Source organism: Priestia sp. SRI_019 (assembly GCF_057586255.1).
In genome coordinates, this window is the sequence record NZ_JBYCZN010000002.1 from 1,034,942 (window position 1) to 1,150,284 (window position 115,343).

Below are 115,343 nucleotides of genomic sequence, written 5' to 3' on the forward strand. Positions count from 1 at the left end.
AATTTCCATATATTGCTGCTCGATGTTTTTTACCGTTAACTCCTTCGCTTTTACTTTTACGAGTTCAGGATCGTTCATAAATTTCTGGGCTAGACTTTGTACTTGCTTCGACATGGTTGCTGAAAATAGTAAGGTTTGATGGGGAGAAGAGATGCCGCCAAGAATCGTTTGGATATCTTCAATAAAGCCCATATTTAACATCTCATCTGCTTCATCCAGAACAGCTGTACGAATATGATTTAAACGAATGGTTCTTCTTTTCATATGGTCCTTAAGGCGCCCTGGGGTTGCCGAGATAATATGCGGTCTGTTTTTAAGGGCTTTGATCTGACGATTAATATCCTGACCTCCATAAATGGGCAGCGTTTTAACTCCTTTTACCTGTCCAATTCGATTTAACTCCTCTGCTACTTGTATAGCCAGTTCACGTGTCGGTGCTAAGACTATTCCCTGAATCCCTTCTTCACCAAGCTCAACCCGCTCTATAAGAGGAATGCCAAAAGCTGTTGTCTTTCCAGTACCGGTTTGAGCTTGTCCAATTAGATCTTTACCAGTCATAGCTATCGGAATAGCTTCAGCCTGAATCGGCGTAGCCTCTTCAAAACCCAAGTTATGAACTGCCTTTTCAATGTCCTTGCTTAAATTAAAATCAGAAAATTTTTTCATTTTCCCGTGCTCCTTCTCTTACTTAAATTCAGAAATGAGAAAAGTACTCTTTAACGAGAGATATTATTTATTCATTTCTGCGTATTGGAAATCAGTGTTATTATTCACGAACATCTTATTTTAGCGTATCTATACAAGGCGAATTCATGCCTTATTTTATCCGTGCTTACGTGTATTTATAAATTTTTATAGGGGCTATAAAGTGTGGTTTAATTTAGAAAGATATGGTTCTCACTAATTCTTTTTTAAAAGGTATACTATTTAGGAGGAGGGATGATGTAGTTATGTATTATAATCATAGGAAGAAAAATCAAGAGCCCTTACCTAAAGAAAGAATAGAGATTTGGGAATGTGAATCAGAAGAATGTAATGGTTGGATGAGAAAAAATTTCTCTTATCAAAAACAGCAAAAGTGTCCTTTATGTGGCCATAAAATGAGAACAGGAGAACGGCTTTTAGATGCGTCTCCTAATCCCCATCAAAAATAATTTATATCCGTCTGTTGTATAAATCTATAAAAAACTTACGGCACTTCTTTAACTGAAAGTAAACTTCTTACCAAACAAACATGCCATATTTGATTTGTATTTCTAGTGTATGGTTAACTAGTCCATACCTTGTACCTTCGTATTATCCAAAAATCAGCCTTAAAACGCTGGTTTTTCTATTATAACGAGATTTTAAAATAAGATATAATATATCTTTTGCGAGCTACTGAAATCAAAAGTAAAAAAAAGACTCCTAGGTGGAGTCTTTTTTACTCATTTTAATTATGCTACTTTATGAACGTTAGCAGCTTGTGCTCCACGTTGGCCTTGTTCGATGTCAAACGTTACTTTTTGACCTTCTTCTAATGATTTAAAGCCTTCACCTTGAATAGAGCTGAAATGTACGAATACGTCGTCTCCGCCTTCAATTTCGATAAAACCGAAGCCTTTGTCTGCATTAAACCATTTTACTGTACCTTGTTCCATAATATTGCCTCCTAGTGTGGAATCTCCACACTTGTATTACTACCCTTGTCCAACCATACTATCTTAAGATGAAAATTTCTATGGAAGAGATTTCTCTTCTCTCAATCCTACACCGAACAAAAATAATTAACCTAAGCGTAACACACAGAACGGAAGATAGCAAATACAGAAAAATAGATAAAATCCAAGGTGGAAATATATGTATCTTATTAAGAGCTAATTTAAGGTTTACTAGCAGTACGTAAATTCAATGGACTTTCACCATTTTTGCACCTCTGTAGATTACTTACAAAATAATAAGCGCATTAAGAAACCTGCTGTTTTTGGGTATATGAAATTTTTCATAAAATTGATATCTTGGGCATAATACAGGATAGACACTTGGTAGAGGGGGGATTGTGTGAGACTGAAGGATGGAAACTTTTATACAGACAGTAGAACGAATAAGGTATATAGATTAAATGAAGATAACAAAGGAAGCTGGTACCTGAGTACTCATGATGATGAAGATAATAATCAAATGTCAAGAACTTCAGGGCGTAACATGATGAAAATGTTAAAGAGCTTTTATAACAAAGTGAACGACAGTTGAAAATGTACAGCTCTGGAAAACAGCATAAAAAATATAAAGCTAGCTGTGTTAAGCTAGCTTTATTTCTAATTTATAGAGCTAGTTATCATAATGTTTTTTAGGGATTAAGCAACAATACTAACAAAAAATTTTTAGCCTTGCCATTGGGAATCACCCATTATTTAATTTCGATTGCAGAAGCCTTGTTGTCCCAATCCGACGCCATAATACCATTTCTATATTGTTTTTTGAAAAATCATCTATAATTGATATTGTTTTAATCTCATATTGAGATATATAATAAAAATAAGAAAAAGAAAACGCTTTCTATATTTAAGTGCATTGTTACTTCTCAAACTATAAGGAGGATTTAAAATGAGCCAAGTGGAAAGAAATTCTAAAGTGCAGAAATTAGTTGAGTATCAAAAATTCAATGAAGAAGAAGTTTCGAAGATGACAGATCCGCAGGTTGAATATTATCACTGGCTCTATTTTGATGATTCCGCTTATGATTATATGTAACTCAATTATAAAATAAGAAAAAAGCACAAAAACGTTTGATTCCAACGGGTTTGTGCTTTTTTCGTTTCTTTAATTATGCGATTACTGGTTTTTAGTCCCATTTCCTGTGACAACAAAGTGAGGGCTGTCTTCCTTCCGGTTGAAAAGTCTCCAGAACTCACTATATTCATCGTCTTCTGACGTATCCGGAAATACCTCTAATAAATAACCTTGAGATAAAAAGATCTTTAGCCCTCCTACTTCGTCCGATTCAACTCTTTCTACAATCGTTTGTTCGTTTATATCTTCTATAATCGATTCAATTCGTTCATCGAATCGATTATTTCCTTGGACATCCCATTCAAAGTGCTCATTTTCACTCTTCAACCCTGTTCGTGGAGAATAGAAATCCCGAGAACCTACTACAATTTTATTACCTTTGGCAATACGCCAAGAACATTGAATATGTAAAGCGTATTCAGCTACCTCTTCCGTTTTCCCCCTTCTAGTTACTAAAATCTTTTTTCCAAATCCAAGCCAAAACAAATTTGAGGTTCTCCCTGCGTATCTTAGATTTAAACCCACTAATTTGTCTACTTTTGATTTAATTGCTTGTCTCATACTTTTCTCTTTTTATTTGCAGTTAAAGCTTTCTTGGTAAGTAGCTAAGTAAATAAATAGAATGTATTAATTGTTTATGGCATTAAGGTTATAGCGACTTATTTCTTTTTTATTTTTAATAACTACTAAAACACCTTTCAAAGCATTTTCTTTAAGCATTTTTATTTTTTCTTTATTAGGAGCCACTGGCAGCCCTCCGGATTTAGTGGTGAATCCTAAGTCATAACTTACATTTATTTTACCAGTTCTATTTCTATTAAAATCTCCATATCCTGATCCCCTTCCTAATCCATCAAGACCGTTCTCGTCATCAAAAATATTAACTCCTACAGCATCCTTAGAGGCCTTTATTAGCTCTTTATCGGGTAAAATTTTAAAATCTAAATCGTCTTTATCAAAATTAATAAGGTTTTTATCACTGTAGTGCTTAATTTTCATATCGTAGTAAAGAGCAAGAGGGACAATTTCTTTCTCTTTTCCGTTCTCTTCTATTATTGTAGATCCTACCAAACCTTTGTCATTAACTACTTTTACTTTAACGTTAGTAATTTTAAAAGGTTTTTTCTGATTATCTTGTTGATATTCTTTTGACACTTTTTTATTTTTTTCTACATCTGAGCTTCCTTGGTTTGAACAGGCTCCGCCTATTAACAACGAAACAGCCATAATAGTTACACCAATTAATTTTTTCATTATTCTATTCTCCCCTGTCTTAAATGACCCAAGCCTTGTGGTAAATTTGTGAAACTTAAACCTTTGTATAACGCAATTGTATCGCTTTCAATTGTTATTATGTTTTATTTATATTTAGTATGTAATTGTACAGGCTTTAAGTCGTATAAATACTCTTGAAGCAAATGAGTTAAGTTTATCGAAATAGAAATAGAGAAAAAGTATGAACATGGAGGTTTAGACTAACCTTCTGCTAAAGGATCCTTGTTATCAAATATTTTCTTAGTCAGTTTATAAAAACGGAACTAGGAAACATATTGTATCAATAAGTGTTTTTAGTTTATTTTGTAATTCCAATGAGACCATCATCAATACCTATTATTTTTTCTTTACTAAATGTATTAAGTAATACATTTGTGCAATTAAAAATGAAAGAAATACAATGAGGGTAAATCCAAAGGTATTAATGGCCTCCTCTGCTGCATTATCACCATTGATTAAAAGAGAAGCTAATACGAAATATAGTATAATCCCTATAAAAAGGTTCAAAAAGAAAATACCTATATATTTAGACAATAAGAAATCTCCTTTCTTTAAATAATTTCGTATACAAAACTATTTCCGATAAGTTTTTTCTATTTATTTCCTATTAGTCTACCAAATACGTCCGTAAAAGTGTATGGTTTTTAGAAGACAAATGTTATAAGAGTTATACAAAGCATTTCTAGTTTATAAATAAATAGCTAATTAAAGTATGTTATTATGGATAAATAAGTAAGTAATGTTGAGTACTACTTTGAAGGAGTTATTAATGAGACAGTTAAAAGGAAATTATTTTTGGGTTCTAACTATACTAATATTATCCAGTACAGTCTTCAATCTGATTTGGAGAGATAAAAGTTGGCCAGGGTATTACACTTTATCCATATTTTTAGTTTTGATTGTACTAAATATTATTTGGAACAGATATGGAAAGAATGAAAGTACAAAAAAGTAATGCACCACTTCATAGTTGCATTACTTTTTTAATAACCGTTCGCTAATACCTTGCTGTTAAATTTCAGGTAGTGAAACTTGTGAAAATAAAAGGCTACTATGATCTTATTGATTAGAAAGGAGAATTCAAAATTAAATTAATGATTCAAGGGAAAATTAAAGAACTATTTATTATTCTTCTAACCTTATTACTCGTAATCTCTGTTTTAGTAAATTGCTCTGCTTATTTTAATAGCAAAGAAATACAAATCTTTAGTTCACAATGTTACGACCAAGGAGGAGAAGTCATACTTAAAATACATAATCCAATTACCAATGCTTATTCTTTTACATGTAAATAATGTCTACTCTACTGTTTTCTAGACCAACGCTAGGAAACGATTTCAACAACAGTAAATAAGTACAGCTTGATGCTTCAGCTGTGCTTGTTTATTTAACCCGTTTTTAAATAATTAATACCAAGAGCTCTTAATTGTTTAAAAATAGAATTTAGTTACTCCGGTCATTAGCATTAAATGTATCTTGTTTAACGTTTAATGTATGGTCACTGATTTTAACTGTTTCGTCATTTATCCATTTAACCGTGGCTGTTTCCTGAGGATAGTTCTGATAGATGTTTTTTCTTTTATAGTATATATAAGTCATAAGACTACTCCTTATTGTACTCCTCTAGGTCTTTCCATTTTGCAAACTTGTTTCTAAAATTCCTAGATATTTCTTCGTCCTTGCTCAAAAGTATAATTAAAGATGAGTCCCAAAAAGCTAATTCTATAATTGCTTTAGGGTGCTGAATTGTTGGTGTTTCAATCCAAAAATCAGGATTACCATCAGCATAAGGCTCTTCTTTAAGCATATCTAAATTTATAGTTTCTTTCTTATCAAAGGCAGAAAAAACTCCCCATATAAAATAGATGTCCTCTTTATTAGCAAGCTCCGTGAGCTTTTCACCTGTAATCCAGTACGTATTGCCGTTTATTCCATTGTTGTAAATTCTGTATTCAGTAAAGTAAGTAAGGTACTTTTCTGGAAAAGATCCATCTAAATCACTCAACAACCAATTGTACTTCTCATGGAGATTATTAAAAGAACTTACTATTTCCTTTAAATCATAAAAGCTCTCTAAGATAGTATTCATGCATGTTTCCTCCATATGTTTTACCATTTCCCTAAGTGATTTTTTTGTACACTATATACAAGAATAGTTAACATAACGCTCATTCAAACTCACTAGGACACCAAATAGCTATGTCACCACCCGGAGTTGCAACTAAAAGCCAATCAACTCCTCCAAAAGGGTCTCCTAATTGCCAGCATTCGTAGTTAGGATCGTAGCATTCACAAATAGAACTCTCCCCGATTCTAGAGAAATGATAAGATGAGGCGATACAGTATCTAGCTGAACGTTTACTACTTTTTGTCTCTTAATATCCCAAATATGCTTAAAATGTTGCTCTTCTGTATTTAAAGGCACTTCACCCTCTGATGAGGGGTATGTATCACAGGGTTCAGGATATACAGTCCAATTTGTTTCGATGTTTAAAACAAAATCACCATCATCTTTTCTATTATAATTAGTAAAATACAATAGAGTTGTAGAACTATTAATCCCAAATTTTACGCCGTCTATTTGACTGCCAATAAGTAAGTGCTTCAGTACTCGTTCTGCAAATTTTCTGTCCTCTATTTTCACTGTGCTTGCTCCTTTAAAAGCATTTTTGATTTATGCCATATAAAAAGCTCACTTTTACCTTTCTAGTTAACACTTAGTGCATTCATACATAGGGTAAATAAAAACCTCTTTATGAAAAAACAGTCTCTTTATTTCTGCTTTTTTCCTTCTCTTATTTCGCTGATTGTCTTTATAAATTCACGCTCAGTTACTCCTAGATAGGAGTCGGAGCGACGAACATACACAATTCTGAGCTTTCTGTAAGGCTCAGGTATTGAAAAGAGTTGTACTAATCCTTCCCTCTCATATCTTTCCCCTAATGACCGGGCTATAAGTGTCACACCAAGACCAGAAACTACTGTCCCCATAATCGTTTCAAGTGTAGCAAATTCCATGATTTTTGGTGATACTATTTGTTCGTCTTGTAACCACTGCTGTAGTCTTTCTCTATATTGGCAGCCTTCATTAAATAAAATGAATGGTAAGTGCAGTAACTCTTTGGCAGACTGAATCTGCTTCTTACCTTTTTCATTTGCACTGCATACAAGTACAATTTCTTCATCGAAAGCCGGAATTTGATCAAGCGTTGACACATTTACTGGTTCTGCTACAAATGCCCCGTCTAACTGGAACTTAAGAACTTTCTCTATTAATTGTGTACTTACTCCTGATACTAGAGAAATATCCACATTTTTGTGCTTATTATGATAGGAAGAAATGATTTCAGGAAAACCTATTACCGTTTCAACTAATCCAATACATAATGATCCAACAAGATTACGCTCATCTTGAAATGCTTTCTGTATTTCATCCATCAGCCGCATCATTTGTTCTCCATACGTTAAAAGTTTTCGACCTTCTACATTTAATGTCATTCCTCGTCTGTGACGATGAAACAATGGGTGTCCAATTTTTCGTTCAAGAGACCGAATACGTGCTGTTACATTTGGTTGGACATAGCCTAGCTTATCAGCGGCAAGGCTTACACTGCCGTATTCTGCTACAGCCATAAATATGCGTATATCTTCTACTTCCATAAACATTCTCCTTTCCACTTACATTCATTTAGGTATTAATAATAGTGATATCTACAATCATTTATCATTATTTTACAAGATATCAAGCTCTAGATAAAATAATGACATCCGAGTGCTACTGCAACTATTTAGTAGAAATTACGTAAAGTTCTTAAAATGAGGTGACTGAAAGGAGGAAATTTGATTGTTTTATTTACTATTGTTTCTTGCCATCATTTTGGAGGTAATCGCAGTATTTTTTCTTAATCTTACAAATGGATTCACAAACTTTGTTCCTACTGTTTTTGCCATACTATTTTATTGTTCTTCAATTGCTGCTTATATGCTACTCAACGCCAAAGGTGAAGTAGGAGTAGCAAGTGCTTTGTATGCTGGAGGAGCAACCGTACTTGTTGTGGTCACAGGTATTATCTTTTTTGATGAAACTATTTCCTTATCTAAAATTTTAGGTGTTTCTCTTATTATAATTGGTGCAGTTTCTCTTAACATTAAAGAGAGCTCTAAAGAAAGGATGACAGCGTAATGGGATACGTATTTTTAACGATTGGCTTAATTTTAGGCATTGGAGGGCAAATGTGCGTAAAACTATCCAAAGGCTTTAGACAAACTGTTCCCACAATAGGGGCATTTCTACTCTTCATTGCCTGTATTTATTTTATTTCTCTAACGACACACTATTTTGAAATAGGCGTCGTTTTTGCTATATGGGCAGGGCTGACGATTGTTAGTACAACGCTGTTAGGTATTTATATATTTAAGGAATCAAAAAACAAAAGAAAGATTATCTCGGTTACTCTTATTATTACAGGTGTTATTATACTAAAGGCTTTTTAACACCCAAAGATGTTTAAGCGAAGATCTCGTATTCTTATATTGGGCATTTACTATTCAACTAGTATTTAGTAAGGGCTTTCATATTTCCGAAATCCCGGAAGTACATATATTAAACTGATTTGTGTTAGACTGTTAAAAGCGTATGACTTTGAAAAAGAAAGGCCGGAAAAAACATGACACAAACGAATACAGCATTTCGTGATGCACTTACCAAATCACTGCGAGGTGAAAGAGGTCACCTTCCGACGATTAACGCAATAACTGATATTAATATGGAGCTTGCTTCACATAAACAAAAGGAATTACCTTATTCTATTTATCAATTAGTGAAGCATATGAGCTATTGGCAAGACTTTTTACTTGCTCTTGCTAAAGGAGAAAACCCTGAAAGACCAAAAAGTGTAAGTGAAAGCTGGCCTGAACACCCTGCTCCGGTTGATGAGGAAGAATGGAAAACGACAATCCAGCATTTTTGTGATGGAATTGACGAAGCTTGTCACTTAGCGAATACATTAGCCATAGAAGAACCTCTGGATACTTGGCCAAGTGAAACCCCAGGGGGATTACTGCGTAATATTGCTTCTCACAACAGCTATCATCTAGGTGAAATTGTCATTATGAGAAGATTAAACGGAGCATGGCCACCGCCAACGGGAGGCTTTCCTGCTTAATAAAAACCGATTGAAACACAATAATTGGCAGAAACAAAGCCCTAAAAATCGTCGATTAGACACTTTTAGGGCTTTGTTTTAGTTATGTGCTATTACCTTTTGTTTTATCTATAAATCAATTGATTACTGAATTCGATTTTCAGTACTCTAAAAATCTTTGTCTTCGTGCAATTAATTACCTATAAGAATAATATGTCAGACGAAGCAAGTCTTCCTCTGCATTTCTGACAATCGAAAAGTGTTCAACGTTGTAATGACCAAGTAAAGTTTCATTATAATGCTTTATGATTTGTTCAGCACTTAAACCATTACTGTCCGTTGTTGAATGTCCATCACCCACTAATGTCAAACCATCCCATTGATTGTAGCTGTTCTGACTGCAATATCTATACAGTGTTGTGTCTAAATTTATGAGAAATTTAATGAGCAACTTAACGAATGTTCTTTGCTCCTTGGTCTTTTAACTAGTTCCCCTTCACAGTTAGGACAAATATACATCGCACTTTCACTACATTTATCACAGAATGTACATTCATGTGTACAGATATAAGCAACAGAGCTATTATGGAGTTTCTTATTGCACTTTTCGCATGTATTTCTCATTTCTAAAGCCATTAAATCCCTCCTTTTGATATAATTAAATTGTATTGTATAAATTTCTATTTTCACATGTCTATTTTATTGTATTATTAATTAATAGCTTTAATATTGACGGAAAATTCATTATTTTAATTTATAATTTAAAGCGGGGTATGTTTTATGGATGAAATTGATCAAAATATATTACTATATCTACAAGAGAATGCTCGTTTGTCTTTTACACAGTTGGGAAAACTGGTTGGTTTATCTACCCCTGCTGTTAATGAAAGAGTAAAAAAACTTGAAGAAAAAAACATAATAAATGGATATAGAGCAATAATTAACCCTGAAAATTTCAACAAACCTGTAACTGCTTTTATTTTATATAGCAATACAAAATGTAAGCAATTCGTAGAATACTGTAAAGAACACCCTGAAGTTATTGAATGTCATCGTTTGGCAGGCCAATACAACTATCTAGTAAAAGTTTTAACTGATTCCGTTCAATCTCTTGAAACATTTATTGATGAATCTATGGCTTTTGGAGAGCCGTCTACATTGATTAAACTTTCCTCACCAGTTGTCTATAAAGCAATAAAATAGACTGATAATCTATCTCCATTATTCTTTTTTCATTTTGGTTACTTTCTGTCTTTCATTTCTTACTTAGGATAAATTTTAAATGGCTAATAAATGTTAATAAACCATAGATATATTACGTAATTCTCCCGCCTTTTTAACTGACCAGCTAGCAGGACTAGAAGTGCATAGAATTTACAATTGCAGTTACCATACTGTCTATTCTCGGCAGGTATTTTTCTATACATTCATATGTTATAATAGAGAAAGAACATAAATTTAAATTATATGGTCTCTTTGTACCCTGAGTTTCCTTATAATGGAAAGAGGTACTTTTATGAATATACTTGAAATAAAAAAAACGCTTAATACTCTTGTTCAATATGAGGATAGCACTATTACTCATATCATTCCTGAAGTACTGGAATTGTCGTATTGTAAAACATCTAAGATTTTTCAAATCACTACACTTACGGATCAAAAAACCTTAAATTATAACGATTATGATATAGATAACGCTTCTGAAGCTTTATACAAGATCTTAAACTGAAGAAAGCGATTCAATGATTCTTCTATCTTTTATTTAACAAACATGCGATTGCACAATATGTTATTTTAAACAAAAGAAACTCCTGACATATATACAGGAGTTTCTTTTGTTTTTCTAATATATACAAGGTACAAATTTAATTTTAAAAAACCACCTAAAGATTTATATGATATGTATCTTTAAAATTGTAAAAGTTGCTTTGGTTATTTTCATTTTACAGGTTATTTACTAGAAGTAATTCCTAAAAAATGAAGTGCATTTTTTACAGTAGCCATTGTCGGGGTAGAAGCTAAATTAATACCTAGCTGTACGGCAGAGCGAGATAATTCTGGTCTTAACCCTGTTAAGATACATTGCACTCCAAGTAGTGACATAACGCTATTAATTTTAAAAAGATGCTCCGTTACAATTGAATTCAATGTATAAATACCAGAAAAGTCTATAATTAAACAATTTATATTTTGTGTCTGCACTTTTACTGGAACAGCCATTAAAAGTTGGTTTGCTCTTTCCTCATCTATGGCTCCTACTAAGGGAAGTACAGCGATTCCCTCCAAAAGAGGAACAAGGGTTGTAGAGAGTTCATTTATTTGCTTTATTATTTCTTTTTGTCTTGTTTCACTCTCTTTTTTTACCGTAATATCTCTCACATAGGTTTGGATTACTTTTTTATCTCCCAGCAGCAAGGGATGACAATATAATTCAACATTAACAGTTGTGCCGTCCATTCTAAATATGGTTTCCTCAATGAGCTCTGCTGGACGTTCATAAGCAGATTGGATTCTTTTCCTTATTGCTGCTTTAGATGTTTCTTGAAATATATCTAAAGGACTGGCACCTATGATATCTTCCCTTTTTCCTCTAAAAAAATGTTCAGCTGCGTGGTTAACATATATAATCTTATGATTTGAATGAATAATGAGTGGATCTAACGCATATTCAATGACTTCCTGATAATCAATACCCGAAATGTTTTCATTCATAATTTTCACTCCTTAATATGAAGGTTAGACTACTATTTCAAATTTATCAAGGGTTCAATTGCTTGTTTAAAATCTTAAAAAATGATAATAAAGTTTCTTTTGAAGTTATAAATAAGAAATAGTAAGAAAATAGAAGATTAAAAGGTCGTCTGTCCTTTACAGAACAAAAATAAAAACAGCCCTTAAAAATGAATTCAAGGGCCCTCTCTGCATTTATTTAAATCCTACTTTCTTACGAGTTAAATCATGGTGTAAGGCTGTATCAGGAACTATAGGATTAGGATGATTTTTTTCACTTCATTTTTTCACTTCAAACGAGAATTCTTTTTGATGACGAAATATATTAATTCTTCTTTTAGATCATTTACAGAGTTTTGTCTTTTCCTCTTTTGCCCTTTACCCTATTCTCATTTGAATGAATCGTTTGATCTCTATTTCTTTTTCTTCTACTAAGAAAATAGATAATAAAACCTACTAAAACTAATAAAGTAATTAGAAGGATACTTGTAGGAAAGTATAACGTCCCTATATGGATACCAAAAAATTGAATCATTACCCTTTCACCTCCATATGAGAGTAGTAAACGACTCTAGTAATATACTTTTCGTTCAGTATCTTTCCGATTCATAAACCCTTCGTACAGAAGAACAAATATTATATATAAAGCAACATGCTAGTATGATTTACTAATACTTCTCGATCACTTAGTTTCTTCAAAAGTTATTGCAAAGGAAAACCATTACACATCTTTTTTTGCAATAATAATTATACGTTCTTGTTTCATTTCACCGACACATTGTTTAGCTTCTTCTTGGGTTAAACCTAACGAGGCCATTTTAGAATGAAGTTCATCTTCACGAGAAAATAACTTATTAACTGCAGATTCAAAAACTCCTTGTTCAGAACCTCGATATTCTTTTGTATTTGTTGTATTTGTTAAATATTCCGAGCGCTCTTTATTATAAGTCAATAAATAAATTTCACTTTTACTAAACCCGTTAGCAAAAAACTCTTCAATAAACTTATTTGCCTGACCACTATTTTCTGCTACTTTAATTTCCTTCACTATTTTCTCCTCCTCTATCCCCATAGAATATGTCGTTCTACTAATAGGTGTATCCTTCAGCAGCCAATTAAAACCAATTTATTCGGATATGGGATAAAAGACTATATAATATCATCTAAATATTGTATAAAACGGGGTAAATTATCTACTTCTAAGAGAATAAAATATAGACTTCTTTTCCTGTGTAGAAATATCAAAAGAGAACTTTTTATGTAACCTTAAAAAATTCCCCCTCTATTGTCAGAGGGGGAATTTTAGTTAACCTTTCGTTAAATCTAACGCTTTATCTGCCTTTTTTAAATCGTGATTTACTTGTTCTTCTACATCATAGGCGTGATACATTTCATTATCAATCATATATTGAGCAATCTTTTCATGAAGCTCGATGGCTTTATCTAATTGCTTTTTTAATACCTTTCGAACTTCGGGCGTCGCCGTTTCTGTAAGCGCTACCGCATATGTTCGTACACTATTCTTAGCTGATAATAATAAATCAGTCGCAATAGCAAGATCGTCTAACGTTTTAGTAAGAGTACTTTTAGTGGCCATTTTTCTACCCCTCCTATTTATTGAGCTTTCTTTAAGATTTTTTTCAATTCTTTAATCGCTTCAGTAGATGTTTGAACATCTTCTTCAAGAATCTTTTTTAATTCCTCATCGTCTACCAATTCCAACATCGCTGTTCCTTTTGTTACGCATGATGCTTTAAGCGTTAAGATTTCGTGAACTTCTAGCGTTTCGTGCATAGCTAGTCCCTTTGCCATGTTTGCATCCTCCTTGTCATTTTTTTAACTTGTGAATTATATTCCCAAATGATTTCCATTTAAACAAGTATTGATTATTTTTTAAAAATTTTAGAAAAAGAAACAGGAATATTAAAACTAACAAAAATAATCACCTGTTTTTGCAATTGACCTTCCATTGTATTGCAGAATAAATCCCTTTAGGTGTAATATGTAACCCTTCAATGAACCTTAAATTGTAAGTCTTTCTTGCTAGACCTTTTTAATCGTTTAAAATTGGGTAATATATTTTGTAAAAAGGTGTGATTCTATCAACTTTTTACGTATTACTATTAAGGCTGTTATTCTCTCTTTCATTGGTGTTGTATTCAGAGTAATTTACGGTAAAATAATTGGAGAAAAGGATGTTCAAATAGAAAGTCTTATCGGTCTTTTTATTGGTTTTTTTATTGGAATTTTCTTAATTTCCTGCTTTACTGATTATCGTAAAAGGAACAAAAATAATAAATAAAATAATCAGGTTCGTTTACGCAACAGTTCAATTAAAAAGTGCGTTAACCCGGCTTGGATTAACGCACTTGATCGTTACAAAACTCAATTTTCTATAGAATCTAAACATCCTTTTAAATGCTGAAATGAGGATCCATTTGGACGGAAAGAGTAAGGGTTCAGGGTGCGCATTACACTCAATTACCTTCTAGGCTGATGATTTTTCTGATGACTTATTGCCCGGTGCAAACCAACCCAATAGCGCGATACCAACTAAGACTCCATAGAAAATCAGGGTCCAAATGGTGCTATGAGGAAAATGGGGATCTAAGACACCAATATCTTTATGTGCAAAAGTAATAACAGCAAGTTTCACACCTACCCAGGCAACAATGGCGTATGCTGTCGTTTCTAGGGCAGGTCGCTTTTCAAGGAGTTTTACAAACCAGCTTGCTGCAAACTTGATTAAGATAAGGCCTGCAACTCCTCCAAGAACTACAACTGCAAACTGCCCTCCGTCCATCCCACCGATTTCTCCAAACTGTGAATCCGGAAGTCCAAGAGCTATAGCAACCGCAGCTAAAATAGAATCGATGGCAAAAGCTAGGTCAGCTAACGCAATTTTCCCAACTGTCGGCCAGAACCCCTTTCCAGCAGACTCCTTCTCATCATCATCATGAATATTCTCATTATGTTTCCCAAATCGCGCCTGAATGACATGCTTCAAACCTAAATACAGAAGATAAACTGCTCCTACGGCCTGTATCCACCAGACGTTGGCGATAAATGAAATGGCAAAAAGAGCTCCAAACCGAAAAATAAATGCCATAAGAATTCCGTAATTAATCGCTCTTTTTTTCTGATCCTCGGGTAAATGTTTAGCTATAACTGCTAGTACAAGAGCATTATCAGCTGATAATAATCCTTCTAATCCGATTAGAATCAGTAATGCCCACACGTATTCGAGCCAAATAGATTCCATCCATTTTTCTCCTTTCCAAAATGTAAGTTGTTATGCTAAAGGTTTTATTTACAATAGAATAACCATATATCCTAAAGGCAACCCTAAAAGATAGGATTTTCATTATTTTAACACTAACCTTCTATAAAATACTGCTTTAAATACAAATAAAAACCAAATTATTAAATTTTTACGTTTTTTATCATATAACTGCGTTTTTTTACATGATTAATGAAAACTTTGAACCAACATCTCTATAAGTTGGATGGTTAATAGGTAATGGCTATTATTTCAGGCTTGTTTTACAAAGTACTTGCGGCCAATGAAAAGAACGGCTAAAAAATATTGATCAATATTTTTTAGCCGTTCTTTATTTCTTCTTTGTACCATGCAATAAAAAAGGTCAATTAGGACCAATCCCTACCCAAAAAAGATTTACTAGAGCCTTGGCCGTTTTTTCAGGTCCTCCTAATTCAGCTATTAATTCTTTTTTATTCCGTATCATTGTGACCGTTGAAAATGTGTGCGCAAGCAAGCGAGGGCTTGTTGTAACAATTTCCCCGTTGTTTGCAGCTTGTTTGAATACGTTCTCCAATGCCTGATGTATCGCTTTCTCTGCCTCACGAATTTCATGAATATGATCTTCTGTAAGCGAAGAAGCCGCTTCTTGCAATAATGTTTCAAAATCAATATGCGGCCGCTTTAAATGATCCAATGTTACCTCATATAATCTGTGTTTTAACCCATTGGAATTTTGCAATAATTTCTCCGTCTGCTTTGTAATACGCTGGAACATGCTTGATACGGAAACTGTAAACAAAGTTGCCTTATTTTTAAAGTAGTAGTAAACGCTGGCCTTGGTCACATCGCTCGCTTCAGCCACTTGCTCCATTGAAACTTTTTCGTACCCGTATGCCATAAATAAATGAGCAGCTGTTTTCAAAATTTGCTCTCTCGTTATATTATTTTCAGTTGTTATTTTAGGTCTGCCAGGCTTTTTTTTCGGTGTCTGATTCGTATTCATAAGGGCCCTCCTTCTAGTTCAAGAAATTGGCACATTTAAACTAGTTGATTAATTAACCTTCTGGTATATATAATTATTGAAGGTTCTATATATATTGTAATAGAAACAAACAGATTTGGAAATGAGGGAGAATTAATGAAAGAATCACCTTTAGCAACATTCAGTCGATATATGACTGGGAAAGTGAGTCGATGGATTGTAATTGCCGTATGGATTTTGGCAACTGTAGTCCTCACGATTGCTTGGCCTGCTGTGAATAAGACGGAAGTAAACAATGCACCAAACTTAAGTGAGAATTCACCTTCCGTAGAAGCTGAAAATCTTATAAAGAAAGAATTCCCTAATTCATCAGGGGTTCCTGCCTTACTTACATGGCACAAAGAATCAGGTTTGAATAATGATGATCTAAAATCTATTCAGCAAATGGCGGCGGATTTAGAAAAGAAACCATTAGAAGCACAAACGTCTACTCCGCCTTTGCATAAATTACCGTTAGCAGCTCTGCAAAAGATGGTTTCGAAAGACGGAACAACTCTTGTACAGCCTATTTTCTTTGAAGAAAACGTTGAAACGGATGTACTAGAAAAAAACCTAGATACGATTAAAAAACAAGTAAAAGAGAATGTTTCATACGATTCTTTTGCGACGGATATCGATGAAAAAGATAAGCTAAGCACGCGCGTTACAGGACCTGTAGGAATTCAAGTAGATGCAACCAGCCTATTTGAAGGAGCAGACGTTTCCTTACTAATCGCGACAGTTTTATTAGTCTTAATTTTACTTCTTGTCATTTATCGTTCCCCAATTTTAGCGATTATTCCTTTGATCGGTGTAGGTTTTGCCTATGGGGTGCTGAGTCCATTTCTCGGTATTTTAGCAGATAAAGGATGGATTACGGTCGATTCACAGTCCATATCCATTATGACGGTCTTGTTATTTGGAGCCGGAACAGATTATTGTTTATTTTTAATTTCTCATTATCGCGATGAGCTTCGCAAAGTAAAAGATAAGAGACAAGCACTTATTAACGCTTTTAAAGGTGCTTCAGGTGCTATAGCCATGAGTGGCTTTACAGTTGTCATCTCTCTTCTAGCTTTAATCGTAGCAAAATACGGTGCTTACCACCGTTTTGCCATCCCGTTTAGCTTATCTATTCTGGTTATGGGATTAGCGAGTTTGACTCTTATTCCTGCCCTGCTTGCAGTTATGGGAAGAGGTTCTTTTTATCCTTTTGTCCCTCGCACTCCTGAAATGGAAGAGGAATTGGCGAAAAAGAAAGGAAAGCCGGTGCGTAACCGAAAAGCGAAAAACCGTTTCGGGAATTGGATTGGTAATGTGGTTACGACGAAACCATGGACAATCATTGTAGCTTGTCTAGTCTTTTTTGGAGCTTTATCCATTTACTCTAGTCAAATCAAGTACACGTATGATATATTGTCTTCTTTCCCTGAAGATATGCCTTCTCGTGAAGGGTTTGCGGTTATCTCTGACGCATACTCTCCTGGCGAACTGGCGCCAGCACAAGTAGTTATTGATACGGAAGGAAAATCAATAGATCTAGAAAAAGCATTAAAGAAAAATGATCTTATTAGTGCCGTTTCTGCACCTCAAAGCGGTAAAAGTAATAAGAATTTAAAAGTATATGACGTCACGTTTAATATAAATCCATATAGTATAGAAGCAATGGAAGCTATTCCAGACTTAAAAGATGCAGCAGAAAAGGCACTATCGCAGTCAGGAGTTTCCAAAGTGGAATCTAAAGTATGGATTGGCGGTCAAACAGCGACGCAATATGATACGATGACGGTTAGTGATAAAGACAACAGTATCATTGTCCCGCTAATCATTATTTTTATATCGCTGCTGCTATTGGCTTACTTACGTTCTATTGTAGCTATGCTTTACTTGGTTGGAACGGTCATCTTGTCTTACAGTGCAGCTTTAGGGTTAGGCTGGCTCATCATTCACAACATCATGGGGGCAGATGCTATTCAAGGAGCGATTCCTTTATACGCGTTTGTATTCTTAGTGGCGCTTGGTGAGGATTATAATATCTTTATGATCTCAAGCATCTGGCAGAAAAAGAAGCACATGCCGTTAAAGCAAGCCATTAGAGAAGGCGTAAGCGAAACAAGCGGTGTGATCACATCAGCTGGAATTATTTTAGCTGCTACCTTCGCGGTTCTAGCAACACTGCCGATTCAAGTTCTCGTTCAGTTCGGAATTATCACGGCTTTAGGCGTTCTGTTAGATACATTTATTGTGCGACCATTCCTTGTACCTGCGATTACGACGGTTTTAGGAAGGTTTGCTTTTTGGCCAGGTAAAGTTGAAATGGTACCAGAAAAAGAGCAGTAAATATATAATCTCCCATCATAAAAGCGTGGACTGCATTCAGCCCACGCTTTTAACTATCTTCATTTTAGTTCTCTTTTTAATACTTTACCGAGCTGGTTTTTAGGAAGTTTATCAATAAAATAAACTTGGGGAATTTTGTAGCTTGCTAGACAATCTCTACAATATTTTAAGATATCTTCTTTTGTTAAAGAAGAATGAGGATCTTTTACCACATACGCTCTAGGTTTTTCTCCATAAACTGGGTCTTCTACTCCTACTACAGCAGCTTCTATAACCGTATCTATTTGCTCAATTATTTCTTCTACCTGATCAGGATAGATATTATCACCGCCATATACGATAACATCTTTATAGCGTCCCATAATATATAAAAAGCCGTCTTGATCTACCTTTCCAGCGTCCCCCATATAGAACCAGCCATCTCTAAGGACTTTGTCAGTCGCCTCTTGATTATGCCAATAGCCTTTAAAACAATAGGGGCTTTTTATAATAATTTCTCCAACTTCTCCTGCTTTCACTTCTTGTCCTGACTCGGGATCAATAATTTTTACTTCTACACCAGAAAGAGGCTTGCCTGCTGATTCAATTTTTTCATTTCCCATATTTGGTGTCCATACACTGACTGTCCATGCTTCTGTACTTCCATAACCTTGTATCATGCTGATGTCTAATTTTTCATATTCCTTAATAAGATAAGCAGGAACTTTTGCCCCTCCGGCAATAGCAACCTTTAGTGAAGATTTCTTTGCCCCTTCATTTTTCACTGCTTCGAGCATTTGCATGTACATAGAGGGAAACCCTAACATCATAGTGATCTTATGAGTTTCAATCGTTTCCCAGATGATTTCCGGTGTAGGATCTGACAACAAAAATAACCCCATCCCGTTGGAAACAGATTTCAAAATATTATTAATAGAACTCATATGATAAAAAGGATGCGAGGCAAGAAAACGACCATCCTCTTCATAATCGATTCGTTGACTAGATGGTTGTATATAAGAATACACATGACCATGCTCAATCATACAGCTTTTGCGTTGCCAGTTGTTCCAGAAGTAAAAAGAAGCATAGCTATGTCATCTTGAGAGACCTGTATATTGGGATTTAATATAGGATACTCAGAAAAAATTTCATTATATTCTTCAACTGTCTCCACACTATTTTTTCTTCCTACTTGTAAAGTAACAACGCTATTTAATATTTCAGAATCAAAAGGAATAACCTCATGAAATTTTTGGTCATAGAAAATAATTTTAGGTTGTGCACTATCTAAAATATCGATAATTTCATACTTCGTAAGCTGCCAGCCAATAGGAACCGCTACGGCTCCGATTCTTAATGCAGCTAGCAGAATCGTAGGAAATGGATGATTGTTTTGACAGAGAATTGCAATTCGATCCCCTTTTTTAATGTTATGGCTTAACAGGTAATGAGCGAGTTGATTGACACGTTCATTATATTCTTTAAATGTATGGTAAGATGTACTCCAAATTAAAGCCTCTTTTTCAGCAGATTGTGTAGCCCTTTGCTCTAATAGTTCTCCAAGTGTGTACATAATAGCTCTCTCCTTTAATGATAATGACCAGTTTGAATCATATTTAAATGGTGCTTCATTCTAATTATTTTTAAATCCATAAACTACATTACCCATAATTAACGTTAACGAAAACGTTAATTATAGGCGTTTGAAAAATTCATATCTTTTTAGCATGTAAAAAAACGAGCTCTTCATAAACAAGAGCTCGTTTTTTACGTATGTTTTATCTATATATAAGTATTTAAAATCAGCAAAACACGCCTATCTGTTAAAGTGTGATTAACTTTTTTGTCCAAAGCCTTTTTTATTAACAGCATTTCATCTAAAAAGTCCCCCTATCTTTTTTTGCTCTCTTCCGTTTGCGGTTTTACTTTTATTCATAAGCTCCCTGCCACTTTCCATTTTATCCTTCTCTTGACCTGCTAATCACGAGCAAACTCAAGACAGACCTAAACCTAAACAGCACGTACATATTTTGAAGCAAATGACATATTAATAGCTCAAGAGACAGTGTTTACTAATAAAAGCTAGAGGAGATGAGAGTGGGAATGGATAAGTTGAATTCACAATCATCCGCTAATCATTCAAACCCGCAAGTATGGAATTTTGTTTCGGCTCCTAATTTACATCCCATGAAGGTTACCATTAATACTAATAAGCCTGGAACAGCTCCCGGCCTATTATTTGTTGCGCCCTATACGGTATATGGAGCAGCGATGATTGGGCAAACCGGGTCACTAATTATGGAACAGACGGGTAATCCAGTGTGGTTTAGACCGCTTGCTAGTAGGTATATCCAAAACACAGACTTTCGAGTACAAATGTACCGTGGAAACCCTGTTCTTACGATGTGGCAAGGAACAATTTCAGGAACTCAAACTGCAAACCCTAACCTTCCAGTAGGTGAACCTGAGCCTGGTGCTTATTTTCAAATTATCAATCAGCATTATGAGGGCATTAAAAAGTTATTTGCTAAAAAAGGGTTTACCTCTGATTTGCACGAGTTTACAATTACCAAACGGAATACGGCTTTGTTTACAGCGGTAAAACAAATACCCGCAGATTTATCTAAGTATGGAGGGCCATTACATGGGTATTTTAGTAATTACTCTATTCAAGAAGTAGACATTGAGACGGGAGAGCTTCTTTTCTTTTGGGATGTACTTAAACATATTAATCCATCTGATTCGATGGTACCTGCTTCATCCGCAACAAGCTCTAATAATATATGGGATTGTTACCACGTAAATTCAGTCGAAGAAGGTCCAAACAATACACTTTTAGTGAGCATGCGTAGTATGTGGGCTATTTATAATATTGACAAAGAAACGGGAAAGGTGATTTGGCAACTTGGTGGAAAGCAAAGTGATTTTAGGCTTGGACCGAACGCCAAATTTTCTTGGCAGCATGATGCACGCTACAGGTCCGAAAACAGGATAAGCTTGTTTGACAATGCATGCTGTGCTTCTCCTGATTCTCCACCTCAAGGGCAAGCGCGTGGTTTAATTCTTCACTTAGACTATAAACACAAGGTTGCAAATGTAGATCGAACATATTATCATGCTCCCGCTTTATATGTTCCAAGTCAAGGAAATGCGCAAAAGCTTTCCAATGGAAATCAACTCATTGGGTGGGGACAAGAACCATACCTTTCAGAGTTTAGAAACGCTGGAAATTCAACGAGAAATCCTTCATTTAATTTGTTATACGATATGCAATATCCAAATCAAAACCTTTCATATCGAGCATTTAAAAATAAATGGGTAGGTTTACCCCTTTACCCGCCTAGCATAGCGGTAGATTTACTGCGAGACAGTGAAGCTACCGTTTACGCATCCTGGAATGGCTCAACGGAAACGGTCGCTTGGCAGGTACTGGCGGGGCCAACAGCTTTTAAGTTATCAGTAGTAGCATTTAGTACTCCTCGGACTGGATTTGAAACAGATATCCATGTCCAGGCAGTTGGCCCCTATTTTCAAGTAAAAGCATTAGACTCCTGCGGGAACGTGATTGGTACATCACCGACTGCTTACGTTAAAATAAGAAGAAATAGACGAAAGTGAGCATTAATAATCCTCTATTAGATTTTTAAAAATGTTCTTATAGTGCCCCCCTACTCAGAAGGTTTGAGGGGGCATTCACCTTTTACGGAATCAAATAGAAATTATGTGAGCTAGGGATTTTTTTTAAAAAACCCCTACTCTATTAATCTAAAAGGTAAAATTTTTGGTATATGATATTATAACGAATGGTATAAAGAGAAAGACCTGAAGGAATGCTTGATACAGTTGAGTATGAGAGCTTTTTCTCTCGAATTACTTAACTTTTAAAACAATATCTTCTGATTGGTCATTCCATTTAACAGTTAAAATCAAATGTTTAGATTTCATTATACCTTCACTAGCCTCCAGCTTTACTTTCTCTTTAAATTTTCCTTCTTTATCTAATCTTGCATCTCTTACTGCAACTCCATTTTCATTATTTGAAGTGTCTAAATTAATCTTAAAATCCCCTACCGATTCTATCTTATCACCTAGATAATTCAAATTAATTTGAGCTGTTTCTTTACTACTTTCAACGGGATATAACGTAATAGTAGCTGACCAGCTTTGAGTTTCACCTGAAAACTCTAAAGGATCCTCAGCTTTACTTTGACATCCAACTAATGAAACAAAAAAGAAAAGACTAAACAAAGCAATATAAAACTTTCTCATGCTCTTCCTCCATGTAAACACCATAATGTCATTTTTACTACCATATATTTTATTAAAATATATATCTTTAGTTAACATGGCGTAGAATATTATCTAGCAAAGAACATATGTAAGATCTTTTTTAAAAACTGTTCGTAGGTTTTGAAAGCTGCGCTAAATGCGGAACGTTTCTTTTCACTTTCCATTATAATTTTATCCCCTTTTATCTTAAGCGGGTATATTACATACAAGTTTATACAAAATGAATTGTCGTTAGTTTAAATAATGAAAGGTTTCCCAGAAATAATTTTGAGAGATTAGTAAAAAAAATTAACCTGTAAAAAAGCTTACAACACCTATCAGCACAAAAGATATGAGAATTGCAGATAAAATGAGCAGAAGTGTAAAGATAGGTTTATACTTTGCTCTGTTTTCTTGATTACTTATCTTATTATGTAAATCATCTAATTTTCTTTCAATTTCATCCAGACGTTTTTCAGTGTTAATATCCATCACCTCCTACCCTTTATACGAATTACTTCTATAAAAGTTTCCTAATTACTGTATTTTAAAGAATATATATGTAAAAGTATTTTTATTTTGTATTTATAGTTAGTTATCGAAATCCCCTTTTCACATAGTAAACTTTCATTTTTTTAAAATCTTCATCTAAATCAAAAGTGAAACGGACTTACTTGTTTAATAATAAACGAAATAATAAATGAAATCGCAATTATTACGGCGAGTTGCTTTGTGGTTTTATAAAAGACTCCACATAAAACAGCGTACATAATGAATTCTTCCATATAACTTACATGGATATAAAATACTCCAACCGCTAAAGAAAGACTTAGCAATAACCCCATAGGCAACGCTGGTAATATCCAAGCTAGACGTAAATTATTTTTAGCCATCCATACGATAGCTGCTAGAAACGGCGACGCTAGTGCGATACTTCCCCACAGTAAAAAATAACTAGTTGGAAAAAATCCAAATAGAAAAGCGGAATATATATAATAGCCCGTTAGCATTCCTATAAAGAACATGAATGTATTAAGAGCCGCACTAATTTTGGTTTTACTATACCCGGCTATAAGGGTAGCAATCAGGACCCAAATACCGGCCCTAGAACACAAATCCCCAAAATACGGCAGAATATTTATCCACCAGCTTCCATTAACACCTGCAACAGTATCTAAATATTTGGCTACTATCCCCAAAGCTGTACCGAAGACTAAATAGATAATAGAAAATACAAGTTTGTTTGTAGACTTAACTATTCCAATAGTAAACTCCCCCTACCCAAAGCAACTCTATTAAATTGTTTTAACTCTTTCGTCCAAAAGCTTTTGTATCAATCTTTTTGTCATCTAGAAAATTCTCTATCTTTTTCTGTTCCCTTCCATTTACACCTTCATTTCTATTCATAAGTGACTCAATTTCTGTTTCAGAAAAATCTCCTTCGCTCATATGCTCAACCATGTCATCGATGGCTTGATCCAGTTCATCCAAAATTTGATTGGAACCCGTAATAAAGCGGCTAATTCTCTCGGACTCTTTTTTATATCCTTTTGGTAGAGTATTGTGCGAGATATATGTGGAAAAATTACGATCATTTTCTTTGACCAGATCGTTTAGTTGTTCAAGTTTTTTCGCTTCAGCTTTAGGTAGCTGTTGATCAGAATCCATCATTTCTTCAAATTGATCACTGATATTGGATAAATCCTCGTTAGTATTTAAGTAAGTCTTTATACTTTCTTTCATTTCCTTTTCATCAATTACAGCATTATTTTTCGATGAACTAAATATAGAAGTTGGTAATACAATTTCTTCACTAACTTCTTTTGTACTTTCCTGACAAGAACAAACACCTAATAAAAAAATCATCATTGAGCTAAAATAAAGTTTCTTCAATTCAAACGCTCCCTTTACCAATGTGTTAATTCCATTAATTCACATAGAAAATTTCAGCATTAAAATTCCCCTTGGGACTATACCTCTAGAGGCGTATATTGCAAAACTACCCTCATCTAATTGAATATAGCAAAAAATGTTAAGAACAACGATTTGTTTGCTGTTATAGTGAACGTAAGGTAGGTGAATGTAAATGAATTATGTAACTTGTATACAGAGAACGCTAGATTACATTGAGGAGAATTTGGAGACACAAATTACTTTAGAAAAGTTAGCAGAAATTGCTTGCTTTTCTCCTTTTCATTATCACCGTGTCTTCCAAGCCATGGTTGGAGAATCCGTGATGGATTATGTGAGGAAACGAAGACTTACACGCGCAGCAGAACGCTTATTTTTCACAGATGAAAAAGTCATTGATATCGCACTTGATGTTGGTTTTCAATATCAAGAATCATTTAACAGAGCGTTCAAAAAATTTTATGATGTTTCACCGAAGCAATACCGTAACGCAAGGAGAATATCTGGACCTCTGCGGGGAAAAGCCTACCTAACTACCACACTTTTGTCAGGAGGAATTAAGATGGAACCAAAACTAGTCACTAAATCTGCTTTTTATGTCATTGGATATGAGCTAAAAACGAAGAACGAGGGTGGCCAGAATAACAAAGACATTCCTGAATTTTGGCAACAGTACATGCAAAATGGATTAGGCTCTAAAATCCCCAATCCCCTAAACGAAAACGCAGAGCTTGGTATTTGCACTGATTTTAATCCTGAAACGGGTGAGTTTGTTTATATAATTGGCATGGAAGTAAAGGAAGGCACTCCAGCTCCTGAAGGAACAGTTTACAGAAGCTTCCCTGAACTAGAATATGCCGTGTTCACTACTCCAAAATCAAATGAAGAATCTTTTACTTCTTCCATTCAGTCCACATGGAACTATGTTTTTACAGAATGGTTTCCAGAATCAGGTTATGAGCACTACGGATCAATGGAGTTTGAACTGTATGATAAAAGATGTTATGGTTCAGAAAATAAAGAGATTGACATCTACATTCCTGTGAAAAAACAGACTGTTAAGGCATAAAAGAGAACTCCCATTTGTTTAAGAGAAAAGTAGTGTAGAAATTCATTTATAATACTGAAGATATTCCTATACAAAAGCCCAATCTCTAAGCAATTAAACTTAAGAGAGGGCTTTTTGTTCTTTTGCATTGGGAATTTTGGAATCAATCAATATGAATATTCCCTTCATTTTTAATTATCGTAATGTACGATACCGGCCATAAAAACATCAGATATACAGAGAAATGTAAGATGCTTTTCTCTCCAATTCCTTCACTCTTAAAACAATGTCTTCTCATCTGTCACTGGATATAAAGTAATACCAGCTAACCCGCTTTGATTTTCATCTAAAAACTCTAAAGAATCCTCAGCTTTATTTTGACGTTCAACTAATGCGACAAAATAGAAAACAAAGTTAGATACATTTCCTATCATTTTATTTTATATATCTTCCTCACGCGCATATTTTTTACATTTTATAGGAATGATAACGTTACTCGTTGTATAACAAATATTCACTCATATAAAAGGTGGTAAAACGTGCGACAAAGATATCTTTTGAAAAGCTCTAATAAAGAAAAGACAACGGATTGTTCAGCAACTCCCTTATATGATGATATAAATAAAAATATAGAGAGACTATTAAACGAATTAGGAAATAGCTCTGATGTATCGTTTCGAATGGTTGAGTCTCCGTATCAAAAAACGTTAAAAGCAGCCGTTATTCACCTTGACGGATTAGCAGATGAAAATATTATAAATGAAAATATCATGACTCCTCTTATTCAGTGGCTTAAGGAAAGTAATCAAGTAGTAACCGTCAAAGAGATAGAAGCACAAATACCCCAGATGTTAACTGTATCTCAATTGACTATAAAAGAGAATTGGCATGAATTTATGTCAGCCGTTTTAACTGGTGATACGGTCATCCTACTGAATGGAAGTTCTAAAATTTTCATTGGCAATACAAAAAAACTTCAGTCCCGCGCAGTAACAGAACCAACCAGCCAAACTGTTGTTAGAGGACCTAAAGATAGTTTTACAGAGAATTTAAGGACTAATACCTCCTTGATAAGAGCTAGAATTCAGGATTCTAATTTACGCTTAGACAGCATGAAAGTTGGAAGCGTAACTCAAACAGATATAGGGATCATGTATATTAAAGGGAATGCAGATGAACGTATTCTAAAGGAAATCAAAGAACGTTTAAAAGAGATTAAGGTAGATGGGGTCCTCGAGTCGAACTATATTGAGGAATTTATCCGGGATGATAGGACGACTATTTTTCCACTTCTATTAAATACGGAACGACCTGATGCCGTTGTAGGAAATTTATTAGAAGGTCGAATTGCTATTATTGTACAAGGAACACCTTTTGTATTAATTGCGCCTGCTATTTTTTCTCAATTTTTTCAGTCTCCCGAAGATTATTATCAAAATTATTATATTGCTTCCTTTTTAAGGATGCTAAGATTTGGTTCTTTTTTTCTTTCTATGTATGCGTCTGCTATCTATTTAGCATTGATTACGCATCATCAGGGACTTATTCCAAACACATTAATGGTCAGTTTAATGGCGCAAAGAGAAAGAGTTCCTTTTCCAGCAATTGTAGAAATGGTAGTGATGGAACTAGCTTTTGAGATGTTGCGAGAAGCAGGAATCCGAATGCCTAGAGCAATCGGACCAGCAGTCTCCATTGTAGGAGCGCTGATTTTAGGACAAGCAGCTGTAGAAGCAGGTTTTGTATCGGCGGCTGTTGTGATCATTGTTGCTATTTCTGCCATCAGCAATTTCACACTGCCATCTACTAGCATTGTCAATGCGGCCCGTGGTTTTCGGTTTATCTTGATTCTAATTTCAGCATTTATTGGCTTATATGGAATTTTGCTTATGACCTTATGTATATGGCTTCATATAAGTAGTCTAAGATCTTTCGGTATCCCCTACTTTTCACCTTTTGCTCCCTTTGATTTTAAAAAGCAAAAGGATACTTTAGTTCGATTCTCTTTACCATCTCTGTTGAAAAAACATCAAAATAAATAGACTTCGTATAAAGATAAATGAGGATAGAAAATGAAAACTTATCTTTCGCTTTTATGGATCGCTGCCATTTGTTTATGCGTTTCAGGATGTTCGAATTACCGAGAATTAAACCAAATAGGAGTTATTATAGGATTGGGAATTGATAAGAATGAAAATTTGGAACAACCTTATAAAGTAACCTATCAGGTCATTAACCCAAGTGGTTTGTCACAAGGCAGTTCGTCGGGAGGACAAGGTCTTCCTGTCATTAACTATACAGTAACGGCCAAAACGTTAGTGGAAGCATTAAAAAAAGCCTCTGTCGTCATCCCAAGAGAACATATTACTTCTCATCTTTCGCTTATCGTTGTAGGTGAAAAGTTAGCAAGAAATGGTCTTAGCTTATTATTTGATGCCTTGGATCGAGGCAAGCAAGCTCGTACAAGTATTCCAGTTTTTATTGCACGTGATGGAACTGCTGAGAAATTACTTGGTGTAATTGAACCTTTCGAGGTTACTCCAGTCAAAAGTATCCTAAGTACAACCCAGAACAATCAAAAAATGTACGGAATAGTTAGTAATATACAAGCATATGAAGTTATTTCTATGCTTTTGAGTGAGGGAAAAGATCTATCTCTTCCTGGAATCACCATTAACAAACCATCTCAGAAGTCAGAAGAAGCAGGCAATTTAGAGAATACCAGCCCAAGTGCTATGCAGGTAAAAGGATTAGCTATGTTTAGAAAAGGGAAATTAGTTCGATGGCTGGATGGCGATGAGGCTCGATCTGTTCAACTTGTTACGTCTAAAGTGAAGAGCACGGCCCTTGTTTTCCCTTGTAATATAAATGCGAATATCACAGTTACGACGACCGGAATAAAAAGTAAAATAAAGACAAAAATCCGCCATGGACAACCTTTTATTCATACAGATTTGAATGTGATGGGAGAAATTACGGAAACATCTTGCCAGAAAGATTTAAGCAACCCTAAGGTATTAAAAGAGTTGGAAAAAGAAGTCCAAAATGAACTGCAAAAGGAAATTACAAAAACTATTAGCATGGCACAAAAAGAAAAGGCAGATATTTTTGGCTTTGGTGATAGCTTATCTCGAACCAACCCTAGTTATTGGCGTCAGCATAAACAGAATTGGGAGAATCTATTTTCAAGTGCGAAGGTATCGATGAATGTGAACGTCAGTATTGTAAATACCGGAATGCGTACAAATCCTTATGAGGTAAATTAGATGAGGAGCTGAAAAAGCGTTGACTAAAATAAAAATCGATGGGTTTCAATTATTTTGTATGATGTTTATCTTTATATTAGGCAGTACGTTACTTTTAGATATAGGAAAGGCTTCTAGGCAAGATGCATGGGTAGTCCCCCTTTTGGCTACTTTTTTTGGATGTTTACTGTATTTAGTCTATATCTCCTTATATAAGAGATACCCTAATATGCCTTTGACTGGCTACCTCATTAAAATCTGGGGTAAATACGTAGGCGGTGCTATCAGCTTTTGCTATATTATCTATTTTGTTTATATTGCTTCAAGAGTACTACGTGATTTTGAAGAATTACTAATTAGTTCTTCTTACTATGTTACATCGATTATTACGCTGGGGATATGTATGACCTTTGTGTTGATTTATAGTATTCACTTAGGAATAGAAGCATTCGCACGAGTTACATGCTTATGTTTTGTTGTTATTTTACTGACTCTTTTTATATTAAATGTTTTGTATGTAGTAGGAGGCTATATCAAGGTGGAAAACCTTCAACCCGTATTAGCAAATGGATGGGGAAACATAGGGAAAGAGTTAGTCCCTCTTGGTATTACTGTTCCTTTCGGGGAATTGATTACCTTCACTATGATTCTTCCTTATTTGAATAAAAAAAGTCAGGCTGCAACAATTGGGTTATCCGCCATTATAACAGGAGGAATTGTCTTAACCATTAATTCGATTATTCTTTTGTGTGTACTCGGACCAGAGACTGTTTTAAGATCCTCTTTCCCGGCTCTTACAGCTGTGAGTTACATTAACATAGCTAGTTTTATTCAAAGGTTGGATACCTTTATTCTTATTCTCATGGTCATTTTAGGTTTTGTTAAAATAACCATCTATTTCTTTTGTGCAGTGATTGGCGCGGCTGATTTGTTTCGAATGAAATCTTCTGTTACAAACATTTATTTAATTGGCGGTGTTATTTTTTTCTCCTCACTGATGATTGCTCCTAGTTACCAAGCTCATATAAATGAAGGACTCAAAATTGTTCCTTATTTATTGCACCTTCCTTTTCATATAGCAATTCCCATCCTATTGCTGATTACAGCATATATAAAACAAAAAATAAAGCCTGCCCTTTCATGACAAGGGAGGCTATTGTTTTTTTAAAACAGGAAAAATGCTAACAGTAAGGAAGATCAAAGCAAATAAAATAACCAAAAAATAATCTTCTCCACGGGCAATTACAAAATATTGTTTTAGGTTATAAAACGATTGAAACATATAGTTTCCCTGAAAAACGTCGATGAATGCAATAAGAACATAAGCCCCCAGCAAAATGCATAAGGATGGAATTATTTTAGCCATTATATCAGCCTCACCTTTTTCTTTTAAATTGCGGTAAATAATATAAAAATATACAAGGCATCCATGAGATTCAATAATATTTATTAAATGATGAAAAATAATTGATTTTCTGCAAAGCAATTTGTTATAAAAATTTAACGCAACAAGAATTGTGGACATTGAACTATTAAGTTTAGCTGAATTAGAGGACTCGGAACCTGTTGACATAAAATCAGTTGACCTTGTCTCTCTCAGTACAGCCCTTGTAACTCAGTTCATACAAATTTATGACCGACCTATTATCCTGCATAAAAATTCCCACTCCATTTTCATCAAGGAAGATGAATTGAAGCCGAAACAAGTAAGCATTATCTTTTTAGATAATGCCATAAAGTATAGTACCGATGTAATTGAGGTCTTTTTGGAAAGTGATCAGTATAAGGGAATTCTCCGAATAAAAGATTATTGCATTGGCATACCAAAAGAAGAACTATCTCATGTTTTTGAAAGGTTTTATCGAGTAGACAAAGCCCGCAAACGGGATTCAGGAGGAAGTGGACTCGGATTAGCTATTGCTAAAAATATTGTGAACCTCCATAAAGGAGAAATTGATATACAAAGCAAAGAACATGCTGGAACAGAGATTAAAGTTACTTTTCCCCTTACGAACTGAGTAAGTCGCTTTTATATAAATTAGCTCATGTACCACTAGTGATGCAGCAACTATCAATATTTAATTTCTAAAAATGCTATCTATTGGATGCATCTAAAACGTAATCCCGAGTTTTTCATGAGAAAAAACACCTCCAAGTGATTGCTCGTTACTCCATACCGGGTTATCAGCTTGAAGGTGTTTTTTTATTTATATAAAATCAGAGCTTGTCCAAATTATTAGCAACTACGTTTTCTTAATCTGCGAACGCTGATACCTTCTAAACTAGTCGTATTTCTATTACCTGAATTATCTTCCCATACCAAAAATCCGCCTTCTGCTCGAATAAACGTACCATTTCCATCAAGCTGTCTTCCAGCAGAAAAAACTTGAATTTTATCTCCTCTTTGGAAATTATCTACTATAGAGCGAGATTGAGATGTACGACGATCTCCACTACTATATCGTTTGCAAAATCTCCTTTGAAACACAGGAGCCTCCTCTAACAGCGATCGTTTTGGTTACTGCAATTTAAAAACAGAATGAATCCCTTTCATCTCGTAACGTGACCTAGGTTCAGTGAGTATAAAATACATATATGATTAAAGTGTTTGATAGATATAATTTAAAAAGTTATATCTTTTAGACACAAAAAAAGAACCCTCTATAAAAAGAGGATTCAAACAGGGTAAGTAAGAAAAAGAAATATACATGCATGTTCCTGGGGGGCACTACGCTTGTATAATCAACTTATACCCGCTACTCACTGATTCAAACAGTTAAAAACATTTCAAATAAAAATTAATCGCTAATCTATTAAATACAATCTCTGAATATATTCAATAGCTTTATCTTTGTACTCTACCTGTTCTCTAATATTAATAATTCGCATAACAAGTGCTCCTCTACCAAGAATAACAACCATCATTTACATAAAGGGTGTTATAAACATGCTTTTTAATAAAAGTGTGTTGCTTCTTCCATTAAAACGTATCCTTAAACCCATTCTTTCCTATGTTCACGAATAAATTTAATGTCATTTTGATAATGTTCAAGATGCCCTTCGTCTATCATTTTTTGGAACGCCCTGTCGCCTTCACTGGCTTTTCTTATAATTGTTTTACATAACCCCGCTAATCGCAGCAATACCACTTCCAAATAACCTTCTTGTAATTCTTCGCCGTAAGATTCAAAAATAATTTCACTCTTTGTTTTCTATGTTGAGCATGCTGCAATGAATTATAATAAATCTTCTCACCTGTTTCAGAAAGATAAAATCTACTTAAGGGGACGCACGTATAGAGAGTATAAGCAATGTCCCAAATTCTTGGCCCGGGCCCAGCAACATCAAAATCAATGATGCCTACTGGTCTTTCGTGCTTGAAAATGATGTTGTATATGGCAAAATCATTATGACATAGTATCTCAAATGGTTTAGGAGTGTTATCTATTGATTTCCAGCTATAATCGAATGAAAAATCACTCACTGAATCATGATAAAGACGGAGCATTTTCCCTATTTCTATTAAAACATCATCAGACCACATATATTTCTTCAAAGGATAATTACCAGCTTCACCTTCAATAAATGATAAGACCTCTCTTCCTTTTTCATCAATGCCTAAAAATTTTGGCGTATAACTAAAACCTTTGTTCTCTAAATGCTTTAATAGCTTATGAAATTTATGGCTATCTGATTTTAGTTCTCGTCGTACAGTTTCTCCCGAGCGATAAACGTTAGAGACATTCCCTCCTGTTAGCACTTCTTCGTCCTCAAAGCTTGACATATAAACATTCCCCCTGAATATATCCTATTTGTCGTCAATAAGTGAAAATGATAAAGCATTCGTCATAAATGAAATACCTGATTTTACTACTGATTCAGAAAAGCCCGTACTTTTTCTTTTATAGCCCATCAACAATCCTTTGGGACTGACTAATAAAGTGGAGAAAATCGGTTATCGTCATGTTACGTTACATTATAAAAAAAGAATCTTCATTCGAAGATCCTTTTAACTGCTTGTTTCATACAAAAATCCGCTAAAAAGTGGAAGACCGCTACTATGTTAAATCAACCAAAGCCTCCATCTGAGTGAATAATTTGTCCGGTAATCCATTCTGATTCTTCACTTGCTAAAAAAATAACTAATTTTGCGGCATCCCGTGGCTCACCAAGTCGACCCATCGGGAACTTTGGCCGTAGCTCTTCTTTTAACTCACTGCTCATCCAGCCAGTGTTAGTTGGTCCAGGATCTACAGCATTAACAGTAATCTTAAGAGGTGCTAATTCAATAGCAACTGATTTAGTAAACGTAGAAACAGCACCTTTTGTTGCAACATAGGCCAAATTCCCAGGCTCAGGTGACTTATCTTGACCTGAAACCATATTAATAATTCGACCGCCATGCTTACCTTCGATTAGACGTGCAAACTCAACAGTCAAAAGACACGTCCCTCTAACATTCACGTTATAATGAGCATCAAGCATATCAGCATCTATAGAACGAAAATCTACGTCCACGGAATGTGTTGCATTATTTACAAGGATTGATGGAGAACCTAGTTTGTTTTGAACTTCACCAAGCAGCTTTCTTGGTGCATCGGGTTGCGATAAATCCAATTCCATTGATTCACACCGCACTCCCAGACTGCAAATCTCTTCTATAAGATGTTTCGACCAGTTAGAATCATCTTCATTAAAATAAGTCATCGAACGATCATACTTTGACCAGTGAGTGAAAAAGATATCTGCCCCTTCTCTAGCTAGCTCCCGACATATTTCAGTACCGATACCCTGCACTCGGCTAGCACCAGTAACAATGGCAATCTTATTCATTAATCGTTTCATAAAGCATCTCCTCATGGAAATGCTGAACAAAGTACTATTAGAGATGTATACTTACTAGTAGCACATGCTTTCAGCAATCCTATCTATGTATTTTATAAAGTCGTACTGCATAAAAATCTGATTAAAGTTTAAAAGGTATTACAATGTCTATATTCGGCACTCATAGACAAAAAATGAGATGCCTTCTCCGTAGCCATCTTTTACTTCATGAACAGTGAGATTGTTAAACCCATTAGAATTAAGGATACTTTCAAATTCTTCTGAGCCATAAAGTCGAAGAGGAAAATCCATTATCTCCACCTTTTTTGTCTTATTTCCTTGAAGTAGCTCATATCTTATCTTAGTATTCAAAGAGCTTGTTCTTTTATCGTAGCAGCTTTTTTTGTAAACGACGATGATTTCCTTATCAAAAGAAACTCTATCCGTTTCAGTCCAACCTACTAGTTCTTCAATTTCGCTTTTTTTCTTCATAATCGTTAAAAGTATTTTCCCGTCTTCTTTTAAAACTGCTCTTATATTTTGAAGACTCTTAACAGCAATATCATCAGCTAACAGTGAAAAAGAGCCAAAAGGTATCATAATAAGATCATACTTTTTACTACTTTTAAAACTTTCGACATCTTGATACCATACATTCGGTTTAATACTTAGTGTTTCAGCTTTTTCTATACACGTTTTAAGCATTTCTTTAGAAATATCAAACCCTTCAATCTTAATTCCGTTTTGCATAAATGGAATAAGCATTCTACCGCTCCCGCACATCGGTTCTAATACTTTCATATTTTGGTCTTTTACAAAAGAAAGATAAAACTCCAGCTCTTTTCTATTTGCAAAAGATTTATCACTCTCGTACACCCTTGTGCAGAGCTGTCCATAGTAATCATTCATTCTTATTTCACCTCACATAAGTATTTTTCCATACATGCATTCAACTTTCCTGCCTTATCAACATGTTACAGACAGCAAAAACTGAATCCCCCTAGTCTTCAACAAGTTTGGACTTACATTTTCAAGAACGTTATATTTTACTTTTTAGTAAAAAGGTAAAGAGATAGGTAGAATAATCGATTTCCTAAATAAAATTCCAAAAGGAAATATCCCTATGTTAGAGAACTGAATAAAGGACTGCTTTTCATTTCTCTAACACTTAAAAGGAGGTACACGAATGAATGAAGAGATAATAAAAATTGATAACGTTGAGATTTGTACAGAAAGTTTTGGAAACCCCAAGAATCCTGCTGTACTTTTAATAATGGGAGCAATGTCTTCGTTAGATTGGTGGGATGAAGACTTCTGTCTTCGCCTCGCTGAACATGAGAGATTTGTTATTCGTTACGACCATCGTGATTTAGGGCGATCTACCACTTATCCACCCGGTACGTCTAACTATACAATAACGGATATGGCTGACGATGCAATTGGTGTTTTAGATGCTTACTCTATAGACAAAGCTCATATTGTTGGAATGTCTTTGGGCGGGATGATAGGACAAATCCTTGCTCTTAGATATCAGGATCGCATAGACTCCCTTACTTTAATTGCATCAAGCGTATTTGGAACGGAGGCGGAAAAATTGCCCCCCATGGATCAGCGGATACTTGATTACCACACGAAGAGCGCTTCCATAGACTGGTCAAATCAAGAGGAGACTGTTCCCTACCTTGCAGGTGGATGGAAAATTTTAAGTGGAACAAAACCTTATGAAGAGAAAAGAATGTATAAGCTAGCAAAAAGAGAAGCTGCCCGCGCCAAACAGCTGCCGAGTAGATTTAACCATGCTTTGCTTCAAGGAGGAGGCCAATATTATGACAGATCGAGTGAAATTACTATACCTACGCTGATTATTCATGGAACAGAAGATCCAGCGCTGCCATACGCACATGGACTTGCTCTTGCAAAAGCTATTTCTCATGCTAAATTAATAGCTCTTGAGGGTACAGGACATGAAGTCCATAGTGAGGACTGGGAACAAATTATCCAATCAATTATAGAGATTAGTTCCTAAAAGTAAAACATGAGATATGAAGACTTCAAAGCGCTTTTTCAAGAAAGCTTTGGGGTCTTTTCATGTTTCAAAGTTCCTTCCTTCTACTTACAGTAGACAAAACGTTTCCTATAGAAAAGGGTGTTTTGTACAAAAGTATCTACACCTTTTCAAAACATCGCATTTACGATACACTGATATTCCGTACAATATCCACATAAGGGTATTTAAGTAATAAAATGGAGGTTTTATGAAATATTTTAAGGTACTTTTTTGTTTAATCTTATTAATCCTTGTAGGCATAACCGGCTGTTCTTCAAAAGAAGAAGTCACAAGCATTAACACTGTTGATGTAAAAGAGCTTAAAGACCACAGTGGAACTTATGTTGGAGATAATTCTAACGTGGTAGCTATCGTAAGGGCATTGCCCGGAGGAGAAACATTTAAAGAAATTGATTTACATAATAAAACACCAAAAATAATGTATGGTACTAAAGAGGGCTCTTTATCAAAAGATGAAATATTAAAATATTGGCTCGACGGTAAGGATACACTAGAGAAAAACTTTCTTTATAATGCTATTTATTTAACGATATTAATACCTAATGCTGAAGGGTACAGTTTTAAAATAGATGATCAGAAATTCTCAGTATCTAGACAAGAAATGAAACAATTCATTTCTAAAAACATTCAAACTTTACCAGATAGCAATGAGTTATTTGATAAAGAAAAAGCACAGCAATTTATAGATAATAATAAAGAGAAGATTAACAAAGCAGTTAAATCGGCAACTATTCGAGAACAATTTTTTAAGAATGTTTCTATTGTAAAAGAATAAGAACAAATAAAGAGCCTTAAATAAGGCTCTTTATTTGTTTTCTATTTGCCTTTGTGCTTGGCTTTTGCCTTTTGTTTCTTTATGGAATACTTTTGTTCCTTCAGCTCTTCACGATATCGTTTAGCTTTCTTTTTTCTACTTTTTTTCTTTTCTTCGTAAGCTTGCTTCATGGCTTCTTGAGCTTTAGTCGAAATACCAACTTTATTTCTTTCTTTTGCTACTTGGCGCTGTAAACGTTTTGGATTTATCTTTTTATTTGGTTTTATTTTTACATCAATACCTGCATGAGCTGATTGATTAATCACCTCTAGCAATCTGTTATAAATAAAGTCCAATATTTCTGTATCTTTTGGTTCTGTTCCAAATACATAACGAAATGCTTTTAACTTACCGCCTTCTACAACTTCAATAATTCCTACCCAAAACTGACCATCGTGGTAAATCGTTAGTGACATAACGATTCCCTCCTCTAAACATACTATGAAATGATGGACATCCCGAGGAGGGGAAGGTTACTGACATTAATACATATCAATGCATCCGGACTACCAACCGAATTGTGTTTTTACATCTCACATACAAATTTTAACATGAAAATATTTATTATAACTACCTTCTTTTATTTTTCACCAAAATTCATTGCCAAAAATAAAAAGCTCGCCATAATAAATATTGGGATTACTGCAAAAGAGATTAAACTAAAATATTTCATCAGCCCTTTTTCTTGTTTTCCAAAAGCTATTATTCCACATGAGAATCCTATCAAGTAAACAATGACATATACATACAAAATGTTAGGGCTATGTATGTGTGTAAAATATTGTCCAACGCCAACAACCATTCCAAGCAAACATAACCACAGTGAATATTGACTAAAACGTTTTTTCAATTTGGTCCTCCACGAACTAGATCTATGTTCATATGGCACCATTTAATTATCAGCTACCATAATGTGCTTAATCACCAGTTGGAAAAAGCTTGGGTGAATCACTCCAAACTCTTTTTTCTATAAAGAAAGAAACCTATTACCGCTCCCAGTATAGCCATAACTACACTAAAACGAATTAGATGAATAATAAAATCAATAAGGTTTAAATAGGTGGTTTCTGTTACACCATCACCGACTGATTCAACTTCTTTATATGGAATCACAAAGAAACCTAATGATCCTCCTAAAATAAGGCCATAGAAAAAACCTTTTTCTATAAATTTCAACAAGAAACTCTTCTCCTTTCAAGGATGCCTATTTTATGAATTTTATTACATATAATCTATATATTAACACAAATTAAAAGAGAGACTAACGTATATAGTCTCCCTTTCTATAAAAGTTTAATAGTTTTTAAACTTTCTATTTGCTTAAACAATCTTTCAAATTATATGAGCTTATTTTATGTACCCTTCATAAATCTTTGGTCAATATGATGTGCTTAGAGATTCTTACTTTCAATCCCCTTATAATTTAACCCAAAGGTATTACAAGCTAATTGAATAAAAGATTGCAAAGGAAGAGACATGAATTTATCTTTATGCCAAAACATTTGTGTGTAAAGAGGTGTATCAACTTTAGTACACACTAATTCTTTTAATATACCTTTCTCAACCTCAGCTTTTACTACTACTTCGGGCAATATGGCAATACCTAAATCTAACATTACACACTGCTTAATAGCTTCCACGCTTGCAAATTCAAATTTAGTTGATGTACAAATACCCGCCTCGCGAAACAAGTTTTCCAATACTACTCGGTATGAACACCCCGACTCAGTATACAAAAGAGTCTCATTTTCAAGCTCTTCTAAGTAGATATCCGTTTTATCAGCTAAAGGATGCTGAGGAGAAGCTATAATTTTTAAGTCTTCTGCAACAAGACATTGTGTATGTAGATTTGCATCATGATGCTGGATAGGCTCCATTGTAAAGGCGATATCAAGAGTACCGTCTAGTAGCTGCGCTCTTGTTTGTGCTTGAGAGTAAATGGGCTTAAAGATCATTTTAACCTTTGGAAATTGATCCTTGAACTCTTTTAATATTGAAGGCAATCTATATGTGCACTGGCTTTCAGAAGATCCAATGATAAGCGTACCCGCGGGCTCCTCCACTCCACTTACAGCGTTTTTTGCTTCCTTAGTCAATTGAATCATTTTATCAGCGTATCTTTTAAATTCTCGACCTGCCTCTGTTAAAATTAAGCGCTTTCCGAGACGTTCAAATAAAGGCGTTTCAAGTTCATTTTCAAGAGCTTTTATTTGAGCGGTAACGCTTGATTGAGCAAAGTTCAAAATTTTAGCTGTATATGTAAAATTTAAATTTTCTGCAGCTGTTTTAAATGTAATCAGTTGTTTTATTTCGATTTTCCTCACCTCTTTATAATCGGATATTTCGATTGATTCAATCGTAATGTTCATCTGTAACGATTGCTAATTTCATTATAAAATATGGTAAATCAAACCACAACATACTAAATATAAAGAGATAAGGGGAAATCATAATGTCTATAAAAAAAGAGAATACAAAGGAATCAATCGTTCTAATGCAAAAAAATACAAGTGACAAAAACTTCAAATACTATTGGAATGAAATTATTCGAGCGCTTATCGTAACCAAATAAGTAAGGCTAATCGATTTTATTTTTGGGATAAGTAAATCCACATACAAGCGTATAAATATAAAAACAATAGCTCGCTAACGCTGACGATATACAGAGTTAGCGAGCTATTAACCTATTTAAACTTATAATTATGTTTATTGGCTTGAATCTAACCTAAACTTTGCAATATCCTTGTCATCTTGGGAGATAATGAGTGTACCCTTTAACGCATTAGCTTGTAGCTTTTTTAGTTTTTCTTCAGTTGGCAAAAGAGGTAATTCATTATTTTTTTCCTTTGCTCCTAAGGTATAACTAAGAGTAAATTTACTTGTTCCTTTAGATGGAATTTCTCCTATACTCATACCAATACCTAACTTATTGTTATCCATATTATAAATATTTGAACCAATTGATTCCTTTACAGCTGATACTAACTCCTTATCTGGTTCTATGCGAATGTTTGTTTTAGCAAAATCAGAGAGAGCCATAATATTATTAGACGTATTTTCCATCGTAAATGTATAGCGTAACTCCGTTGGAACGATACGTTTACTTTTATTCTCTTTATCAGGTACTATCATTTCCCCAACGATTTTTTTATCATCTGTTAACGTTACCTCTGCTTGCTGTAATTTTAAGTACTCAACATTGTTTACATATTCCGTTTTTGAACAAGCGGAAATGATAAACATCAAACAAATAACAAACAAACCAAGATAGAACTTTTTCATATTTCTCCTCTAAACATTTTTTATCCCACAACAATAAACATATGTTATCATATTTTCTATATTTTGTATTTCGCAATTGTCATATGAGCTATTATTAAACGTAAAAACACCAAGGCGCTTTATGCTTTCTTGGTGTCTTTTATTAGTTTTTAAGCGTTTAGTTAAAAAATTAGATTTGGAGAAGGAAGTTAATTTGGAAATGAATGTTGAAGATGAACGTAATGGAGCTTATTATACATTTTTTGTAGGAGGAAAAGATGATACAAAATTTATTTGTTTTTGTATCTAGTAATTTTCTTCTACAAAACGTATCGCTTTGTTTAATTCTGAAGTTCTTAAAACCACTTCTTTATCATTAAAAATAATAAAAAAAGGGCTGCTCTCTACCTTTAAGTCTGGATATTGATTCTTTACTTCTTCCAACGAAGAAAAATATCGAACTTGTTTTAAACCCATTATTTCCTCTGGATGATCGATGTCTTCTCCTACTGCCAAAATAGAATATTCTTCTCCATCTGACAATAACTCCTTAGGTGGAGAATCCGCATATTGTTTCTCCCAAGTTAAACTTGAACATGCTGCACTTAGAATAGCCAAAGATAGAATAAAAGGTAAGTATAACCACTTTTTCATAACACAGCCCCTTCTTTATTCGAAATATATTTCAAAAGAAAAATGATGCAACATCTTTATTTACCATAATGGATTTTATAGACACTTTAGCACCTTTATTGACGAGAATACAAAAACCACGCAGGCATCTCCGTGTTTTCAATTAGCAGCACTTGTTTATGCTTAGGATCACCTTTAATAGCATAAATAAAATCACCATTTTGTGTTTTACTAAAGGCTCTAAAATATTTCTAGTAGTCAACTTAAATAATACTCACCTTTTTTGGGCTACCTTTTTCATTAACTGACTTTTATGATCTTTATCTTTAACTATAATATAATCCTCTGTTCCTTTTACTGAATAGATTTCTGAACCAACTATAAAATAGTTTGATTGATTATTACCTTCGGGCATCGTAGTTGCTTTAGTTTTCTTTTCTATGGTTCCTATTTGGTCTCCTATTTCTTGTGTTTGGTCTAATTTATCTTCTGTTCCGTTATATTCCTTGTTTTCAACTACAACAATGATAGCAGAAGAACTTTCTGTATTCGTTCCTGTACTTTCTTGATTACATGCAGTTAGAACGGTTAAATAAACTACTGACAGAAAACTAAGTGTTCTCTTCATAATAGCCTCCGCAAATCATTTTCCTTATCCTTTAATTAAAATTGACATTAGGCGATATACAAAGTTCAGTGACGTATTATAATGAACAATCCTAAAAGTCCTATTAAACAAACTTTCCAGGCTCCTCCACATAAAAATCCAAATAACCGCAGCTTGAACAAACGTAAGGTATTAACTCACTGTAATTGTGATTGTTATTCAATACGCTGGTTGGTGTTCTATTTACACCCACAGTTCCAGGTGATGATTGAATACGGGCTTTGGTTAGAGCTGAATCACATTTAGAGCACTTTTTGCTGTACATACATATCTCTCCCTCTATTCCATAACATCATTTCTATTTTCTACAGTACATGCTTGTTAGCTTTAAAATTGAAAATTAGCCATATAACTTGAATAATCAATGGGAAAATAAATGCAATCAATAAAACAATAAATGCCAACAATTTTAGCTGGGGTGTTTGAGTAACACCCGCTCCATCAACTTCTCTTGTCCAGACAATAACTGTCCCTGCAACGAAAAGGATGATCCACATCATATTAGCTATCCACCAAGAAATCCATCGGCTTTTCACATCATCACTCCTTCCATTTTTAAGCAGGATCTTTCTTTTTTAATTCCCAGATAAGAGCAATTGGAAATATTATAGTTTCAAAGCCAAACAACATAATAATAAGCCCAATTCCTTTAGCGAGCTGCTTTTCATCCTTAGGTGTAAATATCTTTCCATATCCAGCGATAAAATTAGTACTACCTTTTTTTCATACACGTTTCCCAATATAAATGATTAAACAGCTTACTAGACTTATAAATAATAATTTCAACACCAGACATTACACCTTCTTTACATACTTAAATTTAACATATGTAGTACATTTTACCATAATAATTAAACAAATATTATGTATTAAAGGTGGACTCACAAAATACAACACTGTAAAATATATACATACTAATTTTGGAGGTTTTTGTTTGTTAAACTTATACTTAGAGCTGGGTGAGTAAGCTTCCTTAATAAATGTGTGCATAAAGGAAGCCCCATTTATGGAGTATAAAAAGCGGTAATTTAGCAAGTTGATAGGAGACTCTAAATGGATATCTTAATTAAACAAGAACTCACTGAAGAATATAATAAAACTGAAAAAGTTGTGAAAAGCGCCTTTTCAAATGAAGAATACAGCGATAAGAAAGAACATTTACTTGTGAAACGAATTAGGAAGTCAGATGAATTTATTCCTGAACTTTCACTAGTCGCATTAAATCAGAATGCAGCAGATATTATAGGCCATATTCTTCTATCTAAAATAACAATTATAAATGGTGATAACGCTACCGTTTCTTTAGCACTTGCTCCAGTTTCAGTTGCGCCTCAGTATCAAAAACAAGGAGCTGGGAGCCAACTAATACATGCTGCGTTAAAACGCGCAAAAGAGCTTGGTTATCATTCAGTAATTGTTTTAGGGCACAAAGATTACTATCCTAAGTTTGGATTTAAACCAGCTAGCTCATGGAATATATATGCTCCATTTGACGTCCCTGAAGAATTTTTTATGGCCATAGAGTTAACAGAAGGATCGCTAAAAAATGTGCAAGGTGTTGTACATTACTCAAAAGCTTTTTCAGAGTAAGCACTAACTGATTAATTAGATTTTACGTAAAGGCTGCCTGGAAAATAATTTTATAGTATTTTCTATAGGCAGCCGCTTTTTTTATTTACCTGATATTATTAAAGCGGTGGGTTTTCCACACCTAAATGAACCCAATCTTCTTTTGGAGGTCCATAAACTCCAGCAGGTTTTAGGCCTGCTTGACGCATAAGAATGGTAATCTGACCTCGGTGATGAACAATATGCTTGATTAGTCCCATTAAGATTGTGGCATTTGATTGGGTTCTTCCGAACGCTTCTTGCGTATGTTCTAAAAATTCATCTGTCCATTGCTGTTCGATAATTTTAGCAGCATGAGAACTTACATTTTTAAAGGTTATAGCGATTTCCTGTGCTGAAGATGGAACGCTTGCTGTACTTTCAATTCTGTCTATGCTTAATCCAAACTCAGTTAGGTAATCTGGAATATTTGTTGTAAAATGCCAAGCAATTCTCCCTAACGTACGCCCTTCAGGATACACTTGTTGTTTCAACGAATCATCCGTCAAGCTATCTAAAACTTTTTGAGTTAGCATGGCTTCGTTGTTCCATTCTTTGATAAAATCTGAAATGGTATTATACATATAAAAGACCTCCTAATATAAATCTAATCTAAATCAATAACTAAATAATATCATAGAAGAAAAATAAGTTGGCTTATTTACTATAGGAAGGAGACTTTATGTTATTTAAAGCTACCGCTCAAAAAACTGTTGTTTTTTCTTTATTACTTTTAAACACTTTATTACTCATTCAAGCAGTTCAACATAAAGAACTTGCCTTTTTACACCTTTTGGCTATCCTTTGTTTGTTTCTTTCCCTTTTTCTACGATATGAATTTCAGATAGACAGAGATACTTTAACCTATAGAACATATATAGCATGGTTTAAAGTATATACAAAAACAGTTAAACCAATGGACATTAAACGAATTGTGTTTAAACGGTTAAGTTGGAAAACAAAATTGGCAGTAGTAGAAGTAGAAAACGGGTGGAATATGCGAATAACATTATTTAATCCATCAAATGTTTTTAAAGAGTTAGAAACATTCGCACATGAATATGATGTAGATATTCACAAAAAGGCAGATTATTAAATCCTAGAGAAAACGTCTTGAATGTCACCTCGTTTTGGATACATTAAACTCCACGCAAGTTAGACCGTATAATCAGCCGTTATTTATTTCTAATTGAACTGCTTTTGGACCTCTCTACTGCTACAAAGTATTAATAAAGAGGTCCTTTCCTAAATACCTCCAAGTTAAACACTTTCTCCTCCTTCCCCAAATCAACCTCAAGCCCTACATAAAAATAGGCTTCAAGGTCATTCTTTTTAACATTATTTGGATGTACGATTCCTATATAACGCTTTTTAAGAGGTGATGATTCTGTATATATCAAAAAAGGTTGGCATTTTAAGCTGGTTTGCTACTTGCTTGTATTTTTTAGTTGAACCTTTCTTTATTTCGACTTCAACTGCTCCCTACAGTTTTTTAAATCACGCAATGAGTGATCTTGGCGTAACTTCTTGTGGAACCTACACCTATTCAATTGCACCTCATGACATTTGCTCTCCTCACCATTTCTGGATGAACGTATTGTTTATTATAAACGGATTAACACTTTCGATTGGTGTTCTGTACATTTCACAAACACTAAAGAAAACAAAAATAACCCAGCTAGCAACAGCTTTTATTCTTATATTAGCTTTAGGTAACATTGTTTCAGGCTTTATACCGGCTGATATAAATTTATTTTGGCATTCAATATTCGCTCAACTTGGCATGATCACTGTTTTAGCTGGTCTTTGGATATATGCATCCTCTTTAACCAGGGGCAAGTATTGGACTTATGGCTGCTTAGTCTCCTTACTAGTCATCCTTATACTCATTATGCTTGTATTTTTTGTTCCTATGCCTACCGGCCTGTTGCAAAGATTATTCTATTTAGTAATCTTTATATGGGGCACCGTGCTTTCCTTTATGTTAAACAAGTAATCTATTATCATTCCGTTTCATATGAGCTTACAAGATTACGTTAAACTACTCGTAATTTTAAACAGCAAAAAGCCCATAGAGGCATCCCCTATGGACTTTTTATACGATTTTGTTAGATAAATTCTCTTAATAATTCTTTAGATTTCTTTCCGCTAAAACCAAAATAATTACCAATAAGCTTGACGTATTCTGTGTAGGTAACTTTTCTATTTAAAGCAGTTTCCCACCATCTCTGTGGATTATAATAGCGACTTCCACTAGAACAATAGGTTAATTGTATTTGGGTATCCTTAAATTCTTTATTAAAGTTTTTTTCTACCCTTTTCATATGGTAGTTTGAAGAAACAACGATAGCGGATTGAAAATGATCGTTCATCATTAACTCTTTTGTAAATTTAGCATTTTCCGTAGTGCTTGTAGCGTGATTTTCTAATATAATTGAATCCTCAGGTATCCCAGAGTCTTTGGCTTGATGATAAAAATTATTCTCTTGACCGTTCGAAAGAATTAAATGAGAAGCATATCCTTTTTTATATAATTCAATTCCTTTCTCCAGTCGATCATCATCACCGCTTAACACAATAATCACGTCAGATTTTACAGGCTTTTCGTTTACGACAAGCTCTTTCCCGGCAAACAGAAAAAAAATCATCCCTAATCCCAGCATGAATATGCTGATCTTTACTCTTCTACCTTTAATTTTTTGCATATAGACCCTCATCTAAAAAGTTCACTTCATATCGTATCATAAAGCTCAATATTCATAAAAATAAAAAGGTAATATTCTTTTTGATTAACTGTATATTTCTCTTATTCATAAATTTGGATCTATAAAAATAACTGGTTAATGGAATCATCTTGGTTTGCAGCTAGTTTAGGAACGGCTCCAATAGGAACCCACTAATACGAAAAAATTAATCCTGCATCTTCCCCTTCAGAATTAACCTTATGTTCCCACAGTTCTGAGGTTTCTTCTTTAACTTCTAAATGAAAAACATGTCGTTCATGATACTGGCTTTTACTTTCATGATGATAAACATATGTTCTTAATTTGTTCACGGATGAAAACTTCATTAACCCCGACTCTTCTTTAACCTCTCTATACAATGCTTCTTCAATTGTTTCGCCTTCTTCTACAGTACCTGCTGGAACTTGAACTCCTGCTTCTGGATAATCTCTGTGCTTGTAAACTAATAACTCTGTATGATGATTATTAACTCTAGTTATGTAAGCCAAAACTTTTGTTATAATCGTTTTATCCTGCACATTCGCTTCCTCCTATTATTATTACGCATATTTTATTACATCTATAAATCTATTTTAATTGCAAAAATAATTAGTCTCAGTCTTGTCATAATAAGCTGCTCTTACGGAAGGTTAACTGGTATGGGAATTGGAATGGGTAGTTTTGCTATTCTGATAGGACCTATAATCATCATATCAGTAAGTAAAATAATAGGAAAAGGCAAGAACCAAATTGATTCTTGCCTTTTCTGGTTTTATTTTCTTTCAAGAGAAGGTTCTGATACATTTTCGTATTCTGTAATTTTATCAATGCGATTTTCATGACGGCCCCCAACAAATTGTGTTGTTAACCAAGTCTTCACAATTTCGCGGGCTAAACCTGGCCCAATTACTCGTTCCCCCATGGCTAAAATGTTCGTATCGTTGTGTTCACGCGTCATTTTAGCTGAAAAAACATCATGAACAAGTGCGCAACGAATTCCTTTTACTTTGTTCGCGGCAATACTCATGCCAATTCCCGTACCGCAGATTAAAATTCCAAAATCCGCTTCTCCATTTGCTACTCGTTGGGCAACTGGAATCGCATAGTCCGGATAATCGACTGAACTGCTGCATTCACAGCCTAGATCTTCATATATTATGGACATTTCATCTAATAGATTTATAATCTCTCTACGAATGTTTATCCCACCATGATCTGAAGCAATTATGACTTTCATAAGATTACTCTCCTTGTTCAGCTATAGTCTTAATTAAAATTCTAATGATTTTTGGAGTCTCTTTTTACCAATACGTTATTTCCTAGAACAATCTTCAGAACACTTCCCGTACCACGTTTTAACCCCTTCAGAGTTGTCTACATTCTCAATAACTTTCCCACATACTTGACAAACGATAGTTCCCTGTTTTACATTAACCTGCTTATTCATTTCTATTTCCTCCTTTTTATTAGAAAAATTCGTTTGTATTCAAATACATTTCTTTAGAGACAAACTCGTTTTATCTCTACTTTGATAAATCATTGTATGTTAGAAAAGATATTCTTAAGCCAGAATGGTAGCCAGTAAGCTGTATTTATCATCATTACTAGATAGCTTTGAATGAACTTTTTCAATATCTACATTAATTAAGTCATTTTCTTTGATTCCTACAGCTCTACCAGAATACCCTTTGAGTAATAATTCTGCTGCTGTGATCCCCATTTTACTTGCTAATATGCGATCAAATGCGGACGGCTGTCCTCCTCTTTGAATAAAACCCAGTATACTTGTCCTGACGCTAATATCTAATCGATCCTCGACATATTTTTGCAGGTCTTGAATATCGTACATTTTTTCAGTAATCAGGATTAGGTTATCTTTTTTGCCGCTTTTCATTTTCTCGTTCAGTTTGGAACATATCTCTTCAAAACTTAATTTTTTCTCAGGTGTGGAGATGATTTCCCCGGCGCCTGCTAAAGCAGAGTACAGGGCTAAATCTCCGCAATATCTTCCCATAACTTCTACAATGGTAGTCTTTTCATGAGATAAATCTGTATCCTTAATTTTACCGAGGCATTCTAATATCGTATTTAATGTAGTATCAAATCCAATTGAATAATCTGTATAAGATAAATCATTATCAATCGTTGCGGGAATAGCAATGACATTTACACCTAATTCATGTAATTTTTGAGCGCCTTTAAAAGATCCTTCACCACCGATTACTACTAAATGATTAATTCCATAATCTTTTAATATACTTAAAGCTTTCATTCTGCCCGACTCTTTCATAAATTCTGCGCAGCGGGAGGTTTTTAAAAATGTCCCTCCTTTATCCGCAATGTAATCTACATCCGTAGAGGTTAATCTATGAAGTTTACCTTCTATTAAACCTTGGTAACCACCCTCGATTCCCATTACCTCTATGTTATGATAGTTAGCTGTTTTTACTACTGCTCTAATAGCAGCATTCATTCCTGGAGCGTCTCCGCCACTTGTTAAAACTCCTAGCTTTATCATTGCTAAACACCTTCTCATTAATTTAGAAAGGTGACCGACACATATTAAAGACCTTTTTGTCGGTCACTCTCAGTAGCACAATTTTTCTTTCAAACAAGAATCAACTAGTTTTTTCTAATCGATCGACTGTGTTTTTTTTAATAGCTCTTCCTGATTGTTTTAATAAAAAAGCTACGATAAAGGACGCTACGAACATGCTAATACCTAGAAATGTCATACTAGCATTAAAAGATCCTGTTAGATCTTTAATATATCCCACGATGTACGGTCCGAAGAAACCGCCTAGATTCCCAATACTATTAATAAGGGCAATGGCACCTGCAGCAGCAGCTTCCGTTAAGAAAGACGGTGGAATTGCCCAAAACGGAGAATATGCTCCGAACGCTCCACAAAGACTGATCGTTAAGAATACAAATGATAAAACAATGTTCATATTTGCAACGTAGCTACTGATAATCAATGCCACGCCACTTGTTACTAAGCAAGCAACGACGTGAAAGCGTCTTTCATTTTTCTTGTCAGAGTGGTTACTAACCAACATCATGGTTACCATTGCACAAACATACATTAATCCTAAAATCCACCCCATAGCATGCGTGCTAAGAGAAGTCGTTTTAGATAAACCTTCTGAAATTGTCGGTAAAAACATGACGATGCCGTAGTAGCCAACCATCCAGAAAAAGTATCCTAAAGATAAGGTTAATACGTCACGGTCTTTTAAGGCCTGAGCGAATGTATAGTGTTTGGCTTCCTGCTTTTCTAACTTCTCTTTTGTTGTAACGTCGATTAACCATTTCTTCTCCTCGTTAGTCAGCCATTTTACATCCTCCAGCTTATCGTCAAGATAGAAGAAACATATCACACCTAAGATTAAAGCTGGAATCGCTTCCAAAATGAAAAGCCATTGCCATCCAGCCATGTTTAACCAGTCAATACCTAATAAATAAGTAGAAAGAGGAGATCCTATTGCATTAGCACCAGGGATTGCAATCATAAATCCAGCAATTGCTTTTGCGTGATGTTTTGTTTGATAAAAACCACTTAGATAAAAGACCATACAAGGATAAAAGCTAGCTTCAGCAATTCCTAAAAGAAATCTTGCTGTATAAAACTGCCATGGTGTTTGGATAAAAGCCATTAAAATAGCAATTACTGCCCATGTAATCATGATTCTACTAATCCATCTTCTAGCTCCGACTTTCGTCATCATAGCACTTCCAGGTACTTCTAAAAGGAAATAGCCAAGGAAGAAAATCCCTGCCCCTAATCCAAAAACAGCATTAGAAAAACCTAAATCTTCATTCATTTGTAATGCAGCAAACCCAATATTTACTCGATCAAGTATCGATATGGTAAAACATAAAAATAGAAATGGAATGAGCCTTAACGTTACTTTTTTAGTAGTTGAACGTTCTAAGTTAATTGGATCCAAAATAATTCCTCCCTGGGTTACCATCCTTCTATTCTTCATACTCTTCGGTCTTTGACCTGAGTGTTTGCTCTAGGCTAATTGACAGAAAGAATTAAAAGTTTACATAAAAGATGATTGATCTATTTCTAAGTCTGAGTAAATCTAGTCCCTACTTCTGTAATCCCTTTCATATGGAAATATAAAAAATGAAAAAGCGAAGTATCCCCCTGTATTATTTATCATTTAAAAAAGTAAGAACTATTAGAAAATATCATACACCAAAACCTTACTAGCGATATGAAAACACTATAAATCTACTTTCTACTTTCTATCCTAATAATCCAAAACATTTGTACTCCACATTAGCGGTAAAAAAACGCTTACATTTCCAAACCCTTCTCTTAATCTCTCTAAAAAAATATCGAGCTGTAAAGAATAATGAATTTTAAGATTTACATTACCTCCGTTTTATAGATTTAGCTACTTGTATACTAAGTTACCTTATATAAACAGTGTACTTACATACCTATTAATTGTCAATATAATTATTAGATTAAATATTTTCTTAATTTTCTTAAAAACAAAAGGAATATACAGTTTGCTTGGAAAGAAAACACTGAATCTTACTCATTTTATGCTGTCTTTTCAACAGCAAAAAGACAGCTACACTTTAGCTGCCTTTTACCTCTATATTTGGTATTATTCTAATAAAAAATTAGTTGGAATTAAGCTTTCCAATAACGATCATATAAATTTTGCATGTGAAAACTCATAATTCTCACAGCTTCTTCTTCGTTATGCTGTTCAATTGCATTAATAAGTAATTTATGCTCATTAAAATTAACTTCCCGGTAGTCAGGTCTAGTGACGGTTCGATCTCTTATAAACTTCCACATTTCCTGCTGTTTCATCGCATTGCTAATAGCTGCCATAATACTAATAAATAAATCATTATGAGAAGCCTTTGCTATACCATTATGTAGGGCTTCATCTGTTTCTGGCACATACACGCCTGCGTTCGTTTCTTCCTCCATCTTATCAATTGTTGCACGCAGGTCCTTAATATCTTCTTCTGTAGCTCTCAAAGCTGCAAAACGTACAATAAGAGGCTCTATGTTCATTCTTGCTTCTACAATGTCTTCAGGGGAGGTAGAGTCCGTTAAAAGTGTTGATTGAGAATTTTCAGCTTCTTTTTGAAACTCTTTAACATATACACCTTCTCCTTGACGAGAATAGATAAAACCGTTCAATTCTAGGGCGCTAAGGGCTTGTCTAACAGGCACGCGGCTTACACCAAATTGTTCACACAGCTCCCTTTCAGCAGGGAGTTTATCTCCTACTTGGAACGCGCCAGATTGAATTTCAGAAAGAATTTGATTATAAATTTGAATATATAATTTATTATTGGAAACTGGATTAAAACTAATGGAAATCACTTCTCTCTATAATTATTAACTCATTTTATTCATAATTAAGTAGACATAATTATTATATACTGTTCTATTTTTAGGGGCAACAAGCCCAGCATCTTCTAGCAAAAAAATCCTTATTTATGTAGTCAGTTTCTCATTTTACTAATGATTTTATCAATAAACAGCTATACAGGCATACCATCATGGCATGCCTGTATAACGAACCTGAATATTAATCCATATGTGAGCCACCGTTTATATCAATTTCTTCTCCTGTAATATAGGAAGCTTCTTCTGAAGCTAAAAAGGCAATTGTAGCCGCGATTTCTTTCACTTCACCTGGTCTACCCATAGGAATACTATCAATCACAGACTTTGCATCTTCTTCAGGAAGTGACTTCCAAATTTCTGTATTAACGAGTCCAGGAGCTACACAGTTAACCGTAATGCCATCTAAGGCTACCTCGCGCGCTAAGTTCTTTGAAAAACCTAGTACTGCTGCCTTAGATGCCGAATAGTGAGGTCCCCCAAACACTCCTCCACCTCTTTTAGCCGAAACAGAAGACAAGCTTATAATTCGACCATACTTTTGACCTTTCATTGTTTCTAATACTGCTTGCGTACATAGAAATAACCCAAACATATTGACGTTAAACACTTTTGTAATGTCTTCAAGCGTCATATCTTGAACGGTAACCTTTTGAGAAATACCTGCATTATTAATTAAAATATCAATTCTGCCGAATTCTTCAAGTGTTTTTCTAACCATCGCCTCGCAAGAATCTTTACTTGTTACATTTAACTCTATTCCTAGGGCTTTGCCACCAGCTTCTTTTATTTCATTTACGGTATCCTGTACGCCATCAAAATTGATATCTGCTATAACAACAGCCGCTCCTTGCTCTGCAAGTGTCAGGGCGATTGTACGTCCAATCCCTTTTTTGGAACCGCTACCAGTAATAATTGCTACTCTCTCTTTTAAATCAAACATATTATATTTCCCCTATCTTGTTAGCTTTATCTATTTAATATAGTTATTCTTAAATCAGTTCTTTGGCTGTTTTGATAATATTTTCTACAGTAATTCCATTTAACTCTAATAGTTTTTCATAAGGTGCAGATTGTCCAAATTGATCCTGTACACCAATTCTTCGAACTGTACCTTTTCCTTCTTCCGCAACTACTTCACATACGGCACTGCCAAGGCCATTTAGAATATTGTGATCTTCAACCGTAATGATTTTTCCAATATTTAAGCAGTCAACCACTGCTTCCCGATCTAAAGGCTTAATCGTATGCATGTCTAGTAATTTCACAGATATGCCTTGTTTCTCTAATTCTTTCGTTGCTTCTAAAGCGAGTCGTACTGTATCACCGTTGGCAATAATAGCGATATCGCTTCCATTTTTAATTTTTTTCGCTTTTCCGATTGTAAACTCTTCATTTTCATCGTAAATCATTGGAACCGTATCACGAGTAAAACGAAGATATACAGGTCCGTACACTTTAGCAGCTTGTTCTACTAGCTTTCTAGTAGAATAATAGTCAGCTCCCATAATGACGGTCATATTTGGAACCGATCTTAATACACCCATATCTTCTATAGCTTGATGGCTTCCGCCATCATTAGCTGGCGTTAAACCGCCGTGTGAACAAGCAATCTTTACATTTAAGTTAGGATAGCAGACTTCTTGTCTAATTTGTTCAAGCATTCTTAACGAACCAAAAACCGCGTAAGTGCTTACAAAAGGAATTTTACCAGTCGTAGCAAGTCCAGCCGCTAACCCGGCTGCATTTTGCTCTGCAATTCCTACATTAATATGCTGGTCGGGTAATTGTTTGATAAAGTTTACTGTTTTACACGACTTTGCAATATCGACATCAATGACATAAATATTTTTATTTTCTTTCCCTAATTTTACGATTTCATCTCCAAAGGCTTCTCTTGTAGCTTTTTTTACTGTAAGATCTTTTTCTAGTATGCTCATTATCTTAACCCTCCTGCTACTTCTTCCATTGCTTGATGATATTGTTCTTCATTTGGAGCAACCCCGTGCCAATCAGCCACATCCTCCATGAACGAAACTCCTTTACCTTTTACCGTGTCACAGATGATACATTTTGGTCTTCCATTCTTCGCTACTCTTACTTCATCCAATGTTTCTACAATCTCTTCCATGGAATGTCCATTAATTCGCTTTGTTTCAAAACCAAACGCATCAAATTTTTTCTCTAAATCTTGTAATGGCATAATTTCATCACAAAATCCATCGATTTGAAGTCTGTTATTATCTACAAATACAATTAAATTATCTAATTGGTACTTAACTGCTGTTTGAGCAGCTTCCCAAATTTGTCCTTCTTGACATTCTCCGTCTCCTACTAAAGAAAAAACCCTATAGTCTTTAAAATCTCGTTTCCCTGCGATTGCCATACCTACGCCACACGAAAGCCCTTGTCCTAGTGAGCCTGTTGAAATATCAATACCTTTACACTTTTTCATATCTGGATGCCCTTGAAACGGAGAACCGTATTCTCTTAACGTGTATATCGTTTCATAGGGAACGAATCCTCGTAAAGCTAAAGCAGAATATTGAATGGGACAAACATGACCTTTAGAAAGGACAAATCTATCGCGATCTTCCCAGTTAGGATTGTGCGGATCAACATTCATTTCTTTGAAATAAAGCGCTGCCATAATATCAGCTGCAGAAAGTGAACCTCCTGGATGGCCAGACTGTGCTCCATAAATCATTGTAAGTGCTGTTTTTCTTAATTGAATGGCTTTTTCTTTTAATTCTTCAATACTAATTTCTTTCATTTTAGTCACCTCATTAATTTATGACTTGCTGTTTTCTAAATGATATATCCATTAACATATAATTTAGTATACTTAGGTAACTTGTATACTAAGTAGCTTTGTGACTTAAGTTTACATCTGAAATGCGAATTCGTCAATAACAAGATTGAATTATTAGAATTTTTTTATTTAAAACAAGTCATTTTGTAAATTCGCATGTTGTTTTCTCTAAGGTTTTTAAGCAAAAAAAGTACTGCTCCTATTTTAGAAGCAGTACTTTTTTATTGATTGATTAGTAAATTGTGTATATAAACAAAAGCTTTATCAAAAAACAACTATGCTTTTGCACTAGAATTATTGCTGCTTATTACATCTTGGCTACTAGATTTAATGCTTCTAGCTACTAGTATACCTACTATCCCCGATATCCCTAAAATAATGAAGATGTAGTTATAACTTGTAACGAGCGCAATAAGCGTGGACGAAATAATACTTCCGAAATAACGAAACGTTGAATAAATACCAGAGGCTGTACCAGACTGTTCTTTGCTTACGGAGTCCAACGAGGCAACCTGCATGCTTGTTAAACCTATTCCGGTCGAAAAACCTCCAACAATTAAAGCCACTATAAGAAAAAGAATAGATCTAATGTTCTCTAAAGATAAAAAAAGAATATTAGAGACAATAATCATAGCAAAAGAAAACCCAATCACTTGTTTAGAACTAAACTTATTGTTTAATAATCCACCTATCCAGCCGCTTAAAGACATTGAAATCGAAAAAATTGACAAAACAAGCCCTGTTTGCGCTGTAGATAAATGAAATTGAGCCTTCATTAACAGAGGCATAATTAATAAAATCACATACATAACAAAGTTGCTAAGCATAATAGATAAATTAGCGCTTGTAAAGGTGGCATTTTTGAATAAAGAAAAATTAATAATCGGGTTTTCTGCTGAATTTTCTCTTTTGATAAACAAGATTGTAGATAAAATAAATATTATTCCCATTATTAAAGCCTTGGTAAATTCCATACCGTGTGTCAGCAAGATCAATAAAGAAATGCTAATTGCTAAATAAATGGAACCTTGAATATCTAAAGTACTTGTTTGCTTTTTAACATTAAATTTAGGAATCATAACTATTCCGCTGATTAAAGCTAAGAAAAGAAAAGGAACGTTGACCCAGAATATAGCTTCCAAATTGAAGTTCTCAAGCAGGACAGACCCTAATAAAGGTCCAATTGCAGCACCCAAACCCATCCCCATTCCAAATATACCTAAGACTTTAGAGAGCCGTTCTTTTGGTACCACATATCTAATGATTGCTATAGTGTTTGGAGTAAGTAAAGCTCCTCCTACTGCCTGCAGTGATCGAAAGATAATAAGGGAAATGAGATTAGTTGAAAATATACAGCCTAAAGAAGCTATCAGAAAGAACACCACGCCCCATAAATAGATATTTCTGTTTCCGTACAAATCTCCTAGTTTTCCAGCGATAGGCTGAGTAACAGCCATTACAATTAAATAAATAGTTACTACCCAAGAAATACTTGCAAGTGGTTCGTTAAAATGAGCTGATATGGTCGATAGAGCAACGGCAATCATTGTCGAATTTATTGGTACAAGAAATGTCCCAATTAGTAATGAAATAATCAAGATAAGCTCTTTATGTTTGCCCAAACATTATTGCCTCCTTTTAGTGGAGAGAAATTCCTTTTATAAACGTTTTTATACTGCTTTTTATCATATCTTGATAATCTGCATGTAAGGCTTTGTCTCCAAAATTTAGTTTATACATAAAATATCCCCAATACGTACTTAGGAAAATCTCCGCTTGTGTACAGCAATCTAATTCTTTGATATATCCTTTCCTTTGCATTTCTTCAAAGTAGTCTTTTAGTATTTCTTTCGTATCATTAATTTTTTTCAAAATTTCTTCGTGCGCCTGTGAGAAAATTAAAGGATCTTTTAAAGCAATTGAAATCATGTCTCGGTTATTATCAAAGTCTTTTAGTAACAGGTAACCGAAATTCGTCAAATCTTTTTCAAGCTCCCATTCAATTGATTTATCAAAAATTTCAAGCGAAAAGCTTGTTGTTTTGACAATATCTTGAATAATGCCTTCTTTATTGCCAAAGTGGCGAAAAACAGTTAATTCATTAACGCCAGCTTGTTCTGCAATTTCTCTAGTGGTAGTACCTTTGTAGCCTTTTTCTTTAAGCAGTTCTATTGTAGCTTTTGTTATCTTCTTTTTTGTGTCATCTTTTTTCATGTTAATCATCCTTTATGCTTCCTGAATGTAAGTATTTACTTTCCATTAGGCAGTATATAAAGGAAAAAGAGCTGTTGTCAAATGGAAGCGAAGAGAACTATTTATTCATTTAAAAGCGTGACAATTCCATTCGTACCATCCACCATAACCATATCACCATCCTTTAGCTTATCCGTACTTATTTTCGTACCAACCACTGCAGGAATTTCATATTCACGTGCAATTATTGCCGAATGAGAAAGAATACCTCCAGCGTCAGTAATAACAGCCCCCGCAGTCTGAAATAAAGTAGTCCAAAGTGGAGTAGTGGTCTTACATACCAAAACATCACCTTTTTCCAGCTTGAAAAATTCCTTCGTATTTGAAATGACCTTTACTTTTCCGGTATAGGTTCCTGAAGAAGAGGCTAACCCTTTAATAGAATGTTCGCTGTTAGCGTTGCTTTCCTCAATAGCACCCATATATTTTTCAGCTTCTTTCAGGTGAGCTGGCTCAGGCACGCCAAAGTATCTAGGCAAATTAGATGTTTGCTCATGTTCTGCGTGTTCTTTTTTACGCTTCTCAACTAATTCTGTCACGTCTACTGGATTTTCTAAAAGAGACTCTAGCTCATCAAGATATAAAAAGAAAATATCATCTTTCACTAGAAAAACATGATGATTAACTAGTAAATCACCTAGCTTGAGTAGGAATAAACGAGCTTTTGCGTCCAACATTGCATCGATATAAAAATGATGGTCATCTCTTATAACGGATGCATCTAGCGCCCACTGATAATATTTTTTAAACTCTTCTTTGTGTTTGCTATCCGCTATCTGTTCCAGGAATTCATTATAGTTCTGTTCACGTTTTTTGACTGTTTGTTGGAAGTTTTCATCAAAGTTGTAACCGTCATTAACATACCCTTGAATAATCGATAATGCGTGAAGAGGATTCTCTAACCACGTTTCTCCTACAAAATCGTGACTTACAACGCTTCGATATCCATACTGTTTTAAGAAAGCACCTAATTCAGCTATAAAGCTTTTTGCTGCTTTACTTTCCTCTAGTTTCTTTAATAAAGTTTCTGTGGATTCTTCTTCAAAGATCTTAGCAAGCTCCGCATCACCTTTAACTGTTAAAGCAAGTCTAGAAAGCTGCTGATCCGTTTCCAACGATTTGTTCATTTTCCCGGTCAATAGCTCATAAACATCATGTCCGGATTTTTTATTTGTAAGGTTTTTATAGTATTCTTCAACCTTAGTATTTAAAGACATTTGAGGCATAACAATGTCAAAATGCAAGTCATATGCCGTTTTATAAAAATCAGTCAAACTTTGAAGAATCTCTTTTCCTCTCTGAAGATTGAGATTTTCCTCGGTAAAGCTATCTAACTTGTTATAGTAAGGCAGGAATTGTTCTTTAATCATTCGATTCATTCGTTTTGTTAGGATTGGATAAATACTTTCCATCAATTCTTTATTTGCTTGGAATCTTTTATTGGAATCTCCTTTAAAAGGCTCCGTTTTTGTATAGATATGTCCTTTATAAAGTTTTAAATTAAGTCTATTAAACATAAACTTTAACTTTTTAAAGCTAGCAGCTGTGCCTTCCGAAAATGCTGGAATAATAAATGAAGCATACAAAGGACTAACAGCATGAGAAAAACTTGTGTCATTTAAAATCCAAAACTCTTCCATATTCTCGAAACTTAAAGATATATCTTTTTGGAAAGGAGTTAATTCTTTAGTTTCTGTTAATGTGGTAATCGCTCTTGCCTGTAATAGATATACTTGATTGTCTTGAATACCAAACTCTATGTCTACGGGATGTTGGTAAAGAGCTTCTACTTCTTTTGTTATTTCGGCCAATTCAATGATTTTCTCGTCTGTTAAACAAAACCTTTGCTGCTCATCTTCCGTTGTTTCGATTTCTTCAACGCCTTCATCAAGTGGAATTATTTTTACTTCCTTTAGCCCTTTTTCTTTCTCTATCTCAAAGGTTTGTTTATTAATCAGGTAAACATCAGGTGTTACTAAACCTGATACGATTGCTTCTCCTAGTCCATAGCTGGCATTAATCATCATTTCTTTTGTATTATGAGTAACGGGATTTTGACTAAATATGACTCCCGATACTTCGGACTCAATTAATCCTTGAACAACAACTGCCATTGAAATTTCATCAAAATCAGCATACATATTTTGAGTATATTGTTCGACTCTTTCAGTAAAAAATGAGGCCCAGCACGCTTTCACTTTACTCAAAAAATCCTCGATACTTTTCACATTAAGATAGGTTTCATACTGGCCAGCAAACGATGCACCTTCTAAATCTTCAGCACTGGATGATGATCGCACGGCTACTGATGTATAAGAGTTTTTTAGATTTCGAAATGCCTTTATAAGATCCGATTCAATTTCAATAGGAATTTCCCCTTGCAAAATTCTCTCGTGGATATTATCCGTTTGACGATTAATCCCATTCCATTCAATATATCGCTTTAAAGCTTCTGGTTGAATAACAAACCCATCTGGAATCGGTAAATTTTCTTTTTTCATTTTTATAAGGTTTAAAGCTTTTGCTCCAACTTTTTCGTTCGCCTCGTCCACCTTTTGAAAACTTAAACTATACATTAAAGATATTCATCCTCCTACAAACTAGTTTTAAAATGTAAGTAACTACTTACTTTATATTTATTTTAATTCTTTTAAATTTTTATGGTCAATAAAAAGTGGTAAAACATTTAAAAAATACATATTTAGTTGTGCTTTATTTTAATTTCACTTAAATAATATTCCTCTTTTTTATTACATTTTTTAACTATTATTAGTCTTTTTTATTATAAAGTCTAAATAGTTAATCAATTAAAAGGTTAATAAAAGAAATGCAAAAAACCCCACCTAAATTAAGGTGGAGATTTCCTTTTTTATAGTTGGGTTAACTATTATCTCTGAGTGCTTACAAGCTTCCACTGGCTGAGTGTCAATTTTATCTTATATTCTCTAATATATAACTGAGCGCTATCAGATTTACGAATCATATGCGAAGTCATAATCAAAAATCTCCTTTCTCATAGAGTTATTTTTAATATAAAACTATTTTGGAAATCTTAACCTAAGCATAGCTCAGTATTGTAAACCATTTATTAATGACAAGAAAAGATTATGTAAACATTGGAGAGTTGTAGGGGAACCACTCATTAGTTATGTTTCAACTTCAATAGATTGAGATTTCTATATGTATGAGTTCATTGACGAAGCAGAAACTGCAGTGAAGATTCAAAATAAAGTGGATTCCAATAATGTAAGGTAAATTAAAAGGATAGGCCTTTAAAGCCCTATCCTTTTACATAGCATATAAAAAAATTTATTTTCTTAATAAAATTGAGACATTAACCATCTATAACGGTTACGTACAAAGATCAGTCCATTAGATTGACAAGCTACTATTTATGTTAGATACCATCCTTTTTAACTCCTTCAAATCATTTATTACCACATCAGCCTGTGCAAGCTCAGCTTCTTGAGCAAAATCAAAATTACACCCCACTGCCATTAAACCATTATCCTTTGCAGCATTGATATCAGATAGGCGATCTCCTACTACTGCAGCATGTTTGATATCATATTTCTTTATAATTGTTTTGACTAACTCTCCTTTATCGAGGGTTTGGATTTGTTGAATACTAAATGTTTCTGTCACCCAATTATTCAAATCGTAATGGTCTACAATTGCTTCTAAATATTCTTTTAAACCGTTACTTGCTATGTAAATGGAACAGTTATTTTCTTTTAAATAGCTAAAGACCTCTTTTACATTGGGATATAAAGCACCTTTCCCTTTTCTTATATTCTCCACTAAGCTTTTTAAAAAATAGTCATCCGTATACTTTCTTATTTCATCTGATTGATTAGGTAATAAAGCCTCCCATACTTTTGGTAAAGGTACACCCATAATCTCACGATACTTATCTATAGGAGTACTAGCGTCCCATTGATTGATTGTACGCAAATGGTTAAAGGTATCATCAAGTGATAACTCTAAAATCTTATCTGTTTGAAACAGCGTTCCGTCCATATCAAAAATCAGTGATTGCAACATTATGTATCTCCCTCTTTCGACAGTATTAAATATGTATTTATATATAATACCATAAAAAGGAAAATATGCAGTTGTTAAAAACCATAATGAATATTCTCAGCACAAAAAAGCACCTACTCATTTATAGGTGCTCTTTTTAACTTTGCATACTTTTTTTGAAATACTAAATGCAACGGTCGCTGCTATAGTAGCACTTAAAAATGGGTAACTAAAAGAAAAAATACTGACCGTTGAGCTATTCAAATGCTGTGAAGTCTCAGGTACATATGTAAGTGTAAGAAATAGCCCAGAAACAATTTGAAAAGCAAACAGTAACACTATAAAACTACCAATAAAGACTGCATAATTTTTCAAAATGACTCCTTCAGTACTTTTAATTTATAAACCTCATATTATTTTAAAAATAGGGACACAACGATAAAGCCTATAATCAGTACAGTAATAAGTATACCTAGCCCCTTCCATCCTAAGCTGCCTGCTAAACCAGGTAGGTTTCCAGCTTCATTTCTGTTAAATGCATCGTTCATATTCCCTGTGGGGTTTCCCTTTCCCTCTTCGTGTTTTAATCTCTCTCTTCTTCTTTCAGGTGTTTCTTTATCTTCGCTCATCGTCACACCACCATTTTCGAAATATTATAACATATTATGGTTAAAATATAAATTAATGGTTTTTGTTAGATCCCTTTTCTTACACTAACTGTACACATTTCTTTTTTTAATAAGTATGGAACACCGCTTTGTAATGAAGAAGTATACAACGCTAGTTAATATAATTACTATTACAAACACCTGCATCAAAGAGATCCTCTTTATGTAAGGGGATCTCTTTAATAACCTTATACTAGATACACATTCTTCAAGTTTTTTTGTGTACGCTTATTTATGTAAAACATCTTCTTTTGTGATTACTTTTTCATAAATTAGTGGTTTAGTTCCTGCTTCTGGCAAAAGATAAATAAAGACAGTAAATGTAAGTTGAAGGATTGAAACTACAGCCAAAAATAGAAAAAGACGTTCCCTGTCCTTAAACCATATTACTAAACATAAAACTAGAGATATTAATGACAAAAATAAAAAAAGAAAAAAGCTATATGAATAAGAAACACCATAATGATAAGAAATATCTAAAAAGAAAAATACTATATAGAGAAGTATAAAAGCTGACGGTACTACTTTAGTAAACGTACTCAATAGGAAAAAAACCTTTCTGTTTATTTGTTTTAGATTTATAGCTCAAACATACTCAATTTACATAAATGAGTACATATTAAAAGCTGCAGCAAAAATAAGTATTACTCATCTTAATTATTTATTTTTTGAACCAAAATGCCTCCAACTTTGTCCTTGTCATCTAAAGAAAACTCAATGTTGAGCTTATGATTTCTAATCTATTAACTATTTTTCTTTTGCATATACAAGTCGATCGAATAGAAAACACTAGCTGCAAAGTAATACATGGCGATTATAGCTAACGTCTCATAGACAGATTCCGCAGCGCTATTTTTCACAAAAGAAAAAACAGTACGCACTACAAAGAAAACGATAGGATAGACTATAAATAAAGAATTAAATTTACGATTCATAACAACATAATGTTCCTTTATTTGGATATTTATGATTATTATAACATATAATTTTCTTTTTTATTTCTTTACTACATATTCTTTAGGTTTTTCATTTACATAATTATTAAAGGTACAACATCAAAAGAAATTCTTATTAGTAGGTCTTCTTTTGATTATCCGTTGTTTTCGATTTCTTATCTAAGATGAATTTTAAATGGCTACTAAAGATGAATAAACCGCAGATGACCATCAACCAGCGCGTACCCCCTTGATGTATAGGATCAAAAAGGTTTAATAAAACAATTCCTAATCCTGATAACATAGCTAGATAACGTAAGACCAAGTATAATCCCCCATTTCGGTATTTTACATCTATACGGTATTATTAAAACAATTAGTAGCCCTATAAACAAAGGAGCGATTACATGAAATTTAATAAGTTAATACCAGAACTTTCCGTAAAAGATATTTATAAATCAAAAGAATTTTATTTAGAGATACTTGGATTTGAGCTTGCATATGAACGTCCAGAAGACCAATTTGCATTTATTTCACTAAATGGAGCACAAATGATGATTGAACAATGTAATGGTCACTGGGAAACTGGTGAACTTGAATACCCATATGGGCGAGGGATTAATTTTCAAATTGAAGTAGAAAATATAGAGGTTATTTTACAAAACTTAAAGAAACATAATATTTCACTTTTTAGAGACGCTATGATGAATAACTATAGTGGCTTCACTCAAAAAGAATTTATAGTTCAAGATCCAGATGGCTACTTGCTAAGATTTTCTCAGGGTTATTCAATAAAATAATAAAACTATTTTTAATTTACGTTCATGATTTTATCCCCCGTTCCAAGAGTGAAGAGGATCTCTTAAACAAAAGACGCCTCTTCATTTCTTAATTCATAGCTTCGCACCACACCATGGGCAAAATGAAATTCCAATGATGGATGAACCACCATCATGGATAATTAAACCGTATTCCTTATTTGTTTTATCAAATAAGATAAGATTATCTGGACAATCAAACGGATCACTATGAATATCACACGTAAAGTTCGCATGATAATTCATGTAATCGCAGCAATGCTTTTTCATTCGTTTTCTCCTTAACTATATGGTCACTATTACTTTTCTCGGTAAACTGAACAGTGTTCATCGGAAATACGATAATTTTCCTTACCGGTTGGGGCCGCTACCTCAACTAATTTATGTCCTAGCCGATCCCATACCGCTACTGTATGCAAAGATACCCATTTCAGATCTCCTCTAGCAAGACGAAAAGAATAGTACCAGTTTTCAGTCCTTACTAATAAACTTCTATAAGAAAGTTCCTTTTTCTTTAAATTTTTGATTTCTAGAATAAAATCTAACATATTTTCTTCCTTAGGCACTTGAATAATTCGCGCTATAAATGTTCCATTAGGATTTTTTTTCGTTTTATAAACTTTTTCCCTTTCTATTTCTAACTCTGGCCGCCCCCTCATATTCCTTCCCCCTGTGTATTAACAAATAATCTTAGTGCTAAGTAGAAATCTATAATTGGTTCAGTAATTCTTTTAACTTTTCTTCAATATCATCTTTTAAATGATTTTTTGACAAATCATACAAAGTGCCTGTCCTTTTAAAATACCCACTAAAGTAATACCACAACTGGATGTAATGAACGTGTGCATCTTCTTCATCTGTAAACCCATCAAAGTTTATTGCCACTTGGGAACGATATTCTTTTTCTAAACACTGCTCCGAACTTAGATTTGGTAGTTGGTCGCCATCAATATCCCGACACATCCATATTTTTAAGTTCTGCTTGTCCTCACGTTCAAATTTATTTCTATATTTGTGCTGAAGACTTTTGCAGTATGCCTCTCCTACTTCTTCCAACTTTACTATATCTCTTTTTAAATTCTCATTTATTTCACTCTCAGGGACTAAAATATATTTGTCATCTGTTTCCTGATTCTGTTTATCCATAAATAGCTTTTTTAATTTATCAAACAAGCTTTTCCCACCTATCTAAAAAAATAATACAAGCATGTTAAATTCGACTAAAGAAATCTTATTTCCTTCTCTGAGCTTTAGTCGTCATAACTAATATGATATCATCTACTTCCTTACAAGTAGATTCTTTTACTGGAGTGCTGATTTTCTGACATACTTGTAATTCAATATTTTTTACAGCGAACACATATGTTAAAGTGTAAAGTAGTGAAGCGAAAGGAGTAAAAACAACATGGCTCAACGAATCGTCAATATGTTTTTATCTGTCTTAGCTGCTTATGGAACGTTAATTTTAACCAAAAACATGAGCATTGCAGATAATATCTTTGTGACACAGATTGTTCGTCTGATCATTTGTGTTGTAGCTGTTATCATTGTGACAGGAATTACTACATACATTTTCAGAAATAAACCTTCTAATAAATAAAAGGGCCGCTATTTAGATAGCTGCCCTTTTTATTTTCCTTAATTCCTATTTTATTTCATCCTAAAGAAAATAGGGATGTCTCAAACAATCATGAGACATTCCTATTAAGGTCATACATACTTTTACGCGTTTAAAGCACGCACAAATTCTTTTGCGAGGCTGATAGTAGACTGTGGATTTTGTCCTGTTAAAAGCTTTCCGTCTACTTCAATATGATCGCTCCAATTATCTTTTGCAATAAACTCAGCGCCTAGCTCACGAAGCTTTGTTTCAAGAAGAAACGGCATGTATTTATCTAAGGTTGTATCTTTCTCTTCTGAATCAGTAAACGCTGTAATACGTTTACCCTTTACAATCGGCTCACCGTTTTTAAGCTTTCCTCCTACAAGAGCTGCCGGTCCATGGCATACTGCCGCAATCAGCTTGTCGTCTTCAGCAAATTCTGTTAACAAACGGTGTAAGTGCGTATCCTCTGGAAAGTCAAACATTGTTCCGTGCCCTCCAGGTACAAACATGCCTGCAAAGTCTTGTGAACTTACTTCAGCTAATGATTTTGTATTCTCTAAAAGTTTTCCTGCTTCTTTGTCTTCGTCCGTCACATCATCTGTTAAGCTGTTAGGATCCACAGGTGATTTACCGCCTTTTGGACTTGCTACGACTACTTCATATCCTTCTTTCTTAAATTCTAAATATGCTTCAGAGAATTCTGTAAGCCAAATTCCAGCAAGCTCTCCATTTTCCATTGTATGTCCATTTGTAACAACCATTAAAATTTTTGAATTTCCTGTCATGATTTACTCATTCCTTTTTCATTTATTATTTATAATTTACATACATGTACCTTTAATAATTCATTTATCTCTTTGAATATGTTCCCCGGTATTATTTGATGAAAACATGGTAACTTTTTCTTAATAATAAAAAGAACAGGTAAAAACAATGGTTAAATTATACGAAAAAATAGACGCTTTTTTTATAGTTTGAAGACTATACAGAGCAGATTTTTTATATGCAGTGTGAAAAGTGATCACTTTAAATATTTTCACTTTTTTGACATATACATCTAATTCGATTATTATCTAATTAGATGTATATCGAATTAGGGAAAGAAGGTAGTAAGCTATGCAATTAGATAAGTTGGTGAATTATCATAAAGCCGTTGGTGATCCTACCAGGATTAGAATTATTTCACTATTAAAAAAAGGGCCTCTTCATGGGCAAGCCATTGCTTATAAGCTGGGGTTACAGCCTTCAACTATTACTCATCACATTTCAAAGCTAAGAGATGTAGGAATTATTTATCAAAGAAGACAAGGGAACATTATTTATTTTTATCTAGACCTTGAAAGACTCGAATATAACTCGAAGGCTATTTTGAATATTGGAGAGGATTCGATGGAAAATCAAGAAAACCATTTACAGGATAAAGACAAATTATCGATTGTTAAAAACTTTATAAACAGTGACGGTAATTTAAAGATCATTCCAAGTCAAAGAAAGAAAAAGAACGTAATATTAGCCTATTTAATACGCGATTTACAGCACGGAAAAACGTATCAAGAGAAAGAACTGAATGAACATATAAAAAAATATCATGAAGATTATGCGACGATTCGCAGAGAGTTAATTATGCAGCATTTTATGTATAGGCAAAATGGAGAATACGAGTTAAATCCAAAAGAGATGTGGCCCGTTATCTTTTAAAATGGACGTAAAAACGTTCATTTTTTAAGCTTTCTAATTCGATATATATCTAATTAGTCTATGTTATTTCAAATAGAATTAAAGTAAAAACGTTTTGGTAAGCATGTAACATTAATTTCATTCTCCTATGTGCTCGCACAGCAGCCATATTAGTTTGCTTACTGCTTACCCTAAAAGCATCTGCTTTGAAAAAAAATCATAAAACCTCTGTATGCAATAAGGATTATCCTCTACCAACTAAATTAGTCAATAATCCTTATCGTACTTTATTTATCTTTTAAAAAACTATAAAAGTGTTTTAACCATAATAAAGTCTATTTGTTCTTCGTCTCCCATGTAAAACGAGTGAGATCCGGTTTGAACAAATCCCTGTTTCTTATAAAAAGCAATCGCATTTTTATTTTTTTCCCATACACCTAACCAAATTTTCTTTTTATTAAGTGTCGTTGCTATCTCTACTGCTTTATTAAATAAATGTTTACCAAGCCCTTGTTTTTGAAAGCTGTTACCTATATAAATTCTTTCAATTTCAAGCGCTTCTTCCCCCATCTCTTCAGACTGAGCATCATCCGTATTAACCTTTAAATAACCTGCAATTTCATGATTAACATGCATAAAAAAGAATTGCGAGGACGTATTTGATAGTTCTTTTTCTAGCTGTTCCACTGTAAATGCTTTTTCTAAATAAGCTTTCATGTTTTCAGGTGAATTTTGATCTTTAAACGTTTCATTAAATGTTTTGTAACTAATATCTTGAAGGTGATTTACATCTTCAAGAGTACACTTTTTTATATCCATCATCACTGACATACGCCTCTCCTTTATATCCTCAATAATTTCTCTTGTTTCCTTTTTTGACAAACTCCCAGTCTGCTTCTATATTTTTTCTTACTCTTTGAACCAGCTTAAGAATGGTATCTGTTTCTTCCTGGGTAAAACCTTCTAATGCCACTTTATCCGAATAATCATTTTCTCTTTTTATAAACGGATATACGTTCTTCCCTTTTTCAGTTGGAAAAAGGTTTTTATTTTTTTTATTGCGGAGATCGTCTTTCTTCTCAATAAAACCATTCATTTCAAGCTTTTTTATAGCCCGAGCCGCTGTTGTTCGATCTACTTTTATCATCTCAGCTAACTTTTCTTGAATGATTCCCGGATTTTCACATATTCGCACTAAATACAAATACTGCCCCTTAGTCAGGTCATACTCTTTAAATTCTATATTACTAATCGAATCCAATGCTCTTGCTATCATTCCAATTTCACGCAGAATTTCACTCATAAATATCTCCTTTGCACATATTTTTGTTGCAAATACAATAAAAATAATATAAGTTTAATGTACCTTAAAATAGTTGCATTTGCAACAAAAAATAGTGGATAAAGGGGCTGATTACAGTGAAATATGTTATTTATGTAGGAGGAATTTTACTATTAACTCTGGGAATTTCTTTAACGATCCAATCCAGCCTAGGGGCTTCACCTTTTGATGCACTTTTAGTTGGACTATCCCTAAACGTAGGCCTTAGCGTTGGAAGCTGGGAAATTATACTTGCATGTGTATTAATTTGTGGTAATGCCCTTTTAAGCAAACAAAAGCCGGAAGTACTGGGACTGTTAACAGCATTCATAACGGGTCTTGGTATTGATGTATGGCTTTTTTTATTACAGAATTGGGCTCCCTTTGAAATGTGGTACAGCAAATTATGTTGTTTTGGAATTGGTTTAATCATTATAGGTGTAGGAACCTCAGCCTATTTACATACAAATTTTGCACCCATTCCAATTGACCGCTTAACATTAATCATACAAAAACTAGCTAAAACAAACTTATTACTTTCAAGAACACTTATTTACCTCACATTCTTACTAGCTGCGATGCTTTTAAACGGACCCATTGGTGTAGGAACGTTATTAACCGTGCTTTTAGGCGGCATGCTGCTTAATTTTTTTATGCCTATTACAAAAAAAGCAGTAGACTGTATATTACCAAAATCTCATACCTTACAAAATCATATTCAAGATAACAAGCGTTCCATATAGATACATTTTTATTACTCAACTATTATAATAGATTTGCACCATAGTACTAGATATAATAAGAGCAATGAGGAGGAAACATTTAATGAAGGAAAGGAGTTATTATTAATCAATGATTGTATTGTATGAAGATAAGTATAAAGAAGCAGTTTACATAATTAAAACAGAGAAAGCAGGTCTCCAGTTAGAGATCGGCTTTCTCTGTTTGATTAACTATTTATTTTGCTTCAGCTTTAATAGTAAAACGATGTTGTTTTACGTCAAAGAAACCTTTAGACTGTATAATTCCATGTATGTTATACAACCCTTCGATATATGTTTCTATATCAAAATTAGGAACTTGCCAAGGAATTGCCTTCAAATAAAAGACGAGCGCTCCAATATCATAAAATCTCTGTACAGGAAACTCTTCTTTGAAAGAAGTGATGTTAAAAGAACTTTGTTTAAGCTCTTCTATTGCTTTCTTTAAATTCCAATTACAAAACTCTTTATTTATTGGAACCCCTATAAATTCATTGATTCGTGAACAGTCTAACCCTCCCACTTGCTGCGTGAAAAACGTGCCTTCCTTTGACAAAATCCTGCTTACTTCTGAAGCACAAAAAGATTCGTGCTGGTTCAAAATCAAATCAAATGTATCATCTTTAAACGGTAAATTTTTGTCTTCAGTTCGTTCAACAACTTTGACACCAAGCGGTTCTAAACGTTTTTTAGCGATTGGAATGTTAGGTTTGTATCCTTCTGTAGCGTACATAACGCGAGGAAAAGGCTGTAACAAAGATAAAAATTCTCCTCCTCCTGTTCCCATATCTAAAGCGGCATTAGAGTTTTGAATAAGACGAATAGCTTCACTTCCGTATGACCACGAAAGCATGTCGCTATCCATACGACCAGTACGAGTAATAATAGAAAAATCCCATCCAGTAAAATCAACATTATTTGTATTGTTTACAGCATTAAAAAAATGTTTGTCCGTTATCATATTGAACTCCTCCTTTTTATAGCTAGCATTAATCATCTATCCTAAACTAGTAAAAGGCGGACCACGGACATATAGACAGCGTTGTTATGTTTCATGTGCTAACGTATTCACACTAACCGCTCCTTTATTAAAATTACGTATGCTTCATTTATTTGTCCATTCATATGTAATATCGGGGAGTTTCTCTTCGTTTTCACATCCTCTTTTTATAATACTGAAGCCGTGTTTCTCGTAAAACCTCTGGGCATTTTTATTTCGTTCAAATGTACGTAATATTAATTTTCCATTTGATTCTGTCTTGGCTCTTTCGAGTAAACGCTGTCCGATTCCTCCTCCTTGATAATCCACATGAACGTACAGTTGGCTAATTTCGTCAGCATGATAAGCAATCATTCCTACTATTTGTTCATCCATTAACGCTAATTCAATTTTATAGTGTGCTGACAATATATGATTTAAAAAATAGACATGACGGTCAAAACTATGCATTTCCTTTTGTTCAATCGCTTTTTCTTTACTATCTCTCCACATTTTTACCGTTTGCTCAGCAAATTGAGGATGATAGTGAACGATATTAACATTAAAATGAGCCATACATTTTCCCCTTATCTGTCATTATGTTATTCGTATTCTTAATAACGATGTCTAGATATTCCCTTCATGTGGTGGAATCCTATCAAAATCTTGTTTTAATAACGAATACATATACAAATCATCAAATTTTCCACACGTAAATTCATAGCTTCTTAATAGGCCTTCCTTTATAAAGCCATGCTTTTTTATTAATTTTTGTGAAGCAACATTAGCAGGCTCTATTAATGCTTCAATTCTCCGCAAATTAAAATGTGTAAAACCATATTTTATAACAGCGCCCAATGCCTCATTAGCAATCCCATTCCCCCAGTAATCTTTGCTTAGCTCATATCCAATTTCTGCACGGTAATGATTATGAACTCTATTAAGAAACCCGCAGCTGCCAATAATGTCGTCCTGTTCTTTAAGAGTAATACCCCATCTTATTCCAGATTTTTGATTTAAGATTGATTTATACCACGCAATCTCATTTAAAGCATCCTCAACCGTTGTAAAAGGCTCTAGACCGTAGTGTTTCATTACTTCTTTATCGGATAGGTATTTTAAAATACTACCTGCGTCTTCTGTTTCAAATTCCCTTAGGATAAGCCTTTTTGTTTTAATTACGGGAAAATAATTTGACACCTGTACCTTCCCTCCTCTTATCCATTCATTAACTAAACGGAGCTTTTCTCACAGCTTTATCTAATTTAAATAACCCCTAGTAAGAACTTTCTTTTATTATTACTGAATTCCTTTTTAATTCTAAATATTTGTCTAGAAATGAGTAAAAAAAACACGCATAACTTCATTTTTAAATCAGCACTGTCATTTCTTTTATCTTTGTTAGTTCTAAAAATTAAAGGAATGAAAGCTAGTAATGAAGACTTCTTTTCTAACTAGTCTAAATGAGATAATAAGGAGAAAAAGATGAAGCAATTCGCGATGTAGCTCTTTATTTAAGCAGTACATACTAGAATAGAACAAACAAAACAAGATAACTATGCAGTTATCTTGTTTTGTTTGTTTCGCAGTTTTTAACACCTGTATAGTTTGTGTATGAACAGGATTCTCTGTTATCAGCATTTAAATTTTTATTTGTTTATTGTTTAAACCAGCTTCCAACGTATCATACAGCGCAAGTGTATAATTAATTCGTTCTAGATGCAGGTAGGCTTGCGACATGTCTGCTTCCACTTTCTTTTTATGCTGAAGCATCATGTTTCTACGTTCGCTGATGGTACTTTCTCCTTTTTTATATGACTCTACATACTGCTTGATTTCAGCAAGAGGCATCCCTGTTGCACGTAAGGCTAAAATAAACTTGACCCACTCGATATTCTGGTCATTGTATAGACGCTGATCATGTTCATTTCGTTCGACAAACGGTAAAATACCTTCCTTTTCGTAGTATCGCAGAGTGGGTGCAGACAGCCCCGTTTTTTCTTGCATGTCTCTCATTGTATAAGACATTAAGAAGCATTCAGCACTTTCTGCTCCTTTTTTCCCTTTTCTTTAATTAGTAAGACACCTAACAAACCCATCATTGAAAACAAAATGGGAATCATAAAAGCATAATGATAACCAACATGCAGCGAACGCTCAGGGAATAAATCCAGGACATTTCCGAAAATACTAGGTAATAATACGGCGCTTAAAAAGCCTCCCATATTGGCAAAACCTGATACAACTCCTACTTCTTTTACTGAGAAGGATTGACGTACTACGGCAAATGTCAAAGCGCTTGCGCCGTTTCCAAAGCCGATGATAAAAAGCAAAATAACGACTAGCATGAATGAAGGTTTCACTCCAGATAATAATAATCCAGTCCAGCTAAGCACCACAATAAGGTGAATAAGTGAATAAATTTTTTTAATGGAGTTTAACCTGCTTGATATCCAGCTGATTAAAGGTCCGCCAATCATAGCGCCAAACAGACCATACATAATAAGCTGACTTGCATCAGCGCGGGATAAATGGAACACATTCATTCCATAAGGAACTCCCCAAGAACCAATAAAACCGATATATGTACCAACTACACCAAAATGACAAAGAAATGTTGCCCAGGCTTGACGAGTCGTCATCACTCTCCTTAGGATCGCCCATACGCTTTCCGGAGTCTTAACAGAGGATTTATTTGCTGTAGCATCCTCTTGAAATAATCGTTTAGGTTTTACCACCAAAACGACATAAAGCAGGTAGGATACCGCTATTAAAACTAGACCTATGCTAAGAAAAGGAACTCTCCAGCCTGCAAATGAAATCCACATAGACAAAGGCACGGTAGCTGATAATGAACCTACACTTCCCACCAGCCCAATTAAACCTAATAGCTTTACAAACTCATTTCCCTTAAACCACTGACTTAAAATTAACACTAAATTGACAAAAATCATGGAGTCTCCCGTACCGACTAGTAAACGAGAGAAAATTAACACATATTCGTTAGGAGCCGTGCTGTAGATAAGACTTCCTATTCCAGTTAAAAGCGACCCTATAATCAAAAATCGATTGGGACCGTATCGGTCAGAAAGTAAACCAATAGGAATCTGAAGACCTGCATATGCTAAAAATTGTATACTAGTCATTAATCCTATAACAGACGCTGAAACGTGAAAATCTTTCATTAACTGTTCTGTAATAAGTCCAGGGGCTGTTCGTTGACTGACAATCAAATAATATGCTAATAAAGCGGTTCCAAAAACAACCCATCTGTAGCTACTTTCCTGTTTGTTCATTTTGACAGATCCTCTCATGTATAATTTTTCTGCGTAGAAATGCTGGTGGAAAATGTTTAAGAGATGAAGATATTGATAGAATGAAGGTCTATTTGATAAATAAGTCGCTATTGCGGACAGCTCTTCTTTTTATCCTTGTTTTTCCTTTCTATTACAATTTTAAGTTTTTAAAGGTTATTTTTCAATGAGGGATGCACTTTTAGGGGATTTCTATCTATAAACTATTTAATGGCAGCACTTTTAATCTTTCCACTTGGACAGGTTCTGGAGGATTAGCTTATACTTTAAACGTAAACGGCGGTGTTATTACTTCCTCTACAGGAAAAGTATACGGAGGAAATCAGCCGTAAACGCCAAGTCTATGACGACACTATTTTATAGAAAAGGGAAACTTGATTAGTGAAGTTTCCCTTTCTTCCGTATATTAAGGATTGATTAAGTGCTGTTTTGTTTTTAAATGATATAGATAATGCAGTCCTTTTTCTGTTATTTTCGTTCCTGCTCTGCCTCTGCGTTTTATAATATACTCTTTTTCTTCTAGTACATCCAAACGATTTCTCACCTGCTGTTCTGTAAGCGTAACGCCTTTCAAATGCTGTGCAATCCACTTTCTGCTTGCTGCTTTTCCTGTATCATTACACTGCTTTATCGTTTCTAACAGAGCGTGATTTTCTTGAAGTTCGATCAAGTCAACCGATTCATTTTCGACTTCATGTAAAGTGTGCTCCTCTTTTTGACTACTAAGCCTATATTCTACGTCTTTTGCTTTCACTTCGTTTTCATCGCAGACAGTAAGCAAATACTCGATGACTCCTTTTAATTCTCTTATGTTTCCTAGCCATTCATATTCGATAAGCAGCTTCATCGCTTCTGGATGAATATGCGTCCACATTTTTGATTTAGAAATAAAGTGATGAATCAGTAAAGAAATATCGGTTCTTCTATATCTCAGCGGAGGAATCGTTAAAGATAATACGTGTAAACGATAGTACAAATCTTCTCGAAACAACCCTTCTTTCATTTTATGTAGTAAATTGTTGTGAGTAGCTGCTATTATTCTTACATTGATGGGAATAACTCTTGTCCCTCCTACCCGTCTAATTTCTTTTTCTTGAAGCACTCTTAAAAGCTGAGTTTGTAAACGCGGACTGATATCACCAATTTCATCCAGGAAGATCGTACCTTTATCAGCGCTCTCAAACAGCCCTTTTTTACCGCCTTTTTGGGCTCCTGTAAAGCTGGCTTCTTCGTACCCAAACAGCTCACTTTCTAGCAATGTATCGGTCATGGCACTGCAATTCACGGCAAGAAACGGTCCGTTTTTACGTGTAGAATGATTATGGATAGCCTGAGCAAACAGCTCTTTTCCTGTACCGGTTTCTCCTTGAATTAAAATAGGGTACTCAGTAACCGCCATTTTCCGGGAAATTTCAATCGTTTTAAGCAAAGCTGGGTGTTCTCCGATAATATCTTGATAATCATACTTAGCAGAAAAGCCGTTTTTTCTAAGTTCTGACTGCGCCTTTCCTTCTATTTCAACAGCTTGATTCACACTTTTAAACGTTGCTACCGTAGTATTGCTTTCCTGAATCATAGACTTATAGATAACCATTTCGTACCCGTTTATGTTAAAGTACTGACTTTTTTCGTCGGAAGACATAATAAACTCCACAAGGCCGTCGTTAGAGATAACATGTTGAATTTCACGATTTACAACTTCAGAAGAAGATAGCTGAAACAATGATTCTAACCTTTTATTAAATAACGTAATTCTTTTATTGAAATCCACGGCAAGAATACCATCTTCTACTACATTTACAACACTCTTTACATGGAGGTGAAGTTCTTTCATTTGCCCTTCTGCTTCTATTAGTTTTTTTTGCAGCTCAATAATATTTCGTAAATAGCGATCCCAAATAATCGAATGATTAGACTGATTAAAACCAAATGACTTTATAAGTTCAAAAATGGTCGCCATATCAAAAAGCCTAACACCTATATCAATTACATGTTTTACATATGGCGGACATAAGTGAATCTCACCTGGAGAAACAGCAATTTCCACACCTTCGTAATAGGTCTTTTGCTTTTTAAAAGGAATAAACTGAACATGATTAATACCTACTTGATAGAGAGATTCTATTAACTTAAGAGTTTCTTTATCGTCATCGTTTACAATTAATACTTTAGTATGGGCAGGAATTTTCAGCAATTCATTTATATGTTTGTGGTGAATCGTTCTATTTCCTACAATTTCATGTGCATGCTGAACGTCTAATCTGTCCATCATTTCGTTCTTTATACTCTCTGATGAGTAGAGTACAACATTGCCATCAATTTTTTTCGGTAACTCTTCGTCAACCGCAAAGCATTCAATAAAAATGTAATCGCCTAATAACTCTTTTAATTGGTTAAGTAAAATGATTCTAGTTTGCTTGCTTCCTGTTATTAAAACTAATTTCTTTTTCATTGTATAAACACCTTTCTACAGGGCTTTAGCTTAACTTGCCTTCAGAGATTAGTCCTGGAATACTGTACCTATCATTTTATACTTTGCCGTGCATTTCATCTAGCGGATGTTTGTCCCTAGTGCAAATAAAAACAAGTAGAAAAAAGCACCTCCACTTTAATAGGTGGAGGTACAACATGATCAAGTGCTAAGTGCATTTTACTTTCTATTTTCTTTTTATTTAATAGCTACTTTTATTGGTTTGATATCTAAGGCTACCCTTACAATGGAGTAATCGTCTTTTTGACCGTCTGTATAAGCCCAATAACCATTGCTTTCAGCGCTTTTTCGGAAGGTAAGCTCAAAACCTTTGTTTTGGTTAAACGCATAGCTCTTTATTTCTTTATTCTGAGCGTTATCAATAAGATCGTAAGCCAAAAATTTTCTTAATACACCGTGCGGAGAGAAAAGACCTGTATTTGCTCCAACCTTTTCACTGTAGTATTCATTTTTTCTAGTAGATGTTTTAGCTGGATTTATTACAATGTCTTTTGTTGTGAGATTTACTTTGTCGCCTGGAGTGATACAAGAGATAAGAATATTTTTGTAATCACTCGGAAATTTGTCATTTGCCTGTACCTGCGCTAAGTCAACTAGCGTAATACCGCCTCTTCCCACAACTTCTATTTGTTTTTCTTTATTATTTACCACCATAGCAGTATCTTCATCAATTCCGTATGAAAGCTGATTTTTATTTCCTTTTTCATATGCTGTTGCAATAAGACGTCCGAGTCTTGCTTTGTTATCAAAATGCTGATCTACAAGACCGTGTTGGAAAAAGCCAAGACCTTTTTCCAAATAAGCAGGCCCGCCTTCTTGCTGAGTCATATCATCATATGTGTTTGTAAATCCGTATGAAAGCGCTCCGTAGCTATCTCCGCCTGCGAGCATAGTATTACTCATAATTGCCGCGCCGGCGCTCGTGCCGCCAAGTACTGCCCCGTTTTTATACGTATGCCATATAGCTTGTAAAACTTTTGAGTCCGAGCCATTTTCATTACGCAAGGAGCCCGTAATCAAGGTTTGATCTCCTCCTACAAACCAAATACCCGTTAGCCCTTTAACTTTTTTCGCTAGTTTATCACTGTTCATATTTGTTTTCCAGGTCGACTCATTTTCAGAAGTTCCTTTAAAGTCATGATTCGAAATAGGTAAAATTTCTATATTTTCTGCTTTCACTCCGTATTTAATTAAATCACTTTTAAACTGATTAGAAGAGTCGAACTTAGTACTCGCTGCAGGCACAATTCCTATTTTGGCTTGTTTTCCTCCTGCAAGATTAATAAACTTGTTATACACGCTTGAATTGCTGCTGCCAAGCGCCCCTCCTGCAATTAAGAGATTACCTTTAATCGAATCGTATGCAGGACTTTCAGGTGAAGAAAAAGTAGGCTTTTTATACGTTAAACTAGTTTTTCTATCCGGTTGGAATTTGAAGGTTTTAGGCGTAATATCCATTCTGACATTTACAATGGAATAGTCATCTTTTTGTCCGTCAGTATATCTCCAGTAGCCGTTTGTATCACTATCCTTTTGAAAAGCAATTTCATATCCCGACCCTTTACTGTCATAAACATAGCTGTTGGCAGAGTTCATCGATTTATTGTCAACAAGAGAATAGGATAAATAAGCCTTTAATCTTCCATATGGCGTAAAAACACCCGTAGCAGGCAGTGCGTTAAACGAGTAATATTCAAATCCCTTCGTTTCTACTTTCTCTTTTGGAAATTCAAATGACTTTAAATGATAGTTAATTTTATCTCCAGGAGATAAGTAACTAACCTTTATATTCTCTAATCCTGAACGAGCTTTCTGCTTAGATACAAGCTTAGCTTTGCTCATATCCAAGACGGCTACTCCACTTCGTCCAACAACTTCAATCTTTTGATCCTTATTGTTAACAATCATAGCCGTATCTTCATCCACACCGTATGCAAAGTTTTTTTCTTTGTCACGTTCAGAAGTATATGCAGCTACTGCAAGTCGCCCAAGTCGTGCTCGTTCATCCATGTGCTGATCAATTATGCCTCGTTGGAAAAACCCCAGCCCTTTTTGAATTGACAGAGGCTCGTACTCTTTTTGACTGCGTTGGTTTTCGCTTACATGTTTATTTCCCTTGTGTTCTACACTTTCTTTTAACGCTCCTAGACTGTCTCCTCCTGTAATCATGACGTCACTCATAATTGCAGCTCCTGCACTTGTGCCTCCGATTACTGCTCCTTTACGATATATATCCCAAATAGCTTTTAACGCTTCAGAATCACTTCCATTATTTTGACGAAGAGAATCCACAATTTTGGTTTGATCTCCTCCAACAAACCAAACTGCCGTTAGTCCTTTAATCGTACGGGATAACTTCTTATCATTTACTTGATTCTTCCAAGTCGATTCATCTTTTTGTGTGTCAGAAAAATCGTGATTTGAAACGGGAAGAATTTTAATAGAATCTGAGTTTGCTCCGTATCTTACGAGGTCTTCCTTAAACTTTTTAGAAGACTGCAGCGTTGTGCTGGCAGCTGGAATAATCCCTACTTTTGCTTTTTCTTTTCCTCCAGCAAGCGAGAGGAATTTTTCATATACATCGTGATTAGATGTCCCTACACCTCCGCCTGCAATAACAAGGCTGCCTTTAATGTCTCCAGTATTTTCTTGTGCTTTTGCAAGCAGCGGTGTACTCAAAGAAGAAAGTAATGTAAAGCTGATAAGACATGAAACAAGTTTCTTTTTCATTTGAAAGATCCTTTCCACGCACATTTTAATAGCTTTCTCTAATTAGCTCGTATCCTTTCCGCGATACTTTCGTTAAATGATGTCTAAAACCTGTTATTCAAACGTTCCTTTCACAACAGGGACACCGTCTTTTACCATTACTTTACCTTGAGCAAAAACTGTTTTAATTGTTAGTGTCTCTTTATCTAAAAGGACTAAATCTCCATCTTTTCCAGGTTGAATATGCCCTTTGTTGGATAGTTTTAATACTTTGGCCGGGTTAGATGTAATGACTTGAAGAGCTATTTCTAAAGGCACTGATTCTTCTAGTACTGCATCTCGTACTTCTTGAAATAAAGAAGACACTTTTCCAACTTGAAGCCCTTTGTAGTCTCCGTTATCATCAAAAAACGGCAGGCTTGCTTGTCCATCGGATGAAAACGTAATACTCGAGATCGAAACTTTTTCTTCAAGCATGATGCGTAACCCTTTGCTGCACTTAACTTCGCCTTCTTCTAAAAAATGGGGAATGGTGCTGGTCGTAAAATCTACATATCCGCCTCGTTTTGCAAATTGAATCCCTTCTTTAAACAGTTCTTCATTTCGATTAATATGTGTAGGATGAAACTGACGAATTGGCAGGTCTGTTTCATCTGCGATTTGATTTAATAAAGATAATTTCCGTTTTCCATCCCCTACATGAACTTCTAATATTCCAGCTTTCCCTGATAAAATCCCTCCATTGCGGGCAGCGGAAGCCACCTTCCCCAGTTCTTCAAATGTCGGTTCAGAGGAACGGTGATCAGAAATGGCAATTTCACCTACTCCGATAATTTTATCAATTAAAATAAGGTCTTCTTCGATGCTGGTAGTTAACGTTTTTACTGGTATTTGATAGGAACCTGTGTGAATGAAGCAGCTAATTCCTTCTTCTTCTAATCCTCTTGCTTTAGCAAGAAGACTTTCCATTCTTCTTGTTGTACCATCTGTTCCAAGTACACCTACAATAGTGGTAACACCGGCAGTCGTTGCATCCGTTAACATTAGTTCAGGCGTGCGTGTTTTATATCCTCCTTCTCCTCCTCCGCCAATAATATGAACATGTGAATCAATAAACCCAGGAGCTATAATATCATTAGCAGCGTCTACAACATGAATAGGAATGGACGTATTTACATGATCAATACAATCTTCTATAAGGATGATTTTGTTGTCTGCAAGCAATACGTCTTTTTTTCCTAAATACTCTGGTGCATATACTTCTGCGTTTTTAATTAAGGTTAACAACTTCTATTCCTCCTACTAGTAAGCTCAACTTACGAATAACATTTTTCTATATAATTTTAATGCTTAAAATGGTCCGTAATTAATAAAATAAGCAATCACAACGGCAATTAAACCAATCACATATTGAATAAGGACTAACGGCAACACCCATTTGGCCCACTTTGTCCATGAAATTCCCGCAATCGCTAAACCAGCCATTAATGTTCCAGCCGTCGGGAAGATAATATTTCCAATGCCATCTGCAAAAGAAAAAGATAATACTGCTGTTTGCCTTGTAATATCAAGCAAATCTGCAAGAGGCGTCATGATTGGCATCGTCAGCATCGCATGACCTGTTCCAGATGCTAAAATAAGATGAATTAACGCTTGGAAGTTATAGATTCCGATGACGCTTAAATATCCCGGAATATGCTGAATAGCTCCAGATACTTGATGAAGCATAGGGTCTACAATATGTCCTCCATTTAAAACAACAAGAACAGCACGAGAAACTCCGATAACAAGCGCTCCTCCAACTAGTGCTGCTGCCCCGTTTGTAAACGACTTAACCGTATTTTCAACAGAGAGCCTTCCAATAATCCCAATTACAACTGTCAAAATGACAAATAAAGAGGCAATTTCAGTAATGTACCATTTGTACTTAATAACCCCAAAAGCAAGAATTACATAGTTAACAAGAAATGCTGCCATAATCCATTTATGCTTTCTAGTTAACTTGGCATCCGAGTTTAAAAGTTTATTTGCGCTGGTTATGCTGTATTTTCCGTACGTCCCAATAGAAGGACTTTTTTTCACTTTCATCGCATATCGGTAGACAAACCAAACTGAAACAGCGTAAACAACTACAAACAAGATGAGTCGAAAGCCCATTCCAGAAAACATAGGAAGCTCTGCTACTCCTTGTGCAACACCCACTGTAAATGGATTCATAACTGCCGTAGTAAAACCAGCCGATGCGCCAATTAAAACAATAGCAGTCCCTGTTAATGCATCGAATCCAAGAGCAAGTGCCAGGGGAATTAAAAGAGGAATATAGGCTAGCGTTTCTTCCGCCATCCCCATTAAAGAACCGCCTACTGCAAAAAATAACATCATAACAGGAATTAATAATTTTTCTCGGGTGGCAAGTTTTTTAGCCATCGTTGTAATTAATACATCTACTGTCCCCGTAGCGCTTAGTACACCAAAGAAACCGCCGATAATTAATACAAAAAAGATAATGTCGGCTCCTTCTACCATTCCTGTATGTATTGCTTTGACCATATCAAAGAATCCAACAGGTGTAGAATCAATCCATTTAAACGATTGAGGGTCTACCGTTGTTCTCCCGTCTACTTCTACACGCGCATATTCTCCAGCTGGCAAGATATACGTTAAAATGGTAGCAATCACAAGAAAGCCTAACAATAAAGCAAAAACGTTTATTTTCCTCTCTTTTTTCCGTACCTGATTTAATGAACTCATTTCCTTTTGCGGTTCACTCATTCTTCTTCTCCCCTTCATTGTGAAATAATAACTTTAAGTTCTTTAAAAGCAGCTTCCTTATCTGCGACTACATATTGCTCCTTTCTTTTGTATTCCTCATATACAGTACAAGCAATTTTCGTGCCAACGTAGAACCGTTTAATTTTCTGAATTATGATATAATTAAATCGTATTTTAGGGGTTAATTGGGTGTTTTTAAAAAATTAACAGCGCCAATTAAGATGTTAGTTGATAGAAAATCTGGAGCACGAAGCATTAGCTAGTTCTTTTTTAAAAAGCTGCAAAAAGAAAGATAAAAGAATTTAATCTATAAACATAAAAAAATACTATTTTATTATTGTCTTTTCTTTAAGTAGATTAATACTATAAACCTTCAAGCTATTTATAAAAGCATTGCGCATAATGAAAGGGTGTTCAAAACAATGACTGTTTATCGTATCGGGGTATTGGGGGGTGATGGCATCGGGCCGGAGATTGTCGATGCCGCAGTTAAGGTAGTTAAAAATGCTTCTTGCAAAGCAGGAGTAAAAATGGAGTGGATTCATCTGCCGATGGGATGGGAAGGAATTAAACAATATAATGATCCTCTTCCAGAAGTAACGATAGATGCTTTAAAACGTACGCACGGATGGATACTTGGCCCGCACGATTCTGCGGCTTACCCTCTTGAACACAAAGAAAAGCGTAATCCTAGCGGAGAGCTTCGTCACAGTTTAGATCTTTACGCAAATATTCGCCCTGCTAAAACAATGCCAGGCATTAAAAGCGTCGTGAAAGAAGCAGATTTAGTGATCGTCCGAGAAAATACAGAAGGATTTTATGCCGATCGTAATATGTATTCTGGACACGGCGAATGGCAGATTACAAAAGACGTTGTGGTGACATCGGGCGTATTTACGCGAAAAGCCGTAGAAAGAATTGCGCGTGAAGCTTTTGCATTGGCTATGCAGCGTCGTAAAAAAGTAACAATCGTACATAAAGCAAATGTTTTAAGATTAAGTACCGGACTATTTCTAAACGTTTGTCGAGAAGTAGCTGAGCAATACCCTGAAGTAAAAGTAGACGACTACCATATCGATGCCATGGCTGCTCATCTCGTACGTCGTGCAGCCGATTTCGATGTCATTGTGACAGAAAACATGTACGGTGATATTCTTTCAGATTTAGCCGGCGAGCTTGTAGGAAGCTTAGGATTAGCCCCTTCTCTTAATGCAAATGAACATATCGCTATGGCACAAGCAGCTCATGGTTCTGCGCCAGATATCGCAGGTTTGAACATAGCAAACCCAACCGGTATTATTTCTTCAGCAGCCATGCTACTGAAATGGTTGGCTGAAAAACATGCGGATCACAAACTTACAGAAGTGGCTGCTACAGTAGAACACGCACTTTATCAAACGCTCCAAGCTGAAGTGAAAACGAAAGATTTAGGCGGACATGCCTCTACGTCGGAGTTTACAGAAGCTATTTTAGAAAAAATAAAATCCATGTAAAATTAACAGCAATTTATCCATTCTATAGAGGTGATCATAATGAAAAAAAGAAAGATTATTATGGACTGTGATCCAGGTCATGATGATGCTATTGCTATCATTTTGGCTGCCGCACGACCGGAATTAGATATTTTAGCGATTACAACTGTTTCAGGAAACGCAGAAATTGAAAAAACGACGATGAATGCTTTGAAAGTGTGTGATTTAGTATCGTTACATAACGTGATGGTTTCAAAAGGAGCAAGCGAACCAATGATGCGCAGACGTGAAAATGCGCCTAGTATACACGGGGATTCAGGATTAGACGGCCCTGAGTTCCCAGCGCTCTCTCGCAGCTGGAGCGAAGAACACGGAGTAGATACTATTATACGAATGGTCAAAGAGTCAGAAGATCCCGTTACGCTTTTGCCTACCGGTCCTTTAACGAACATTGCTTTAGCTTTAATAAAAGCTCCAGAAATGAAAGAAAACATTGAAGAGATTATCCTTATGGGCGGCGGAACCTTCGGGAACTGGACGCCAACGGCTGAGTTTAATATTTGGGCAGATCCAGAAGCGGCTAAAAAAGTGTTTGATAGCGGCATCCCACTCGTAGTAATGGGGTTAGATATTACGCATCAAGCCGTTGCAACAGATAATGTTATTAACCAAGTGATGAACATTGATAATAACGTAGCAAAAAAGGTGGGTGAATTATTAGCATTTTTTAAATCTGCCTATAAAGAAACGTTTGGCTTTGATGGTCCTCCTGTTCACGATGTATTAACCGTTGCTTATTGCATAGCTCCAGAACTATTTACGCTAAAGAAAGTTAATATCGTAGTAGAAACACGCGGAGAATACACCGCTGGAACAACTTCAGTTGATTTACTTGGAGTTACAGGAAGGAAAGCAAATGCGAAGTTTGGTTTAACCCTTGATGTAGATGGTTTTTGGGATTTAATGATTGAGGCTCTTAACACATATTCGGCTTCGTAATGTTCATCTAGAAGATAGGTTTTATAAAGTCAGCACCAGAACGTCGAGTTCGCAACTTGCTGGTGCTGACTTACTTTTATTCATACTATCTAGCTGTTTTTTTCGCTTTTTGATTGAGCATTACCGTAATGATTGAAGCAATAATAATACCTGTAATTAAATAGTTTGATATATCTTTATAAATTACTCCCATTACTATCCCGCCCATAACGCCTACACTAATGAGTGAAATTCGCTCTCTTTGATTCATGATTTATCCCTCCATCTTTTTTAATAAAACATTTAATTTATGAAGAGCGAACTGCAGGTCTATTTGCTCTTCGACATTTAACTTCGCAAGATTTGTATGAAAGTTACTATAAATCCCTCTCCATTTTTCCTCTTGAATACTTTTTCCTTTAGACGTTAATGAGACTAAAACTGCACGCTTATCCCGCGGATCAGGCATTTTGATTAAATATCCTTCATTTTCTAATTCACTGATAACATTCGTTAACTGTTGTTTGGCAATATTTAATCCATTACTAATTTCCTTAATATTCAAATCTCTTTTTTTCATATACATAAATTCAACTACGTGATTTTGTAAATGTGTTAATTTCACTTCATTCTTGTTTAAGTTCTTGAAGTTTTCAAATAAAACCGGTATTAAAGCGATATATTCCTTAGCCAGTTTTTCCTTCATGAGATATCCACCTTCTTTAGTAAATATATTATTACTAAATTTGAATAAAAAAAAATAAAAATCGTTTATTTTAGTAAAAATATATTTACTAAAACCTATACACACTTCTAAAATTATTTTATCCCACTCTCAACAATCGTTTATGAATCTTATAAAAATAGCCATATAAAAAAGTAAGGAAGCACACTTCCTTACTTTCTGTTTGCAACACCTGTTAAAAAATTCAAAAACACGTGTACGCCTGCTTTCACGGTAATTTCTCCTACATCACGCAGCGGATCTAGGCATACAATATCCATTGCTTGAACAAGGGGATGACTCCCGGCGGTGTATACTGCTTCAAATAACTCATCTGTCCTCATTCCGCCTGTCGTTCCTGCTGGAACTCCCGGTGCGTAAGCGATATCTAACACATCCATATCAATTGTTAAATAGATCATATCTACCTCTTTGCTCAGCTGTTTTAATGCTTCTTTCACGGTACGATTTATTCCTGCTTTTCTTGCTTGCAGTAACGTTACATAATGAACGCCTTTGCTATCTGCATATTCCTTTAACGATTTTGAATTATAAAACCCGTGAAGTCCGATATTCCATACATGAGCTGCATCAATCGTGTTGCTTTCGATTAAATTTCGTATAGGGGTCCCGTTAGAAGGACCGTTATCTTCTAAGCTGCGTAAGTCAAAGTGCGTATCAAACTGTAAAATCCCTATTTTCTGTTCGGGATATGACTCTTTCCACCCTTTTACTAACATAGCTGTAATAGAATGATCTCCTCCAAGCATAATAGGCAGCGCATGCGGATGACATTTCCGCATAGATATCATCGCTTCTTTTATATACTGATGAGACTTCCCAATATCCGTGACGTGCTGTTTGACGTCTCCTAAATCCAGCACTGACAAGGAAGTCAAATCCGTATCATACTCAATATGATACGGGTTAAAGGATTTCCAGAGCTTCCTCATGGCTATTGGCGTCTCACTGGCTCCAGAAGCGCTAATGGAAGATCTTGAAAGAGGCACACCCAAGACCGTAATATCTATCGATGTAAAGTCGACGTTGCTCCCATCTTCAACTGTCTGAATCCAATCACTTACTTTGGGATCAGAAGTACTTTGACGCTGCCAGCAAAAAGGCGGTCGATCAAGCTGTGGGTACGGATAGTTCATGTAAAACACCGCCTTCAACCACAACTTTTCCATCTTTTAATACCGTGTCTACAAGATTTACGGCATAGTTATACTGCAGCGTTTGGTAATTGGGAGCGTCAAATAGCACTAAATCGGCTTTTTTACCTACTTCAATACTTCCGATTTGATCCCCTTTGCAAATGGCATGAGCCGCGTTAATCGTACAGGCGGTTAAAACTTCTGCTGGCGTCATCTTCATCGTTAAACAAGCTAAATTCATAATAAACGGCAGCGATTCCGTAGGAGAAGACCCTGGGTTTCGATCTGTAGACAAAGCAACAGGCACTCCTGCTTCGATCATTTTTCTAGCACGCGCCGGCTCTTCCATTAAAAAGAATGCAGTACCCGGCAATAGAACGGCTATAACTCCGCTTTCAGCCATTTGCTTAATTCCTTGATCTGATGCCTTTAACAAATGATCCGCTGACACAGCTCCCACTTTAGCCGCTAATTCTGCCCCGCCAAAAGACACAATTTCATCGGCGTGGATTTTAGGTTTTAGTCCGTATGCTTTTCCAGCTTGTAAAATATGCTCTGACTGTTCAACTGTAAACACGCCTTCTTCACAAAATACATCACAAAACTCCGCTAGCTCTTCTTTTGCAACGATTGGTATCATTTCTTCGATAACGAAACGAACAAACTCATCTTCATTTCCTTTGTACTCAACTGGCACCGCATGAGCTCCCATAAAGGTTGAAACAACATCTACCGGATGCTGTTCATTCAGTTTCTTCGCTACTTTTAATTGTTTGATTTCATCTTTAAGATTTAAACCGTACCCGCTTTTGGCTTCGACAGTTGTAACTCCGTACTGCAGAAATTTATTTAAACGTTTTGTAGATTGCTTGATCAGCTCCTCTTCCGTTGCTTGTCGTGTACTAACGGTTGTTTGTAAAATTCCTCCTCCCGCTTTTAAAATATCAATATACTTTGCCCCGTTCAAGCGCATTTCTAATTCTTTTTCACGACTGCCGCCAAACACAAGGTGAGTGTGGGGATCAATCAACCCAGGCGTTACGATTTTTCCTTTGGCATCAATTATATTAATAGGTTCATGGATATGCTCAAGGTATTCCTGCGCTTTGACGTCAGGCCCAACAAATACAATTCTTCCATTTTTCACGAGTACGCTGCCATTTTCAATGATTCCTAGATCTGACATTTCCTCCGATCGTCTAGGCTGACTTCCTCCTTTAACCGTAATGACTTGTGCAGCGCATTTGATATACGTAATAGTCATACGTACCCCTCCTTTTTTATTCATTTAACGCCGGAATTTGTATTCCTTTTTCTTTTGCAGTTTGAATGGCCTTATCATAGCCGGCGTCTACATGACGAACTACACCCATGCCTGGGTCTGTTGTTAAAACACGTTCTAGACGTTTGGCGGCTTCTTCCGTCCCGTCTGCTACTACAACCATTCCAGCGTGAAGAGAATACCCCATGCCTACTCCTCCTCCGTGGTGAACAGATACCCAGCTTGCGCCTGCTGCTGTATTGACTAATGCATTTAAAATCGGCCAGTCTGCTACTGCATCACTGCCGTCTTTCATTGCTTCAGTTTCACGGTTTGGCGACGCCACAGAACCGGCATCTAGATGATCTCTGCCAATAACGATAGGCGCTGACAGTTCTCCGTTTGCTACCATATCATTAATAATTTTTCCAAAGCGCGCTCTTTCTCCGTAGCCTAGCCAGCAAATACGCGCCGGCAATCCTTGAAACTCAATTTTTTCTCTCGCCATTTTAATCCAGTTGCAAAGATGCGTATTATCCGAAAACTCACGTAAAATGACTTCATCTGTTTTATAAATATCCTCTGGGTTTCCTGACAAAGCGACCCATCGAAACGGTCCTTTTCCTTCACAGAACTGCGGACGGATATACGCTGGGACAAATCCCGGGAAATCAAATGCATTCGTGATGCCTTCATCAAGCGCCACTTGGCGAATATTATTGCCATAGTCAAAAGCAACCGCGCCTTTTCTTTGCATCTCTAACATGGCTTGAACGTGGATAGCCATACTTGCTTTTGATTGTTTTATATATTCATTTGAATTTGTATTCCGCAATCTTTCTCCTTCTGCTAAGCTGACTCCAATCGGCAAATATCCGTTAAGCGGATCATGTGCCGATGTTTGATCCGTCACAATATCTGGGATAAATCCTCGCTCTATCATTTCAGGAAGAATCTCGGCTGCATTTCCAACTAATCCAATGGAAAGCGCTTTGCCCAACCTTTTTGCATCTTCAGCTAACGTGATTGCATCCGCTACACTTTCGACTACCGTATCGCAATATTTTGTTTCGATACGTTTTTCAATACGCGTGCGATCAACATCAATTCCAATTACAACGCCGCCTGCCATCGTAACGGCTAGCGGCTGTGCACCTCCCATTCCTCCTAATCCAGCTGTTACCGTAATCGTTCCTTTCAAAGTTCCGTTAAAATGCTGGTTGGCACACTCAGCAAATGTTTCATACGTTCCTTGAACAATGCCTTGGCTTCCGATATAAATCCAGCTTCCTGCAGTCATTTGTCCGTACATCATTAACCCTTTTTTATCAAGCTCATGGAACGTCTCCCAATTTGCAAAAGCAGGAACAAGATTCGAATTCGCTAATAAAACACGCGGTGCATCACTGTGGGTTTTAAAAACCGCAACAGGCTTACCGGACTGTATGAGAAGCGTTTCATCTTCTTCTAACTCTTTTAACGCTGCGACCATACGTTCGAACGCCTCCCAGTTACGGGCTGCTTTTCCGATTCCTCCGTATACGACTAACTTTTCCGGATGCTCCGCTACTTCGGAATCTAAATTGTTTAGAAGCATACGAAGAGCAGCTTCTTGTACCCAGCCTTTTGTCGTTAGTTCTGTTCCACGAGGTGCTTTTATTCCACTTTGTTTTGTCTCCATTTCGTTTTCCTCCTCTATAAAAATGAAAAACTGTTAAACAAACATTTTTATTACAGCGCTAGTTCATAATTAGTATCTTGCACAAAGGTTTTGAAATCAGCTGCTAACGCTTCAATATCACGTGAGAAAATTCGATCTTTAGTAATGGTTGGTACGGTTTTTCTAATTCTTGAATAAATTTTTCTTGTTTCCGAAGCAAGTTTATCCACTCCTTGAATATCGGCTGCTTGAGACGCACAAATTGCTTCAATTGATAGAACTCTTCGTGTATTTTGGATAATTTGATAAGCATGACGTGCAGCAGTCGTTCCCATGCTGACATGATCTTCTTGATTCGCTGAAGATGGGATAGAATCGACACTTGATGGATGCGCTAATACTTTATTTTCAGAAACTAATGAAGCAGCAGCGTATTGAGTAATCATGAGCCCAGATTCTAAACCAGGATCTGCACTTAAAAATGCCGGCAGCCCGCTAAGCTGAGGGTTTACTATTCGTTCAATGCGCCGTTCAGAAATATTCCCAAGCTCCGCCATTGCAATTCCTAGAAAATCCATAGCAAACGCAATAGGCTGCCCGTGAAAGTTCCCTCCAGAAATTACTTTGCCGCTGTCTGCAAAGATGAGCGGGTTATCGGTTGCTGAATTAATTTCAATTAACAGCTTTTCTTTTACATAATTTAAAACTTGATAAATAGCACCATGAACTTGAGGAATGCAGCGCAGTGAATAAGCATCTTGCACTCTTATTTGACCTTGAGAAGTAGTTAATTGACTGCCTTCTAAATATGAAAGAATGCGGGCAGCTACCTGCTGCTGTTCCAGATAAGGTCTTACTCCATGAGACTCGGGCATGAATGCATCTAAAATGCCTTGCAGACCTTCTAACGTCAGTGCTGCAATCCCGTCAGCAAGATCTGCTAGCTTTTGAGCTTCAAGGTACGAAACTACTCCTACAGCTGTCATTGCCTGAGTGCCGTTGATTAAAGCTAGCCCTTCTTTCGCTTGTAATTGGATAGGTTTAAGCCCCGCTAGCTTTAAAGCTTCTTCTCCCTGCATTCGCTGACCATTATATACAGCTTCTCCTTCTCCAACTACCAGCAGCGCTAGATGTGATAATGGAGCTAAGTCACCGCTGGCTCCAAGTGAACCTTGACTTGGGATAACCGGCACTACATTTTGGTTTAAGCAATCGATAAGCAGCTGCAAGGTTTTCAGTCGAATGCCTGAATACCCTTTAGCCAATGCATTTGCTCGTAACAGCAGCATCACTCTGCTTACCTCTAAAGAAAACGGTTCTCCTAGTCCGCAGGCATGACTGCGAATCAAGTTAATCTGCAGATCAGCTAAGTCCGTTTTTGAAATAACCGTATCGCTAAACTTTCCAAATCCAGTATTTACTCCGTAAATTACGTTGTTGTTCGTAATACTCTCTTCAACTAACATTCTGCTTTTTTGTATATGTTCAACTGCGTGATCGCTAATTTTCACGGAGTATCCTTGGTAAATAACTTTGTAAATTTGGTCGAACGTCAGTGAATTTCCATCAATTTGAATAAACATCATACCCGCTCCCTTGTTAAACTGTAGACTGACTTTTCTTTTTGAACACAAAAAGGGGCTATATCAAAGAGGAAACAAGCTCCTTTTGATATAGCCCCCTATAAACTAACCTACTTACACTATGGGCTTTTATTATTAATAATCAGTATTTCACTTATACATACAATCGCTAAATGACTAAATCACTATACACTTTAAGCTGTACAACTTAAAGCAACTAGGGTACCTACACTAAGTATTACGCTGAATTAATCATTTGTCAATTATTATTTAAGAAAATTTTAAATAATCTGAAATAAAATCGTTATTTCTTATAGCAGCGATGATTCACGGCTGCACAATTTTATTTTTTTAAACATTATCGGACGTTCATGTCACTTGGGTGCGGACCTTTACGGCGATTGCTGTTTAACCCATTAATCTCTGCCATATCATCGGCAGTGAGTTCAAAATCAAACACGTTAAAGTTTTCTTCTATTCTAGACGGTGTAACTGATTTTGGGATGACAATTGTGTTGTTCTGTAAGTGCCAGCGCAATACAACTTGAGCCGGAGTTTTGCTATGTACTTCAGCAATTTTTTGAATAACCTCGTCTTGTAGCACTTCTCCTCCTTGATCAAGAGGACTCCATGCTTCCACAAAAATATTATGTTTGGCGCAAAACTCTTTTAATTCGTTTTGAGCAAGATACGGATGGCACTCAATTTGGTTTAAAACCGGTGTTACATCACATTCGTTTAACAAGCGCTCTAAATGCTCAATCTCAAAGTTGCAGACGCCAATTGCTTTTACTTTTCCATCGTGATAAAGCTTTTCTAATGCTTTATACGTCTCCACATACTCATCATATTGAGGTGTAGGCCAGTGAATTAAATATAAATCGACATAATCAAGTCCTAATCGTTCTAAGCTTTCATCAAATGCACGTAATGCATTTTCATAGCCTTGGTCGCTGTTCCAAACTTTTGTTGTAATAAACAGCTGTTCTCGAGAAACAGAAGATTCTTTAATCGCCTGACCTACTCCTTCTTCATTTTTATAAATCATGGCTGTGTCAATAGAGGTATACCCAACCTCAATTGCTTTTGACACTGCAGCTGCTGCTTGGTTATCTTCTACTTGCCATACGCCAAATCCAAGCTGAGGCATTTTTAAACCGTTGTTTAATGTAACAATATTCATTTTACACGTCTCCTTTTTTGTTAAAAAGTTCAAAGTTTTAATGATGGTGCCAGCCGATCAGCATAGCAACCTGTCCCATTATAATGCCGACTGGGATTCCTATAATCATGGCTCCAAATCGAAATTTAAAAGACCATGCGCGCGGCACAAGGGAAAACAAATAAATCATACTCATCGTTGCCATACATGTACTGCTAAAAAAACTGACGACAGTGTGTAAATTTGGCATTACTTCTCCTCATTTCACTAGAACGTTTGCGCCTTTTCAATTTCATCATTTATCTTTCGTTCTAATGCCTATGTTTTCGCAGCCGACATAGTTACATTCGTCAAAGGGTTCCGTACTCCTGCTTTAATCAGTTAAAAACACTTTACCTACGTAACTTTTTTAATTAAAACGAATATGTGCTTTTAACTTCAAAGTTTTGTATGATTTCTGTATATTAAAATAATAAGATTTTTTCACTGTAAAGAACAACTGCACATTCTCTGTAAGGCAACCATACATATTTGCAAGAGTTAACGAAAGGAATGGATATAAAAAATGGCGATTGAAAAAGTAAAAGCATATTTTAAACAATACGGTATGGAGAATCGAATTATCGAAATGGATGAGTCCAGTGCTACTGTAGAACTAGCAGCGCAAGCTTTAAAATGCGAGCCGAAACGGATCGCAAAAAGTCTTTCTTTTAACGCCGAAGGAACTGTTCTATTGATTGTGGCAGCAGGAGATGCGAAAATTGATAACCGAAAATACAAAGAAGAGTTCGAAACCAAAGCAAAAATGCTTGGAGCAAGTGAAGTAGAAACGCTGATTGGTCATGCTGTAGGCGGAGTATGCCCGTTTGCCGTTAATGAAGGTGTTCACGTGTATCTAGATGAATCTCTGAAACGTTTTGTCACCGTTTTCCCTGCCTGTGGAAGTGGAAATAGTGCAATCGAATTAACAATACCCGAACTAGAAGAATTTTCGAAATACTTAAAGTGGGTTGATGTATGCAAAGGATGGAATGAATAATCTATGTGAATGACGGTGCATATATAATTAATCAAAACGCCAACAAGCTGAAACAATTTTTTGTTTCAGCTCATTGGTGTATCTAAACGAATTTATGAAACAGCTTAACCCAACCTAGGTAAGAAACCCCTAAGAGAAATACAAAAAGAAATAGTAAAGGAATGTTCCTAGGGATAAAAAGCCAGCCGTCTAACGTATTCCACAGAAATTCACTTTTATTTGCTTTTCTCATCATTTTCACCTCAAGCAGATTTACTATTTTTTCTTCAAAAATTCTTTTACATAGTTATATACAGTATCTTCAACTTATGACCTTTTTTCAAGAAAAACGTGCACGGAAAATGGACTGAATGTGAATCTTTTTAATTTATACCCGTTATGTACTCACTCATCGTCTTATTTTCATCTGTAAAAAAAGAAGAAGCCTGCATGTTTAGATGCAGGCTTCTTCTCGTTGATTCAGTCTTTCCTTTGTTTGCCTAGTCAGGCCCTTTCGTTACGTATATCGGTTCATAACCAAAGTGCCTTGTGTCAGATACGAATATCTGCTTTCAATCTGCGGTAATACATTTGCTGAAGTCGCTGTTAAGCCTTTCAAAACTAATCAGTCCCTTCAAACGCTAAGTATTTAACCTTCCACAACAACCATTTGCATGATAGCTGCTGTACTATATATGTACCCCGTATTTATATAGTAAAACCTTAAAAAACAATTTTTTAGACTTTATAGCAAAGAAAATTTAGATCCTATAAGCGAAAGAAGCGCGCCAGCTATCAGTGCCTCTTCTGCTCATCCTCACGCAGGTAAAGAAAAGCATCCGCAGTGAAATTGGTCAAATTTATTTAATGTATCATTTGATCAATTTGTTGAAATGCATCTTCAAGTGAAGCATATCCATTTGTTTCTTCTTCGTTGCCTTGAACGGTCCATTCTTGCTTTTCTACTGCTAGTTTCCCGTCTTTATCTTTTAGATAAGGTTTGTTAACCATAAACACCTGATCATTCTTTTTTACTGTGTAGCCAAGATAATAGTGATTCCCTTCTCCTTCTTCTTCGTATACAGAAACGCCTTGAAGGTTATATTTGTTTAAAATGTCATCCATATGATGAGTCAGTTCACTTACAATCGCTTCTCTTCCTACATATTCCATATTTCGTACCCCTTTTCATTTTGATTTATACTTAGCATTCCCTTGAGCATATTCAATTACACTATCTTTCAAGCGTTGTATAAACAAAGCGACTCAATATGAAATTCATTACATAATAATAAAAAAGCCACCTCACTGTAACACAATGAAAAAACATTGCTAAGTGAAGTAGCTTTTTATTAATTAATGGAATCTATAGAAATAAGAAGATGTGCGGAACTTGATTATAGTTCAGTTAAAATAATCGGTTCACCGTTTGTTACAACAATCGTATGTTCACATTGTGCTACAAGACTATTATCAGGTGTAACAAACGTCCAGCCGTCGTCTCCGCGTTCAATGATATGATCAGCTTTCATAGAGATAAACGGTTCTACAGCAATAACAAGACCTTTTTTCAAAAGGGCTTTATCCATTGGATCATAATAGTTTAAAATGTGGTTAGGAGCGTCATGCAAGCTGCGGCCAACACCATGACCCGTTAAGTTTTCAATAACCGCGTATCCGTTTTGGTGTGCAAAGTTAGAAACAGCACGACCAATTTGGTTTTGTTTTGAACCAGCTTTTACTTTTTTCATAGCTGCCCAAAATGCATCTACTGCAGCTTGACACAGCTTTTCTTTTTCTTCATCTTTCCCGATAACAAATGAAATGCCTGTATCTGAATAATAGCCATCAAGTACGGCAGATACATCCACATTTACTAAATCGCCATCTTTTAATACGCGATCTCCCGGAATACCGTGAGCCACTTCTTCGTTTACACTAATACACGTTACACCTGGGAAATCATATTCTTTTTCAGGTGCAGAAATAGCACCGTGTTCATCCAATATTTTTTTACCGATCATATCAAGCTCTTTTGTTGTCATACCTGCTTTTGCTTGGCTTTTCATCTCTTCGCGCGCAAGTGCAACGATGCGCCCAATTTTGCGTAAACTTTCTAAATCTTGTTCGTTACCAATAATCATAAAAAAACACTTTCCTTCCTCGAAATATATATCCTATCCGATTTTATCATATTTTTATGAGGATTTTTCAAAAGACCTTTTAAGAACTAAAATGTATGATTAATTAGATTAGTAAGATATTTATCATATGTAAAAATCCTCTTCATTAACCTATGAAATTCAAAAAAGCATGCTACTTCACCGCAGCATACTTTTTTATGTTATATAAAAGCTGCCTTAGTAAGCGGCAGCTCTCACAATCCTTTATTTCACTATTTCAAATTTCACTTCATTAAACAAACTAGTAGAATTCCACACATTCAGCCCAGCATAACCTTCTGAAAAGGTAGGATCCATTGTATCGATTACCAGCTTGCCTTCGAGATAAACTTGAATGTGCTCTCCTTCAGCCCTTACTTTTAGATGGTAATCTGTATTTGGTTTTAAATCTAGCTTTCCCCCATCGTCGTAAATCATGAGATCCTTTCCTATTCCATCTCTAAACGCAATGAGTTTCACTTGATTATTAAGCATATCTACATTCGCAGCGTAAGCGTTATTTGCCTGTTCATCCGAACGGAATACTAGCGCTCCTGCTCCTGTAGAATTTGAAACAGCCTCCTTTAACACCTTTATCTTTGCCTCATATGTGAAATTTTTTGCTTCTTTTGATGATAAGGTAAAGGAATCTTCTTTGCTTCGTCCTTGTTTCCCGTTAATCGTATCGGCCCATAGTCCGCTAATATTCTTCCATCCAGATAAGTTTGTATCAACAGGACTTTTATTCCAAATAGATTTTAACGGATACATCTTAAGAGAATTTAATTTTACAGCGCCTCCTTTGCTATAAAGCTTTATTTTATTACTTGAAAGCGTTGGAAAGAGCTGGTCTGTTATTACTTCCGTGCCATCATTACCAAATACTTCTACAGACGACTGGTCTACAAACATATGAAGCTTAACCTTTCCGTCTTTTGGAAGCATGGAAACAGAGTGTTTGCCTTTCACATTTTCACCAAAATCAAAATTTCCAGAGTTTGTTCGATCAACAGATAATCGCTGCTGGTTTACGTTATAGCTGACTTTTGTATTTTCACTGCCTTCTTTTTGAATTTGAAAACCAAATTCTTGTGCATCTGTAGTAGAAACATCGAATTCTGCCATGATTTCATATTTGTTTTCCTGTATGCCTGACAGAAGATTTCCATTTTCAGTAACCATGAGATTCTTCAATATCTTTTTTTCTTGCTTATTACGGATTGAATCAATTGAAACAGGCATTTGTTTTAAACGAAGCCCTTTTGCTGTGTTGCTGAGTTCTATTTTTCTTGGAATTGACATAGAGCTTCTCCAAGTAGTAGTGGGAGTATTGTTTGCATATTGCCAGTTGCTCATCCAGCCTAGCCAATACTTTTCTCCGTTATCTCCTTCAACTCCGCTCCAATCTACAGCGGCATAAAAGTCGGCACCATAATCTGTCCAAAGTACTTCTTCTGGCGGATTTTCATTTTTAAATGTTTTCCCGTCAAAATCGCCAACAAAGTACTGCATCCCTGAACCTCCAGCTGCCGCTCCATCATTGATGCTGACCTGCAGCAGCCATTTTTTCTTTGTGCTGTCTCCATCAACCGGCAGTTCGAGTAAAGTAGGACACTCCCAAATGCCTCCGTTGCTTCCGTGAGTTGATTTCACCCATTCTCCTGACACTGTGTTCCAATCTGAAAGCTCTCCGCCTTCTCTTTGTTTAGCTTCCTCCGGTTCTTTTGCTACATTGTCTACTTTATCCGGCATTTTTTCTGTATTAAATACATTCACATCATCTAGATTAATATGCCCCCATCCGCCTACAGCTTGATCAACGGCTTTAATGTACAGTACTTCTCCTATATACTTAGAAGCATCCCATACGTAGCGCTGATACTTTTCATCTGCAAACTTTGTATTCGCTTGACGAATCAATTCTTTGTCGTCAGATGCCCGGACTAAGGCTACATAGCGGTTTGTGGGGTCGTTTCCGCCTCCCATTAACAAATTGATTTCACCTGATCCGCTCAATTTAAAATAAGACGAATGTAATTCTCCAGTGGCATTATCTCCATCTTGCTTATCAGAAAAACCCCATAAATGATACTTTCCTTTTTGTTCAAAAGGACCGCTCCAATTTGCGGTTGCATCCGTTACATGATCGTTTGCGAATGCATTTCCCTTTATCGTTTTCCAGCCGGTGAGATCTCCTGTTTCAAAACTTTTATTTTTAATTTCTTTTTCATCTGTATCAATAAACTTGGTCATGTTAACGTCTTGAAACCGGACTGAAGATTGATTAACGTGTAGTCCAAACAATCCTTTTGAAAAAGTTTCATCTTTTGCAGTAAGGGTGAAGTTATCGTCTATATGCAAATCAAGTTTATTTCCCGATGCAGTTACTTTTACTTGATGTGATTTGCTCGTATCAATTTTTTCATTTGTTTCGGCAAGGACAGTTGAAATGCCATTTTGAAGCTTTACTAGTTTGATTGTATCCTTAGAAGCATCCACACTAGCTATATATCCGTTTTTGGCTTCCGCGTCTGCTCGAAAAAGTAGTGCACCTGAACCACGGTTTTCATCTAAAAATGTCATATTTGACTCGTAAATAAACTGATCTCCTTGTTCTTCACTTATGATATATCCGTCGCTGTCAGATTTACCGATTTTTCCATCAGTAGTATCATTCCACGTTCCCGTAACAGGTTTCCAGTTAGATAGATTGGTTATAAAATTAGATTGATTCGTAAATTTAACATGACGAAAGACAGCTGTGGAATTCCATGCTGTTAATCCAAACTGACCGTTTTCAAAAGATGCATCACTGCCTTCTAAAACCTGTTTCCCATTTAGCAGTATCTTAAAGTGATGACTGTTTGCTTCTACTTTCACACGATACGCTTGTGACGTATCAAGCCTCATTGGCTTTGAAACAACAGTCGTTACGCTTCCTTTCTCTACTTTGTTAAGTGTTAAGAGGTTCTTTTCAGCATCTAAATTGACGGTATATGCGTTTGTTGCATCTTTATTAGAACGAAAAACAAGGCCTCCTGCACCTTCGCGTCCATTCTTTTCTACAAGCGTAATTTCTCCCTCTAGAGTAAAGGATTGACCTTTTTGTTCAGATAAAGTATATGAATAGGCACCGCTTTGACCGTTTGCTTGAATCCCTCCATCAGGTCCAAACTCACTTGCGTATTCCCACTTTTTTAAGTCAGGTGATGTATAAAACATGATTTTATCTTTAGCAGCTAAAGACATCACCCACTGCTTGGTTTGCTCGTGCCAAAACACTTTTGGATCGCGCCAGTCAGGAACTGGGGGATTTGGCATAACAGGATTTCCTTCATATTTGGTCCACGTTCTTCCGCTGTCCTTGCTGTATGCTAGACTTTGCACTTGTCCTTTGCTCCCCGAGTGTGTAAAGATAGCTACCATTGCTTCTTTTCCAAACCCTGCGGTATTATTCCAATCGATAACGGCACTTCCTGAAAAAATCTCTCCGTTCTCGTCTGGAGAAAGAGCAATCGGCAGGTGTTTCCATTTCACTAAATCTGTACTAACTGCATGCCCCCAGTGCATAGGTCCCCAAGTGGTACCGTAAGGATAATACTGATAAAAAAGGTGATACTCTCCGTTATAATAGACCATTCCATTTGGATCGTTCATCCAGTTCGCTTCTGGAGAAAAATGAAATTGATTCCGGTATTTTTCTTGATAATACCCTGTATTATCAGCTAATACAGGATATGCAGAAAACAAGCTTATGGAACAAGCGACTCCAATCATCAATAACTTTTTAACGGTTCTTTTCATCTTCCTGTCCTCCTTTATTTGCATACTGGTTATGTAAAACATTTTCACCAGCAGATGCTAGAAGAATAGATGACTCCTCTTATTTATCACCCTAAAAAGCCTATCCAATAACCCCCTATACCAATTAAGAAAATACCGAAAATAATAAGCAGCGGATTTGTACCCTTTCGAAGCATCCATGCTACTAATAGAGTTAGTGCTAAAGGTAGCAGTCCTGGTAAAATACTATCGAGTACGTCTTGAACGGTTTTAACGACAACTTTACCAGAATCATCTTTGATCCTAGAAACAACCACTGGTATATTAATAGTGGTCCATTTCGAAACCAATGCTCCCATTACAAAGAGTCCTAAAATGGACGCACCTTCCGTCAGTTTTTGAATTCGATTGCCTACTAAATCTTTTAAAATTTCTGTTCCTTTTAAGTAGCCATATTTTAATCCATAATATTTTGTACTTAATCGAATTGCATTAATTAAGATGAAGAACAGCAGTGGCCCGGCAATATTCCCTCCTAACGCAAGCGATGCGCCTAGGGCTGCGAGAACTGGTCGAAGCGTTCCCCAGAAAATAGGGTCTCCTACACCAGCAAGCGGGCCCATTAATCCAATTTTCATTCCGCTGATAGCTTTTTCATCAAAATCTTTTTTGTTTGCCATTTCTTCTTCCATTGCTGCCGTGACGCCGAATATAGGTGCAGAAATCCATGGGTGTGTATTGAACCATTCTAAATGACGCTTTAATGCTGCATTTCGCTGAGCTCCCGGTCCATATAAGCGTTTGATTGCTGGAATCATGACATAGCAATAGCCCATTGCTTGAACACGCTCAAAGTTAAATGAACCGAGTAAAAAATTCGAACGAATGAACATGCTAAAGATATCTTTTTTCGTTAATCTTTTTTCATTTTCCATCTCTATCCCTCCCTTAAGTTCGCCTTTTAGGCATCTAAATCATCATCGTCATCATCATATACTTGTTCGCTCCCTGTAGCTGCGGGAACGCCTGCCGGCTGCATTTGATTTCGCTGCTGCATTACTTGTTGATAAAGAAGTGCTAAACAAAGACCCAGCGCTCCAAATCCTACTAGGTTAAACCCTGTAAATGCCGCCAATAAGAACCCGATATAGAAAAAGGGCTTTAAATGAGGAATGTTCATCATATTGATAACCATGGCATATCCTACGACCACGATAATGCCTCCCCCAATTTGCAGGCCTTTTGTAATAACTTCCGGAATATTTCCGAGGAAAGTTTGCACGGCGCTTACGCTGATTAATGTCACAATTAAAGTTGGAATCATAACGCGGAGAGCCTGAAAACCCATAGCAGTAATATGCATAATTTCAATTCCTTTAAAGTTTCCTTCTTCCGCGTACTTGTCAGCCCGATGAATTAAAAATACTGTGATGGTACGAACAAAAATGGTGAGTACTTGCCCTGCAGCTGCTAAAGCTATGGCTACCGCAATGCCTTCACCAATCCCCTGACCAGCTGTGATAACTAAAATAGTTGAAATAACAGAAGCAATAGCCGTATCAGGTGCCATCGCCAATCCAACATTCATCCATCCAAGAGCCATTAATTCCAGTGTTCCACCTAAAATAATGCCGGTTTTTAAATCTCCAAGTACCAAGCCTACTAATGTGCAGGCAATGAGAGGACGATGGGATTGCCCTTCGTCCAACACGCTTGCGATGCCAGTTACCGCTGCAATGACTAATAATAAAATAATTTGTATGGAAGACATAAACTCATCTCCTTATTTGATTTTTGTTTCATTTCTCAGTAGTTGAATAAAATTTTCACTAGAATCTGAAGGTAATTGGCGCAGCTCAAGCTTTACGCCTAGTTCCTGCAGTTTCTCAAAAGCATCGATATCTTTTTCGGTAACGCTTACAGATTTAGTGATTTGTTTTCGGTTATTAGCAAAACGCATGCCGCCTACGTTTACTGTCTCAATAGGTACGCCCGCTTGAACAAGAGCGACAATGTCTGCGGGGTTTTCAAACAGCAGCATGGCTGTTGTATCCTGATAACGCGGGCTGTGAAAGGCTTTTGTCATTTTAGAAATCGAGACAGCACTTGCTTTTACATTCGAAGGAGCTACAGAAAGAATAAGCGTTTTTCTCATTTCATCCGCTGCCACCTCATCTGAAACAATGATAATTCGATCTGCTGCATTTGTTTTGATCCATCTTGTTAATACCTGCCCGTGAATAAAGCGGTCATCAATTCTTGCTAAAACGATTTTCATAATAATCCATCCTCTCCGATTTGGTTTGCTTGCTGGATTTTCTCCAGATGTTCACTGCACACTTGAAAACTTTCTTCATTCACTTGCTTTAATCTTCCTAGCATCTCTTTTAATGTAACGTGTTCTCGCATGGCTAACACTTCTAATAGCATAGGCAAGTTAACTCCAGATACCATATCCGCTGTTTTATTTTTAAGGATATATGGAGTAGCCGCATTGTAGGGTGTACCTCCGAAAATATCGACTAGAAAAAGCACTTCATTTTCTAAAGGCATTTCCTCTAATGCCTGCTTATATTTTTCTTCAAGGGTTTGGATACCCTCTCCTTTTAAAAAAGGTACAGCTACTACGTGATTCTCTTCACCAAATATCATTTTGGAAGACCCCTCCAACGCTGGCGCGAAATCACCGTGTCCACTAATAATGACTGAAATCATGTACACTTGCTCCTCTCTTTTACGTTCTACACTTATTTATTGCAAGTATCGTGCCAACAAAGAGTATTAAGCGCTTTCATTTGTTTTTCAATACTTTTTTCTGTGTTGTTGATACAGGTTTCTTAAAATAAACAAACCTGTATCAAAACGTCATGCGTTTTAATACAGGTTTTTCTGTTATTTAAAAAGTGGGATAAAAAAAGAAACTAGTGGCATATAAATCAAACTAGTTTCTCAGAATTATAATATGATTTTTACATTTCATCCGCAAAAATGGTGGCAATAAATAATTTTTCATCTCTTGTTAAGGTAAGTTTCAGCTTTTTTTCGACGGCTTGTAATGTTTTTTCCGTTTTTTGATAAATCTTTTCTAACTGATGAGTGATTTCTTCATCCTCTGGAAAAGCAAGAGGTTCGTTTTTTATCATTCTTTCTAAAGCAAAGGCTGTATGCATCACAATTCGAATCATAACAGTGTTGCTTAATTCCATTTCTAACTCATCTTGTACATGACTTAACCACTCTAACAGAATCTCACTTATGAGGTACGGGTTAATAAATAGAAGGTACTTTCGCAAGTTTTCTTCGCAAAGTTCGCGCACCACGATATTCGCTTCGGTTTTCTCGTCATCATAGCGTATCGTTTCTTTTGTAATTGCCTGTTGAAGTATTCGCTCTCCCTGCCCTTCAATGAGGACTTCTAATGATACATGAGGCGCATCAATCTTAGGGTTTTTGGTACCTGCTGTTGCGACAATTTCATATTCTTTTTGAATTTCCCGAATGTTTGCTGCTAATTTAATAGAAGAAACGGTTAGAATTTTAATAGGCTCTTGAGATACTTTGCGTGAAATAATCGTTAAGATTTTTTCTAATTGTTTTGCTGTACCGCTTCCTGTTGTACAAATAGAAACAAGGGCTTTCTTTTTTCCAAACACATGCTGCTGCTTATCTATAAATTCCATAAAGTCTTTTTGCACCGAATCAAATATGGCATATAAATTTAAGTCTAAATAATTTACTTTTCTAACGGTGTCTAACACCATAGACGTCGTCACGTTGCTGATTGTTTTAATCTTAGTCCCTGTTTTTTGTTCCAACTTGCTTTCTAACATGGCAAGCGAGCCCATGTCCACAAGCATTAATACGCCTTCTCCTTCATCTACTTTCTTAATTCCCTGTATTAACCTGTCTACAATTTCGACCGGAGATACCGTCAAAGGCACATCAATAGCTATAATAGGAGTGCTTCCTAAAAGCTCCGTAGCCACTTCTACCATAGAAGTGGCCGTGCTGTTTCCATGTGCAGCAACTACAATTCCTACTCGTTTATTTTCTTCTAACGTTCGAATTGATTGAATAACCATTGTGAGATAAATAACTTCTATTTCTGGCACGCTGATGTTAAACCACTTTTCAATTCGATTTTTAAAAAGCAGGGCTACCGCATATTCTTTTGGATATGTTTCGCGAATTTCATCTATCTCCTTTGTATTTAATACGTCTACTTGTTTTTTTCGCTTTAAAAAGGATTCCATATGCATACTTAAAAAATGAATAAACCTGCGATCAAATTTACAGTTCAATTCTTTTTCAGCCAACTGTTTTAATTCTTTTGTAAGCTGAATCACATCGTCTTCCACAAACTTCATTAAATTAGAGCTCTGGCCATTTTTTTGATTAAAAAAGCTTCGAACATTCAAATGAATGTCGGTAAGAATATACTGATTGATGTCTTCTTGAGATAAACCTTCTTTTGTTAAAACATCTACTTTTTCTTCTATTAACTGATATAAATTAAATGATAAGTCTTCCTCCATTTTTATTTCTTGGCTCTCCATAGCCGGGGAGATAATCGTTTTAAGGTTTACATATTCAGAAATTTTTTTGCTACGCTCCATATTTTTACTATTTGAAATCCAATCTCGTTTAATATCGTCAGGCAGATCTCGCACTGTAAGTTCCACCATATGTTTACTATCAAGGTTATTTAAAAATCCGTGTGCGCAAACGAGCTGCACATTCGACTTTAACTGCCCTACATTCCCGAATTTTTCAGTGTGGATTAAAGCATTTAATACATCAATGTGGACACTTAGCTTTTTATTAATTCGTTTAGCCTCTTGTTCTAAAAGAAACGTGGTGAGGCGAATTTTTTCTTTTAAAGACCTCTCTTCTAATGAGGGAATATGGATAGTCATCGGAATTCTTCTTAAGAAAGTTTGCAGTAAGGCTGAACCGGGATTTTCAGTTGTAGCACAAATAATTAATACCTTAGACGTTCGCTTATGATCTGTTTCCCCTAGACGGTTATACGTACCTTGATCAATGAGATAGAAAAGCATTTCTTGGCCTTCGGGAGGAAGCCGGTGTACTTCATCCATAAAGAGAATACCTTCATTTGCTTGTTCTACTAAACCTACTTTACTTTCAGTTGCTCCGGTGAAACTCCCTTGCTTATGACCAAATAACTGAGAAAGAAGTAATTGAGGATTATGGTAATAATCAGCGCAGTTAAAGGTAATGAACGGGGCATCTGTTTTTAGCCTCTCTGAATATAAGGCAAATTGATAGATTCGTTTTGCAAAAAGAGATTTTCCCGATCCCGTGGGACCTAATAGCAGCATATGTAATCCATTAGGCGGGTAAAGAACAGCAGCTTTTGCTTGAGAAATCGATTTTTTCAAACTTCCGGTAGCTCCAATCATTAATTCAAAAGGATTAGCAGGAAGATCTTCTTCTTTTCCCCCATTAGATAGCTGCTCTAGCTTTTCTACTTCCATCTTATTCGTATCCCACTTTTGACGCCAAATGGTTTCAACAACCTCTAGCGGAACGTAGCGAACGGGGAACATTTTAATTTTGATTACTTTTTGCATGCGGACAAGTTTGTTAAGTTCAAGACTTACATTAGATCTCTCTAAATCTAACTGTTCAGCAATTTCAATCGCTGAGCTTCCTTGTTTATGTAAAAGTTCCACTTCTGTAAACTCTTGAAAATTACTCAACAGCTGATTGTATACCTTATCAATTCGTTTCATTAAGAAGCACCTTCTTTATTTTCAGTTAACGAACGGGATTTTCTCTTTCAAAGAAATGAAACATTCCCTGCTACTACAAGCTATTTCATCTACAAGTACCCTCATGTCATACTAATCTATGAAAACGTTTCAAACCATTATATGTAAATATATTAAGTTAGTCAAACCTGCATGTCAACCGGTTTCATTCTTAAAGTTATAGTCTGTCTGAATGTTTCATTTTCTTTAAATAACTATCAATGTGTACACTGCTTTTTTATTTAATCAGCACTGCGGTTACAGCACATTTTTGATTAAATAATAAAACGAAAGAAAACAGCAGCAGTTACCGCCATCTTCTTTCGTTTTTAAAAATTATTTGTCCGTACTTAATTGTCCTTGTGGTAAAATACTGTTTTTCACAACAGCTGTTTTTGATCCTTTAATATTTAATAAGAAGCTAGGAGCAAAAGTAGAATGTTCCTCTGAATAGAAGCCTCTGTTTGTCATGTAACTTGTAATTACGACATTGTCTCCTTTCACTTGTGGAACTGCAAAATGTGAATACGTAAACGTTTTGTCATTAGGATCGAGGTCCATATGTAAAACAAGTCCTGTATCATTTAGCGGCTTGTATTTTCCTGTCAGCGTATTTGATACGTATCCTAGCATATATACGTCATCTTGGCCGATACCATCAATAGTCATTTTAGATCCGCGAGAATCTGTAAATAAGTACCATTTCCCATCTTTTTTAAATACATTTGCGCGTTCAATTTCATCTGTCACCGTGTTTGAAGTAATCAGTGGATCCATTACTTTTTTTAAGGTATAATCGTTATTTAGTTCAACAATACCTAATACACCGTTTGCTAAAGAGGCTTTCTTTTTATTAGAGCTCTGCAGTAATTTCTCTTTTTCTGATTGGAAAAATGGATTATTTCCACCGTAGTAAGCTCGATTGTAAAGGGAATCTTCACCTTGATAACCATCTTCAGTTCCTGTGTTTGCTTCAAATACAAGGTATTTATGCCCTTTATCCTCTACATAGTGAGGATCTCTCAACGTATGATTATCTCCTGAACCATATGCGCCTTCGTCAATAAACTGCTGAATATTTTGATACTTTTTACCATCACCATCAAAAATGGATTTATGATCTTCAACACCTTCAATTTTTAACGTATCTCCACTCGGCTGGGATACATTTACTTGAGCCGTTGTTAAGGTTTGTTTTCCATAGTTTGTACCTGAAAAGTTAGTATAGAATAAGCGTATTTTTCCGTCTGATGTTAAAGTAGCAGATCCTGACCATTCTTGTGTTTGCTTTTTCAAATGAGGATCATTCGGTACGAATTTGTCACTGTCTTTGAACACTCTTCCTGCATTTTTCCAACTGTCAATCGAATCTTCACCGATTTTTTGATAAAACACATAAATAGATGTATCATCAGCATCTTTCGGATCACCTGCTAGTGCAAATACAACTTGGTAACCATTATAGTTGGCTACTGTTCCGTCAGCATTTTGCAGAGGCCAGCTGTCCCATACGTCTAAATCAATTAAATTGCCCGATTTATCGTACCCTTTTGCAGAGGCAATATTTTTGATTGTTGATTTATCAAAAGCTGGAACTTTAAACTGTTCGCTTTTTTGCTGCTGAGGAATTTTCAGCATGTTATCACGCGTAATATGGGAAACTCCATAATTATTGTTGGTATCTTTATGATTGCTTTCAGCAGCCCATGTTTGAGATCCAGCACCTACTAACAGAGCTGTAGCAAAAGATAAAGCTGTAGTTTGCTTTGCGATTTTCTTAATATTCATCTGTTTTTCTCCCTTTTGTATAATACCTTTTCTTGTGTCACTCACAAGCAATTCATTTTCTATGTATCGAGAAGTCATATCAATCTGGCGAAATAACAGAACCGGTTCCATTACCTTTCCAAGATTACTTGTATAATATTGAAAAGTCAAATAGGTAATATGGAGTGATTATCTCATTTTTCTCCTCTTATATTTTTCATTTGGTTATAAAGTCTTAAACCTTCAATTTTTTGATTAAATAGGCAAATCCATCGTCATATTTAACCTGCTATTTTTTTATAAACTCTTCTACAGCTATTAAAGTAGACCATTTTCAAAAAAATATCGTTAATGTATTTTTTGTAAAATAGTGGAATAATTTATTATATAATAGTTCCTATTGGCAATAATGAGAGACCAAAGAATCAGATAATCACTTTTTATTTTGATTCTTTTATCCTGTTAAATTTTATGTAGATTTTTGCAAGAAATCGCTATCATTTTAACGGATCAATGATATATTTTTCAGGAAATCAAAAAGAGCTCTTTATAAAGAGCTCTTTTTGATTTCCTTTATGCTGTCTTTAAATAGCTGTTCTTATCTAAACAAATCAAGTTCCGCAGTACGTTTGATAAGGCTGATTAGACGGAGCAGACGGTGTACAGTACTCCGACTGATCAGGCGATTCATATGGGCTAGAAAGCACTTTTAGAAGATCTTCCATAACGCTGTATTCTCCTTTTTGTGCTGCGTCTAGTGCTGCTTCTACCCGGTGATTTCGAGGAATGACAGCAGGATTGTTATTTTTCATAAGCTCTTCCGACTCTGCTTTAGATTGTTTTTGCCTACCTAGTCTTTTCTGCCATAACTCCTGCCACTGTGCAAATTCTTCGCTTTCAAACAGGTCACTATTTTCTAGCTTCTCGAAAGTTAATGCACGAAACGTATTTGTATAGTCAGCTTTATAGGTTTTCATTATTGTAAGAAGGTCTTGGAATAATGCTTCATCTTCTTTTTCTTCGTTAAAAAGCCCAAGTTTAGCCTGCATACCTGCCAGCCAGTTTTCCCGATAGAATTTTGGAAATTCCGTCACGGCGCTTTGCGCTATTTTAACTGCTTTTTCTATATCTTGATCCAATAGCGGTAATAAAGCCTCAGCAAACCTCGCAAGATTCCACCCTGTAATGCCTGGTTGATTTTGATAAGCGTAGCGCCCTTGTACATCAATTGAACTAAATACAGTTTCTGGATCATAGGTATCCATAAATGCACATGGTCCATAATCAATTGTTTCTCCACTAATTGTCATATTATCCGTATTCATAACGCCGTGAATAAAACCAATAAGCTGCCATTTAGCAACTAGGATAGCGTGACGCTTAATCACTTCTTGAAGCAATGATAAATATTTTTTTTCATTCTTTTCTATGTGGGGAAAGTGACGTTCTAATGCATAGTCAGCTAACGCTTGAAGGTTTTCGACCGTTCCCCATTTTGCAGCGAACTGAAATGTGCCAAAACGAAGGTGACTGGAAGCTACACGCGTCAAAATCGCGCCCGGCAGTTCTTTTTCACGAACAATGGATTCGCCTGTGGTTACGACTGCTAGGCTCCGAGTAGTTGGAACACCAAGAGCATGCATGGCTTCACTAATAATATACTCACGCAGCATAGGTCCTAGAGCTGCCCGTCCGTCTCCTCCTCGGGAATACGGAGTTCGGCCTGAGCCTTTAAGCTGAAGGTCTACTTTCTCACCCGAAGGCGTAACTTGCTCCCCTATCAGCATAGCCCGTCCGTCTCCTAGCATGTTAAAGTGGCCAAATTGATGCCCCCCATAAGCTTGTGCAAGTGGGAAGGCACCTTTTGGGACACTGTTTCCAGCCAAAATGCTAACTCCTTCTTGGCTTTGCAGCTGTTCTTTTTGTAACCCTAGAGATGCGGCTAAAGAGTCGTTAAATTTAACTATTTTAGGTGAACTCACTGGATTAGGATCGAGAGGCGTAAAAAAGATGTTTGGTAACTCGGCATAGCTATTACGTAAATTCCATCCTGTTTCTTTTTGATTAGTCATCGTATCTCCTTTTCTTTTTGTGTCTTAAAACATAATTCTTTCTTTACTGATCGTTGTTTTATAAGCGCAGTAGCCTTGCTCTATCCTACTTTCTTCTGGGCATCTTAGAGTAGGACAGTTTCTCTTTCATTCATTATCTCTTTTACTATTATATCGTATTTGCTCGTACTTTTAATCTAAAGTGCCTTATCCATTTAAATACCTCCACTTTGTTGACGAGCTATTAAATGCTCAAAAAAGAAGAAGTATTAATATACTTCTTCCTCTGTATTTTACCCCCAAATATCTTTTAAATTCCAATACGTTAACTCTTTTACGATTACGTTTCCTCCTTCAGTAAATAACTCAATTCCTAGCCTGCTTTCTTTTGGATAAATACGGCTCGTCATGGTCGCTTGTCCTTCGTTTGCAAATACTTCAATGGAAGAACGGTCCACAAATATTCGTAAAGCTAGTGTCTCACCTGCTTGTAACGCTACTTTCCTCACTCCATCTTCTTTTCCCGAGTGAGTACAGTCAAGCAATAGCTTTTGCTCATTAAGGTTGTAACACATAAACGTTTCTTCGTTGTTTATTCCACGAATTTTTATTCCTACCGATGAAGCTTGGCAGTCCGCTAAATCAAATACAGCTTGTATCTCTAGCAAGTCTTCATTTACTTCTACTACATAGCTGTTAGAAACAGCTTTATTGGTTAGCATATTATACTGAGTTTTCCGAAGTGATGTAAGCTCTTGGACGGGGTTCATTAACACTTTATCCCCTCTTAAAGTTAGTTCTCTCGGAAGCGTTAGCGCACCGCACCATCCATCCTCTTTCGTTGGCATATTAGCTTCCCACATGTCCATCCAGCCAATTGCAATTCGCCGCCCTTTATCATCTAAAAGTGTTTGAACAGCATAAAAATCGTGGCCGTAATCTAATTCAGTAAATGACCCATGATGAAATGTATTGGTTTCATAATTATATTCTCCAACCAAATATCCCGTTTGGAAAAGGTTGTGATAGGAATCACCTTTTGCTTCTATCCCTTGAGGAGAAATCATTAACACATGCTTTCCGTCTAACTCAAAGAAGTCTGGACACTCCCACATGTATCCTAGATCTCCATCGCTTTTAGCAAGGACACCAACATATTCCCATGTTCGTAAATTTGAAGATCGGTATAAGATAACACGTCCCTCTTTTTTCTTTGTTGAGTTTCCTAGAATCATGTACCAGAAATCTTCGTGCTTCCATACTTTAGGATCTCGAAAATGATGAGAGCTATCTGCTGGCGGCTCAGCAATAACTGGATTGACCTCTGCTTTTTCAAAAGTAATGCCGTCTTTACTAACAGCTATATTTTGGTTTTGAAAAAAAGTATCCAGCTCTTTGTCTATATAATTATGTCCTGTATAAATTAACGTAAGCTCTCCTTCGTTATCCACGGCACTTCCAGAAAAACATCCGTCTTTATCAAATGTATCTCCAGGAGCTAAAGCAATCGGCAAGTGCTGCCAATGGACAAGATCTTTGCTTTTGACATGTCCCCAATGCATCGGCCCCCAATTCTCGTCATAAGGATGATGTTGATAAAAAACATGATATTCTCCTTTATACTGAACCAGCCCATTCGGATCATTAATCCAGTTCGCTGGCGCCATAATATGATACCCTAACCGATATTGATAATTCACCTTTTTCTCTGCTTCATTTAATGAATGTTGAGCTTGCTCGATTTTATTTACCGTTAACATCATCATATCCCCCTATATAATCTGCGTGTTTTCTTGTACATCTTTTCTTATAAATCTATGTTTTTTAGAGTTTAGTAATGTAAACATCGAAATAACGTTAAATACCAAAACCATGCCTCCCATAATTAAATAGGTACGGGAAAAACCTACGCTATCATATAATCCTCCTGCTATAGGTGAAAGAACTGAAGCACCTATTTGTGAAGCGAATTGGAATCCAACCAAATAAAGGATAGAAGATAGGCGCGTGTCAAAGTTAGCTGCCAAATATTTAAAGATGGCAATGAGCATAATAGGAAGTTCTAATGCATGAATAAGTTTCATCGACGATATTCCGATTGGACCAACAACAAGCCCTGACCCAATAATACGAAATCCCATTAGAAACCCTGCTAAAATTAAACTATTTTTTGCACCGATCTTATTTACAATAAACGGTGCTGCGAACATCATTCCAGCTTCTAAAAATACTTGAAACGAATTTAAGTAGCCAAATACTTGGTTACCTATCGATTCAGTAGGAAACAAAGATGCATAATAGATAGGAAATTGCTGATCGTATACCCCATATACGCATGTAACACCAACAACATAAATCATAAAAAACCAAAATTCCTTCAATAAGAATAAACTGCCTACATCTCTCAGCGTGACGGATTCAGCTTTTTCCATTTCGTAGCTGCTCATTTCTACTTTTACAGAAAAAATAATAGCCACTAGGATAACCGCTGAAACAGATGCCACCCAAAAATTAATGTGAGGATTAATATTAAATAATTGTCCTGCAAAGAATGTAGCTGCAGCCCAGCCTAATGACCCCCACATTCTAGATTTTCCGTACTCAAATTTATATTTTCGGCTGACTTTCTCTATGTAGGTTTCAATCGCTCCGATGCCCGCCAAAAACGCCACTCCTAAATATAGTCCTCCAATAATAGCTCCTATCAACACATTGTATTGAAGTAAAGGTCCATAAACAAAAATATAAAATGGTCCTACAAACACTAAAAGACAGCTAATAAAAAATAAAATGTGTTTCTTTAAACCTATCCTGTCAGATATATATCCGTACAAAGGCTGCATACACAAAGCAAAGATAGCGTTTACAGAAAAGATTAAGCCTGTTGCTGATCCGTTCAACTTAATCTCTTGCCCTAACCAGATAGAAAATAAAGAGTAGCTCGACGACCACGTAAAAAAGAAGAAGAAAAAATATGCACTCAGCTTCCAATATAAACTTTTTGAACTTTTCATTTTAGTTACCCCTTTAGCTTAAGATATAAAATCTTTTATCTAACAAAATGAAAGCACTTTCAAATTTGATTTTATGTCAACCGGTTTCATATGTCAACCGGTTTCACATTTTATATTAAAAAAAGATTGTATTAGGCGGAAAAGTGGGCTTTGTGGTATGTTTAAATTGTTTAATAAACCGTTTACAATCCTTATATAGATTTTTATCGCTCAAAACAAAACGAACAACTAGAAAACTATTTGCTTGATTGCAATTTATTTTAAGCCTTTTACATGTCTGATATATACTATAAAAAGCAATGTTTTGGAGAAATTAGGAGGAAACTAGATGAAAGCCAAGATTAGTGATGTAGCAAAAATTGCAGGTGTTTCACCGACTACCGTTTCTCGTGTATTAAATAACCGTGGTTACGTAAGCAAGGAAACACGAGAAAATGTTTATAAAGCAATGAAAGAAATTAATTATTTCCCAAATGATATTGCACGTTCATTATTTAATAAGCGAACAAATTTAATCGGTATGATTGTCCCTCAAACGAGCAACCCTTTTTTCGGAGAGTTAGCCTTTCACATTGAAAGTATATGTGCTTCCCTTAACTACAAAGTACTTCTTTGTAACAGTCTTAATCGAATTGATAAAGAAAAAAAATATGTAGAGATGCTCATCAGAAATCAGGTAGATGGTGTTATTGCCGTTACTTATAACAGAGGTATTTTTGATTCAGAAAGTCAAAGTCTTCCTGTGGTAGCAGTGGATCATTATTTATCAACAGATATTCCTACCGTATCTTCTGATAACTATGCTGGAGGAAAACAAGCCACGGAATTGCTCATTTCAAAAGGTTGTAAGCATATTGTTCATATTAACGGCCCCCTTAAACTTGAAACTCCAGCTAACTTAAGAAGGAAAGCTTATGAAAACGTGATGAAAAAGGACGGAAAACAGCCTATCACGTATGAAATTTCAAATACCTTTGACCGCAACATTCAGCGAGAAACTATTTCTAAGGTTTTTGAAGAACATCCGGAAGTAGATGGTATTTTTGCAAGTGATGACTTACTTGCAGCTTTAGTAGTTGCGGAAGCACAAAAAAGAGGAAAAAATATCCCAAGAGATTTAAAAATCGTGGGCTATGACGGAACGGAGACCAGTCAGACTTTGTTACCTGGTCTAACTACAGTTCAACAACCCATCGAATCGATTGCTCAAACAGCCATTGATATTTTACTAAAAGAAATTGAAGGAGAATTCAGCAATATACCTCGTGAAATCTGCCTTCCCGTTAAGCTTCTAGAAGGACAAACAACGTAAAAATACGTTTTTTATAAAATAAATATCAGTTTGTTGTATATTCTTCTTCTTTTATTCACACCTTAACGTTACAGAAAGGAGTTGAATACAATGGCAAACAACAAAAGCAGCAATAATAATGAATTATTAGTATACGGAGCTGAACAAGCAATCGATCAAATGAAATATGAAATCGCTAGCGAGTTCGGAGTAAATTTAGGAGCTGACACTACTGCACGTGCAAACGGATCAGTAGGCGGCGAAATCACAAAACGTCTTGTACAATTAGCTGAGCAACAACTTGGCGGCGGACGTTTCTAAGACAATTTCATACACACCATGACTTAAGGAAGAATGGATATCCATTCTTCCTTTTCATATATTTACTTTCCACCTTTATATAAAAATTATTATTCTTCCTCCTCTTTACTGACTGATTTTGTTTTTCCTTTCTTTAGTACAGCGCTGATTCCTAAACAACAGACAGCTGCTATCCATCCGGAGATGAGAAAATAAACGGAAGTATTTGCAAAGAGTGTGCCTATTAAAATAAACAGCCCTCCGAGAATAATAAAAAAGACGTGACCCTCACTATTTCTTTTCACCTTCATCACCTCTCCCTACCTATATAAACGAATGTTCAGATACAAAAGAAACTTCTTGATAAACAAGAAGTTTTCTTCGTGTGTTCTTTTTTAATAAAAAGTAAAGGTGTTTTCTTTTTATTTATTCAACGAAACCCCTCAATATTCTTCTCAACTACATGCTATTCAATAATTTCTGCGGTTTTATACTCTTTCATAAATACATCAATAACATCTCCTGCTTCTTCGTTCTCCTCCTCCATTTGAACGAGTATTTCGTTTTGTACATTTACCGAAAGGATTCTGACATCCAACATTCGGTTTATATCCAGTTGCAGTTCCAAATCTCGGGCAACTTCATCAGCTTTTAGTGAATCTTTAATAATATATCTGTGGCTTCTCATAACAATCACTCCCTTTACGTTATATGAACGAATATAGTTTATCCAAACTATCAGCGTACAATGACATTTTTCTTGTATCTTTCATTTAAACAAAACAAAAAAACGGCTTCTCTCAGCCGTTTTTTTGTTTTGCTTTTTACTTATGAAAATGCATAGTTATTTCTTTATTTGACCGTTCTCTGTATCAGGTATCATACGCTTATTTATTCCGAATGCGTAGAAACTAACGACAACAAGAGCAAGGAAAATAATTCCTACGATAAGTGAAATACGCGTTTCATCATTAAACCACATGCCTACAAGCACCATTAGTAGAAAGGCAATAGTTACATAATTCGTTACAGGTGCAAAAGGCATTTTGAAAGGATGACTATCCATTTCAGCACCTTTAGCTTTACGGAAACGAATTTGACTGATAAGAATGATGAACCAAGGAATCATTCCCGGAAGCACGCTCGCACTGTATACATAAACAAATACATTAGGTGGAGCGATGTAGTTTAAAACAACACCAATTACCAATCCAATCATAACAGCGAGTGTGCTATAAATTGGAACGCCGTTACGAGAAATTTTTGTGAAGAATTTAGGTGCTTGACCGTTTACGCCAAGTGTATAAAGCATGCGTCCTGCGCTAAAAATTCCACTGTTACAGCCTGACATCGCTGCTGTAATAACAACAAAGTTAATGATACCTGCAGCTGCCGTAACACCAACTTTAGCAAATGTAGATACAAATGGACTTCCTAAAGAATCTAATTCATTCCACGGATATACCGTCACGATAACGAAAATAGCTCCAATATAAAAAATTAAAATGCGCCAGATGATGCTTTGGATTGCGTTTCTTAACGTTTTTTTAGGTTCCTTTGCTTCACCAGCTGTAATACCAATTAGCTCGACTCCTTGATAAGCTGCAATAACAAGAGATAGTGCAAAGAAAAAACCTGACCATCCGCCTGCAAAGAAGCCGCCATGTGCCCAAAGGTTTGATAATCCAATGGCGTCTCCCCCGTTTCCAAATCCGAAGAAAATCAACCCGAGCCCTGCAATAATCATCAAAATAATCGTTACAATCTTAATCATCGCAAACCAAAATTCAAACTCTCCAAATGATTTTACTGAAACTAAGTTTGCTGTGCCTAAAATCAACATGGCGATAATACCTGGTACCCATGCAGGTAGATGTGGGAACCAGTAATGCATATATGCTCCTACCGCTATAATTTCAGACATCCCTACGATTACAAATTGAAACCAGTTGCTCCACGCAGCCATATAACCTGCTAATGGATGAATATATTTGTGGCCAAATGTAGCGAATGAACCTGTGCTTGGTTCCATGTACAGCATCTCGCCCATGGCACGCATAATAAAGAAAATAAACATTCCGCAGATTGCGTAAGCAAGCAATACCGATGGACCTGTCCATTGGATGGTGCTTGCTGATCCCATGAATAATCCAACGCCAATTGTTCCGCCTAGCGCGATCATTTGAATGTGACGGGATTCTAAGCCTCTTTTTAGCTCTTTGTCTGCCATTCCATTTCCTCCTCCTAAACTTGTGATAGCTCTGTTAGGAAAGATACTTTTTGTGTCTGATGGAACAGCTATCGCTTTTAAAACCTTCCATTTTTATCTAGTACCTTTACAACTAAACTATTTTTTCTATTTTTAGCTATTCGACTGTATAATTACTTATTTTATAATAATAAATTTCCCTCAGAAATACAATTGTTTTTTTCAGAAAAACACTTAACAAAACCTTTCACCTTTATTAAATCAATCATCTCAGTGAAATATTTTTTTATTTCAGTATAATTTAAATTTTATGAATATTAAAAATAAATATAGGCGTAGGATACTGGAACACTCTATTTCTTAAGGATAACGAAATGAAACCGCTACTTGATCGAACAAATTCCTTTCTTCTCCCTTTACGTTTTCACTTTCTCTACTTAGGGAAAGTATCAATAGAAAATAGAGATGAGGAGGGATTTTTCATGTGGCAAGCTGCGATGTGGGGCGGAATCTCAGGATCAGCTGTCCTTCTTGGTGCTTGGGCAGCAGTTTTTTTGCCTATCGGCAAAAAGATAATTGGTTATATTATGGCTTTTGGGACGGGTGTATTAATTGGAGCATCTACCTATGAGCTGCTTGGAGACTCGGTTCATAACGGCGGGTTAAAAGCTACTTCTCTTGGGTTCCTTGCAGGTGCTATTGTTTTTACTTTTTTAGACTATCTAATTTCACGTCAAGGAGCGAATAAAAGAAAGAGATCTACCAAACAAATGGCTGCGAGTAGTTCTGGAATTGCTATATTTATAGGAACCGTAATGGATGCAATCCCGGAGTCTATTATGATTGGGGCTAGCTTAATCGAAAATGCAACCGTTAGCTGGCTTCTTGTTATCGCTATTTTTATAAGTAATATTCCCGAAGGATTGTCCAGTACGACCGGTCTAGTAAAAAGCGGATTCTCTAAAAAGAAAATTTTTTTACTATGGGCAGCGGTTTTGTTCATTTCAGCTTTTAGTTCATGGACAGGCTTTGTTTTTTTAGACCATGCATCTGAGACACTTATGGCTGCTATTGCTGCTTTTGCCGGCGGCGGTATTATTGCTATGGTAGGTTCTACAATGATGCCAGAGGCCTATGAAGAAGGAGGTTCTATTACAGGATTGATTGCTGCACTTGGATTACTTGCTTCACTGATACTGGATCATTTTTCTTAATCGTCTTCATACTACTTATATCGTTTCCAAGTAGAAAACAGAAAGCCTTCTACTTGGAGACATTTATTCCAATCACATTATTATGAATATGGCTTCTTAATAAGTAAAATCATAGTTTTCTTTTATTTCTTGAGTAAAAGCTTTCCAATCCGTAGCTTCAAATTCTGCATTACGTGCTTTTAACTCTTTTTCCATTCCTTGAATCTCTTGAACAGCTTCTATAGTTCTTTCACTTCCTGGCCCTACTCTCCAAATTAATTCTTTGTATTCTTGTATTTTCTGTCGCAGCGAAGCGTTATCCATTTCTACATATTTTGACATGTTTCTAAGCTCCTTTTTCTTATTTCTATTAACCATATCATATTTCATATAAATTTTTTTAAGATTAACTTTAACTTACTAAATACTGCTATAGAGGACTTTGCGGTCTGCTAGTTTTTTAGAAAAATCTAATTTTTAGAAAAAATATAAAATAACCAGTTTAATCCTTTTTTGGCCGGGAAGACAGACTATGAATTCAAATTTATTAGGAGGGATGCAAGATGGCAACTAATAAAAAGAATGACAAAATGAGTCGTGAGGAAGCAGGAAGAAAAGGTGGAAAAGCTACTTCTAAAAATCATGACAAAGAGTTTTAC

119 protein-coding genes and 3 pseudogenes (2 of these 122 running past the window's edge) are annotated in these 115,343 nt (G+C 35.5%); 30 read left to right on the forward strand and 92 right to left on the reverse strand.

Annotated elements, in window-relative coordinates; translation table 11 throughout:
* A protein-coding gene (gene cshA, locus AC2YJL_RS15500; RefSeq protein ID WP_230932351.1) for a degradosome RNA helicase CshA crosses the window boundary here: on the reverse strand, positions 1-666 show its 5' portion. 735 nt of this gene lie to the left of the window's left edge; only the first 666 of its 1,401 coding nucleotides appear in the window; it begins with the start codon at positions 664-666; the stop codon falls past the left edge of the window.
* A 284-nt stretch (positions 667-950) separates the two neighbouring features.
* Between cshA and AC2YJL_RS15505 the strand changes: the two genes are divergently transcribed.
* The gene (locus AC2YJL_RS15505) at positions 951-1,154 is read left to right on the forward strand and encodes a cold-shock protein (protein ID WP_195694814.1); all 204 of its coding nucleotides are present in this window, start codon (positions 951-953) and stop codon (positions 1,152-1,154) included.
* Positions 1,155-1,436: 282 nt separating this feature from the next.
* On the opposite strand, the gene AC2YJL_RS15510 is transcribed toward AC2YJL_RS15505, so the two are convergent.
* Positions 1,437-1,640, reverse strand: a complete 204-nt coding sequence (locus AC2YJL_RS15510) for a cold-shock protein (RefSeq protein ID WP_013056405.1) — start codon at positions 1,638-1,640, stop codon at positions 1,437-1,439.
* A gap of 946 nt (positions 1,641-2,586) precedes the next feature.
* On the opposite strand from AC2YJL_RS15510, the gene AC2YJL_RS15515 reads away from it, so the two are divergent.
* Positions 2,587-2,733 carry a BH0509 family protein gene (locus tag AC2YJL_RS15515; protein ID WP_013056404.1) on the forward strand — a complete coding sequence of 49 codons (147 nt, stop codon included), beginning with the start codon at positions 2,587-2,589 and terminating at the stop codon, positions 2,731-2,733.
* Between the two features lie 81 nt (positions 2,734-2,814).
* On the opposite strand, the gene AC2YJL_RS15520 is transcribed toward AC2YJL_RS15515, so the two are convergent.
* The 7 genes from AC2YJL_RS15520 to AC2YJL_RS15550 all read right to left on the reverse strand — a co-directional run bounded on the left by AC2YJL_RS15520 (position 2,815) and on the right by AC2YJL_RS15550 (position 7,707).
* The gene (locus AC2YJL_RS15520) at positions 2,815-3,333 is read right to left on the reverse strand and encodes a hypothetical protein (RefSeq protein ID WP_195694815.1); all 519 of its coding nucleotides are present in this window, start codon (positions 3,331-3,333) and stop codon (positions 2,815-2,817) included.
* A 66-nt stretch (positions 3,334-3,399) separates the two neighbouring features.
* On the reverse strand, positions 3,400-4,026 hold the full coding sequence (locus AC2YJL_RS15525; protein WP_230932350.1) for a hypothetical protein: 627 nt from the start codon (positions 4,024-4,026) through the stop codon (positions 3,400-3,402).
* Between the two features lie 357 nt (positions 4,027-4,383).
* On the reverse strand, positions 4,384-4,581 hold the full coding sequence (locus AC2YJL_RS15530) for a hypothetical protein (protein WP_369360765.1): 198 nt from the start codon (positions 4,579-4,581) through the stop codon (positions 4,384-4,386).
* A 909-nt stretch (positions 4,582-5,490) separates the two neighbouring features.
* Positions 5,491-5,646: a DUF5412 family protein gene (locus AC2YJL_RS15535; RefSeq protein WP_195694929.1), complete on the reverse strand. Its 156-nt coding sequence runs from the start codon at positions 5,644-5,646 to the stop codon at positions 5,491-5,493.
* Positions 5,647-5,650: 4 nt separating this feature from the next.
* Complete coding sequence (locus AC2YJL_RS15540; protein ID WP_230932349.1) at positions 5,651-6,136, reverse strand: hypothetical protein; 486 nt, start codon at positions 6,134-6,136, stop codon at positions 5,651-5,653.
* Between the two features lie 165 nt (positions 6,137-6,301).
* Positions 6,302-6,691, reverse strand: a complete 390-nt coding sequence (locus AC2YJL_RS15545) for a hypothetical protein (RefSeq protein ID WP_230932348.1) — start codon at positions 6,689-6,691, stop codon at positions 6,302-6,304.
* Positions 6,692-6,819: 128 nt separating this feature from the next.
* Positions 6,820-7,707: a LysR family transcriptional regulator gene (locus AC2YJL_RS15550; protein WP_230932347.1), complete on the reverse strand. Its 888-nt coding sequence runs from the start codon at positions 7,705-7,707 to the stop codon at positions 6,820-6,822.
* 184 nt (positions 7,708-7,891) lie between these two features.
* On the opposite strand from AC2YJL_RS15550, the gene AC2YJL_RS15555 reads away from it, so the two are divergent.
* The 3 genes from AC2YJL_RS15555 to AC2YJL_RS15565 all read left to right on the forward strand — a co-directional run bounded on the left by AC2YJL_RS15555 (position 7,892) and on the right by AC2YJL_RS15565 (position 9,212).
* On the forward strand, positions 7,892-8,230 hold the full coding sequence (locus AC2YJL_RS15555; RefSeq protein ID WP_028410021.1) for a DMT family transporter: 339 nt from the start codon (positions 7,892-7,894) through the stop codon (positions 8,228-8,230).
* A complete protein-coding gene (locus tag AC2YJL_RS15560) occupies positions 8,230-8,541 on the forward strand; it encodes a DMT family transporter (RefSeq protein ID WP_230932346.1) in 312 nt (103 codons plus the stop codon). The genes AC2YJL_RS15555 and AC2YJL_RS15560 overlap by 1 nt, the downstream gene beginning before the upstream one ends.
* A 173-nt stretch (positions 8,542-8,714) precedes the next feature.
* Positions 8,715-9,212 carry a DinB family protein gene (locus tag AC2YJL_RS15565; protein WP_195694922.1) on the forward strand — a complete coding sequence of 166 codons (498 nt, stop codon included), beginning with the start codon at positions 8,715-8,717 and terminating at the stop codon, positions 9,210-9,212.
* A 175-nt stretch (positions 9,213-9,387) separates the two neighbouring features.
* Here the strand turns inward: AC2YJL_RS15565 and AC2YJL_RS15570 are convergent.
* Positions 9,388-9,614 (reverse strand): annotated as a pseudogene (locus tag AC2YJL_RS15570) (cysteine hydrolase); the annotation flags it as partial.
* 6 nt (positions 9,615-9,620) lie between these two features.
* Positions 9,621-9,827 carry a DUF1272 domain-containing protein gene (locus AC2YJL_RS15575; RefSeq protein ID WP_230932345.1) on the reverse strand — a complete coding sequence of 69 codons (207 nt, stop codon included), beginning with the start codon at positions 9,825-9,827 and terminating at the stop codon, positions 9,621-9,623.
* A 144-nt stretch (positions 9,828-9,971) separates the two neighbouring features.
* On the opposite strand from AC2YJL_RS15575, the gene AC2YJL_RS15580 reads away from it, so the two are divergent.
* Positions 9,972-10,394: an Lrp/AsnC family transcriptional regulator gene (locus AC2YJL_RS15580; RefSeq protein ID WP_230932344.1), complete on the forward strand. Its 423-nt coding sequence runs from the start codon at positions 9,972-9,974 to the stop codon at positions 10,392-10,394.
* A 313-nt stretch (positions 10,395-10,707) separates the two neighbouring features.
* Complete coding sequence (locus tag AC2YJL_RS15585) at positions 10,708-10,920, forward strand: hypothetical protein (protein WP_230932343.1); 213 nt, start codon at positions 10,708-10,710, stop codon at positions 10,918-10,920.
* A 221-nt stretch (positions 10,921-11,141) separates the two neighbouring features.
* On the opposite strand, the gene AC2YJL_RS15590 is transcribed toward AC2YJL_RS15585, so the two are convergent.
* From AC2YJL_RS15590 to AC2YJL_RS15615, 6 genes are all read right to left on the reverse strand, one after another.
* Entirely contained in the window at positions 11,142-11,903 is a 762-nt protein-coding gene (locus AC2YJL_RS15590) for a PAS domain S-box protein (protein WP_230932342.1), read from the reverse strand.
* Positions 11,904-12,642: 739 nt separating this feature from the next.
* Entirely contained in the window at positions 12,643-12,969 is a 327-nt protein-coding gene (locus AC2YJL_RS15595; protein ID WP_230932341.1) for a YflT domain-containing protein, read from the reverse strand.
* A 258-nt stretch (positions 12,970-13,227) separates the two neighbouring features.
* Positions 13,228-13,518 (reverse strand): spore coat protein, encoded by a 291-nt coding sequence (locus tag AC2YJL_RS15600; RefSeq protein ID WP_230932340.1) that lies wholly within the window; start codon positions 13,516-13,518, stop codon positions 13,228-13,230.
* A gap of 17 nt (positions 13,519-13,535) precedes the next feature.
* A complete protein-coding gene (locus AC2YJL_RS15605) occupies positions 13,536-13,733 on the reverse strand; it encodes a spore coat protein (protein ID WP_230932339.1) in 198 nt (65 codons plus the stop codon).
* Between the two features lie 676 nt (positions 13,734-14,409).
* Positions 14,410-15,183 (reverse strand): TerC family protein, encoded by a 774-nt coding sequence (locus AC2YJL_RS15610; protein WP_016766363.1) that lies wholly within the window; start codon positions 15,181-15,183, stop codon positions 14,410-14,412.
* A 382-nt stretch (positions 15,184-15,565) separates the two neighbouring features.
* Positions 15,566-16,186 carry a TetR/AcrR family transcriptional regulator gene (locus AC2YJL_RS15615; protein ID WP_230932338.1) on the reverse strand — a complete coding sequence of 207 codons (621 nt, stop codon included), beginning with the start codon at positions 16,184-16,186 and terminating at the stop codon, positions 15,566-15,568.
* Between the two features lie 135 nt (positions 16,187-16,321).
* Here AC2YJL_RS15615 and AC2YJL_RS15620 point away from each other — a divergent pair, with 135 nt between their 5' ends.
* Positions 16,322-18,544 carry an MMPL family transporter gene (locus AC2YJL_RS15620; RefSeq protein WP_230932337.1) on the forward strand — a complete coding sequence of 741 codons (2,223 nt, stop codon included), beginning with the start codon at positions 16,322-16,324 and terminating at the stop codon, positions 18,542-18,544.
* A 59-nt stretch (positions 18,545-18,603) separates the two neighbouring features.
* Here AC2YJL_RS15620 and AC2YJL_RS15625 read toward each other — a convergent pair.
* Positions 18,604-20,099, reverse strand: a pseudogene (locus tag AC2YJL_RS15625) (class I adenylate-forming enzyme family protein).
* A gap of 530 nt (positions 20,100-20,629) precedes the next feature.
* Between AC2YJL_RS15625 and AC2YJL_RS15630 the strand changes: the two are divergent.
* The gene (locus AC2YJL_RS15630) at positions 20,630-22,144 is read left to right on the forward strand and encodes an arylsulfotransferase family protein (protein ID WP_195694913.1); all 1,515 of its coding nucleotides are present in this window, start codon (positions 20,630-20,632) and stop codon (positions 22,142-22,144) included.
* 252 nt (positions 22,145-22,396) lie between these two features.
* On the opposite strand, the gene AC2YJL_RS15635 is transcribed toward AC2YJL_RS15630, so the two are convergent.
* The 4 genes from AC2YJL_RS15635 to AC2YJL_RS15650 form a co-directional block, all read right to left on the reverse strand.
* Positions 22,397-22,795, reverse strand: a complete 399-nt coding sequence (locus tag AC2YJL_RS15635; protein WP_195694912.1) for a hypothetical protein — start codon at positions 22,793-22,795, stop codon at positions 22,397-22,399.
* A gap of 309 nt (positions 22,796-23,104) precedes the next feature.
* Positions 23,105-23,287: a hypothetical protein gene (locus tag AC2YJL_RS15640; protein WP_230932335.1), complete on the reverse strand. Its 183-nt coding sequence runs from the start codon at positions 23,285-23,287 to the stop codon at positions 23,105-23,107.
* 161 nt (positions 23,288-23,448) lie between these two features.
* Positions 23,449-23,994 carry a hypothetical protein gene (locus AC2YJL_RS15645; protein WP_487374805.1) on the reverse strand — a complete coding sequence of 182 codons (546 nt, stop codon included), beginning with the start codon at positions 23,992-23,994 and terminating at the stop codon, positions 23,449-23,451.
* A 106-nt stretch (positions 23,995-24,100) separates the two neighbouring features.
* On the reverse strand, positions 24,101-24,688 hold the full coding sequence (locus AC2YJL_RS15650) for an NDxxF motif lipoprotein (RefSeq protein ID WP_487374806.1): 588 nt from the start codon (positions 24,686-24,688) through the stop codon (positions 24,101-24,103).
* 193 nt (positions 24,689-24,881) lie between these two features.
* Here AC2YJL_RS15650 and AC2YJL_RS15655 point away from each other — a divergent pair, with 193 nt between their 5' ends.
* Positions 24,882-25,775, forward strand: a complete 894-nt coding sequence (locus AC2YJL_RS15655) for an AraC family transcriptional regulator (protein ID WP_487374807.1) — start codon at positions 24,882-24,884, stop codon at positions 25,773-25,775.
* A gap of 257 nt (positions 25,776-26,032) precedes the next feature.
* On the opposite strand, the gene AC2YJL_RS15660 is transcribed toward AC2YJL_RS15655, so the two are convergent.
* Positions 26,033-26,188 carry a hypothetical protein gene (locus AC2YJL_RS15660; RefSeq protein ID WP_195694819.1) on the reverse strand — a complete coding sequence of 52 codons (156 nt, stop codon included), beginning with the start codon at positions 26,186-26,188 and terminating at the stop codon, positions 26,033-26,035.
* Positions 26,189-26,293: 105 nt separating this feature from the next.
* On the opposite strand from AC2YJL_RS15660, the gene AC2YJL_RS15665 reads away from it, so the two are divergent.
* Genes AC2YJL_RS15665 through AC2YJL_RS15675 form a run of 3 tightly spaced genes read left to right on the forward strand, consistent with a single transcriptional unit; the run spans position 26,294 to position 30,143 of the window.
* Positions 26,294-27,796, forward strand: coding sequence for a spore germination protein (locus AC2YJL_RS15665; RefSeq protein ID WP_195694820.1), 1,503 nt, complete (start codon positions 26,294-26,296; stop codon positions 27,794-27,796).
* A gap of 30 nt (positions 27,797-27,826) precedes the next feature.
* Positions 27,827-29,020, forward strand: coding sequence for a Ger(x)C family spore germination protein (locus AC2YJL_RS15670; RefSeq protein ID WP_195694821.1), 1,194 nt, complete (start codon positions 27,827-27,829; stop codon positions 29,018-29,020).
* A gap of 19 nt (positions 29,021-29,039) precedes the next feature.
* A complete protein-coding gene (locus AC2YJL_RS15675) occupies positions 29,040-30,143 on the forward strand; it encodes a GerAB/ArcD/ProY family transporter (RefSeq protein WP_230932333.1) in 1,104 nt (367 codons plus the stop codon).
* Between the two features lie 9 nt (positions 30,144-30,152).
* Here AC2YJL_RS15675 and AC2YJL_RS15680 read toward each other — a convergent pair whose 3' ends face one another.
* Positions 30,153-30,572 (reverse strand): YczF family membrane protein, encoded by a 420-nt coding sequence (locus AC2YJL_RS15680; RefSeq protein WP_487374808.1) that lies wholly within the window; start codon positions 30,570-30,572, stop codon positions 30,153-30,155.
* 118 nt (positions 30,573-30,690) lie between these two features.
* Here AC2YJL_RS15680 and AC2YJL_RS15685 point away from each other — a divergent pair, with 118 nt between their 5' ends.
* The gene (locus AC2YJL_RS15685; protein ID WP_230932332.1) at positions 30,691-31,017 is read left to right on the forward strand and encodes a sensor histidine kinase; all 327 of its coding nucleotides are present in this window, start codon (positions 30,691-30,693) and stop codon (positions 31,015-31,017) included.
* A 218-nt stretch (positions 31,018-31,235) separates the two neighbouring features.
* Here AC2YJL_RS15685 and AC2YJL_RS15690 read toward each other — a convergent pair whose 3' ends face one another.
* The 4 genes and pseudogenes from AC2YJL_RS15690 to AC2YJL_RS15705 all read right to left on the reverse strand — a co-directional run bounded on the left by AC2YJL_RS15690 (position 31,236) and on the right by AC2YJL_RS15705 (position 34,732).
* Positions 31,236-31,487, reverse strand: coding sequence for a hypothetical protein (locus AC2YJL_RS15690; protein WP_230932331.1), 252 nt, complete (start codon positions 31,485-31,487; stop codon positions 31,236-31,238).
* A gap of 505 nt (positions 31,488-31,992) precedes the next feature.
* Positions 31,993-32,783, reverse strand: a pseudogene (locus tag AC2YJL_RS15695) (phosphotransferase).
* 284 nt (positions 32,784-33,067) lie between these two features.
* A complete protein-coding gene (locus AC2YJL_RS15700) occupies positions 33,068-33,844 on the reverse strand; it encodes an SDR family oxidoreductase (RefSeq protein ID WP_230932330.1) in 777 nt (258 codons plus the stop codon).
* A 147-nt stretch (positions 33,845-33,991) separates the two neighbouring features.
* A complete protein-coding gene (locus AC2YJL_RS15705; protein ID WP_230932329.1) occupies positions 33,992-34,732 on the reverse strand; it encodes a class I SAM-dependent methyltransferase in 741 nt (246 codons plus the stop codon).
* 277 nt (positions 34,733-35,009) lie between these two features.
* Here AC2YJL_RS15705 and mle point away from each other — a divergent pair, with 277 nt between their 5' ends.
* Complete coding sequence (gene mle, locus AC2YJL_RS15710) at positions 35,010-35,849, forward strand: alpha/beta fold macrolide esterase (protein WP_230932328.1); 840 nt, start codon at positions 35,010-35,012, stop codon at positions 35,847-35,849.
* Between the two features lie 229 nt (positions 35,850-36,078).
* Entirely contained in the window at positions 36,079-36,666 is a 588-nt protein-coding gene (locus tag AC2YJL_RS15715) for a DUF4825 domain-containing protein (protein ID WP_230932327.1), read from the forward strand.
* Between the two features lie 41 nt (positions 36,667-36,707).
* Here AC2YJL_RS15715 and AC2YJL_RS15720 read toward each other — a convergent pair whose 3' ends face one another.
* From AC2YJL_RS15720 to AC2YJL_RS15755, 8 genes are all read right to left on the reverse strand, one after another.
* On the reverse strand, positions 36,708-37,121 hold the full coding sequence (locus tag AC2YJL_RS15720) for a YjdF family protein (protein ID WP_195694828.1): 414 nt from the start codon (positions 37,119-37,121) through the stop codon (positions 36,708-36,710).
* Between the two features lie 164 nt (positions 37,122-37,285).
* Entirely contained in the window at positions 37,286-37,555 is a 270-nt protein-coding gene (locus AC2YJL_RS15725; RefSeq protein ID WP_195694829.1) for a hypothetical protein, read from the reverse strand.
* A 98-nt stretch (positions 37,556-37,653) separates the two neighbouring features.
* Positions 37,654-37,884 (reverse strand): hypothetical protein, encoded by a 231-nt coding sequence (locus AC2YJL_RS15730; RefSeq protein WP_195694830.1) that lies wholly within the window; start codon positions 37,882-37,884, stop codon positions 37,654-37,656.
* A 212-nt stretch (positions 37,885-38,096) separates the two neighbouring features.
* Entirely contained in the window at positions 38,097-39,020 is a 924-nt protein-coding gene (locus tag AC2YJL_RS15735; RefSeq protein ID WP_230932809.1) for a LysR family transcriptional regulator, read from the reverse strand.
* Between the two features lie 391 nt (positions 39,021-39,411).
* Entirely contained in the window at positions 39,412-39,987 is a 576-nt protein-coding gene (locus AC2YJL_RS15740; protein ID WP_050689062.1) for a hypothetical protein, read from the reverse strand.
* Between the two features lie 285 nt (positions 39,988-40,272).
* Positions 40,273-40,620, reverse strand: a complete 348-nt coding sequence (locus AC2YJL_RS15745; RefSeq protein ID WP_230932326.1) for an outer membrane protein assembly factor BamD — start codon at positions 40,618-40,620, stop codon at positions 40,273-40,275.
* Between the two features lie 253 nt (positions 40,621-40,873).
* On the reverse strand, positions 40,874-41,227 hold the full coding sequence (locus AC2YJL_RS15750; protein ID WP_195694832.1) for a hypothetical protein: 354 nt from the start codon (positions 41,225-41,227) through the stop codon (positions 40,874-40,876).
* 344 nt (positions 41,228-41,571) lie between these two features.
* Positions 41,572-41,802: a DUF3923 family protein gene (locus tag AC2YJL_RS15755; RefSeq protein ID WP_230932325.1), complete on the reverse strand. Its 231-nt coding sequence runs from the start codon at positions 41,800-41,802 to the stop codon at positions 41,572-41,574.
* 517 nt (positions 41,803-42,319) lie between these two features.
* On the opposite strand from AC2YJL_RS15755, the gene AC2YJL_RS15760 reads away from it, so the two are divergent.
* Positions 42,320-42,856, forward strand: coding sequence for a GNAT family N-acetyltransferase (locus tag AC2YJL_RS15760; RefSeq protein ID WP_230932324.1), 537 nt, complete (start codon positions 42,320-42,322; stop codon positions 42,854-42,856).
* A 98-nt stretch (positions 42,857-42,954) separates the two neighbouring features.
* Here the strand turns inward: AC2YJL_RS15760 and AC2YJL_RS15765 are convergent, their stop codons facing one another.
* Positions 42,955-43,458: a DinB family protein gene (locus AC2YJL_RS15765; RefSeq protein ID WP_195694835.1), complete on the reverse strand. Its 504-nt coding sequence runs from the start codon at positions 43,456-43,458 to the stop codon at positions 42,955-42,957.
* Positions 43,459-43,556: 98 nt separating this feature from the next.
* On the opposite strand from AC2YJL_RS15765, the gene AC2YJL_RS15770 reads away from it, so the two are divergent.
* Entirely contained in the window at positions 43,557-43,970 is a 414-nt protein-coding gene (locus tag AC2YJL_RS15770) for a diguanylate cyclase (RefSeq protein ID WP_195694836.1), read from the forward strand.
* Between the two features lie 285 nt (positions 43,971-44,255).
* Positions 44,256-44,870: a DUF998 domain-containing protein gene (locus tag AC2YJL_RS15775; protein WP_230932323.1), complete on the forward strand. Its 615-nt coding sequence runs from the start codon at positions 44,256-44,258 to the stop codon at positions 44,868-44,870.
* 112 nt (positions 44,871-44,982) lie between these two features.
* On the opposite strand, the gene AC2YJL_RS15780 is transcribed toward AC2YJL_RS15775, so the two are convergent.
* The 16 genes from AC2YJL_RS15780 to AC2YJL_RS15855 form a co-directional block, all read right to left on the reverse strand.
* A complete protein-coding gene (locus AC2YJL_RS15780) occupies positions 44,983-45,579 on the reverse strand; it encodes a YdcF family protein (RefSeq protein ID WP_230932322.1) in 597 nt (198 codons plus the stop codon).
* 191 nt (positions 45,580-45,770) lie between these two features.
* Positions 45,771-46,136 carry an NUDIX hydrolase gene (locus AC2YJL_RS15785; protein ID WP_230932321.1) on the reverse strand — a complete coding sequence of 122 codons (366 nt, stop codon included), beginning with the start codon at positions 46,134-46,136 and terminating at the stop codon, positions 45,771-45,773.
* A 233-nt stretch (positions 46,137-46,369) separates the two neighbouring features.
* Entirely contained in the window at positions 46,370-46,834 is a 465-nt protein-coding gene (rpiB, locus tag AC2YJL_RS15790) for a ribose 5-phosphate isomerase B (RefSeq protein ID WP_195694839.1), read from the reverse strand.
* A gap of 75 nt (positions 46,835-46,909) precedes the next feature.
* Entirely contained in the window at positions 46,910-47,044 is a 135-nt protein-coding gene (locus AC2YJL_RS15795; RefSeq protein WP_107917869.1) for a GapA-binding peptide SR1P, read from the reverse strand.
* Positions 47,045-47,158: 114 nt separating this feature from the next.
* Positions 47,159-48,115, reverse strand: coding sequence for a 6-phosphofructokinase (pfkA, locus tag AC2YJL_RS15800; RefSeq protein WP_195694840.1), 957 nt, complete (start codon positions 48,113-48,115; stop codon positions 47,159-47,161).
* Between the two features lie 100 nt (positions 48,116-48,215).
* Positions 48,216-49,547 carry an MFS transporter gene (locus AC2YJL_RS15805; RefSeq protein WP_171777462.1) on the reverse strand — a complete coding sequence of 444 codons (1,332 nt, stop codon included), beginning with the start codon at positions 49,545-49,547 and terminating at the stop codon, positions 48,216-48,218.
* 704 nt (positions 49,548-50,251) lie between these two features.
* Positions 50,252-50,962 carry a FadR/GntR family transcriptional regulator gene (locus AC2YJL_RS15810; protein WP_195694841.1) on the reverse strand — a complete coding sequence of 237 codons (711 nt, stop codon included), beginning with the start codon at positions 50,960-50,962 and terminating at the stop codon, positions 50,252-50,254.
* Positions 50,963-51,170: 208 nt separating this feature from the next.
* Positions 51,171-51,929: an SDR family NAD(P)-dependent oxidoreductase gene (locus AC2YJL_RS15815; protein ID WP_195694842.1), complete on the reverse strand. Its 759-nt coding sequence runs from the start codon at positions 51,927-51,929 to the stop codon at positions 51,171-51,173.
* A gap of 49 nt (positions 51,930-51,978) precedes the next feature.
* Positions 51,979-52,926, reverse strand: a complete 948-nt coding sequence (locus AC2YJL_RS15820; RefSeq protein WP_071275826.1) for a transketolase family protein — start codon at positions 52,924-52,926, stop codon at positions 51,979-51,981.
* Positions 52,926-53,777, reverse strand: coding sequence for a transketolase (locus AC2YJL_RS15825; RefSeq protein WP_051463703.1), 852 nt, complete (start codon positions 53,775-53,777; stop codon positions 52,926-52,928). The genes AC2YJL_RS15820 and AC2YJL_RS15825 overlap by 1 nt, the downstream gene beginning before the upstream one ends.
* Positions 53,778-54,073: 296 nt before the next feature.
* Positions 54,074-55,420, reverse strand: a complete 1,347-nt coding sequence (locus AC2YJL_RS15830) for an MFS transporter (protein ID WP_230932320.1) — start codon at positions 55,418-55,420, stop codon at positions 54,074-54,076.
* Between the two features lie 16 nt (positions 55,421-55,436).
* Positions 55,437-56,012: a TetR/AcrR family transcriptional regulator gene (locus tag AC2YJL_RS15835; protein ID WP_230932319.1), complete on the reverse strand. Its 576-nt coding sequence runs from the start codon at positions 56,010-56,012 to the stop codon at positions 55,437-55,439.
* 101 nt (positions 56,013-56,113) lie between these two features.
* A complete protein-coding gene (locus AC2YJL_RS15840) occupies positions 56,114-58,627 on the reverse strand; it encodes a PEP/pyruvate-binding domain-containing protein (RefSeq protein WP_230932318.1) in 2,514 nt (837 codons plus the stop codon).
* 796 nt (positions 58,628-59,423) lie between these two features.
* Positions 59,424-60,095 carry an HAD family hydrolase gene (locus AC2YJL_RS15845; RefSeq protein ID WP_230932317.1) on the reverse strand — a complete coding sequence of 224 codons (672 nt, stop codon included), beginning with the start codon at positions 60,093-60,095 and terminating at the stop codon, positions 59,424-59,426.
* A 392-nt stretch (positions 60,096-60,487) separates the two neighbouring features.
* On the reverse strand, positions 60,488-60,703 hold the full coding sequence (locus tag AC2YJL_RS15850; RefSeq protein WP_251567759.1) for a DUF6366 family protein: 216 nt from the start codon (positions 60,701-60,703) through the stop codon (positions 60,488-60,490).
* A 1,110-nt stretch (positions 60,704-61,813) separates the two neighbouring features.
* Complete coding sequence (locus tag AC2YJL_RS15855) at positions 61,814-62,002, reverse strand: hypothetical protein (protein WP_230932316.1); 189 nt, start codon at positions 62,000-62,002, stop codon at positions 61,814-61,816.
* 82 nt (positions 62,003-62,084) lie between these two features.
* Between AC2YJL_RS15855 and AC2YJL_RS15860 the strand changes: the two genes are divergently transcribed.
* Positions 62,085-62,477: a bleomycin resistance protein gene (locus AC2YJL_RS15860; RefSeq protein ID WP_230932315.1), complete on the forward strand. Its 393-nt coding sequence runs from the start codon at positions 62,085-62,087 to the stop codon at positions 62,475-62,477.
* 93 nt (positions 62,478-62,570) lie between these two features.
* On the opposite strand, the gene AC2YJL_RS15865 is transcribed toward AC2YJL_RS15860, so the two are convergent.
* From AC2YJL_RS15865 to AC2YJL_RS15875, 3 genes are read right to left on the reverse strand one after another with little or no spacing between them, the layout of a single operon-like run.
* Positions 62,571-62,765, reverse strand: a complete 195-nt coding sequence (locus AC2YJL_RS15865; RefSeq protein ID WP_025601776.1) for a DUF6980 family protein — start codon at positions 62,763-62,765, stop codon at positions 62,571-62,573.
* A gap of 29 nt (positions 62,766-62,794) precedes the next feature.
* Positions 62,795-63,154: a hypothetical protein gene (locus AC2YJL_RS15870; RefSeq protein WP_251567757.1), complete on the reverse strand. Its 360-nt coding sequence runs from the start codon at positions 63,152-63,154 to the stop codon at positions 62,795-62,797.
* A gap of 49 nt (positions 63,155-63,203) precedes the next feature.
* Complete coding sequence (locus AC2YJL_RS15875) at positions 63,204-63,668, reverse strand: hypothetical protein (protein ID WP_251567755.1); 465 nt, start codon at positions 63,666-63,668, stop codon at positions 63,204-63,206.
* Positions 63,669-63,900: 232 nt separating this feature from the next.
* On the opposite strand from AC2YJL_RS15875, the gene AC2YJL_RS15880 reads away from it, so the two are divergent.
* Positions 63,901-64,095 carry a hypothetical protein gene (locus tag AC2YJL_RS15880; protein WP_025749210.1) on the forward strand — a complete coding sequence of 65 codons (195 nt, stop codon included), beginning with the start codon at positions 63,901-63,903 and terminating at the stop codon, positions 64,093-64,095.
* 122 nt (positions 64,096-64,217) lie between these two features.
* Here AC2YJL_RS15880 and AC2YJL_RS15885 read toward each other — a convergent pair whose 3' ends face one another.
* The gene (locus AC2YJL_RS15885; protein ID WP_230932312.1) at positions 64,218-64,886 is read right to left on the reverse strand and encodes a type 1 glutamine amidotransferase domain-containing protein; all 669 of its coding nucleotides are present in this window, start codon (positions 64,884-64,886) and stop codon (positions 64,218-64,220) included.
* 331 nt (positions 64,887-65,217) lie between these two features.
* Here AC2YJL_RS15885 and AC2YJL_RS15890 point away from each other — a divergent pair, with 331 nt between their 5' ends.
* Positions 65,218-65,799 carry a DUF2087 domain-containing protein gene (locus tag AC2YJL_RS15890; protein ID WP_230932311.1) on the forward strand — a complete coding sequence of 194 codons (582 nt, stop codon included), beginning with the start codon at positions 65,218-65,220 and terminating at the stop codon, positions 65,797-65,799.
* 285 nt (positions 65,800-66,084) lie between these two features.
* Here the strand turns inward: AC2YJL_RS15890 and paiA are convergent, their stop codons facing one another.
* Together paiA and AC2YJL_RS15900 are read right to left on the reverse strand one after the other, a co-directional pair.
* Positions 66,085-66,609: a spermidine/spermine N(1)-acetyltransferase gene (gene paiA / locus AC2YJL_RS15895; protein WP_098578970.1), complete on the reverse strand. Its 525-nt coding sequence runs from the start codon at positions 66,607-66,609 to the stop codon at positions 66,085-66,087.
* Between the two features lie 19 nt (positions 66,610-66,628).
* On the reverse strand, positions 66,629-67,081 hold the full coding sequence (locus tag AC2YJL_RS15900; protein WP_098248902.1) for a MarR family winged helix-turn-helix transcriptional regulator: 453 nt from the start codon (positions 67,079-67,081) through the stop codon (positions 66,629-66,631).
* Positions 67,082-67,197: 116 nt separating this feature from the next.
* Between AC2YJL_RS15900 and AC2YJL_RS15905 the strand changes: the two genes are divergently transcribed.
* On the forward strand, positions 67,198-67,842 hold the full coding sequence (locus AC2YJL_RS15905; RefSeq protein ID WP_487374809.1) for a YczE/YyaS/YitT family protein: 645 nt from the start codon (positions 67,198-67,200) through the stop codon (positions 67,840-67,842).
* Positions 67,843-68,056: 214 nt separating this feature from the next.
* Here AC2YJL_RS15905 and AC2YJL_RS15910 read toward each other — a convergent pair whose 3' ends face one another.
* The 9 genes from AC2YJL_RS15910 to AC2YJL_RS15950 all read right to left on the reverse strand — a co-directional run bounded on the left by AC2YJL_RS15910 (position 68,057) and on the right by AC2YJL_RS15950 (position 80,125).
* Complete coding sequence (locus AC2YJL_RS15910; RefSeq protein WP_230932309.1) at positions 68,057-68,821, reverse strand: methyltransferase domain-containing protein; 765 nt, start codon at positions 68,819-68,821, stop codon at positions 68,057-68,059.
* Positions 68,822-68,965: 144 nt separating this feature from the next.
* Complete coding sequence (locus AC2YJL_RS15915; RefSeq protein WP_230932308.1) at positions 68,966-69,415, reverse strand: GNAT family N-acetyltransferase; 450 nt, start codon at positions 69,413-69,415, stop codon at positions 68,966-68,968.
* A gap of 51 nt (positions 69,416-69,466) precedes the next feature.
* Positions 69,467-70,039, reverse strand: a complete 573-nt coding sequence (locus AC2YJL_RS15920; RefSeq protein ID WP_050689087.1) for a GNAT family N-acetyltransferase — start codon at positions 70,037-70,039, stop codon at positions 69,467-69,469.
* A 441-nt stretch (positions 70,040-70,480) separates the two neighbouring features.
* On the reverse strand, positions 70,481-70,867 hold the full coding sequence (locus tag AC2YJL_RS15925) for a MerR family transcriptional regulator (RefSeq protein WP_230932307.1): 387 nt from the start codon (positions 70,865-70,867) through the stop codon (positions 70,481-70,483).
* Complete coding sequence (locus tag AC2YJL_RS15930; RefSeq protein ID WP_195694860.1) at positions 70,867-72,135, reverse strand: MFS transporter; 1,269 nt, start codon at positions 72,133-72,135, stop codon at positions 70,867-70,869. Before AC2YJL_RS15930 ends, AC2YJL_RS15925 begins: the two co-directional genes overlap by 1 nt.
* Before the next feature lie 424 nt (positions 72,136-72,559).
* Positions 72,560-74,605: a sigma 54-interacting transcriptional regulator gene (locus AC2YJL_RS15935; RefSeq protein WP_487374810.1), complete on the reverse strand. Its 2,046-nt coding sequence runs from the start codon at positions 74,603-74,605 to the stop codon at positions 72,560-72,562.
* Positions 74,606-74,821: 216 nt separating this feature from the next.
* Entirely contained in the window at positions 74,822-77,374 is a 2,553-nt protein-coding gene (locus AC2YJL_RS15940; protein ID WP_230932303.1) for a cyanophycinase, read from the reverse strand.
* A 93-nt stretch (positions 77,375-77,467) separates the two neighbouring features.
* Positions 77,468-78,640 (reverse strand): beta-aspartyl-peptidase, encoded by a 1,173-nt coding sequence (gene iadA / locus AC2YJL_RS15945; RefSeq protein WP_230932302.1) that lies wholly within the window; start codon positions 78,638-78,640, stop codon positions 77,468-77,470.
* A 63-nt stretch (positions 78,641-78,703) separates the two neighbouring features.
* On the reverse strand, positions 78,704-80,125 hold the full coding sequence (locus AC2YJL_RS15950; protein ID WP_230932301.1) for a YfcC family protein: 1,422 nt from the start codon (positions 80,123-80,125) through the stop codon (positions 78,704-78,706).
* Between the two features lie 422 nt (positions 80,126-80,547).
* Between AC2YJL_RS15950 and AC2YJL_RS15955 the strand changes: the two genes are divergently transcribed.
* On the forward strand, positions 80,548-81,618 hold the full coding sequence (locus AC2YJL_RS15955) for an isocitrate/isopropylmalate dehydrogenase family protein (protein WP_230932300.1): 1,071 nt from the start codon (positions 80,548-80,550) through the stop codon (positions 81,616-81,618).
* Positions 81,619-81,657: 39 nt separating this feature from the next.
* A complete protein-coding gene (locus AC2YJL_RS15960) occupies positions 81,658-82,596 on the forward strand; it encodes a nucleoside hydrolase (RefSeq protein ID WP_230932299.1) in 939 nt (312 codons plus the stop codon).
* A gap of 85 nt (positions 82,597-82,681) precedes the next feature.
* Here the strand turns inward: AC2YJL_RS15960 and AC2YJL_RS15965 are convergent, their stop codons facing one another.
* From AC2YJL_RS15965 to AC2YJL_RS16000, 8 genes are all read right to left on the reverse strand, one after another.
* Positions 82,682-82,846, reverse strand: coding sequence for a hypothetical protein (locus AC2YJL_RS15965; RefSeq protein WP_230932298.1), 165 nt, complete (start codon positions 82,844-82,846; stop codon positions 82,682-82,684).
* Positions 82,847-82,849: 3 nt separating this feature from the next.
* Complete coding sequence (locus AC2YJL_RS15970; protein ID WP_050689098.1) at positions 82,850-83,281, reverse strand: MarR family winged helix-turn-helix transcriptional regulator; 432 nt, start codon at positions 83,279-83,281, stop codon at positions 82,850-82,852.
* A gap of 191 nt (positions 83,282-83,472) precedes the next feature.
* Positions 83,473-84,456 carry an agmatinase family protein gene (locus AC2YJL_RS15975; RefSeq protein ID WP_230932296.1) on the reverse strand — a complete coding sequence of 328 codons (984 nt, stop codon included), beginning with the start codon at positions 84,454-84,456 and terminating at the stop codon, positions 83,473-83,475.
* The gene (gene hutI, locus AC2YJL_RS15980; protein ID WP_369360814.1) at positions 84,431-85,720 is read right to left on the reverse strand and encodes an imidazolonepropionase; all 1,290 of its coding nucleotides are present in this window, start codon (positions 85,718-85,720) and stop codon (positions 84,431-84,433) included. Before hutI ends, AC2YJL_RS15975 begins: the two co-directional genes overlap by 26 nt.
* 16 nt (positions 85,721-85,736) lie before the next feature.
* Entirely contained in the window at positions 85,737-87,398 is a 1,662-nt protein-coding gene (hutU, locus tag AC2YJL_RS15985; RefSeq protein WP_195694869.1) for a urocanate hydratase, read from the reverse strand.
* Between the two features lie 50 nt (positions 87,399-87,448).
* A complete protein-coding gene (hutH, locus tag AC2YJL_RS15990; RefSeq protein ID WP_195697093.1) occupies positions 87,449-88,960 on the reverse strand; it encodes a histidine ammonia-lyase in 1,512 nt (503 codons plus the stop codon).
* 358 nt (positions 88,961-89,318) lie between these two features.
* On the reverse strand, positions 89,319-90,143 hold the full coding sequence (locus AC2YJL_RS15995) for an aldo/keto reductase (RefSeq protein WP_043979105.1): 825 nt from the start codon (positions 90,141-90,143) through the stop codon (positions 89,319-89,321).
* A gap of 37 nt (positions 90,144-90,180) precedes the next feature.
* Entirely contained in the window at positions 90,181-90,372 is a 192-nt protein-coding gene (locus AC2YJL_RS16000; RefSeq protein WP_034275619.1) for a hypothetical protein, read from the reverse strand.
* Positions 90,373-90,687: 315 nt separating this feature from the next.
* Between AC2YJL_RS16000 and AC2YJL_RS16005 the strand changes: the two genes are divergently transcribed.
* On the forward strand, positions 90,688-91,161 hold the full coding sequence (locus AC2YJL_RS16005; protein WP_251567736.1) for a YbaK/EbsC family protein: 474 nt from the start codon (positions 90,688-90,690) through the stop codon (positions 91,159-91,161).
* Positions 91,162-92,004: 843 nt separating this feature from the next.
* On the opposite strand, the gene AC2YJL_RS16010 is transcribed toward AC2YJL_RS16005, so the two are convergent.
* The 12 genes from AC2YJL_RS16010 to AC2YJL_RS16065 form a co-directional block, all read right to left on the reverse strand.
* The gene (locus tag AC2YJL_RS16010) at positions 92,005-92,313 is read right to left on the reverse strand and encodes a DUF5634 family protein (RefSeq protein WP_251567734.1); all 309 of its coding nucleotides are present in this window, start codon (positions 92,311-92,313) and stop codon (positions 92,005-92,007) included.
* Positions 92,314-92,537: 224 nt separating this feature from the next.
* Positions 92,538-93,284, reverse strand: a complete 747-nt coding sequence (gene map, locus AC2YJL_RS16015; RefSeq protein ID WP_045291382.1) for a type I methionyl aminopeptidase — start codon at positions 93,282-93,284, stop codon at positions 92,538-92,540.
* A gap of 243 nt (positions 93,285-93,527) precedes the next feature.
* Positions 93,528-97,106, reverse strand: a complete 3,579-nt coding sequence (locus tag AC2YJL_RS16020; RefSeq protein WP_251567733.1) for a glycoside hydrolase family 32 protein — start codon at positions 97,104-97,106, stop codon at positions 93,528-93,530.
* Positions 97,107-97,192: 86 nt separating this feature from the next.
* Positions 97,193-98,020 carry a mannose/fructose/sorbose PTS transporter subunit IID gene (locus AC2YJL_RS16025; protein WP_013056298.1) on the reverse strand — a complete coding sequence of 276 codons (828 nt, stop codon included), beginning with the start codon at positions 98,018-98,020 and terminating at the stop codon, positions 97,193-97,195.
* Between the two features lie 26 nt (positions 98,021-98,046).
* Entirely contained in the window at positions 98,047-98,856 is an 810-nt protein-coding gene (locus tag AC2YJL_RS16030) for a PTS mannose/fructose/sorbose transporter subunit IIC (protein ID WP_028408130.1), read from the reverse strand.
* A gap of 12 nt (positions 98,857-98,868) precedes the next feature.
* Complete coding sequence (locus tag AC2YJL_RS16035) at positions 98,869-99,363, reverse strand: PTS sugar transporter subunit IIB (protein ID WP_251567732.1); 495 nt, start codon at positions 99,361-99,363, stop codon at positions 98,869-98,871.
* On the reverse strand, positions 99,360-99,800 hold the full coding sequence (locus tag AC2YJL_RS16040) for a mannose/fructose/sorbose PTS transporter subunit IIA (protein ID WP_014460796.1): 441 nt from the start codon (positions 99,798-99,800) through the stop codon (positions 99,360-99,362). The genes AC2YJL_RS16035 and AC2YJL_RS16040 overlap by 4 nt, the downstream gene beginning before the upstream one ends.
* 254 nt (positions 99,801-100,054) lie before the next feature.
* Positions 100,055-102,841, reverse strand: coding sequence for a sigma-54-dependent transcriptional regulator (locus AC2YJL_RS16045; protein ID WP_251567731.1), 2,787 nt, complete (start codon positions 102,839-102,841; stop codon positions 100,055-100,057).
* A 354-nt stretch (positions 102,842-103,195) separates the two neighbouring features.
* Positions 103,196-104,647 (reverse strand): glycoside hydrolase family 68 protein, encoded by a 1,452-nt coding sequence (locus AC2YJL_RS16050; RefSeq protein ID WP_251567730.1) that lies wholly within the window; start codon positions 104,645-104,647, stop codon positions 103,196-103,198.
* A gap of 590 nt (positions 104,648-105,237) precedes the next feature.
* Positions 105,238-106,698: a protein adenylyltransferase SelO gene (locus AC2YJL_RS16055; protein WP_195694876.1), complete on the reverse strand. Its 1,461-nt coding sequence runs from the start codon at positions 106,696-106,698 to the stop codon at positions 105,238-105,240.
* A gap of 272 nt (positions 106,699-106,970) precedes the next feature.
* Positions 106,971-108,437 carry a glycoside hydrolase family 32 protein gene (locus AC2YJL_RS16060; RefSeq protein WP_195694877.1) on the reverse strand — a complete coding sequence of 489 codons (1,467 nt, stop codon included), beginning with the start codon at positions 108,435-108,437 and terminating at the stop codon, positions 106,971-106,973.
* A 12-nt stretch (positions 108,438-108,449) separates the two neighbouring features.
* Positions 108,450-109,691: an MFS transporter gene (locus AC2YJL_RS16065; RefSeq protein ID WP_153252931.1), complete on the reverse strand. Its 1,242-nt coding sequence runs from the start codon at positions 109,689-109,691 to the stop codon at positions 108,450-108,452.
* Between the two features lie 328 nt (positions 109,692-110,019).
* Here AC2YJL_RS16065 and AC2YJL_RS16070 point away from each other — a divergent pair, with 328 nt between their 5' ends.
* Positions 110,020-111,003, forward strand: a complete 984-nt coding sequence (locus AC2YJL_RS16070; RefSeq protein ID WP_487374811.1) for a LacI family DNA-binding transcriptional regulator — start codon at positions 110,020-110,022, stop codon at positions 111,001-111,003.
* 90 nt (positions 111,004-111,093) lie between these two features.
* Positions 111,094-111,303, forward strand: coding sequence for an alpha/beta-type small acid-soluble spore protein (locus AC2YJL_RS16075; RefSeq protein ID WP_013058452.1), 210 nt, complete (start codon positions 111,094-111,096; stop codon positions 111,301-111,303).
* Positions 111,304-111,392: 89 nt separating this feature from the next.
* On the opposite strand, the gene AC2YJL_RS16080 is transcribed toward AC2YJL_RS16075, so the two are convergent.
* From AC2YJL_RS16080 to AC2YJL_RS16090, 3 genes are all read right to left on the reverse strand, one after another.
* Entirely contained in the window at positions 111,393-111,593 is a 201-nt protein-coding gene (locus AC2YJL_RS16080) for a hypothetical protein (RefSeq protein ID WP_028408123.1), read from the reverse strand.
* A gap of 155 nt (positions 111,594-111,748) precedes the next feature.
* On the reverse strand, positions 111,749-111,970 hold the full coding sequence (locus tag AC2YJL_RS16085; RefSeq protein ID WP_251567729.1) for a hypothetical protein: 222 nt from the start codon (positions 111,968-111,970) through the stop codon (positions 111,749-111,751).
* A gap of 156 nt (positions 111,971-112,126) precedes the next feature.
* Positions 112,127-113,512 carry an amino acid permease gene (locus AC2YJL_RS16090; protein ID WP_195694878.1) on the reverse strand — a complete coding sequence of 462 codons (1,386 nt, stop codon included), beginning with the start codon at positions 113,510-113,512 and terminating at the stop codon, positions 112,127-112,129.
* A gap of 461 nt (positions 113,513-113,973) precedes the next feature.
* Between AC2YJL_RS16090 and AC2YJL_RS16095 the strand changes: the two genes are divergently transcribed.
* Positions 113,974-114,705: a ZIP family metal transporter gene (locus tag AC2YJL_RS16095; protein WP_251567728.1), complete on the forward strand. Its 732-nt coding sequence runs from the start codon at positions 113,974-113,976 to the stop codon at positions 114,703-114,705.
* A gap of 96 nt (positions 114,706-114,801) precedes the next feature.
* On the opposite strand, the gene AC2YJL_RS16100 is transcribed toward AC2YJL_RS16095, so the two are convergent.
* Complete coding sequence (locus AC2YJL_RS16100) at positions 114,802-115,026, reverse strand: transcriptional regulator (RefSeq protein WP_195694880.1); 225 nt, start codon at positions 115,024-115,026, stop codon at positions 114,802-114,804.
* A gap of 221 nt (positions 115,027-115,247) precedes the next feature.
* On the opposite strand from AC2YJL_RS16100, the gene AC2YJL_RS16105 reads away from it, so the two are divergent.
* Positions 115,248-115,343, forward strand: partial view of a KGG domain-containing protein gene (locus AC2YJL_RS16105; protein ID WP_014460809.1) — the 5' end (the start) only. Its footprint extends 114 nt past the window's final position; only the first 96 of its 210 coding nucleotides appear in the window; it begins with the start codon at positions 115,248-115,250; the stop codon falls past the right edge of the window.

Excerpts from the sequence above, each read along its gene's own strand:
- AC2YJL_RS15505 (WP_195694814.1), top strand. The coding sequence starts at position 951 with ATGTATTATAATCATAGGAAGAAAAATCAAGAGCCCTTACCTAAAGAA.
- AC2YJL_RS15510 (WP_013056405.1), bottom strand. The coding sequence starts at position 1,640 with ATGGAACAAGGTACAGTAAAATGGTTTAATGCAGACAAAGGCTTCGGT.
- AC2YJL_RS15515 (WP_013056404.1), top strand. The coding sequence starts at position 2,587 with ATGAGCCAAGTGGAAAGAAATTCTAAAGTGCAGAAATTAGTTGAGTAT.
- AC2YJL_RS15520 (WP_195694815.1), bottom strand. The coding sequence starts at position 3,333 with ATGAGACAAGCAATTAAATCAAAAGTAGACAAATTAGTGGGTTTAAAT.
- AC2YJL_RS15525 (WP_230932350.1), bottom strand. The coding sequence starts at position 4,026 with ATGAAAAAATTAATTGGTGTAACTATTATGGCTGTTTCGTTGTTAATA.
- AC2YJL_RS15535 (WP_195694929.1), bottom strand. The coding sequence starts at position 5,646 with ATGACTTATATATACTATAAAAGAAAAAACATCTATCAGAACTATCCT.
- AC2YJL_RS15540 (WP_230932349.1), bottom strand. The coding sequence starts at position 6,136 with ATGAATACTATCTTAGAGAGCTTTTATGATTTAAAGGAAATAGTAAGT.
- AC2YJL_RS15550 (WP_230932347.1), bottom strand. The coding sequence starts at position 7,707 with ATGGAAGTAGAAGATATACGCATATTTATGGCTGTAGCAGAATACGGC.
- AC2YJL_RS15560 (WP_230932346.1), top strand. The coding sequence starts at position 8,230 with ATGGGATACGTATTTTTAACGATTGGCTTAATTTTAGGCATTGGAGGG.
- AC2YJL_RS15565 (WP_195694922.1), top strand. The coding sequence starts at position 8,715 with ATGACACAAACGAATACAGCATTTCGTGATGCACTTACCAAATCACTG.
- AC2YJL_RS15575 (WP_230932345.1), bottom strand. The coding sequence starts at position 9,827 with ATGGCTTTAGAAATGAGAAATACATGCGAAAAGTGCAATAAGAAACTC.
- AC2YJL_RS15580 (WP_230932344.1), top strand. The coding sequence starts at position 9,972 with ATGGATGAAATTGATCAAAATATATTACTATATCTACAAGAGAATGCT.
- AC2YJL_RS15585 (WP_230932343.1), top strand. The coding sequence starts at position 10,708 with ATGAATATACTTGAAATAAAAAAAACGCTTAATACTCTTGTTCAATAT.
- AC2YJL_RS15590 (WP_230932342.1), bottom strand. The coding sequence starts at position 11,903 with ATGAATGAAAACATTTCGGGTATTGATTATCAGGAAGTCATTGAATAT.
- AC2YJL_RS15600 (WP_230932340.1), bottom strand. The coding sequence starts at position 13,518 with ATGGCCACTAAAAGTACTCTTACTAAAACGTTAGACGATCTTGCTATT.
- AC2YJL_RS15605 (WP_230932339.1), bottom strand. The coding sequence starts at position 13,733 with ATGGCAAAGGGACTAGCTATGCACGAAACGCTAGAAGTTCACGAAATC.
- AC2YJL_RS15610 (WP_016766363.1), bottom strand. The coding sequence starts at position 15,183 with ATGGAATCTATTTGGCTCGAATACGTGTGGGCATTACTGATTCTAATC.
- AC2YJL_RS15615 (WP_230932338.1), bottom strand. The coding sequence starts at position 16,186 with ATGAATACGAATCAGACACCGAAAAAAAAGCCTGGCAGACCTAAAATA.
- AC2YJL_RS15620 (WP_230932337.1), top strand. The coding sequence starts at position 16,322 with ATGAAAGAATCACCTTTAGCAACATTCAGTCGATATATGACTGGGAAA.
- AC2YJL_RS15630 (WP_195694913.1), top strand. The coding sequence starts at position 20,630 with ATGGATAAGTTGAATTCACAATCATCCGCTAATCATTCAAACCCGCAA.
- AC2YJL_RS15635 (WP_195694912.1), bottom strand. The coding sequence starts at position 22,795 with ATGAGAAAGTTTTATATTGCTTTGTTTAGTCTTTTCTTTTTTGTTTCA.
- AC2YJL_RS15640 (WP_230932335.1), bottom strand. The coding sequence starts at position 23,287 with ATGGATATTAACACTGAAAAACGTCTGGATGAAATTGAAAGAAAATTA.
- AC2YJL_RS15655 (WP_487374807.1), top strand. The coding sequence starts at position 24,882 with ATGAATTATGTAACTTGTATACAGAGAACGCTAGATTACATTGAGGAG.
- AC2YJL_RS15660 (WP_195694819.1), bottom strand. The coding sequence starts at position 26,188 with ATGATAGGAAATGTATCTAACTTTGTTTTCTATTTTGTCGCATTAGTT.
- AC2YJL_RS15670 (WP_195694821.1), top strand. The coding sequence starts at position 27,827 with ATGAAAACTTATCTTTCGCTTTTATGGATCGCTGCCATTTGTTTATGC.
- AC2YJL_RS15680 (WP_487374808.1), bottom strand. The coding sequence starts at position 30,572 with ATGTCAACAGGTTCCGAGTCCTCTAATTCAGCTAAACTTAATAGTTCA.
- AC2YJL_RS15700 (WP_230932330.1), bottom strand. The coding sequence starts at position 33,844 with ATGAAACGATTAATGAATAAGATTGCCATTGTTACTGGTGCTAGCCGA.
- AC2YJL_RS15705 (WP_230932329.1), bottom strand. The coding sequence starts at position 34,732 with ATGAATGATTACTATGGACAGCTCTGCACAAGGGTGTACGAGAGTGAT.
- mle (WP_230932328.1), top strand. The coding sequence starts at position 35,010 with ATGAATGAAGAGATAATAAAAATTGATAACGTTGAGATTTGTACAGAA.
- AC2YJL_RS15715 (WP_230932327.1), top strand. The coding sequence starts at position 36,079 with ATGAAATATTTTAAGGTACTTTTTTGTTTAATCTTATTAATCCTTGTA.
- AC2YJL_RS15720 (WP_195694828.1), bottom strand. The coding sequence starts at position 37,121 with ATGTCACTAACGATTTACCACGATGGTCAGTTTTGGGTAGGAATTATT.
- AC2YJL_RS15740 (WP_050689062.1), bottom strand. The coding sequence starts at position 39,987 with ATGAAAAAGTTCTATCTTGGTTTGTTTGTTATTTGTTTGATGTTTATC.
- AC2YJL_RS15745 (WP_230932326.1), bottom strand. The coding sequence starts at position 40,620 with ATGAAAAAGTGGTTATACTTACCTTTTATTCTATCTTTGGCTATTCTA.
- AC2YJL_RS15750 (WP_195694832.1), bottom strand. The coding sequence starts at position 41,227 with ATGAAGAGAACACTTAGTTTTCTGTCAGTAGTTTATTTAACCGTTCTA.
- AC2YJL_RS15760 (WP_230932324.1), top strand. The coding sequence starts at position 42,320 with ATGGATATCTTAATTAAACAAGAACTCACTGAAGAATATAATAAAACT.
- AC2YJL_RS15765 (WP_195694835.1), bottom strand. The coding sequence starts at position 43,458 with ATGTATAATACCATTTCAGATTTTATCAAAGAATGGAACAACGAAGCC.
- AC2YJL_RS15770 (WP_195694836.1), top strand. The coding sequence starts at position 43,557 with ATGTTATTTAAAGCTACCGCTCAAAAAACTGTTGTTTTTTCTTTATTA.
- AC2YJL_RS15775 (WP_230932323.1), top strand. The coding sequence starts at position 44,256 with ATGATTCTGTATATATCAAAAAAGGTTGGCATTTTAAGCTGGTTTGCT.
- AC2YJL_RS15780 (WP_230932322.1), bottom strand. The coding sequence starts at position 45,579 with ATGCAAAAAATTAAAGGTAGAAGAGTAAAGATCAGCATATTCATGCTG.
- rpiB (WP_195694839.1), bottom strand. The coding sequence starts at position 46,834 with ATGAAAGTCATAATTGCTTCAGATCATGGTGGGATAAACATTCGTAGA.
- AC2YJL_RS15795 (WP_107917869.1), bottom strand. The coding sequence starts at position 47,044 with ATGAATAAGCAGGTTAATGTAAAACAGGGAACTATCGTTTGTCAAGTA.
- pfkA (WP_195694840.1), bottom strand. The coding sequence starts at position 48,115 with ATGATAAAGCTAGGAGTTTTAACAAGTGGCGGAGACGCTCCAGGAATG.
- AC2YJL_RS15815 (WP_195694842.1), bottom strand. The coding sequence starts at position 51,929 with ATGTTTGATTTAAAAGAGAGAGTAGCAATTATTACTGGTAGCGGTTCC.
- AC2YJL_RS15820 (WP_071275826.1), bottom strand. The coding sequence starts at position 52,926 with ATGAGCATACTAGAAAAAGATCTTACAGTAAAAAAAGCTACAAGAGAA.
- AC2YJL_RS15835 (WP_230932319.1), bottom strand. The coding sequence starts at position 56,012 with ATGAAAAAAGATGACACAAAAAAGAAGATAACAAAAGCTACAATAGAA.
- AC2YJL_RS15840 (WP_230932318.1), bottom strand. The coding sequence starts at position 58,627 with ATGTATAGTTTAAGTTTTCAAAAGGTGGACGAGGCGAACGAAAAAGTT.
- AC2YJL_RS15845 (WP_230932317.1), bottom strand. The coding sequence starts at position 60,095 with ATGTTGCAATCACTGATTTTTGATATGGACGGAACGCTGTTTCAAACA.
- AC2YJL_RS15850 (WP_251567759.1), bottom strand. The coding sequence starts at position 60,703 with ATGAGCGAAGATAAAGAAACACCTGAAAGAAGAAGAGAGAGATTAAAA.
- AC2YJL_RS15860 (WP_230932315.1), top strand. The coding sequence starts at position 62,085 with ATGAAATTTAATAAGTTAATACCAGAACTTTCCGTAAAAGATATTTAT.
- AC2YJL_RS15865 (WP_025601776.1), bottom strand. The coding sequence starts at position 62,765 with ATGAAAAAGCATTGCTGCGATTACATGAATTATCATGCGAACTTTACG.
- AC2YJL_RS15870 (WP_251567757.1), bottom strand. The coding sequence starts at position 63,154 with ATGAGGGGGCGGCCAGAGTTAGAAATAGAAAGGGAAAAAGTTTATAAA.
- AC2YJL_RS15880 (WP_025749210.1), top strand. The coding sequence starts at position 63,901 with ATGGCTCAACGAATCGTCAATATGTTTTTATCTGTCTTAGCTGCTTAT.
- AC2YJL_RS15885 (WP_230932312.1), bottom strand. The coding sequence starts at position 64,886 with ATGACAGGAAATTCAAAAATTTTAATGGTTGTTACAAATGGACATACA.
- AC2YJL_RS15890 (WP_230932311.1), top strand. The coding sequence starts at position 65,218 with ATGCAATTAGATAAGTTGGTGAATTATCATAAAGCCGTTGGTGATCCT.
- paiA (WP_098578970.1), bottom strand. The coding sequence starts at position 66,609 with ATGTCAGTGATGATGGATATAAAAAAGTGTACTCTTGAAGATGTAAAT.
- AC2YJL_RS15900 (WP_098248902.1), bottom strand. The coding sequence starts at position 67,081 with ATGAGTGAAATTCTGCGTGAAATTGGAATGATAGCAAGAGCATTGGAT.
- AC2YJL_RS15910 (WP_230932309.1), bottom strand. The coding sequence starts at position 68,821 with ATGATAACGGACAAACATTTTTTTAATGCTGTAAACAATACAAATAAT.
- AC2YJL_RS15915 (WP_230932308.1), bottom strand. The coding sequence starts at position 69,415 with ATGGCTCATTTTAATGTTAATATCGTTCACTATCATCCTCAATTTGCT.
- AC2YJL_RS15925 (WP_230932307.1), bottom strand. The coding sequence starts at position 70,867 with ATGTCTTATACAATGAGAGACATGCAAGAAAAAACGGGGCTGTCTGCA.
- AC2YJL_RS15930 (WP_195694860.1), bottom strand. The coding sequence starts at position 72,135 with ATGAACAAACAGGAAAGTAGCTACAGATGGGTTGTTTTTGGAACCGCT.
- AC2YJL_RS15935 (WP_487374810.1), bottom strand. The coding sequence starts at position 74,605 with ATGAAAAAGAAATTAGTTTTAATAACAGGAAGCAAGCAAACTAGAATC.
- AC2YJL_RS15940 (WP_230932303.1), bottom strand. The coding sequence starts at position 77,374 with ATGAAAAAGAAACTTGTTTCATGTCTTATCAGCTTTACATTACTTTCT.
- AC2YJL_RS15950 (WP_230932301.1), bottom strand. The coding sequence starts at position 80,125 with ATGAGTGAACCGCAAAAGGAAATGAGTTCATTAAATCAGGTACGGAAA.
- AC2YJL_RS15955 (WP_230932300.1), top strand. The coding sequence starts at position 80,548 with ATGACTGTTTATCGTATCGGGGTATTGGGGGGTGATGGCATCGGGCCG.
- AC2YJL_RS15960 (WP_230932299.1), top strand. The coding sequence starts at position 81,658 with ATGAAAAAAAGAAAGATTATTATGGACTGTGATCCAGGTCATGATGAT.
- AC2YJL_RS15965 (WP_230932298.1), bottom strand. The coding sequence starts at position 82,846 with ATGAATCAAAGAGAGCGAATTTCACTCATTAGTGTAGGCGTTATGGGC.
- AC2YJL_RS15970 (WP_050689098.1), bottom strand. The coding sequence starts at position 83,281 with ATGAAGGAAAAACTGGCTAAGGAATATATCGCTTTAATACCGGTTTTA.
- AC2YJL_RS15975 (WP_230932296.1), bottom strand. The coding sequence starts at position 84,456 with ATGAACTATCCGTACCCACAGCTTGATCGACCGCCTTTTTGCTGGCAG.
- hutI (WP_369360814.1), bottom strand. The coding sequence starts at position 85,720 with ATGACTATTACGTATATCAAATGCGCTGCACAAGTCATTACGGTTAAA.
- hutU (WP_195694869.1), bottom strand. The coding sequence starts at position 87,398 with ATGGAGACAAAACAAAGTGGAATAAAAGCACCTCGTGGAACAGAACTA.
- hutH (WP_195697093.1), bottom strand. The coding sequence starts at position 88,960 with ATGTTTATTCAAATTGATGGAAATTCACTGACGTTCGACCAAATTTAC.
- AC2YJL_RS15995 (WP_043979105.1), bottom strand. The coding sequence starts at position 90,143 with ATGAATATTGTTACATTAAACAACGGTTTAAAAATGCCTCAGCTTGGA.
- AC2YJL_RS16000 (WP_034275619.1), bottom strand. The coding sequence starts at position 90,372 with ATGCCAAATTTACACACTGTCGTCAGTTTTTTTAGCAGTACATGTATG.
- AC2YJL_RS16005 (WP_251567736.1), top strand. The coding sequence starts at position 90,688 with ATGGCGATTGAAAAAGTAAAAGCATATTTTAAACAATACGGTATGGAG.
- AC2YJL_RS16010 (WP_251567734.1), bottom strand. The coding sequence starts at position 92,313 with ATGGAATATGTAGGAAGAGAAGCGATTGTAAGTGAACTGACTCATCAT.
- map (WP_045291382.1), bottom strand. The coding sequence starts at position 93,284 with ATGATTATTGGTAACGAACAAGATTTAGAAAGTTTACGCAAAATTGGG.
- AC2YJL_RS16020 (WP_251567733.1), bottom strand. The coding sequence starts at position 97,106 with ATGAAAAGAACCGTTAAAAAGTTATTGATGATTGGAGTCGCTTGTTCC.
- AC2YJL_RS16025 (WP_013056298.1), bottom strand. The coding sequence starts at position 98,020 with ATGGAAAATGAAAAAAGATTAACGAAAAAAGATATCTTTAGCATGTTC.
- AC2YJL_RS16030 (WP_028408130.1), bottom strand. The coding sequence starts at position 98,856 with ATGTCTTCCATACAAATTATTTTATTATTAGTCATTGCAGCGGTAACT.
- AC2YJL_RS16035 (WP_251567732.1), bottom strand. The coding sequence starts at position 99,363 with ATGAAAATCGTTTTAGCAAGAATTGATGACCGCTTTATTCACGGGCAG.
- AC2YJL_RS16040 (WP_014460796.1), bottom strand. The coding sequence starts at position 99,800 with ATGATTTCAGTCATTATTAGTGGACACGGTGATTTCGCGCCAGCGTTG.
- AC2YJL_RS16045 (WP_251567731.1), bottom strand. The coding sequence starts at position 102,841 with ATGAAACGAATTGATAAGGTATACAATCAGCTGTTGAGTAATTTTCAA.
- AC2YJL_RS16050 (WP_251567730.1), bottom strand. The coding sequence starts at position 104,647 with ATGAATATTAAGAAAATCGCAAAGCAAACTACAGCTTTATCTTTTGCT.
- AC2YJL_RS16055 (WP_195694876.1), bottom strand. The coding sequence starts at position 106,698 with ATGACTAATCAAAAAGAAACAGGATGGAATTTACGTAATAGCTATGCC.
- AC2YJL_RS16060 (WP_195694877.1), bottom strand. The coding sequence starts at position 108,437 with ATGTTAACGGTAAATAAAATCGAGCAAGCTCAACATTCATTAAATGAA.
- AC2YJL_RS16065 (WP_153252931.1), bottom strand. The coding sequence starts at position 109,691 with ATGAAAAGTTCAAAAAGTTTATATTGGAAGCTGAGTGCATATTTTTTC.
- AC2YJL_RS16070 (WP_487374811.1), top strand. The coding sequence starts at position 110,020 with ATGAAAGCCAAGATTAGTGATGTAGCAAAAATTGCAGGTGTTTCACCG.
- AC2YJL_RS16075 (WP_013058452.1), top strand. The coding sequence starts at position 111,094 with ATGGCAAACAACAAAAGCAGCAATAATAATGAATTATTAGTATACGGA.
- AC2YJL_RS16080 (WP_028408123.1), bottom strand. The coding sequence starts at position 111,593 with ATGAAGGTGAAAAGAAATAGTGAGGGTCACGTCTTTTTTATTATTCTC.
- AC2YJL_RS16085 (WP_251567729.1), bottom strand. The coding sequence starts at position 111,970 with ATGAGAAGCCACAGATATATTATTAAAGATTCACTAAAAGCTGATGAA.
- AC2YJL_RS16090 (WP_195694878.1), bottom strand. The coding sequence starts at position 113,512 with ATGGCAGACAAAGAGCTAAAAAGAGGCTTAGAATCCCGTCACATTCAA.
- AC2YJL_RS16095 (WP_251567728.1), top strand. The coding sequence starts at position 113,974 with ATGTGGCAAGCTGCGATGTGGGGCGGAATCTCAGGATCAGCTGTCCTT.
- AC2YJL_RS16100 (WP_195694880.1), bottom strand. The coding sequence starts at position 115,026 with ATGTCAAAATATGTAGAAATGGATAACGCTTCGCTGCGACAGAAAATA.